This window comes from Hymenobacter sp. BT559 (assembly GCF_016427535.1).
GTDB lineage: Bacteria > Bacteroidota > Bacteroidia > Cytophagales > Hymenobacteraceae > Hymenobacter.
On record NZ_JAELXV010000012.1, the window covers coordinates 1 to 88,319 of the forward strand.

Sequence of the window (88,319 nt, forward strand, 5' to 3'; positions counted from 1 at the left end):
GTGGTAAGGTAGTGAAGTGGTAAGGTAGTGAAGTGGTAAGGTAGTGAAGTGGTAAGGTAGTGAAGTGGTAAGGTAGTAAAGTGGTAAGGTAGTAAAATGGTAAGGTAGTAAAGTGGTAAAATACATCCAAGAAATAATGGCCTACAAAAGGCGGTATAGTGATACTAGATATTAGCGAACTTGTACCAGTTAAGTGGTAAGGTGGTATAAAAATACAGTTCTAATTATTGCTATTGATTATAAAAAGTGGTAAGGTGGTAAAGTGGTAGATTAAATAATAGTGCATTGTGAATAAGTGAGCTATTGTGGAGCAAGGACAGTGGTAATAATTAGCGGTAGTAAAGTGGTAAAGTGGTAAGTAGAAATAGAATAGAGTGTGTGTGCCACAGCGTCAGAAGGAAGATGATAATCGGTTAAAAATCTAGTGAGACAGGTATACTGAGGCAATTGGCTGGTCGAATTGGATAGGAAATGGGATTAAACAGAAGTAGCTCAGTAGCCAAATTTGCGGGAGGTAGTGGGGGAGGGGAGGGGCATAAATAGTTCGTGGCGATAGTTATAGAGTAGTTATAGTTTAGTTAGAGATTTTTAGCTTAGCTTAGCCTCATAATATAATTAGACCAGCCGACCACAATGAGGGTAGGGGCAGGCGTGAGCATATGCAGCGACCCGTAATAGTGTATTAGCAAGAAGAACAACACATTACCATAGCTAAAGCTATGGTAATGTGTTGTTTAGGTTTCAGCAGAGCTGAAACTAGTAGGTTAATGAACTTAAGTTATTGATTTCTAGAATAGTTGTAACCTAATCTAGTTCCAAAGTAGCCTTAATCCCTATGCCATCCAACCCGGAAACGAAAAGCGTCAACGTGCCTGCGCCGGTTCATAAGCTACTGAGCGAAGAAGCGAAAAGACTCGGCATTAACCAGGGCGAATACACAGCGGCCAGCGTCAGCTACTTTGCCAAGCGCGGGCTTGACCCACTCGATACCGACGCCCGCGAAGGCCAGCTGATAATGCAGCAGGTGAAGAAGCTGGGCGACCGGGTTTTTAGCTATTTGCAGGAAGAAGAGCGCAGCTTGCTTATTCCGATGCTGGAAGAAATGCTCCGCACCCGAGTAACCTTGGACCGGCTGCTACGCATGAACGAGATACTGGTAAACCAGCTCACCCAGCAGCTCAGCGGCTACACCGAGCCACAATTAGCCGTGCAGCGGGAGAGCCTAAAGAAGCTGCGGCAGCAGAACGAGGAAATGATAAAGCGGCAGGTAAACGAGGCGCTTACCACCGCCCGGGGAGCCGGCCCCGGTCAGGTAAATGCAGCAGGGCAGGCAGGAGAAATTACGCCAGGACTTAGCAGCTAATCTGCCATGTACGTCAAGGTAATCAACCCCGCTACCCACGGAAAAGCCGCTTATAATAACAGCGGCAGCAGCGCGCAAACGCTCAACTATCTGAAGCAGGAAGCGGGCAAAGACGGGAAAGAAGCCGCCTTTTTCGGAGCCGAAAAGGACGGGATAAGTGCAGCTGAATTGATGCAGAATATTGATAATAATGTAAAGGGTTTGCGTGCTGATGACGCCAAATTTTACTCGTTAGTTATCAGTCCGAGCAGTGATGAATTGACCCACATTGGCAATAGCGAAGCTAAGCTGAAGGCGTACACCCGCGAAGTGATGGAGCACTACGCGGAGAATTTTAAGCTGAAAAACGGGCGCACGCTAGCTAGTGAAGACCTCGTTTGGGGAGCCACCATTCACCAGGATAGAAGCTACCGGGGCAATGACCCGGAGGTGGATGCCGGCACGGCGAAAGCCGGGGAGAAGCGGCCGGGCTTGCAGACCCACATTCACGTCATCGTCAGTGCCCGCGACACTGAGCAGAAAATTACGCTGAACCCGACCGGACGCCGGGACCGGTTCAACCTCGTGGAGTGGCAAAAAGTAGCGGGCAAGCAGTTTGAAAACAAGTTCGGCTACACTGCCCAGGAACGCGAAAAAGTGCAACAGAAGCAACGCGACGCCAGCCGTGATGCTGCCCGCGCCGCCCGGATAGGGGAGCGGGTAGAAGGCATCAATATGCTGGTGCCAAAGGAGCAGCAGCTAGCGCCGCAGCGGGTGCAGAAGATAGCCGAGGACCGCGAGTATGATAAGAGCTTTTACCGGATGCTGAGCAGGGTAGAAGGCCGGGCGCGGGAGGGGCTACCGATAGATAACGCCTACCAGCTGCTGAGCACCGGCCGGGAGCAACCCGAGCAGCAGCAGGGAGCCACGGCCACTTTACGAGCCTTGCAGCAAGTACTGCGGTCGGGTAGTGGCCAGGACAAACAGACGGAGAGCCTAGCGGAGAAAAAAGGCCACCACAAAGACGAATTGGATATTGAAATGTAGGGCAGACGTGCTTTTTCGCCTCAGTCTTATCCCGCAATAAGCAATCAAGCTGCCTGTCACCTCCTGATAAAAACCTTCCTTTAATCAGCGCTTTCCCACCCCATGAGCAATCAAGCCCCCAAGCCGGCGAGCAGCTTACAGAACGCCGGCCTAGCATTCGTAGTAGTTATGCTCGCTGTTATCGGTGGTGAGTATTACACCCTATTGCACAGGCAAGAGATAGCCGAGGCCAGAGCCGTGCAACTGGCCGAGCCGGAGATAGCAGCCCTCAGCCCGCAAGAGAAATTTGCAGCCCGCAGGGCCGCTTTTGCCGAGCAGCAGCGCCAGCGCATCCTTGCCGCGAAGCAGCTACAGGCTGCCACCGCGCTTGGCCAGCCTCAGCGCGCCAGCGTCCCGACCCATGCCACCGAGGTAGCTATCACGCAGCAGGTGGACAGTGCGGCAACGGTAGCCAAGGCTGGCCAAAGCATCAAGGCTAAGCTGCTAGTGCGGGCCGCAAAATTCTACGGCCCGGCAGGCGTCTACCTACGGGCGCTCCTGCTACTGACAGCCATTGCCCTGGTATTCGTGCAGAAAACACCGGCCAAGGTGCCAGGCAAGCCCAAGCGCCAGCCCATCGCCAGGAAGACGCTGCGCATCGTGCTGGGAGTATGCGCGGGTGTCATGCTGATTGCTGGCTTTATCCTGCTGGATATCCAACACTATGCCGTCGGCTTTATCAAGCTGGGGTATCCGCTAACCGCAGCGGCCGTGCTGGCCAGCGGCGGCTTAGCCGGCCTGCTTTGGGCCAGCAACAGGCGGCCGGATTTTGGGCTGACTACGGAGCGAAAAAAGGTAGAAACGCCTAACAGCATCTACTTTGCGACGGCCGACGGCGGTTGGATAACCATCGCTAATCCGTACCGGGGCACCCTGGTGCTAGGCGGGGCCGGAGCCGGCAAAAGCTACTCGATAGGGGAGCCGATGGTAGAGCAGTTTGCTTACCGAAACTTCGCGGGTCTCATCTATGACTTCAAGTTTCCGGTGCTGGCCGAAGTAGCACAGAAAGCCGTTGTGCTGGCGGAGCGCCGAAAAAAGGCGGAGAAAGAGAAGGCCGACAAGTATACCGGCAGTGCCCTTGGCAAAGCCGCCGCCAGGCTGAGCAGCGCGAAGGAAGAGGAGCCGGATGAAAAGCCGGTGCAACTGCACATCATCAACTTCCGCGACCTTACCCGCAGCGAGCGCGTGAACCCGCTCCGCGCCGCAGATATGCCCGTCGTAGCTTTTGCCGAGGAGTACAGCCGGGCTATCATCAATAACCTGAACCCGACCAGTATCAAGAAGATGGAATTCTTCGATACCAGCGCGGTAGCCTACCTGACGAGCATCATCTGGTTTTATCGGAAGAATTATCCCCAGTACTGCACCATTCCGCACGTCGTAGCCACGGCCATGTACGACGACTTCAAGCACGTTCTTAGTATGCTGAATACGGATTTGGAGTGCGGTGATATGGCCCGTTCCCTGATTACCGCCGTGAAGCAGAAGGCGGAAAAGCAGATAGCCGCCGTGGTGGGTACGTTGCAAGTAATCCTAACCAAGATTAACAGCCCGGAGATTGTGTGGGTATTGACCCCGGATGAATTTAACCCCGATGAGAACCTGCGTGAAGGCTTCTCCCTGGCGCTGAATGACCGCAAGGCCCCGAAGCTGCTTTGTCTGGGCAACGACCCGACGCTGAAAACTACCTTCTCCCCGGTTATCAGCTGCATTATCACGGTGGCCATTAAACTGATGAATCAGCAGGACAAGCACCGGAGCTATGTTTTCCTGGATGAGGCCGCGACCATCTACGTGCCCGGCTTGGAGGATTTGCCGAACACCGGCCGCAGCAACCGGATTGCCACGGTCTACATGACCCAGGACCTATCTCAGATGACGGATGCCTACGGCAAGGAGAAAATGAACGTGATGATTGCCAGCCTGGGTAACCAGTTTTTCGGTAAGGTGAATTCGTTGGAAACCGCCAAGTTCATTTCGGAGCTGGTGGGCCGGGAGGAGAAAGAAATAACGAGCACGGGTAGCAGCCAGGGCAGCGCGGGCAATCGCAGCAACACGACCAACCAGACCACGAGCTACCAGGAGCGTAGCCTGGTACGGGTGCAGGATACTATCAGCTTGCAGCAGGGGGAGTTTATCGGCCAGACGGTCGAAACCAACAGCACCTTTTTTCAGGGCATCATCGACCGGACGGATTCCACGAACGAGCGGTTTCCCCTGCACCCGATGATGACTTTTGCCGCAGAGGGAGCCGACCCCGCCGCCGCCCTGACCAAGACCGTGCAGGAGAACTTTCTACAAGTGCGGCAGCAGGTACTGGAGACTATCCAGCAGTTCCCGAACACGTTAGCCGGGGCCAGCCAGTAGCTCTGCTTTTACCCTTATTTTCTGTACGATGAACTCACTTACTAATCTTAGCGGAATGTTGCAAGACCCTGATTTTCAGGAAAGGTTTGTAGATGAAGTAAGCGGGGAAGCCCGCCGCAACCACTCCTTTATCGCCTATCTGGATGAGCAGGGGCGAATGGTACGCGAGTACCCGGCTACCGGGGAAGTCTTTCAGCCCAGCGCTGACCGTAAAACGATGCGGCTACTTTCCCTGAATGGCAAAGCGGTTGAAGCAGCTGCGCCTATAGAAGTAGAAGCTACTCCTCATCGACTTACGCCAGTCGTACTGGCCGGGCAGTAGGCAGATGGAAATGCAGCCGGAAAAACCAGTAGTATATATGTTCGCCGGCCCCAACGGAGCCGGAAAAACCACTATCTATCAGGCCAGTAACCGGGAGATTCCGCAGGTGAATGCCGATGCAATCCAGCAGCAGAATCCCGCATTTACCCCGCGTCGCGCCGGCATTGAGGCCGGCCGGCGCATTGAGGAGCTACTGAAGCAAAAGGCCACTTTCTCAACTAAGAACAACTTCCATAAGAGCAGCAACCTCAACCCAATAGCCAGGTATCAGGAAGCCGGTTACCGGGTAGAAGTAACGTTCGTGAGCTTGCAATCCGCCGAGCTATGCAAGGAACGGGTAGCCTCCCGCGTGGCCAAAGGAGGCCACGATATACCGGATAAGCAGGTGGAAGAGCGGTATGTAGGAGGTTTAGAAACGATTAAGCAAAATTACCATATTCCCGATAAGGTAACGATACTGGATAACAGCAGCTCGGACCGCCGACGCAACCGGGAGCCGCTACTGACCATTGAGCAGGGTAAGATTGTGCAGCAAGCACCGAGTCTGCCGCAGTGGGTAGCAGCTATTAAAGACCATATCCGCCAGGTAGAGCGGGAAGGGCCACCGCCTCAGCAGCAGTTTAAGGATGCAGCGGCCCATGTGGTAGCTGGTTTGCAGGCCACGGGCCAGGCCGCCGATAAGCAAGCGGCGTTTCGGCTGCAAGAGGTTGACCGCTTTGTAGAAAGAGTACCCTACGTGGCCGGCTTGAATAAAGAAAATACCGAAAAAGCCATTGCCGCCGCCGACAAGGTGCCGAGCCTAGCCCGCAGTCCTGAGCTGCTACAGCTTCGGGCGGCAGCTATTGCCTTAGAGCAGCCGATGCACGAGCGCCATGGTCCTACGCCCGACGTGCAGCGGAGTGCCACCGTACCAGTTGCCGCTCGTGCGCAGGACCAAGCACGTACCCCAACGCTTGCCACCAGCACGCTTATCTCCGACCCAACCGCTACCCAGCAACAAAAGCTGCAAGCCAAAGAGCAGTTTTTACAAGCCGTTGGGCCGGTAGCGCAGGGCTTACGTGCGAATGGCGAAGGACTGGCCGCCGCCAGGTTGCAGGATACCGCCCGCTTTGTGGAGAAGGTGGTCCATCTCGGCGGCATCAACCAGGAGAATGTCGTGAAGGCTATTTCGGCCGCTGATAAAGTACCATCCCTAAGCAATAGCAAGGAACTAGGCGAACTCAAAAGCGCCGTCAGCGTTCTGGAGAAGCCTCCGGCTCAGGAGCGCGGCACTGGCCAGAGTGACCCCAGCCGCGAGAGCAGCGGAGTTGAGCGCTAATCTGTTTATTCTCAAGACATGCAAGACGACGAGCTAGAATTTTTTGAGGAAATGCTGGCCAGCAATGAGCTGCTGCATTGCAGCACTTGCGGCGAGGATACCCTACATGCTCACGAGGAGATAATAGACGTGTTACCCGTTGGCACTGAACTCAAGATGCAGTGTATTCACTGCCAAACGTCGCGCACTTGGTTTGATTGGACTCCCCCGCAGTCAGCTCGTGCTCAGAACTAGCCTGAGCATTGAGCACTACTTAGCAGATGCCAGCAGCAACGGCCAGCACCTCAGCTTGAAGGTAAATAAGTGTGCACCATTATTGGGGCCCTTATTGGAGTATTTTGTATTGCTGGTCAATATTTTGAGTAGCTACGCATCGACTACTTGAGGTGGTCTAAGTAGACTGGACTGAGTTGGGACATGGATTGAAAGTAGGTTTCGAAGTGATTAGGTGATTGATAGTCAGGGCTGGAGTGTCGGCGCTCGGCGTTGTAGTAGGCCACTTCGAGCCGGGCCTCTTCCAGCCCGGCGAAGCTGCTCCCATTGATTAGCTCCTTTTTGAGTCGACTCTAGAACGACTCCGTCTGCGCGTTGCCATAGCAGTTGCCGCGCCGACTCATGCTATGCTCCGCCTCGTGGTCGGCTAGCAAGTCGCGGAAGCACGTGGCCGAGTACTGGCTGCCCTGGTAGGAGTGAACCAGGAGCCTCGCGGCCAACTGGCACACCGCCAAGGCCCGACGCAGCGCCTTGCTGACCAAGTTATTGGGCATGGTCTCGCGTAGGTCCCATTACGCGCCGGATGTGGTAGCGACTGCCTTGATGATCAGCGGCTTGCAGCTAAGCTCGCAGCCGACGGGTGCCGTAGCACCGGGCGTGGCGGGCAAAGGCCCGGCACACGGCCCGCTCCCAAGCCGAGGCCGGCCGCTAGCGGCGCTGCCGCTATGCGTAGTAGGTGCTGGGCGTGGCCCCAGCGCCTGGCACAACTCGCGCGCAGCGTAGTACTAATGCCGAAACTCGATAAAGCGGTAGGTACTCACCGGGTCTCGCGGCCGAGCCAGCATCACAAGTGGGCGCTGACCAAGGCCATTTTTAAATTCGCCAGCTCGCGCTCCAAGCGCTGCTTTTCGGCTCGCAGGGCGTGGTAAGCTGGGTCCTGCCCCACACTGCCGGCTTCGGTCATGGCCTGCGCCTGCTGCCAGCGGTAGAGCAGCTTCTCGCTATGCCCAACTAGCAGGCCGCCGCGCGGGTTGAGCGGCTCTCGCGGGCCAGACGCAAGGTCTCGGCTTTAGACGCGTCGTCGTATTTGCGGCGCTTGTCGGATTTACTCACGGACAGTGTACTGGCCAGCGGTCAGGAAAAGTACGTCCGAACTCTGTCCGCTTCAGCTAGACCACCTCAATGGCACAATAAGTGAAAATTAATTATATGAGTAATGCTATTTATCGCATACATTTATCCCAGATAGTTTCCGATTCTTTGTTTCCGTAAAGTGCCATGGATCCCGTACTAGCTAACCTAAAAGCGAGCGTTGATAGCTTAAGTCAGCGGGACCCAGCACTTCACGAAGAAGTTATCAAGAAAAGGGACGAAGCCATACTTCATGGCACTACCCCTGATTTGCGGCCAACAGGGATGCGCTCAATATCACTTTTAGTTGGTTCAGACTTAACGAAAAAGCTCGATAGTCTACCCTATTTAAAGAAGGTGGCGATCGACCCAGAGACAAAGTCACTGCTTCCAATGGAAGAGGTCTCCAAGGCCCTATTACGCACCGAAAGCGTTATCGCCGCTGAAGCCAGCTCACGGCCGGTGCTCTTAATACAAGATAATGGTGTTGTTCCGCAGTTCATTGGTCCTTCAAGTGAGCTATGGCGTAAGCGCGTCACGGAGGCCAAGTCATTGCTAGATGCCGCAATTCCTGCCGTAGGCCGAATTGAGCTAATGGGTCACCCTGAGGGTTATCCTTGGGTTGGTACTGGTTGGTTAGTCGAGGACGATTTGATTGTGACTAATCAGCACGTAGCTCGCAAGTTTTCAAGTCAGCGCAATGAGACATTTGTTTTTCAACTTGGACGGAACGATAACCCCATCGGATGCCGAGTTGATTTTCTAGAGGAAAGTCAGCGTTCTAACAGCGCCGAGTATGCTATTCAGGAAGTCGTTTGGATTGCGGCACCCGATCAGCCTGATGTGGCCTTTCTACGTCTGGCGCGCCCCAGTTCAGGAAATCTCCCCCGGCCAATTCCTCTAGCTAGGGAGCAAGTTTTGGTTGACACTTTCGTAGCCGCTGTCGGCTATCCGGCCCGCGACCCGGATATTCCCGACCAAGGCCTAGTGCAACAAATTTTCGGGGAAGTTTACGAAAAGAAGCGGTTAGCGCCTGGTCAAATAACCCACGTGCAAGCTGATGAACTACAGCACGACTGCTCCACTCTGGGAGGCAATTCTGGCTCTGTCCTCATTGACTTGGCAACTGGCGAAGCGGTCGGCTTGCACTTCGCGGGCTTATACCAACAAGCCAATTACGCGGTACCAGCAATTACAATCCGGCGCCTGCTGGAAGAAGCTAAGCAGCAAATCGGTCGACGGCCAAGCCCAGCAGCAAATACAGGGGCGCCAGGTCAGTACCGGGGAGAACAGCCAACCACTATTCTTACAGCTGCAGGGGGGGGCAATGAAGTGACGTTTAAGTTGCAGATTCCCCTGGAGGTCTCCATCAGACTAGGATCGTTTCAGTTGCCATCCCCGCAAGCCCTAGCGCTGGACACGAGTGGTGGCAGTAACGCGACTAATGTGACAATGAAGCCCGGAGCAGGTAATGGGAACATCGACCAGGCTTGTCAGGAGGCGCGCCGCTTGCTGGCTGGAATCCCTGAAGTGATTGCCATTCATCCGGGCTTTCGATTCAAAAATGGCTGGATTACTGATGAGCGCGTCGTTGTGATTGAGCTTAATCAGAAGCTCACCAGTGCCGAACTTTCCGATCAAGGCATACTACCTATTCCCGCGCAAATCCTGGGAATAGGAGTGGACGTTAGAACAGCTGCTGCCCTACGCCAATTGGCGCACCTTGGCTTGGTAAGTAAAGAAGAGGAGGCTGCACCAAAGCCGGCTGGTTATCGCGAGCCGACGAACCTCAAACTAGTTCGCATCAAAGAGAAAATGCGGGCTATATTTCACGTTAGCCCCGAGTCTGGATTTCCAGTTCTTGAAGCGTTTCTGGGTCGAGTACGCGAGCATTTGACGGCTACCATGTACGAATGGGACGAAGGCCCTCGTAACGCCGCGGCGGAGCAATTTAATCACATTGCTAAAGCCGTTTGTGATGCCATGATGCCAGTAGGAAGAACATTGCGAATGGTTACGCAGCGGCTCACAATGAAAAGTGGCACGCAGGGTACCATTGCGGCATTAAAAAATCGGCTTGGGGAACGAATCCAGCATGTATGGGCACCGGTTACGGGATCGAATAAGCTTTTTACTGGAGCCTACCATATAAAGGTAGCCGCCCGTGACGGAGAGGAAGTGTGGTTGTCGAGTGGAAACTGGAAAGATTCCAACCAGCCACAAGAACTTCCCCCCATTGATGAAGCGAAGGCACCAAAATATTTTGGAGGCCATAATCGCGAGTGGCACGTCGTACTTGAGAACAAGGATTTAGCTACTATTTTTCAGCAGTTTATCGAGTTTGACTTTCAGGAAGCCACGCGGGTAGCTGCTGCTGAGAGTGTAGAAGAGAGCATAGTAGCGGAGGAGAAGTATGTGTTGGTACCCATTAAACCAGAAGGGCCTCCCCCCGGGCCGCCGCGCCCAACAAAGGCCCGTTACTTTAAACCATTGGTGTTAGACCGGGAGTTGGATATTGAGCCGCTGCTTACCCCTGATCGGGATTCACGAGGACGCCGACTATTCGCTTTAGCGTTCGTAGAAATGCTGAAGAGAGCCAATCGTAAAATTCTATTGCAGAATCAATCCTTCTCTTTTCTGGCTGACAATACCCCCGAGTTCAAACTTATTTTTGATACTCTTCTCAATAAGCAACAGCAGGGGGTTGAGATCCGAATCATTACGCGAGACGGGGGAGAGTTTGACGAAAAGTCCAAGGTGTCGCAGCAAGAAGTTCTGGAGCGAATCAAGCAGACCGGTTTTGACACGAGCTGCATTCGCTTGATGCAGAGGTGTCATTCCAAAGCTCTTATTATTGACGCAAAAGAAGTATTAATGGGCAGCCACAACTTAACCAACAGAGGCACTCTATTCAACCGGGATGCAAGTCTGCTCGTGCGGGATCCGGAGGTCGCAACCTACTTCGAAGAGATATTTAATTACGACTGGGAATACCTAGCATTTCAGCGGCTATCTGAACCGTTGGGGGCTTTCCGTCCTGATCTTGGTAACGCGATGGTGCCCGCGGGCTACCGCAAGGTTTTAGTCACTGATTTACTGGCCAGCCTGAACGACTAGTCCTTACGATCCCATGCCTTCGCCGTCCCAAAACCTGCAAGCTTTTGTGCGTTTATCTATGCTGCTAACGGGGTTTTCTATCCCGGTTGACATGCATGCTCTCAACCTTTTCGAACGTATTCGGGGAGGAGATGGTCAATACCAAGCAGTCCTTGATGGGTTGCTGTCAGATCAGCGGTGGGGCGCACCCTTAGGGGAAGAAGAATTACTAGAGTTGCTGCAGGCGTCCACTGATCGCAAGTTGCTGGCGCGGGGCTTGACCTATCTCTGGTACACGGGCGATCTGTTGCAATGGACCAAGTTGGCACATGATGAGTTGCGGCCCGAGAGCTTGCTAACGGCTGCTACTCCACCCGACTTTTATGCGGGGCTTATGTGGCAGGCCATCAGCGCTCACCCACCCGCGCTCAGCGGCGGATACTATGGTCACTGGCACTACCAACCTGAAAACTGATACCGCTAATGGAACCCCTGAATGAGCTAGCATTTGATGTGGTCGTCGTTGGCACGGGTGTGTGTGGGGCCTTGATCTCCCATAAACTCAGTCAACGCGGAGTCAGAGTGCTGATGCTGGAGGCGGGGCCCGATCAGCGGGCGAATCGCATCCAAATGGCCGGTGCCTATGTTGCTAGTGCAAATCGGAATCTATCCGCGCCGTACTTTGATGGAATAGTGCCACCGGACATCTTGGGCCCCGATAGCTCGAAGGGTTACTACGACCAGTCATCGGTGCGGTCCGAGCAGTTGCAGAGCACATTCCAGCGCACAGTGGGGGGGAGTACCTGGCATTTTCTTGGCAATATGCCCCGTTTTGTTCCAAGTGATTTCGAGCTTTACTCGCGCTACCATAAGGGAGTTGACTGGCCAATAAGCTACGAGGTGCTGGAGCCTTACTACACGATAGCGGAGAAAGAGATTGGAGTGGCGGGGGACCATGACGCCTGGAACGACTATTTAGGTGCATTTCGATCAAAACCTTATCCCATGCATGCTATCTGGCCGGCATATGGCGACAAATTCTTTGATTCGATTTCTGGCCGTTCCTATCAAGACGAATCGGATGGCTCCGCAAGGGTGGTGCAGGTGCTGCGGACTCCCCAGGCCCGTAACTCCACTATTTATGATGGTAGGCCCGCCTGCGCGGGGAATTCCACCTGTACCCCAATTTGCCCAATCCAAGCTAAATACGACGCGTCGGTACACATCAAGAAAGCTACTGCAACGGGTGCTCATTTGATTTCGTCCGCCCTCGTAAAAAAACTTGAAGTTGACCCCAAGACTGGTGTTATCACCCATTTATCGGTATTACGCTACGGTGCTACCGCTGAGTCCCGAGAAGAAAGCTTAGACATAAGCAATAAGACGGTAATCATTGCGGCCAATGCCATCGAGACGCCCCGCTTGCTGTTAATGTCTGGAATAAGCAAAGGCGGCGTTGGACTCCATCTGATGGATCACCTGCAGGGCTACGCCCTGGCCGAAGCTAGTGAGCCAATCTATCCGTTTCGGGGGCCGATAACCACTTCGGGTATTGACGTCTTTCGGGACGGAAAATTCCGCAGTGAATCGGCCGCTTTTCGTATATCAATTGGCAATGATGGGTGGGGGCGCGAAGGCTCTCCAGCAAAAGAAACCTGGAAATTATTGCTCGAGGATAAGTTCGGCCCCGGGCTTCGCGCCGCGGTGCGCGATCGCCTCACGCGTATGCACCGGATAAGCTTCTCCACAGAAATGCTGCCGGAAGCAACCAATCGAGTTGAATTATCGGCAAAGGTGGATGCATTCGGCTTGCCCCGCCCAAAAATCACCTTCAGCTTTCCGGACTATAACAAACGGGCCTTTCTGCACGCTGGACGGGTGGCCGAATGGTTATACAAGCAGACAGGGTGGACCCAAAGGCCGCTTGACAAATTGGAGCCCTCGGGTGCCGGACATATTATTGGCACCACTCGGATGGGCACTGCTTCTTCCAACTCCTTTGCGGATAGTTTTGGCGCGGCTCACGAGCACCCAAATCTTTATGTGGCCGGCCCCTGCCTATTTCCAACTGCTGGCACCGCCAATCCAACCCTCACGGCCGTCGCGCTGGCCCTTCGTACCGCTGACCGCTTACTCCAGCTACTAGTCCCATGACAACTCCTGGCTTTCAGTACAAAATTGAAATTAGCAGCCGGTCGGATCTGCTGACCCTGCTCAACGAAGCCTGTGAGTTGGAACACGGTCTGGCTTGCTCCTATCTCTACGCCGCATTCTCGCTCAAGCAGCAGCTGGAAGAGGGTGGGTTAACTTGGGAGCAGCTGCATGTAGTCCGGCGGTGGGCGGCTCAGTTATACTTGGTGGCTTCGCAGGAAATGTTCCATCTGGCTCAGGTATGGAATCTGCAGGTAGCCATTGGTGGAACGCCTTATTACATGAGGCCAAACTTCCCAGTGGTTAGCAAATACTACCCGTTGGGATTAGGTATCGCGTTGGAGCCGTTTAGTCGTCAGTCAATAAAGCGTTTTATCGCCTACGAAATGCCCCGTGGCATGGAGCGGAAAGGGCAGCTAGGCTTCGTCAATGAAGACAGTCTGGATTATCGCACCGTTGGGGAGCTGTACGACTTGATTCACGCTGGATTTACGGCGTTAGACGGACCTGATCTGTTTATTGGAAAGCCTGCCCTTCAGGCCACTCCCGCGCTAATCGATTTTCCCGAAATTGTTCCAGTTACCAAACTGGCCGATGCACACGAGGCAATTAGTCGAATTGTTGAGCAGGGTGAGGGTGGCGCAATAGACCATGTAGATAGCCATTATGGTATTTTTAAATCCATACTGGAAGAGTACGAACAGCTCACGAAGTCAGCCGAGCCGCAGTTTCAGCCTGTCCGCCCAGCAGTAACTAACCCAGCGCTTGCCCCGCGGCCAGGGTACTATCATGCAAATCAAGCATTTATTACCAATGATTTTACTGCAGAAGTAGCAGACCTCTTTGATGACTTGTATGTGCTGATGATGCGGGTGCTTCAGTTCACCTTTACCATAGATGAGCCAAGGCGACGAGATTTAGCTCGCTATGCGATTGGCATGATGCCGATGGTAGTGAAGCCACTGGGTGATGCTCTCATGCTCCTGCCAGCTGGGCGGCTTTTCCCTGGGCGAAGCGCCGGCCCGGCCTTTACCCTCGGTCGCCACGTTCCATTGCCGGCCGATTTTGGGCTAGCCATTCGGTTAATTAAAGAGCGATCCGCTACACTCAAAGATCGCCTTTCAAGTTTGGCTGAGTCGTCCACTGCCCTTGATCAACTTCAATCTGCTGCCCGCAACTTTACTCATCTCCACGACACGCTTTAAGTTATGCGCACCTTCACTCTGAGCTACTACCCTGACATCACACAATACCAGACTCCTAGTGACATGAAACGAGCTGTTGAAGGCTTTGCGGCTGCGGTTAGTACCTCCTACAGCAAGAAAGTGGGGGAGGCCACCCAGATCAAGGTCTTGCCAGTAATGAGCGTAAGCGAACAGACTCAGGCCATGATCGAAGGAACCTGTTCGATCGGCTTGATGAAGCCAGTATCCTATGTTTTTGCCAAAATGAAAAATCCCGCCTTAACACCGGCCGCCGTGGCTTGGCGAGAAATAAACGGGGTGGAGGCGGATACCTATTTGGGACAACTCTACGCTAATCGTCGGTCTGGGGTAAAAACCATTGAGCAAATAACCAAGCGGCACCGGATTGCCTATGGGGATGCCTTTAGCACTTCAAATTTCTTGATTCCGGCTGCTGAACTACTTAGCCAAGGAGTGCATCCCTTTACTGGGTTTCGCCAAGTAACCTTCTTTGGGGGGCATGATAACGCCTGCCGGGCGGTGTATCTGAACGATGCCGATATTGGAGCGGGGCACGACGGAGTGATCGACTTGCTTGCGCAAGTTCCTGGCTATGCCGATGCGCACGAGCAATTAACCCAGATTGCGGCTGTTCGAATCTACAGTGACCCTGTCGTAATTAATTCTAAGCTGATACCTAATTCTTCAGTGATGACCGAAGCATTAGCAGAAGTGAGCGCCGTCCCGGATATATTGAAAAATATTCAATTGTTCTGGGGGAATGTCACCCGGCTTGCACAAGCTGAAGACCAGCGTTATTCGTCAATTCGAGAAGCGCTCGTTGCGTTAAGCTTGGCGCAAAAGGATGTCCTTTAAACTATGAAGAATATCCGTTCACAGTTGTAGATCATTCCATCAGTTATTATGCCGAACGCGCTACAAAACTTACAGGCGTATCATAATTCCCACTACCATATCCTCTGCTCTTGGAGTGATGTGGCAGGCGAAATGAGTGTTTACTACGATTTTCAGCTAGCCGGCACAGTGCCGCTGAATGCGATAGAAATGCTTGCCATAAAGAATCACTCGATTCCAAAGGATGAGTTGTTCCCACTTGGCGACTTTGAACAAGCATTACAATAGAGCAATGGATGGAAAAGGCTGTTTGGCGCAAATAAGGCGTGGTTAAGGCAACTGGTTGTTCTAAGCGGAAAAAGGCGTCAGCTTTTGTTGGACTGCTGACTAAGCTTTTTTGAGAAGCTAATTGATGTGGTTCGGCTATATCTTATTATACTTGGCCGCTGTTCCCTTTGCTTTATCAGCTAGGTACTTCTCTGCATTTCGGGCTAGCTTCTCTCGTATCAGCTCGGCTATATCCCAGCTGTATTTATCGGCCAATTGGAAGGCGTAGAGCAGCATGTCCGCCAGCTCCTCCCAGATCTTGTCGGGTTTCGCCTGCTCGAACGTCTCCCACATCTATTGCTTCTCCATCTCTTCCCACCACCTACCAGATGTCCCTCATTCAAATCTCTCTGTTGCGAGGCAAGTCCGCGCCATACATCCGGGCGTGGCTATTGCAGAACCCGCTGGCTGGCGCGACAACCGTATAAACTAGCTAACGAGCACGCGTAAACGCTCCGTTTGTTAGCCTTTCTAGCCTGGTTCAACTCCTCGAATCCTCGTAGGAAGGCGTCACGCCGAGTTCTGCAACAGCCACGGGCCCTTATTGGATGCTTTTTGACAAGGCGTTTCCAGCCCGTAGAGGCACCTTTTTGAGCCTTATTTTGCTGACCCTTATTGGAGTACCTTCCGGGCATGACAACCGTCGCCCTCTACGCCCTCGTCTCGACCAACGATAAAGGTCAGAGCACCGGAAATCAGCTACTCGAACTGCAGCTATAGAGATCGTATAATCAAAGTGCGTCTGATTGAGCAAGCCCCCAGTAAACTTGTGGCTGTAGCCGTGATAAAGTTGAGGAGCTGCCGACGTAAAGTCACATCAGTCAGAATTAAGTGATCAGATTAATTCTGAAAGCAGCAGGTAGTCATCGCTCATTTCCCGCAAGTAGGCCAGTTGACTACGCAGGGCATCGGCGGGGGGCATCTCGAGCAACTCGTCGCTGACGAAAAAGACGGCCTTGGCGCGGGCGCGGCTCAGGGCCACGTTCAACCGGTTGGGCAACAGCAGGAAGCGGCGAACCTGGCGCAGGTATTCGGGGCTGTTGGCAGCCAGGGAAACCAGGATCAGCTCCACGCTGGCGCCTTGCACCCTTTCGACGGTATCCACAATCAACTCTTTGGGCACGAGTTCCAGGCGCTCGCGCAGGGCCTGGCGAATGGCCAGCACCTGCCGACGGAAGGGCGTCACCACGGCCACTTCCCGCGCCGGCAACCCGGCCGCTAGGCTGGTAGCCACGAGCTCGGCAATGGCCTGCGCCTCCAGGTAGTTTTCCTGCTCACAAAGTACGGGTGTCATGTTATTGATCCAAACCAGCGTGGAAGCTGGCTGCAATACCCGCGTAATGGCCGCCGCGGTGTGCGTTGGTAAGCTCAGGTGCAGGCGGTGGCCGAAGTTGGCTGGTGCAGATTTGAGAAAAGAGGAGTTCGTCGCGTCGCGGTAGTAAAGCGTACCGATGATGTTACTGAGCGATTCATTAAGCCGGTAAGTCGTGTCCAGCGCGACCACGGCGTCGGGCTGCATTTGTCGGACCTGCTCAAACAAGGAGCGCGAGAGCGGATCTCTATCCAGATCAGGGTGATAGATGGGTGGCAGCTGGGCATCGTCACCGAAGAGCATAACCGAGCCGGCTCCCAGTGTGCCCACCGCCAGCCCATAGGTCAGAGGAATCTGCCCGGCCTCGTCCACCAGCACTACCGTGGGCGCGAAGCCGGTGGTGCGTAATCCCAGGTGAATCAGGGCCGCGTAGTACGACATGCCAATAACACAGAACTCCGGGCGCTTCTTCTGCTTGTAAAGCCGCTGAAATTCCGCGTAGGGCAGCGACGGGATGGATTCAGCGAGTCCGTCGGCCTTGAGGGCTTCCCCGATCTTGAACACACTCAGCTGCGGGTCCAGCGCCCGGATGGCATTCAGGCAGTTGTTGACGGCCTGGTGGGTGTGGGCCAGCACCACGATGCGCTGCTTTTTGCGGGCCAACTGCTGGGCCGTCAGCGCCAGCACGTGGGTCTTGCCCGTGCCTGGCGGTCCCTGCACAGCCAGCAGGGAGGGCCGCCGCACGCCCCGGCGCACCACCTGGCGCTGCGACTCGTTAAGCTGGCCGGCGATGGCTAGCAACTGCTCTTCGCTCAGCACCAGCCCGCCGAACTGCTGAGGATTAATCTGCCGCTCCCCCCAAAGCAGGTCCAGAAAGGCTGCGCCAGGCGCGCCCGGCTCGAGCCGGCGCACTGCCTGGATGATGGGGTCCAGCAGCTGGCTCTTATTGGACTGCAGGGTAATGACCGTGTTCGGCCGCACCTCGAAGTACGTGTGCAGCAGCACCAGGATTTCGCTAAAGCCATTCTCGGCGATCGTGGCCGTGCTCCAGTGTCCGTTGAGGCTGATCTCGACCCAGTCACCGGGCTTCCATCGGGTCAGATTTTCCTCGCAGGCTAGCAGCACTTCCATGCCTTCCTGGCGCACCAGCTGCAGGTTCACGACGGCCAGACCCCGTTGCACCCGCTCGAGTAGATCCAGGGCGTCGATGCGACGAATGTCAGCCTCCACCAGTTCCTTTTCCCGCTCCAGGTAAGTGAGTAGCTCAGAGGTCTGCATCGGCAAGCAGCAGCTGCAGGTGAGCGCGGGTTGGCGCGTCGTGCACGTAGAGGTAAACGCCCCGGGTGGCGCGGGTCAGCAGGATGCGGTAGCCCTTGAGCACGGCCAGCAGCAGCTGGTCCAGGCCATCCGCCTGCTTAAGCGCCTTTTTGGACTTGGTGCTGGCAAACGCGGTCTCGTGCACGTGCGCCGGATCGACGGTCCAGCGCCCCTCCCGCCACACGAGGTCGTCCAGCCACAGCAGCCCGATGTAGTCGAAGTCAAAGCCCCGCACCACGTAGGGACAGCCAACTTCGGCCAGCGGATTCAGGTGCATCTGCGAGCCTTCGGGGGCCTGTACGTACAGAGTATAGTCTTCTGCTGGGGCGTAGTTCCAGGGCCGCGACCAGGACTGGAGCTTCCCCGTGGCATCGGGGTAGGGGAGGTAGAAGTCCTGGTTCTGCGGCGCTACGCCATGCACGTCACTGACTTTCTTGGTTTTCCATTCCACCGAGTAGCTGGAGAGCAGGCGCACCAGCTGCCCTTCGGCATGGTGCTGCCCGAGGATCTGATCCAGCGCCGCCGGGGAGTCCACCAGCTGCAGGCCGAAGGGCGCGTCCGGTTTAGCCGGCGTCCGGCGCCAGTCCAGGGTGGTCGGCTCGTCGTGGATGCCGAACAATCCTTCCATCCAGGCCACGTATTCGGTGGAGCCGCCGCAGCGGTACTGTGCCCCGCTCAGGTCCACGGTGTGCACCTGGGCCCCGAAGTCTTCGGCAAAGCGCCGCAGATCATCCGGCGTGGTGGTCTCGTTGTCCCGGTAGCTCTGCCGGGCGTCGAGCAGGAATACGGCCACCTGGGAGCAGCGCATGATGTGCCAGGCCTGGGGGCCGGCTTGCAGACACCAACCGGCGGAAAAGCCGATGTCATGCCCCTCAGGATTAATCAGCGCGTGAGCCTCGTCCACAACTGAGAGAAAGTTCATGTTGTCGGGCGTCTTGAAGTGCCCGATCTGCCCCTCCAGCACCCGCAGGTTGTCCCGCCACGAGAAGGGCTTCATCGTGTAGCCTTCGCCCTGCAGCTGCTTGACCAGCTTGCCGTAGAGACCCGGGTTAAACTGGTTGGCGGGCAGCACGTGGTACTCGGCACCGGTAATCTTACTGGCCGTGTCGAAGACGCGCTTCATGTTGGTCTTCTGCGAGCTGGAGGTGGTCACGAAGGCCACGTTGCCCCGCTCGTTGTGGCGCAGGGCGGCTTCTACCCAGAGGTTGGTGGCCAGCGCCGACTTGCCCGAGCCGGGCGGGCCCAGCACCAGCACCACGTGCTTCTGACCGGGCTGCTGGCTGGCCTGCTCAATGGTTTGCAGAGCCAGCTCGTAGCCTAGGCGCTGCTTGTCCAGCAGCTCAAAAGGGCGCGCCGTCGTGTTGCGCAGGCTGCTGGCGACCTGCCGCAGCATGTTGCGGTCCTGCTTGTAGGTGCCCCGCTCAAAGTCCTGCGCAAACTGCTCGTCGGCCTCGTGCAGCAGCCCGGCCAGGTGGCCGGCGAGCGTGCCCACGTCCTTGCCGGCGCTGAACACCGGATAGGAGCTGGTCAGCGTGATGTGGGGCGGCTGGGTATAGGCGGCCACGCTGGTCGTGGTCGTGAAGTACACGCAGCCGTCGACCCGGGCCTGATAATCGTGCACGGCCGAATGGAAGCGCTGGCAGTAGAGGGTGTAGCCGCGTACCTGATCGGAGGGATGGAGACGGTCCTGGCCGTGGTGACGGATCAGCGCCTCGCTCGCGCCCGGCTCGTCCTCCTTGGTGTCCCAGTCCTTGAGCTCGACGATGACGACCTGCGCCTGGCCCTGGGCATTGCGGCCCAGCAGCACTACGTCGCACCAGGCGGAGGCGGCCGGCAGCTTGTATTCCAGCGTGACATTGCCCAGGTATAGATGGGCAGCGCCTACTGCCTGGTGAAGATGCTGGGCCTGGGCCAGCACCACGGACATGCGAGGTAGTGACTTCTGCCAGGCCTGCCGCTCGGCGGGGGTGTCGCGGCCCGTGGTAAACATGAGCTCGTCAATCAGCCCGTTCATGTCGGCGGCTACTCGGTCACAGAAAATATCGATTGTAAATAGCACGCCAGCGGGGATCAAAGGAAAGAGTGGATCAGGATAAATAGCCGTTGTCAAACGCCATGGCGCGCATTATCCCGGCTGCAGGAATCGCCGAAAGTAAGCTTCCGTCTCCTTATTGGTGAAGTACACGTAGCAGCCCTTCATTCCCCGGGTGAGCAGCGTCCAGTAGATGTTGCGGGCGTGTTCTTCGAAGCGCGCCGGATTATTGCGTAACATAGGGTCTCGGTTAGCCGCCACGTTGCCCACCAGCTGGTCCTGGGCGGCATCATAGCGAAAGTCATCGCCGATGATGACGCCCACGTACTCAAACTCAAAGCCCTGCGCGGTATAAATGCAGCCTACCTGCCCGAAGCCGGTGGGTAGGAACGCCCACTGGTACCAGGCCGGGATGCCCGGCTGCAGACGAATGGTCTTGCCCGCCGCATCCTTCGCGTCCTTCGCTTCCCAGGGCATGTGAAAGTCTCCAATCTGCACATCGTCAACCAATGAGCCGTCGGGGTTGGGGTCGGACCAGGGCCAGCAGAACCCGGCGACCAGGCGGGCGGAGTTGGGCTTGCGCTGCTCGTGCTCCTGCAGGCGGGCATAGATCTGGTCGGGGGAGTCAAAAATCTGAAAGTCGAACACCTCGTTGTCGCGCAGCGTCCGCGGCGTGGTGGTATAGCCCAGCACGAATTCCAGCCAGTGCAGGTAGTTGTTCGAGCCCATGCACCGGTACTGGGTATGCAGCGTCACTTCCTCGATCTCACAGCCCGCCCGGCTGGCCGCTTCGCGGATGAGCGCGGAGCTGCCCACTTCCTGGGAGCGAACGCTCTGCCGGTCATCGATGAAGAAGACCGTCGTCTTGGCGCAGCGGATGAGCTGGTCCACCTGGGGCAGGTCCGTTTTGTCGGCGGGGCGGGTAAAGCGGTGATTGCTGGTTTTCTCTACCCGGTGGGCCTCGTCAATGAGCAGCAGATCCAGCTGGTTCTCGGCCATGCGAGAGGGCAGAAACCGGTGTAGGTTGGAAAACAGCTTGCTGTCCTCGCGCCCCACCAGGTTCTGCAGGCCTTCAATGAAGGGCTTGGACTTGCAGCCGTACAGCGCCTGGTAGTGACGACCGGCCGCCTCGGCCAGCACGTTCAGGGCAATCACGGATTTGCCCGTGCCGGGTCCCCCGTGCACGATGACTACGGCCTTGCGCTGGTAATCCAGGGATTTGCGCACCTTGGACCAGATCAGGTTCTTGGCCACCAGCTGCTCGCCGAGCAGGGAAAAAACGGGCTTCTGCTGAATGACCCGAGCCGAGTTTTCCAGCAGCTTTTTGGAGGGCCGGGTCGGGCTGTTCATGAAGCGGTTGAACACCTCCAGCCCCTGCCCCGCGGCCAGCAGATCCCGCAGTCGGCTGGCCAGGGCCGGCAGGTCGTCGGCCGTATAGAGCGGAAAGTCCTGCAGCAGGCGCTGGTAAACGGGCGCGAACAACCCTGCTTCCGCGGTGCGGTGATAGTTGTGGCAGTACGCGCAGCTGAACAGCAGCAGGGGAGGGGCCTGCTCGAATTCGTCCACAAACCCTTTCAGGTAGTTGTGGTAGCCCTTTACCTGCTGCGACGGGTGCGCCACCCGCTGCTGCAGCCCGCCGGTGTACGTCTCGACAAAGTTGCCCTCGTCCTCCGTGGCCTGCACCTGGGTCCACTGCTTGAGCTCCAGCAGCAGCACGCAGTCCACCCCGGCCGCATCCCGACCAAAGAGCAGGCAGTCGATGCGGTTCTGACTGTAGGGCACTTCGTACTCCAGGGCGATGTAGCTGTCCCGCAGGCCGGCGCTGGCCAGCAGCTGCCCGACCTGCGGCAGGGAATTCTGCCAGGACCGCACTTCCCCAGGATCCGGGGCGTGGCCGAATGCAGTTTCAAATGCACTCAGAAGCAGGCCTTTGAGCTGCTGCTGCTCGATAGCCTGGAGAAACTCGTCCGTGGAGGCCTGGTAGATGAGCATGGAAAGGGGCCTACTCAGCCGTTAATTCATCGTATTTGTTTGCATTTCCCCGGGCGAGGTTAACCGGGTACTTCTCCGCGTTGCGGGCAATCTTCTCGCGCATCAGTTCCGCGATATCCCAGTGGTACTTATCGGCCAGCTGGAAGGCGTAGAGCAGCACGTCGGCCAACTCTTCGCGCACCTTACCCACATCCGCCTGCTCGGCAGTCTTCCACAGGAACTGCTCGTTGAGCTCGGCAGCCTCGATACTCAGGGCCAGGGCTAGGTCCTTGGCATTGTGGAACTGGGCCCAGTCCCGCTCGTCGCGAAACCGGCGCAGCTGCTGCAGCAGCTCCTCGATCGGGTTATCCATGGCCTTCCGTGAACATCGTGCGGGCTAGGGCCAGTTCTTTGGCGAACTGCAGCCCCGTATCCAGCCCAGGGTCCAGCTCCTGAAAGCTGGTGTACATCCAGGCCAGCAGCTGCAGGGAGGAGAACGACTTGCCGGGTACTGACGCCAGACTGAACTTGCTGGTGCGATTGTCGGGGTCAATGCCGGAGCGGCCCAGCATACCGATCTCGAAGGCTACCTCTTGGACTTGGTCGCGGGTTTTGCCCGCCAGGTACTTGAGCGCATCCAGGCAGTAAAACATGACGGCCATTTGCCCGGCCGGACTGTCGTCGTAGCTCACGGGCTCCTTGCGGGCATCGGCGGGCACGGGGCCATCGAGATCTAGGGGATCCCGCTCGATGGCGGCCAGCAGGTCTTCCGGCGAAGTGGCGCCGTTGGGTTCTTCGGTGGGGGTAGCCGCGGTTTCAGTCTTGGCACGCCCGCTGGCCAGATCACCCCGCATGCTGGCCTCATCGCGCAGCTCGAAGTAGGCGGCCATGCCCAGGTCCTTGCCCCAGTGCTGCACCAGCTCGTATTCCTCGCCCGGTTGCCGGTCCACCCGGTACTCCTGGTATTCCTTCCACAACTGCTGGGCTTCCCGCAGATCAGGGACGGAAGCCTTAAACTCGGGGGTCAGATCGTAGCCGAACAGATCCTTAAAGTGCAGGGCGGCCACCAGGTTCAGCACGGTATTGGCCCGGTGCACGGCGGGCGGGGAGTAGGTGGCTACCTGTTTATTACGTGCCGACTCGATGTACTCAAGCAGCAGCTTGTGCAGGGACAGGAACTGGGTCGGGCGCAACTCCTCGTACTGCTGGTAAAGAAAGTCCTCAATAAAGAGGTCAAGGGGCGCGTTGAAGAGCTGGCGCATCATGCCCTCGTACACCGACTCGATGAAGCCCGTGACGTTGGCATCGCTGTAGCCAGCTTTCTCCAGCTTCTTGAGCTGCGGCAGGGCTGCCTTGATGAAGGCCTGCTTGCCCGCCCCGGTCGACGTAAACAGGAGGTTGTTCCCTGCCTGCCGGGCCTGCCCCATAAAGTCCAGGTGCACCATCTCGTGCATGACCAAGTGATCGACGGCCGGGTAGCTGGGCTTGAACCAGATCTGGTGGTAAGCGCGGCCGTAGTTCTCGGCGACCTCCAGCTTGGCGGCCGTGGGGATGCGTTCGTCCGCGTCCACGCGGATCTCCTTGCCGGTCGCCGCTTCCAGCTGCTCCTGGTACTCATCGGCCAGGGCGAAGGTGTTGGTGGCTTCTAGCTGCTGGCGGGCGACCTGCATCACCAGCGCGAGCGCGCCCCGGCGAATGGGATCCCCGCTGCTGGCGTTGCGCAGGGCCTGTAGGGCGAACTCGAAGGCCTTGGTGTAATCCCGACGCTGCTGGCGGACCATGGCCAGGGCGTAGAGCACGTTGGGGTACTTGGGCTGAATCTCGTAGGCAATCTCGAAGTAGCGCTCGGCCTCCTGGGCTCGGCCCAGCTGCATCAGGTTACCCCCGATGTTATTGATGGCAATGAAATCCTGGGGATTGATGGCCAGGGCCTGGTCGTAGAATTTGTTGGCCGAAGTAATGTCGTCCTTGTGGCGGGCGTAGATGTTGCCCAGCATGATCAGGGCGTAGCCATTGCGCGGATCCCATCGTAGGGCATCAATCAGGGCGTCAATTGCCCCGTTCTGGTCCCCGGTTTCGGACAGTACCTGCCCCAGCACGCGGTGATACTCGGAGACCGTGGGGTTTTGCGCCAGCAGCTGGCGCAGGCGCGGCAGGGCTTGCTGAAACTGCCCTTTCTCGCAGAGTTGCAAGATCTTATTGTACTCCGCATTCTGGCTGCTGATGGCCTTGGTATCGATCTTTACTTCGACTACCTCTCCTTTGATGGTGACGGTGGGGCGGTAGGGGCCAAACGTGTAGAAGTCAGTCAGGTGCTCAACCAGCCGCGCCGGGTTCTGGCCAAAGACTTCAGCTTCCGGGAATAGACTGTAGAGAAAAACATTGAGCGAGTGGGTAATAGTCATCAAACAAAAGTTGCCGACGTAAAGGAGCCGGAACAAAACTGTAAAGGTAGGGTAGTTAATAAATCAGGCTCGTACTCGCTAACTATATGCATATCACACAGTTATAGTAGAGCTATTCTTATGTCACAATTACCTAGTCATAGGCGTCCCCTTGCGTTTTACCTTAAACTAAATATTCTGTGCAAGCATCTTTGCTGGTTCGAGGTTATTGGCTCGGCTAGAGAAAACTGAACTATAGCGGATCGAAGAGCGCACTTTATTGTCCGTGTATGAGATTCTAAATGTGCGGTGGGCAGCAACCTTCTTGAGAGTAACTCTGGAAGGAATTCGAATTAACGAGGAGGAATAGAGATTCCATGCCATCAAGCTAAACTGCTACCTGGATTGCCACAACCGACTTTGGATACATGCTGTAGTGTAGGCTGTGTTTCTGTCGCGAAGGATTCACTCAGATGGCATCGGGCTAGACAATAAAGTCGTTGACGGAGGTAACTCCTGCCGAAACGTGCTCAACTGCTTGAAATCGGCGAACAAAAACAGGTGGCGTCCTCCTGGGGCGTCGTGATCAAGAACAACTGTAGTAACGTATCCGAACTCCTCTAGAAGTTGTTGAACCAAGTTAGGAAGGGGTTTAGCGACCTTGTTGTTTTTTAGACTAACTAACAAAGTATAGCGAACTGGCGGCTGGCGGCTAAGTGCCCATGGCTTCAATTTTCCGTGATTGAAGGAGCGCAGTGCAATTTGTACAAACCGCAATCCATCCGCATACGGGATCATTAACGAACGGTCAGGTAAAGCCCTGGTCATAGGGAGAGCTGCGTATTAAACACAGTAATAACAATGCGTTGCAGCAACTTACAAGTAAGGGGCATGCTGAGAGTTCTCTGATGCTGAGACAAGATCATAGCAATCCTGGTAAAATTAATAAGTGGTTCCTAAGAAGTTATTCTAGTAGAATTTTGGTGAAACTTTGGTGGAACAATATTGGCTTGTTACCTTTGAGTGAAATCAAGAAGTTACTGCGTGTGAATACCTTCATACTACTATAAAGCAGTGGCGTTTACGAGAGACCGAAGGCAGTTCTACTATTCTCACAGTTTTCACCTATCGCCATTTATCTAGATTCTTATGAAGTTCTATTGGCCGGCGCCCCTTGACCTGATTGATCCGACCTACAACTTTGTCCAGAATGGTGGTTTTTATGGAGCGGCTAAGCACCAACACCAGTTGTACCCTCATGAAGTATTTCCTGAGCCTGTTTATCATGGCTTTATGATTTCTAAAGCCCACGCGGAAAAAGGGTATGCCCGGTGGAATTCGGCTCAACTCAATCGCTTCTTGCGGGAGGGTGCCAAACGGTTTATGCGCACCCAACCAGCGGCGCTTACTATCATGGGTGATTCAGGGGCCTATACCAATAACACAACCACCGACTGTCAAGGCCATCTAATTGATCAGTGCTTGGCAGTGGTCAACTTTTATAATGCTATCGGGGTAGATTATGGCTTGGCCCCGGACAACATGATTAGTGGTAGTGCTGGAGATGCACGTATTTCGCCCAGCCAATACCTGGATTGGCGGCACCGATGGCACCGGACCCATGCCCTAGCGGAAACCTTTCTCGCTTTATATCGGAAGAAGAGTCCTCGCTGGCAGCCCATTGGTGTGGCGCAAGGCTGGGACCCGGACTCGTATCAGGCTAGTGTGGCCGCTTTGCAGCAGATGGGATACTGCTACATTGCTTTGGGAGGGCTAAACTGCCTAAAGAGCGCCGCCATCGTTGAATGTGTAACAGCCTGCTTCCTAGCAAAAGCCGAGAAAACGGAATTTCACTTGCTAGGAGTGAGCCGAGCGGAGCACATGGCTCTGTTTGCTCAATTGGGGGTTACTAGTTTCGACAGTACCATGCCCATGCGCCAGGCCGTCAAAGATGACAAGGATAACTTTCATGGCAAGGAAGGGCATTACGCAGCAATAAAATTGCCGCCTACCGAAAGTAGTCCGCGGCTGCAGAAACTAATCCGATCACAAATCCTCTCGGCTGATCGAGTCCAAGAGTTGGAACAAATGACCTTAGCCAGCTTACGCCATTTCGACCAAGGCATAATGTGTCTAGAGGATGTACTGGAAATTTTGAAGGCCGGCAGCGATTACCGGCAGGAAGTCGACTATGCAGACCAATACCGTCGGCTCCTACACGATCGGCCATGGCGCCGGTGCGCATGTATCATGTGCTCCCGCACGGGGATTGAAATTGTATTGCTTCGCAATAGGGAGCTAAATCTTAGACGAGGCTTTCACAACCTATATGTGTTTTCTAATAAGTTAAAGGCCACATTCCCATCTGATTGGTATTAACTCACTTCAACCCATGGCAAAAGAACGTTTTCTCCACATACCCGCTATTGCTTTTCAACAGAGTGAAGGCAGAACCCTTTTCACTTTTGCTGTGGAGGGATCGATGCTTCATGAGTTCGCGACCGTATCTCGTATTGCCCGGCGGGAAGACGATAAAATTTATGGTTACCAACGGCCCGAGGTCGCCTCGCATATCGCGAATATTGCTAACTACTTGGTGACCAAGGGATCCATGTTGCCAAATGCCATTGTGGTGGCTTTCGATGACGTCGTTGAATTCCTGCCAAGCCTTGATAGCCGTTCAGAAGGCGCAAACATGGGAATTTTGAAGATTCCAATCATGGCGAAGGGCCAGGAGGGTACGCGCAAACCGGCCTGGATTGTGGATGGGCAACAGCGGGCAGCGGCATTAACAAAAGCCGGAGTAAGCGGCTTCATGGTTTGTGTGGTAGGGTTTATAGCAAGCAACGATGCCGAACAGCGGGAGCAGTTCATGCTCGTGAATTCTGCCAAGCCCTTGGCGAAAAGCCTACTATATGAATTGCTGCCGCAAACCAATTGCTTGTTGCCAGCATCTTGGGAAAGAAAACGTCTGCCCTCCGACCTATTAACCTTACTAAATTTAGATAAACGATCCCCGTTTTACGCGAGGATCAAGACTGCTACTAATCCCAACGGCATTATTCAGGACAATTCCGTGCTCCGAATGCTAGAGAATAGCCTTTCGGACGGCGCGCTCTACGTTATACAGGAGCGATACGCTGGGCAGGCGAAAGTCATGATTACTCAAATGTTAGAGGTACTCAATCATTACTGGGAAGCAGTAGCCCGCACATTTCCATCTGCCTGGAACTTGCCCCCAAAAAAGTCACGCCTCACCCATGGGGCCGGCATTATTTCCCTAGGCTTCATCATGGATGCGATTGCTGACCGCCAACCCATGGGAGACACTATTTCCGTTTCTGCGTTCCAGCAAGACTTGAGTTATATTGTCCCTGCTTGCAAATGGACGCACGGCTTCTGGGAGTTGGGGCCAGGGGACCAGCGTAAGTGGAACGAAGTTCAGAATACGCCTACGGACATTCGCATCTTAAGCAATTACTTGCTGGTGCAATACAAGTCCCTGGTGTGGAGTGAGGCGCTACGGGCTAGTTAAGTAGCGTTAGGACTAGAGGCAGGGGTGGACTGGGCGGCAACTCCCAAAAAGCGCGCGCCTACTGCCCTTAAAGCTTCCTTCGTTTTGGACGCAAGTATCTCGTCTTGCCATGAATACCTATCATGGCCTATACGGTAACGGGAATTTATCGCATCACCGATAAAGATGACGGCATTTTCTGCGCGGGTTACGGCCACATACAATATGCGCATTTCTTCCTGGCGGACTTTATCGTCATCTAAACGGAGTGACTGCAGGTACACGGGAGACGTCGTTTCTTGTTTGTCCGCACTTTCCTGTTTGATTTTAATTTTAACCTCCAACCCGTGGGGGGGCTTTCCCGTTTTGGGGTCCGCTTTATCAAGTATAAGGAAAGGGGGCTGTTGCTCTTCGCTTGCAGCAATCAAGGGCACCTGGGCCTCGGGGACAATGACTATCGGAAACTCTAATCCTTTCGCACGGTGAATTGTCATAACCCGAATGAACGGGGGGCGTTTGCGTTTTTCAGCATCCTCAGGTCCGCTGGCCACGGAGATCATTTCCTCCTCGCGCCCCGTGCGGCTAGACCGGCGTAAAAACTCGACGAAAGTATGCAAGGTCAGGGCCTGGTCTTCCCAAAACAAGTTCCGAGCGATTTCCCGCAAGAATTCGAGATTCTGTATGGCTTGTTCGTCTTCCTGTGCGAAGTAATATCCCCGGATTTCAAACAGGCGGTACAGTTGCTCTAGTAATTGAGGAACCGTTGCAATGCTCACCATGCCTTGCAACTTCAAAAGATGATTGTGCAAGTGCGCGTGCTTCCGTTTAAAGGCGGCGGATAAGGGACTTCCACTGCGAACCGGCATTTGCACCTGCCGTACTTTCTCGTCAAAAATAACTCGATGATCCACCTCTCGGAGAAACGGCGTGTCTAGAGCTAACGCGAGGGCCGCATCATCCTTGGGGTAACCGAGCAACAGCTGCAGCATGTAAATGACGGATACTACCTCGGGAAGCGAATAAAACGCCTCACCAGCGTCGGCTTGCACAGCAAATTTATTCTGGGAGAACCCCTCTTCCTGAAATATTTCTCGCAGGCCCTCTACATAGGACTGCTGCAAGTTATTCGAACGCGTTAAAATGACGATATCGCCTTGTTCAACCTTTGAGAATTCGTTGCGTTTGCGCTCTATCGTACATGGGGGAGTAATGCCGCGGCCTTCCAACATGCCTCGAATCACTTCCGCTGTCCGGCGAATCCGCCCGTCGCGCTTATCAGCAGGGTCAGCAGCCACATAGATAAACGGAGGCGGGTCATTTTTACCTTCCTTCATTTCTTCAAATGGCTCTAATGGCTCTTTTAGAAAATCGTATTGCTTCGTATGGCCAATATGTTCAAACAAGGTATTGGCAGCTTTGCAAAAGGCAAGGGTTGGGCGACGCGATATGTATAAGGGTAGTGGCTTTTTGGTGGCCATGTAGTTTTTGGCCATTTGCAGCAAGATGTTGTCCTGCGTTCCGCGGAAAGCATAAATAGACTGCTTCTGGTCGCCGACAACTAACAGCCCTTTCAAGTGAGGGATGAGCGCCTCCACCATACGCTGTTGGATGGCGTCGGTGTCCTGGAACTCGTCAATGAAAAGATATCGGTAGCGAAGAGCGATCTGCTTGGCGATTGAACCATGGTACTTAGATGTTGTCAGCAAGTTAGCGGCTTGCTCGATCAAATCATGGGGGTCGAGCACCTGCATCTCGCGTTTTTTCTCAGCGTATGCTGCCGCCGCTTCTTGCATCAACTTAGCCATAGCCAGCCGATAAGGCTTGCCCATATCCTCGGCTTGTTGGGCAGTCCATTCCGAGATGTCGGTAAAGTCGAGTCCCTGGTTGCGAGCGTGCTCATAAATACGCCCTATGAGTTTGAGCAGCTCATAATCCGGCATTTGGCTGCGTCCACCGTACACCGCCCCCGTGCCGCTTGCTTGATAATGCGCCAGGAGGGCCTCATTAAAGGCCTCATCGCGCAGTTTCTTGGCAAAGGTGATGCCGGTTTCGTAGGCGATATGATCTAAGTAGCCAAACAGTTGCAGGATCTGGCGGCAAAAACCGTGAATAGTACCGATGTAAGCAGCAGCTAATCGCTCCTGTTGCGCGCGCCATTTATAGCGTTCGACAGCCGTCAGAGCCTCTTTCGCGCGCTTGTTGATAGCATTCTGGATATCCTCTCGTAAGCCATTTGCCGCCTTATTAGTAAAAGAGATGAGCACAAACTGGTCAATCGAAGCGTCCTGCGTTTCGATCAGATGAAGCACAGTTGCCACCGATGTGTACGTTTTGCCTGAACCGGCCCCGGCGGCCGTCACGGTCACTTGGTGCCCGACGACGTGGTCAATGACGTCGGCTTGTTGATGAGTGACGGGAAAACCCGCTCTAGTTGTGCTCATATTACGATGAAATGGAGGCAGCCTTCTAGAAGGCCAATTGCGGAGCTAAAGTGTCTTGCTTTACACTGACTCCTAGGCAAGTGGATATATTGGGGCAGTGCTGGCAGTGCTCACCAGAGAATTTGGGAAATTTCCCGCTTTCCACACTTTCAATTACACCCAACAAGTGTTTCTTAATCTTGGCCAAAGGATCTTCGCCAGGGCTGGTCTGCTTGAAACCTCCATATGTTTGTTTGAACACGTCATTTGTAATGCTATCCCACTTGCGGACCTGGTTGTAATGACTGCGTAGGCCTAGTGAGCGTGCGGCACTTTTGGTGTCTGGTTTGTGCCCATTACTTAACCAATTTAATATCAAAGCATCTTTACTGAATACCATCGGGTTTTTGTACCTGCCATTGGCGGTCGTCACCTGTCGGTAACGGAACAAATCCAGCACCACCCGGTACTGCCCCCGATCGCTAGGTATAGGAACATTAATAGGCGGTATGTTAAAAAAGCGAAGATCACTTTCCTCAGAGTACTTGCCTTTACTATTATTGTGCAAGTGGGCCCGGCACCAAAACTCGATATCTCCGACTACCCCTCGAGTAACCTCTTCCCAATCCTGTTCAGTGAAGCCCAGGAAAATTTCTTTCATGCGCGGCTCGGTTTGCTTGCGTAGAGTTTCCGCGTACTGAATGCTGGCATTAGTTCCTGGCCTTGAGACGTTGGCCATATGCCATTCATCCAAAAGCAAGTGTAACCAAACTCCCTTGGCCAGATAGCGCAGTTGGAAGTTCGTAGTGTAGAATGTACTGGTAAAATCAAGGCGCTCTAGTTGATAGCGATAGGGGCACAAATCGTAGTGCATCAATTCTGCTACGGTATAGGGGTCACTCCCATAATCCCGTTCGTAGAGTTCGCTCATCAAGGTCGGCGGCAACGATTCCAGCGGCGGCTGGCTCATTGGGCCGGGTGTGGGAAGCCGATAGGGGAAGACCCGAACATCTTCTTTGCCCAATACGGCCATGACTTCCTGGAAATAGGGTGAGGGCAGTAGTTCCTGGGTGCCATCGGTTTGGGCGTAAGACAGAAAGAAGCGCGCCGGTTTCTGCACGGTTCCAACCGTCGCGCGGATGGCAGCCAAAAAGAGGTAGCGCTCCTGAGCAAGGTTTGGGCCAAGGGTTAGGTCGTAAAAAGGCCAGGGCTCCCGGTGTGGCCGCGGTAGTCGGCTGCTGTCGGCGCCTAAAAAGAAAACAATAGGCTGCTTGGAGTTATCAAGTCCTTCTGGGCCAATAACTGCTATTTGATTGGCCCAAGGGTCATCTTCAGGGCGCTCAGAGACCAGCCCGTTGATCACTTCCCGGAACTGTTCAGTTGAGATAGCAGTAGTATCTGCCGTCTCCAGTTCCAGCAGCACCGCTTGGATTTTGACTAAAAGTTTCCGCTCCGAATCAGCCATGCCGTACGGGTCGAAAGTGTCCAGACCGGATTGTAAGTTTCTGATGTGCTCGGCAACGGTCCGGTCGGGGGTGTTAAACAGTTTAAAACACAGTTTCTCAACAAGAAGAAACACATTCTGCCAATCTGCTACGTCCTCAGCCAGCAAGCCGGAGGAAGGCAGCCGAAGCTTCTTGTCGAGGGTTAAAAGTGTGGGCAAAACTGCAAACGCTCTCTCCCAATCCTGCTTGGTTCTACACCGTGCAAACAGTTGGTCCCGGCAGGCCAAAAAACGTTTGGCGCTTTGCTGAATGCGGAACGAAACCATATTTAACTCAGGCACGCTCAGCAGGCCTGAGCTAAGGATGGTTACGAAGTGCTCAGGAAGTAGGCACAGTTTGTCCTTCTCATCCGCATCCCAGATTTCGTACAAGGTCAGGATAAAGCGACCTAAGGGGGTAAGCAGCAACTGCCGGGGCGGTACGCGCAGCAAATCGGGTCTTAAAACGGGTACTATTCCTGCCGCTTTCTGTTCCTGCCGATACATCTCTACTTCTTCAATTAGCAGTCCCCGGTAAGCATCGGGGTCTCGGGACACTATCCGAATGTCACGGGGTTGGTAGCGGGGCTTGGGTCCAGCAAGTAAAGCAGCTATTTCTTGGACACACGTGCGTACTTCAGTATGCCGGTGCGGAAAGGCACTAATAAATACAGTGCCATCACCCTGTGGCTGCCAAGGCTCGCTGGCTGTGGCGAACAAGTGATGGCTTAGAAATTCGAGATCAGTTTGAGGGGCCGCGTAATTATCAACAGGATGCTTATTTATTCTAGCAAAGAGCGAGTTACCTGTGGACGCATAAGTACGCTTCAGAGCCTCAAAACCAAATTCCTGTTCTTCACGATAGGCATGAATAAACGTAACTTGAGCCCCGAGTTCCTGGCAGCGCTGGGCGAAAAAAAGCTGTAACGGTCTTATAAAACTAAAGCCTTCAAGGATGACTCGTGGGGCTGCCGGTAGGCCTTCTGCAATGAAGCGCCGTGCGGCCCTCTCGAAAGAAATTTCACCAGCAGGATAGTTTTCGTGAAACGCTTTTTGTAACGCGGCAATCAAGGTAATCATTTCGGGCTGAGCCAAACGGTCCGAAATGGGGGTCGGATCATCTATTTGTAGATCGATACCTTCCTCATCCAAGCGTCCAAGGACTTCACGCCAGGTGGCTACATCGTGGCGGAGTTGCTGCCGCTGGCGCATATCGGTTCCCGCTACCTGATCAATTGCTTGGTATAAGTACACTCGTTCCAAAGCCTTGACTTTAGGTAGTCGCAACCCTTTCCTTGGCAGCCAAGGACGCATCATATGTCGCAGGGCATTATCAAAAAGTAGCTGGGGCCGGTATTCAATTACTTTGGTTTCTTCATCCACCAACTGTTTGAGTTGCAGCGCCGGGAAAAAGGCGTCACCTGCGCCTTTAGCATTTTTGCCTCGCAATACTTCTAGAAACGAAGTGGCAACTACAAATAAGTAAGGAGTAGAAGGTACTTGGCCATCAGGCGTTAATTGTAAAACCTCGCGGAGGTGCGAGGAATCTAAGGGCGCTCCATTGAACTGAATCAGAGTAGTTTGGGGGCCAGTCATAGGAGGGGAAAGGGGCGTAGTTTGCCCGAGTACATTTATAATCTGCTGCCAGGTTTCAGAGGATGGAGAAAAAGACACTTCCGTAGCCGCGGCCTTTACCCACTGTTTCAAGGCTTCGGGGGTTAGGTCCTCAGTGCAACGAACACACTGCGTGGTAGGCAGAGAATGCCAAAGGGAAGCGTTCCAGTCAGTTCTCGATACGAAGGGCAGAGCTACTGCTAAGTGCACAAAAGGTGCTTCCCCCCCGGGGGAGTTTTTAGGTAGCCATTTCTTCAATGCAAAGACTTGCTGCTGTACCTGTGCGAGGGGATGCTCTTCCACAGTATACCAGTTTTGTGTTTGCCAAGCGTGGCCTTGAATACCACGAATATTGTTAATGCTTAGACCTTTGACTTCTATTACAAACAAGCCATAGTCACGCAGGGCTACTACAAAATCGGCTTCGCAGTGGCGTAGTCCGCGGAAGTCGAAGATAGGGTAGCGGTAAAAAGCAACTCCTTCTTCATGCATAAAGGCAGCTTGAATTGCCTGCCATACCCGGGTCTGAGGCTCGCTCTCATCCAAGGGATCTTCAGGGTAAAACCTCATAGGATGGGGGCCTGCCGGAAGTCAAATCGCAGTTTGGAAGAGATATTCATTGGTAAAAGAATAATTACCTATTAAGGGACGGTACGAATAAAACGCTCCTTTCTGCAATTTCCAAGCGTTTTATGAATTGCATAAATGAATATGAATTAATATATATTAATTCCCTCTAAATTGTACCCCTATATTTATACTCGCTATTTAACTTATTATTGCCGCTTATGGAGCCTACTATCTATGCTCATGAAACCAGAATTCGGAATGCTTTTGCCAGCGTGCTCCGGGATTATCGCAAAAATGAGCGGGTAGCTCAAAAAGAGGTAAAGTACATTGAAGCCGGCGCGCGGGCAGATATGCGCACCGTCGACCATCATAATATCATTCGGGAATGGGAATTCAAAATTGAAGCAGACTACTCTGCCTTGGGTCAAATACTCGTTTATGTTGCGTTGGCTCGTAAAGAATTCCAGTATAGGCGCTTAGTTCGGGGTGTGCTGGCTGCCTTCACGTTTCCTGAAAACCTTGTTTACACCATAGAGGCGATGAATCTAGGGATTGAGTTGTATACCATCCCGGGGCACTTACAGAACGCGGGCAATTTGGGTGCTACTTTGCCGGAAGGGCCTCCGCAAATACCCACTTCTTTGATCTAATACAATTCTTAACAATTTTCTGCATGGACTCAGCATTTAGTGCTTTTAACATTCCTACATCCCAAATTATTCAGAATCGGGATATTACAGAGGATTCTGATTATCAGGGATTGCGAATTGTACGCTATCAGAGCAATCAAACAGATGCCCTAAACTACAAGAACAAAGCTTATGAGTTTCAGCAGGACCTGGGAAGTCAACGATTCATTCGGGCCACGCTCACGCGAAAAGGCATGGTAGGTGGGTTTGGGAAAGAACGTATTGTAGCATATGCCCATTTAACGCTTAAGCAATTTGTAGATGTCGTTAAATACGACCCTTCCAATCCGCCCCTGGATGACTATAACTCTTTGGAGATGATGCAAGCGCATGATCAAACACAAAGTGACTTCAAGGGGCAAAAAATGAAAAACAAAGACAATTTCAAAACCTACCTTTTGGAAGGGGCCAAAGGATACCGCCCATTGTATTTGCCCCCAATTGCCGGCTGGCAGTCATATAAAGTATTTACAGAAACAATCTTCGTTGCCCTCGACGAGAGTGATCCCAATGCACTGTACGGCTATCTCTATCTGCCTGCTAGCCCAATTATGCAATCGGACGGCCAGACACAGACGGCTGCCTTGTTCGGTTTAGCATCGACTAAAGAAGCCACTGAAAGCAATTTCTTGAAAAGTCTGCTGGTTACGTTGGAAATAGAACTTAACGTTAATAGTACTAAAGCAGGACAGAGTTTCGCTGACCGCAATGGCAGAGGAACAAAAAAAGACAAGAACTTAGTTATTGCTTTGGATCAGAGCTCAGCACTCAGCGAGCTGCGGAACCGGGCAGTAGGTGGTACCGTTTTTCAAACGAGAATTGCGGATGGCCGTGATGGAGGAGTTTCAAAAAATAATACCCAGTGGATCGTTGACTTGTCCACCATGGAGCAAATGTTGTTAGCAGTTGTATTTGGAAATTATCGCGAACGACCCGAGCGCTTAAAGCATTACCATATAGAGGCTTTTACCCCATATGCACGGGAGTTTTTTCAACTGCTCCACAAACTATTTGCAGGTCAATGGGTTGAGAAGCCTGCTGCCGACTCTGATCCCTTTCGGCAAGTGTACGTTCACGGGTGGGCATTTGCCCAAAAGGCACTAGCCGAAGCCTACTACGAGGCGCGGAGGGACCAACTTAAGCCACTCACTGATGCGATCAATTTCAAAGACGGGACTCTAACCGAGGAGGAAGCATTCAAAAGTGCAATTGCTTCGATTGTGGAAGAGTCTCGTCCGTCACCCGTTATCCCCTTTACTCAATTCAAAGAGCGTTTACAGGGAATCGACTGGCGCCGACATCGCAAACACTGGGTAAAAATTACCGGTTCTAGCATGAAGAAGGGAAAAAAGGCCACGATCAAGTTAAAGAGCGAACCGGATGGTCCAGTAGTGGTCGCGATGGCACAAAACAATCCTGCTTATGTTAAGACAGTGAAGGATAAGATTTTATCTGAATCTTGGCGGGACCTTACTAAAAGTGTCAACGAGCCGCTTTAACGCCAAAAAAGGCCTTAGGATTTTCTCCTAAGGCCTTTTTTAATGCTTTCGCTATTAGTAATCGAACAGGTCCATTTGTGGAGCCATGGACCTGGCTGTAGACTCGAATAATTCGTGACCTTTATCCACGAAGAATTGGTCGTCTGTCAACACCCTTTTCAACAAGGAATAGAAAACGTAAGTATTATGGAACCCCCTTCTTCTGTTTCGGTTGTTGCCCCGGAAGATGATTATCTCAACGCCCTCATTTTGACATAGTTCGCAGGGGCAGGTCAGCCAGGGCTTAACTAGCAGGGTTTTTTCGTAAGCCTTGCTCCGGTCAACGAATGGCTTTGGTGCTTTCCCCTCATCTACAAGTGCTTTATTAGTTGCGTCTTGCAAAGCGCGATCATAAGGCAGGATCATATTCAACGCCTGCTGCCTACTTAACTGACCTTTAGCATATTGGCGAATGCCCTGTAGGCTCTCCTGTTCTAACCGCCGCGCTTCTGTCATACCAACGCGAGCCACAAGGTTTTTGATCTTAGCGTGTTGACCTAAGCCAATCTCGGGGATGCGGATCGCAGCGTATTTGTGGCCATCCAAAGTCCAGTAATTATCATTAGCACCCATCCAGGCCTTGCGCAGATGCGAAGCACTATCAACAGAGGTTACCCCAAGTTCGGCAAACGTGCGCGATGCTGTCACGCGCGCGATGCCAAAGAGGTGCATATCAATGCCCTGGGGAACCACCTTGGAAACCTCTTCTACAATTTTGAGCATGTCCTTGGTGGAAGTGCGTACTAAACCGCCAAGGGCGATGTAGTCGTACCCCATCTGAATGTATTGCTTCGCGGCCTTGGCATAAGAATTAGCATCCCATCCCTGTACAGCCCCTATGGGGCGCCATGGCAAGCCTAGTTTTTGATGTTCAACCAGAAATTCTTCGGCATTGTGGATAGTTAGATCATAACGTTCCTGCGCAACCGCTGAGTTTTTGCCTACTATAAGGTGGTCTACCGACACACCCAAATCAAAGCCGTAACGGGTGTAATAATCCAATACATCCGCTGTGGAGAACGGGGGCTTTTCTAAATTTATGTAATCGAAGGCTCCGCAGTCTCCCATTACGGGGAAGTGAGTAGGAACCCGTAAGGATCGGTGAATACCCAAAGCGTCAATCAATGCTTTTCGCTTCTTATTGTGCTCAACAACTGCACGGGACACCAGTATGCCGTCGTAATTCGGCGAGTTGTACAATTGGTGCGCATATACTTCATTGCTCCAATGAGATACGCCGCCGGCATGTACTTCTTGGTCGAAATCGAAGTCGGGGTCAACCAAGTCATCCCAGTCCGGGATGAAGTAACGTAGCTTTTGTTTGTGAGGACTTTCCTCCCAATTCTGGTCCAGCGCTATGACCTGGTCTACATTAGGGTTGGCGACTGGAAGTTTTTTCTGGATTATTAATTTAGCTGGCTTGGTGTCCTCGGGTAGGGTAAGCAATGGTAGCGGCGTAGAGGAGGCAATGAACTGCTCAATAAAGGCCACACCTTCAGCCACTACTTTGCCCAAAAGACGCTTTGCAAGTTCCCCTTTTAATCCGATGATTCCACAGCGAAACTGACGAGCTTCGTTGTTATTGAGAGTAATGATTTTACTCTGCTCCATGGTTGGTAAGCGCTTAGCTATCACGCTTCCACAAAGGATAAGAGTGGGTCCCCCGAAAGAGATTGTACTATCCAATTGGCATGCCTCTAAGTAATTGTCTCCGAGCAGGATCAGTCCTAAATCGTATGGCGCGCTAACTGTGTTACGAAAAGATAGGGGCACTTGGAGATAACTCGACCAGGACCGAATCTCTTTTTTACCCATAGTAGCGAAAGTCACCTCATAAGGTAAAATCGAGCGCATCTCCGAGATTAACCCATAACCTGCCGATAAGATGTGCAGTTCCACCTCCAAGTCGCTCTGTGCCCTAGCCTTTTGGACTCCGTCCATCAAGCGTAAGTGTTGCTGACCAGTGTACATCTGGCCGGCTGATTTAAGGTGCTCTGGGAAGCGTGCTTCCAATGCTGTTACGGCTTCCAGCCCGGCCTCAAAGTCCGTAATGGAAAGCTCATATTTTCCACTAGCGTCTTTTTCGCCAGTACAAGAAGAAACAATAAGTATTTTCATTTATTAACCCTAGGAAAATCCAAAGGGTATTAAAGATAAGCTCTACTGCACTAGAGAACAGGGTGAAAAGTACCCTTTTTTAAGTAAGTGGTCAGGGGCTTAACCATTATGTATGCCTTCTTGCCCTAGCTTTTAAAAACTGTAATTCTTACGCTAGCCGCTTATTATCGGCTCACAGTTCATACATCTCGACAGTCTCCACTGAGTCGGTGCGTAGTGCAGGCGATACTTCTTCCTGCCACTTGTAGCGCAATTTAGGGTTGATACCCAGGATACAAACTGCCGCCCACGTCGAATGACTCTCGGTGGCGGTATATAGCGCTTCAGCTTTGAATACTACCTCATATTATGAGGCATTTGTCAAGCTTGTCCATGAGCTTGAAAAGCACTGCCTAACTATATCCTATTCAAATAGACCACCTCAATTAGACAAAGGGCTAATATATTAGGATCAAATTAAGAAAAGTGCAAGTTTTAAGTCACAACCTCAATGGGGAGCTATTAAAAAAATAAGTAGCAGAATTAGGTTTAACGAACCGGGCCTACAGATCCCAATCGGTGCTTGTTTACTCTACATCTAATATTTTGTGTGTTTGAACTGATACACGCCATTGGGGCTGTTCTAACGCTAATTCAATTGCTAAGCGTTGATTTTCTCGTAAACGAGGCCCATCCTCTGGTTGAATCCAAAGCAGCGGCAAAGGAGCATTTTGTGCAGTATGTACCCTTTGTTTGGCTGTGAAGGATGTGAAGTCGCGGGGCATATAATCAGGAACGACGATTTTTAGCTCGTCAAAAAATTCTAACTCTAAGCGCTCTTGCACCAGCTTCGGGCTGCAAACTATCCAGTCAGGCGCCATCAATTGCTGTTCTTGTTCACTCCAGCAAGCCCCGGCTAGGCTAAGCGTACCATTCGTTTCAATTGCGACAAAAAAATCTTCGGCATGCAAGGCGTTCATCAATTCAGCATCAATGTGAAGCAAAGGCTCGCCACCGGTCAACACGCAAAATCGAATGTCACCTCCTACCTCCCGGATAGTTTGAGCTAACTGAGCCGCTGAATACGATGTACTGCCTTCCTTCGTAAAATCGGTATCACACCAGCCCGGACAGCTGGCCCCCGTGCGCTGTATATCCCGTTCGCGCGAGGCCTCATAACCCGACCACAGATTACACCCTACGAAGCGTACAAATACAGCAGGCCGGCCAGCAAACAATCCCTCACCCTGCAGGGTCTTCCAAACATTTTTGACCCGATAAGTCCTTTTCTGAATATCTCCTACTACCTCGTGCTCATTTACTATTCGATCCATCCGTTGTCTTTTGCTTCTAGGTAACCTTTAGCGCGCAGCCGCGACGCATCATTGTCGAGCTTGCCATATCCCCACTCATTATAAGTGGTTCTGTCGCCGTTGTAGTCCGTGTGCGAGTAGTCCCGTACGATACTCAATATTCCCAATTCGTTCGCTAATTTCCAGGTCTCTGCTTTTGTTAAATACATCAACGGTGTATGAATCCTTACATCTTGATCTAAAGCCAAGGTCATAGTCGTTTGCATTGAATCAGCGAATACCCGCCGACAGTCAGGATACCCCGAAAAGTCTGTTTGGCACATGCCCCCAACGATGTCATTGATACCTCGGGTATAGGCGTAGCTACTGGCAATGGCTAAAAATAGAGCGTTTCGTCCCGGCACAAAGGAAGCAGGCAAACTCTCGTTAAGTTCGTGTTTATCCGCTACATCCTTATCATGTTCGGTCAAAGCAGAACCACTAAGCAGGCCAGTAACATCGATTACGTTAAATGGAACTTGTGCCAATTCGGCAATGAGTGCCGCTTGGGTGAGTTCCACGTCGTGCTTTTGCCCGTATCGAAAGCCTAAGGCCTCGACTTGAGCAAACTGCTTTTTGGCCCAGAATAAACAAGTAGTTGAGTCCTGTCCACCTGAGAAGAGGACTAAGCATTTGGTATTGGAAATGGCTTGTAATGACATATTAAAGGGTTTTTACCCGTTCAAGCAGGCGTGGAGTAGAACTTGTAAAGGGCACCGAGACTAGTACCTCCAATTCGGCAAAGCAGGTCTCAGTTTCCTGAAGTTTTACTTTAATCCCCGTTATCTGTCGAGCCGCCAATACGTCCGCTGCGTGTGTTAACAGGTAATCCACTACAAACTGACAGATGTTTTCTGAAGTTGTGTCGTAAGGCAATACGTAGTGCTTGGATGCCAGCAGGTCAATTGCAGAGAGGAGTTGCGTGTCATTGTCGGCTACCAGGATGCCGTGATCCCATGCTTTAATTAGGGGCCCGAGCACAGACTTTATTTCCTTGAAGTCGATAAACATCCCTTGGGTTAGAACTTCACCTGATAATTCTACCCAAAGTTGATACGAATGGCCATGCAAATGTTGGCAGCCTTCTGTGTGCCAAGGAAGCCGGTGAGCACCTTCCCACCGAAATTGTTTCGCAACCCTCATAACTTTCTGATTCTTCAATAATTTATGTCTCCAGACAGCGTATAGCAGCCTTCAGGTACCACTAAGGTAGCTAAAATCTGCCTCTTGGGGAAGACCGAGCCAGCGGTTTAGTGAGGGTCAATCAAAGATTTGACCTCTTATCGCCAGGAAAAACGTGGGAAGGAAACGGCTTACCAACTTACCTTTACACTCTTTTGCAAGGCGTAACGCCGTTAGTTAAAGGTACGATGACAGCATTACCAGAGTCAGTAGATTTAAAGGCACAGCTAGAGAAGCAGTATCAGCAGCAGTTGGCGCATACGCAAACTGCTCTAGACTATATGGCGGAGTATGGCATCAAGCCCGAAGGTAAGTTTGGCCTCTTTTCGCCACCCAGTGCGCGTCAGCAAGAAATCCACCGATTGCCTTATACCCACCGCGCAAAGCAACAGGTCACTTACGAAACAGAAAGAGGAGAGTTCTCAGCGAAGTGTCCTTTTTCAGGGTTGCCCGACTTCGGCGTCGTCAAGGTAGAGTACGTCCCCAATACCTCATTGCTTGAGTTAAAGAGTCTAAAATACTACCTATTATCTTGGCGAAATATTGGTGCTGCACAGGAAGACATAACAGCGTATGTATTTGAAGATGTAATGCAGGCTCTCGTAGATCCCGACTACCTTATTGTCACCACTATCTATAATGTGAGAGGCGGGATTAATACAACGTGCATGATTGATTCACGCCTTCAATAAAAGATTTGATGGGCTTGCCGCGCTGCTGAAAGCAAGTAATATTATTAATTAGCAGCCGACATATGTAGGCTACTGGGCAGCGGATCACTTTTTCGATCGATTTCAATCTGAATAAAATAGTGTATGACTGATGCCATTCGTTCTCTTGATGCCTATGCAGCGTTGCGGGAGTTGCTCATTGGTCTTGGCGACCCAACCAACCACTATCTGCTAAAGGCGCATTGCTACGAGCACGATGGGCGAGTGTGGTATCTTGCTATTGTTCAGTTGAACAAAGGCAGTGTATGGGATCCTATGATTGAAGGCGACCACTTCTTAGTTGATGTGCTATTAAACCGGCTACAGCCTGATTGTCGATCACGAATCAGCATACCATGCGACCAAGTGTGGCAGATTGCGCAGGTACTTAGCCCCGGGCAACGAAGTCAGTTGAAATACCTATATCACAATCAAATTGTCTTCGATAATTACCCATTAGCATCAGCTTGTCTAGAGGCTTAATGACCGTCCATTACCTCAGCAGCCTGGGCAATTTGCCACGCATAAGCGGCTTCTCATTGCTTGCACTGAGGTAGATAATATATAACAACTTGTTCCAGTTCGGGAGAAGTAGCAAAGTGAAAAATGAGGTGACCAATTGCGCTGAATAGTTTAGAGCGTTAAGTTTAAGAAGCTGTTGGTGAGTGTGATAAAGTGTCTGATAGCCAATGCTGGAATGCAGGCGCCCGTGATTATAGTAGTTAAAATACTCGGCGACGCTGGCTTGGGCGTCGGCTAGGTCGGCAAACACGGGTCGGTCGTGAACTTCGAGTACTTCGGTCTTGAGGCGCGACCAGAGGCTCTCGGCCTGCGCATTATCGTAGCAATCGCCGCGGCGGTTCTGCGAGCGCAGGGCTTGTTGGCCCCGACTTGCCAGCCCACCACTTGCTTACTGGCCATGTCTTGAAAGGCGCCTAGATAGGCCCAATTGCTGTTGGCCAGCGGCAGATAAGGAATATCACTGACCCATACCCAGTTGGCCTGGGTAGGCTTTGGCTGGTCGAGCAGCCTGTGGGTGTAATTGGTAGTACGCGGGGTAAAGGCCTTGGGTCGCAGCGCGTGCAAGCGCCGTCGGTGCATGGCTATGCGTAGCCGCTGCTACCCCACGCGATAGTCCTCGCAATTCGACGCGCAGCCGACTCGTACCATAGCAGCGCTTATGCACCCCAAACGCCTTGATCAGCGCTGTTTCCCAAGCCGGCTCGCGCTGTGCTACCTTTTGTTGCTAAGCTTGTTGCCATGCGTAGTAGCCGTTGGCCGGCACGCCACCAACTGACAGAGCAGCCGCACGGCGTAATGGTCTCGTTTCGCCTCGATGAAACGGTAATGGCTCATTGGTCCGGTGTCTGCGAGAGCCTGCGCTCATAGCAGGCAACTGGCGATGGCTTTTTTGAAGTTTCTAACTCCTGCGCCTGCCGCCAGCTGGCGCAACTCGGTGGCCGTGGCCGAGTCGAGTTCTGCGCCTCGGCCCGCTGCCACTGGGGTAAGGGCTTCCTTTTGCCACTTATAGAGGCGTTTGAAGTCGATATTCAGGGCGCGGGAAGCCGCTTGGGTCGAGCGACTTTCACAGGCCAAGCGCAAGGCTTCGGCCCATAAGGCGGCGTCGTAGCGCCGACGTTGCGCAGGTGGGAGAATGTCTTTCATAACAATCGAAAGATAAGACCCTATTCTGTCCACAATTACCCGACCACCTAACTGCAATTAGTGGCTCGCAACTGACGAAATTCAGTCGTCCCAGTTGGGTCCAACTCGGTGCTCTGAGCCACGGCCGCCGGCGTGAGCGATTCTTGCTGCCACTGGTAGATTCGCTTGGAGTCAATGTTGAAGTAGTACGGCGGCCTGCGTCGAGCGGCTTTGCTCATGCTTTGACTCGAAAGGTGGCTTTATAACGCCGACGTTTGGGAGGATGGGGCTGTCTTCTGTTGAACTCAATTGGCTAGGGGTATCACATCGTTTCAAAACGGAACATAATGATAGCCTGTTCCATTAATTTGGAACATATCAAGATCGCGTTCTATATTTGTGAATCAAATACCAATTTTGCCTTTATACCTTTCAAATAATGCACCATCTAATCAGCAAGCCGACTGAGGTTCCGTTCTCATCTCTATATTTAGACGGTAATAATCCACGCCTTGCGCTTGACGAGCAACCAGGGTATTATAACCCAGCCGACTTATTTAATTCGGACCTACAACTCCAACTACAAGAGGAGGTAGAGAAACTCTACGATGTAGATGCATTGCAACTTGCCATTGAAAGCCAAGGCTGGTTGAACATTGACAGCATCGTAATTTGGCGCCACCCCGACGCGCCCGATAAGTTCGTTGTAGTAGAAGGTAACACTCGAATTGTTGCCTTGCGAAGGATTCGTAGCCGTTTGGAACGAGAACGGGAAAAGCTTGCTAAAGTAAAAGCAGGTCGTAAGCGATATGCGCCCCACGATATCACCAACTTGGAGCAACTAGTGGCTAACCTTGAGGGAATCGTTGCCGACACTGACCAGCTCACGGTGGTCACGTTAAATGCAAAAACTGTTGAAGAGCTTCTCGATAAACTTCCACGCGTGTTGGCTGTACGCCACATTACTGGACCTAAGGGATGGGGAAACTACGCCGAAGATCTCTGGCTGCTAATTCGCTATGAACACCTCTTCCAAGTAGTACATTCTAGTGAAGAACTTTATTGGGACACGCCGCTCATCAAGCGCTTAGCCCTAGAGGCGGCAATTAGTGAGGTCAAAGCACGTCGCCAAATTTGGGCAGCCAGTTGCTTTAGCCACTTCAAGATGCGTTTCGAAGATGCCCTCCCTGGCGATGAGGAATTTGCGCCTAGCGACTATTACCTATTTGAAAATATCGTTAAAAAGCCTTGGTTGCGCGAGCAATTTGGGTTAACGGAACGCGCCGTCCATTTAGCGGAGGATCGGGAAGAGGTGCTTATGAAGTGGGTGTTCAGGGCAGAACGCGGCCGCAAGGGCGACGATAATCCTAATGTGTTTTATCGCCACGAGAACGTACTTCTTTGGGAACAGATGAAACGCTACGACGATGCGCACAGCACCGGTTTCGCCAAGCTATTCAACGTGGATGACCCCGATTCTGCCCCACGTATGGAAGAGGTCGAAGCACAGTGGCGGAGTCATAAGGCAAGTCGTCAACCTGGGGACATTATTGAACAGTTGCTGCAGCAACTGGACCGGCTAACTGCTGATGCCCTGCTGAGCGAAGGAGACTTCCTTTTTCGCCAACTCAGCAAGCTGCACGAGCGCTCGGGCCGGATTGTTTCGATGATGAAAGTTGGTAAGAGCTAATGGCCATTAGTTCTCAGGGGGGAGCAGCCCGCAAGACCATCACCGATCCAGCCATCCGGCCACTTGTGGACGGCCTGGTCGCTTTATTCTTAATCGAAGGAAGCGTAAATGCAGTACACCGTCGCTTGGCAGAGGTGTTAAATGAAGGCGAAAGCCCAATCTATCCCAATCGTCTGCATGCGCTTCTTAGTGAAGACTCCTCGCGTGCGGTGAATCCACAAACGGTTGAAACATTGGAAGTGCTGCTTAATCGAATTAGTCAGACATCTACTACTTCTAATCGCGATTCAAAGGCCAGCGCAATTCGTGCGCGCGTACTGAAAGGTTGGGATGCCACCGTGACATCTAGCGAAGCCACTGATGCGCAGTCAATAGTCAAGTTAGCCAATACCCTCGGGTATCCACCCGCCGTAGTGGGCGCTCTCCTTTTGCAGGGAGGGCGCCGTACTCCTCAGGCAAGCAGTAGCGCTATTGGGTCTTTTACTACGTTGACTACGCGAGATAGAGTAATGCCCGATTGGTCATACCAGGATGACGCCTACCACGCGGCCTTGCGGTCGTTGCGGTCTGATTTGAACCGCAAGACGGGTTTGGTAATACCGACAGGAGGTGGAAAGACCCGAATCGGTGTTCGCATCCTGTTACGCGTACTTGCAGATAACGTGCAACCCAATGCTGTAGTGCTGTGGGTAACTCACCGGCGCTTTTTGGGTACCCAAGCCCGAAGAGAAGTCCAGCGGGCCATGACCCAGGGCACACCTGATCTACCACAGGATGCAGTCAAATTACTGCACGAACGGGTAATAATTACCATGGTTTCCGACCTCACTCGCGCCCTGGACGAGTACGGCGACCGCGTAGCACTCGTTGTCATTGACGAAGCCCACCACGCGGCGGCGCCAGTCTATGCCCCATTCTTTGCGCGGAAACCCCTGCGTGGCTTGTTTCTGACGGCTACACCCATTCGCACAGACGGTCTTGGCATTGGGGTTGATGAGATTGCGTACACTATAACCTACCGGGAGTTGTTCGAGCGAGGTGTATTGATAGAGCCTCGCTTTGAAGAGCCCCTGGTTATATCAGGGAGCGGGTGGCACGACGCAACTAGCCTAAAGGATCTTGCAGACTACGTCGTAGAACGGGCACAAGAAGAGTTTGTAAAAACCATCATCGTCGCCTCACGTGTGGAGCAGGTGGCTGAGATGCACGAAGCTATCGTTGCTGCTATCGCTGAATTGCAACGTACGGGCGGTTCTGTGCTCGAGCCCGACGATGTTGGGTTCGTACACGGTAGCGGTAGTGCTAGCGAGGCTCGGCCGGAGGACTATTTAGACGAGTTCATCGCTCTTCCGCGCGGCATTCTCGTCACCACAGGGCAAATGCTTGGCGAGGGCTTTGACGATCCTGCCGTTAATGCTGTAGTCATTACCTATCCAACCACCAGCATGGTTCAGTTGATGCAAGTAGCAGGTCGGTGTTTACGCTTTGCACCGGGTAAGCAGCAGGCGTTTATCGTGCAAGTGAAGGAATCCAGTCTGGCGTACCATTATGAACAACGCTGGCTCTACCAAGAGATTTCTGACTCTCTACGGCCTCAAATCGTGGACCATAGGTACACATCTAAAGCGCAATTGCAGTCCCACGTAGAGCAAGTGCTCACGGCTTACCATATTCAGGATCCCCATCGACAGCTCGTCCGTAAGCAACTAGAAATTAATCCTGTAGGGCAAGACTTTTCTTTAATGCTAACAGGGTTTCCATTTGAGGGGAGTGCTACCCAATTTGACCAAGAAGCAGAATGGAACGTTGTTCCTGTGAGCGAAGCTAATAGGAGAGAGTTCTTGAGCGTCTTTAATGGCTTTTCGCTCGCTAACCCCCCAGTGAAGTTTGCGAGCGAATTTCTGAGGCGTCACTTAGCAGTTGACATCTGTCCCGGTAGTATGTGGCTTGGTATGCGCGACATGTTGACGGCCATGGAATACGCTCGGCGGGAGTTGGATGGTATCGCTTATGCGGGCGCGCCTAATCGGAACTATCAACCCCATAAGGGTACAACGTGGCTTACGTATGTTACCTTCCGATATGCGCCAACGCTGCCGCAGGGCTTGCAGGATTTTATTCAGGACACTGTCAACTCCGAAGTTATTGCCGTCCAATACACCGAAAATGTACCGTATTGGCATGCCTGTGTCAAAACCGAGTTGCCTATTGGCGGGGCATTAGCTTTTCTGCTGAATGCCGAGCAGTTGGCTTGGTTGGAGCAGGAACGTGGACGCGTACTCACTTTGCTAAGCGGAACGCCACCCCACGAAGCATTTGCCCGACTAGAAGCCTGGAGAACGGAGTTACCTTATTGCCCTCTGCCTTTGCAACTCGTGCTGCGTTTTGAGCGCTTTATTGCGGCCGAAGCACTTCAAGCACATGTCTATAGAATAGGGTTAGCAGGTGGGGGAAGTGAGTAGGTGAAATAAGATGTGATGTTAAAAAAGTGTGCTGCTTTTGGATGGCAGGCTTCTTTAAACCAGGAGTTCTATATAAGTTAGTACATGAAGGAGATATAACCTTTCGCCTTTTTAATCCTGCCAAAAATACGTTTGATGTTGCTTAGGAATTAACTGATGAAACAATCATTCATCTATAGCCCTGATTGCGTTAATTTTTGAGAACTGCTTGCACTTACAGTAATATCCTGAGGGTGAGTAAGCCTCATTACATGAGCCTAATATATGCCAAACATGCTTGTGGAGCCGCCACACATTAAACGAGCAAAGGAAGCTTTAAAGGAAGCCGGAGTTTTCTCGGCAGAGGCAAATGCGGCCCTTAATCTCGCTGCAAAACTCTATCAGGAGACTACACAGCAGAGCCGCACTGATGCCCTTCGGCAAGAACGCGACTTAATCCAGTGGGAATTGGAGCGTGTGAGCGAACAGTTGCTCCTTGAACGCAAACAGACTGCGCATCTGGCTGATGAGCGGCAGAGTCCCGTAATAGAATTGCAGGATGCGAGAAAAATTATTCAAAAACTACGCCATCGGGTACGAGAAATGTACCAAATTCTAACTCATCCAGAAATGAAGCCTGCCAGGAAACTCGATAAAGTACGCTTTGAGGTAGAAGCGGTACTAGTTAAAGAGGCAGCGATATCTTTTACAGATGTAGTAATAAATGAGACCTTGGCGCCCATTATAATAGTCCCTCAAAGTAAACCAACTACAAAACAAAAGAAGGCCGCTACTACTCCCCTAGAAGTAACCCAGCGTCGTAGAATAGCAGAATTAGAGGCTTTTCTTAATCGTCGCAGCCAGTACGAAAAAATGAGTGATCGGCTGTTGAGCAAACTGACTGGAATCATTGTGCTACCAGAGGCACCTTTAGTAGAGGCAGCCGGTAGTGATCCATTATTACGAGATCTACTAAAGCGATGGCGATCGCTTTGTGGCACAGTACAGTTTCTGCTCGAAGATAAGAGTAATCCTGAATCTGTAAGTACTCAAAATGAAGGTGTTATGGATTCCATTTCTGACAGCTAGCGCCTTATCTTAGCTAGGCATGACCTGCAACTATAGGCTGGTACGGTAACACATTCTAGTTCTTTTTCAGATTGGCTGTCGAGCCTTCGTTGGATTACTGGGTATAATATACTAATGGCTACTTATTAGCATTTTACCTTCAGTATTGCTCAGATAATAAATATTATCTGAGCAATATTACAAGCCTAGCTTCTGAGCTGCGTTGTGTTGACGCACATCGTCGATGCGGGTGTAGCGTCGAATCATCGCGCTAGTCTTGTGTTTAGTTTGGTTCATGACTTCCGAATCATCTGCACCGGCCAATTTGGCCACCGTCACAAAGGAGGCGCGCAATGAGTGTGCTGAGTAAGTAGGTCCTAAGTAGCGCTGTACTACGGCGTTGATGCTCTTATCGGTAAGTCGTCCCTGCGTTATTCGCTCGCCCTTGCGCAGCGACACGAACACCGGTCCTACCGCGCGGCCCAACTGACGCAGCCAAGCTTGCAATGACCGGATAGGACAAACCTTAGCCTCGGGCGAATAGAAAATAGCTTTTTCCTCGTGCTGACCTAACTGGTTGGTCTTACTACGAGCCAGTGAGACAATCAAGCAGTCCTCCGTGAAGCGCAAGTTTTCTATATTCAACTCCGAGAGTTCCGACCGGCGAAAGGCCCCCGTAAAACCCAGCAGCAGGATAGCCCGGTCGCGCAAACCCGTTACGGTCTCAATATCCAGTTCCCGCACCAGCCGTTTGAGTTGGTTCAGGGTAAAAGCCGGGGCCTGCTTTTGCCGGATGCCGTGCACGCGGCTGATACCGTCGAGCAGCACCTTGAACTGCGCATTATCCGTCGGGCACTCCAACCCCCGCAGCACATGCGCTTTTTTAAGTGCTGACAAATGCCGCTGGATGGTTGCGACCTTTTTGCTCGCATCGGCCAGATAGGTTACGTAACCGGCCAGCGTGTCTACCGTAGCCGGGACCGGCTCGACCTGGTTGGCCCGACACCAATGCGAGTAGTGCCGCAAGTCCGACGCGTAGGCCTTAGCCGTGTTGGCCGCCCCCTGTAACCCGGCTTCGACGTAGCGCGCGGTCTGCTCAGAGAGGCCCGCAAGCGAGGCAGCGGTCGAGTGCGCTAGGGCCGGCAGGGTGACGTTTTCCATGTAGCCTATATAATACGGAGTAGCGCACCGATTTGGGGCTCTTTTCTGTGATGCAAGATAGGTTCCGATAAGTAAACTTTATCGGAACCTATGCCCAGCTTGGATATTTAAGCAAAGCACCGCCATGCGGGTTCATGGGCATGACCGCTGCTTCAACAGTCAATGCAGCAAGGTAGAACTGTAGGCCGTTAAACAGCATCTTGTCCAAAGAGTGGCCATCACTAACTAAGAAGTTGACTCGTGGCCTTCGGTTCGCTTAATGGTCTTGCATGCTAATACCTTCCTCGGGTTGGTCAGCCCCTGGCTTATTGTCTTCACCGAAGCAGAGCCCGTTGCGGCCGTCTATGCCGCAAAACAAGATTTTCTAAATGGTATGAAAGTGCAGGAACATGAGCAGCCCTTTCTACGGCTGTAAAACACTATATTAGGAGCCTGTTTTCTGCACTCGTTCTGGACGGAGTCAAGTGGTCCATGTGTTCAGGCAGCAGGCATTTAACGTTGCAAGTTTTCCTCATGAACAATCCTTTTAACCAACTGCAGGACCTCGTTTTTTCCTTGGAAGGAGATTTTGACAAGTGGTGCAATCAAGGGAATGCGGCGGCTGGTAGAAGGCTGTCTCAAAGCATGAAGCAATTGAAACAGCAGGCCGTCGACATTAGGCGAGATGTCCAAATGCTTAAGGATGCCGTGTCAAACGAAAGAAAACAAGACAAAAAGCCTATACCTACCAAGGCGGTCAAACCGGCTGTAATCACCAGCACCAGTGGTACTTACCAATTTGAGGCGGATGATTTTAGGAAGGTGCTGGGGCCTATCTCCTATAACGAGCATACCGTTCACACCAAGTTCACGGATAATCAGGCCGCTAATATCTGCGGGAAAATGGCTGATGCCTATGCCAGAAATGTTGCCTTAAAGTACCCGGAAGTCGCTCACCAGGTGCAGGGAAGCATTTACCGGTATCAATTACATTATTTGGCAAACAAGGCACTTGCCATTTACGGCGGGGCGGTCCTTACCTTCTTAGCCGGCTTGCGTCCCTTAAAATTTAACAATACTTCTGCATACTCGATAAAACGGTTCGTGCCGGTTCAGAACGTTCTCGCCACCGAAGTCGATTTTCCCACGCTTACTTTCCAGTCCATCGGCGGAAATGAATTTACGCTGGCCTTTCATTTAGCTATGGCAGGCAGTAAAGGCCGGAGGCCCGTGCAGATATTCAGAAACCGAATTAAAGTGGGTTCTATTGGCTTTCGAGGAGAGGCATTCGATGCATCGGGGAACGCATTAACCAAAGTCATGGCAGTAAAGCCCTCCTTGTTAATATTTTGTGATTATCTCAAAAGCAGCAAAAATCCAGCATTCTACTCAGGCGTTGAAACAGGCTCCTGCTTCGTTTGCGGGAGACTATTAACGGATCCACGCTCCATCCGCTATGGAATCGGCCCTACCTGCTTAAGTAGAACGCTTTAGAGTTACTGAGGGGGTGTTTCTTTTAACTTACTTGGAGCCCCTCTCTTCACATACTGTATTGTGAACCTGAGTAGAGGCTGTTCCATGTGGTATACCAATGCTGAGCACGGGGCTTCAAGAGAATTTTAGGTATAGCTTCTCTGCCTGATCGGGCACCATGCCATGGTTAAAGGCATGTTTCTACTCTAGGCTGGCAAAGGCCTCAGTAATGGTCATCAACTCGTCCATGCCCAGCTACTAATACAAGACACGAGTTACCACAATAGGTAGCCTTGAGCACAAACTGCCGTTGAGAATGACATCACTAGTTTACAGTCGCATATTTGTTATTAAGTCGTTCGTAGTGTGGCAGTAGCGCTGCCATGCTTATTTCCATTAGCATGATACTGTGCTGGTGCCTACTCCTCTTGCTATGGCTGCACGCTCCCGTCAACTTTCCGAACTACAGGACCACCGCCGCAGTTGGCAGACGTTTATCCAGGCCCAGGAAGCCGTGATTCGCCATCGGGAGCGACCTCTTAAAATCAGGTTGCCCGAGGATGAAAATTTCTCTGGGGGCGAACTGCGGCTCGAAATTATTCCGGTCGACAACAAGACACAGTTTTATGAGCAAGCCAAGTCGTTGCTCGGTGTCCGGGAGACTGATATTGACATCCGGCAGGGGCTTTTCTCGCTTTCATGGGATACTACCGTATCGCCTTCGATTCTTAGCAATCTGGCTGAAACAGCCGTAAAATACTATTTTACATACCGCCCAGAGCCAGTAGTACAAGGCACTGTGCGCAGGCGCTCCAGCGACGATCCCTTAGCTGTAAAAAGACAAGTCGAATTGTCTTTGGGTCAGGCTGACTTAGCTCTGCCTTTTCAGATTGCCTGCGCCGAAGCAACCGATGACCACCAGACTAAAATTGAAATCAGACTGCTGATCGCACCCGAAGCGCCCAACGTCACTACTTTCGAGCGTAACTTATCCCGCTGGGCCCGGGCAGAGGCCGCCTTGACGCTCCGAAGAACAATGGCCAATGCTGGCTTTGCATGGAGGGGAGTTAATGTCGTCATGTGCGCGACCGGCGAACCAGACAAGCCTTGGCTTTTGAAAGCAAAGGATTATGGAGATGCAATGCTGATAGCGCATCTCGAGGGATTAAAGCGGAAAACTGTTGTGCAAGTGCGGGACGTACTTTACTGCTTTCGCACCACCTCGGTAGATAAAACAGCCCAGGCTGCTTGTCTTGAGCTACTAGTAGACCGTCTTAAATCAGCGTTTCCCACCGTGGAGCTGAACTTGGATACTGACCGTCGGCGTCTGGAGTTCACGTACTACTTGTCTTTCGCCAAGCGTGTTACCGAAAATCTGCGCTTGCAGAACCTGCTTGACAGCTGCCGGCTTGACTTGGAGCGCGCGCACCTGCAACTGCTGCTGTCCCCGCAGGACCGGTTGCTGTTTCAGGCCAGAGAAGAGCCTCAACGGTTCAAAGAAGACGAAACAGAACGGTTACGCCAACTGCGGGGCGAGGAAGTCAATATCGGTGAGGGGCCAGAGCGGCTCCTACTGGGTGAAATAGTGCGCGTAAGCTACCCATTTATCCACATTACCTTACCCCCCGATACTACTGTCGAGCAACGTGCACATATGCTGGTGCGCCTCAAGACCTCCGGCGAAATCCGCCCTAATCTGACCGGTGACCGCGAAAAGTTGGCCCGTCTCTCTGGGGCCTTACGGCGAGTGGCCGATCCTAAAGAAAAACTACTCAATCCGCAAACACGCTGGGCATTATTTGATGCTACTGCAGCTGGTGGTGCTGCCGACCCTAACGAGTTGAAGTCCGGTTCCTCCACTTGGCAAGAGGTAGATACACATTCATATCTATCCCTCAATCCGGCGCAACACGCGGCTGTGGTAGCCAGCCTGCTTGCCCGAGACTTGGCATTGGTGCAGGGTCCACCCGGTACGGGCAAATCCACTGCCATTTCACAGATTATCTGGCACTTGGTGCGCCAGGATCCACAGCGCCGCGTCCTGCTTACATCTGAGACCAATACCGCCGTAGACAACGCCATTGAAAAGCTTGAGCACAGCATCCACAATCTGGTCAAACCAGTACGCATCGGCGATGAAAGCAAGCTAGAGCGTGAGGGCGCGCGCTACGCCTTAACCCGACTTACAGCTTGGGTCGAAACCCCGACCGCTGACCTGACCGAGGAGCAGCATGACAACGCACTCCCCCGCTGGCTGCGGAATATAACCCGACGTGCCAGAACTCAGGCGCCTGCTGACGTGCCTGCCGCCTTGCATGATGCCTGGGCCGCGGCGCTTGCTTCACCATCATCTGCTACCAGGGTTAAGGTATTGAACCAGTATTTGACTTACACCAATGTTATTGGGGCTACCGGTGGCGCGCTCGGAGAAAAAACCACTCTTGGCAAACCCACCAAATTCTATCGTCAATACCAGCAGGTTTTTGGCTCGGGCTTGTGCGCTACCGACAAAGCAGTTCAACAGTTCCGGAAGGCAGCCAAAGTTGCAGAGCCAGAGCCTAGCCCTTTGGGGCCGCACCCCGCTGATGAGCCAGCTCCTAAAGGCATTCGTTTTGATGTGGTGGTCATGGACGAAGCCAGCAAAGCCACCCCACCCGAGTTGGCCCTGGCTATGATCTACGCCCACAGAGCCATTATCATCGGCGACCATCGTCAACTGCCGCCTTTGCTCGACCAGGAAGAGTTTAGAAACACGCTGATAGAAGCGGGTGAACCAGAGTTGGCCCGGCAGTTTTCCCGTGCTGATGCCGAAACCTCACAGTTCGAGCGCCTTTTCACGCAGCCCGGAGTACAGCCCGGCGTCGTTTCGCGCTTCGATACGCAGTACCGGATGCACCCCGACATCAACGCAGTAATAGAGCAGTTCTATATAAGTGACGGTGGCCTGAAATGCGGTGTGCCAGAAGCACTGGCTGATGTACCCGATTTGACACATCCACTCAGCCGCTACCATGGCCTTAGCCATTCTGCCCTGCTCGCTGCAACTGACCACTTAGTTTGGGTAGAAGTGGACGCACCCGAGATGCTAGCCGGTACTTCCCGCGTCAATTTGGCCGAAGCTCAAGCCGTGCGGGCAGTGCTTGCCTGCCTATCCGAAAGCAAGGGCTTCGCTGAGTTTCAGGCGCATTGGCCCAAGCCCGAAGAGCAAGAGGTTGCGCTCATTACTTTCTACGGCCGCCAGGTGAAACTGCTGCAGGACGTGGCTGCGCAGTTTGCTGACCGATTACCCGCCCGGGTGCAGACGGTGGATAAGTTCCAGGGGATGGAGCGTAACATAGTAGTCGTGTCGCTGGTGCGTAGCGACAAGCTGGCTCACTCCTCCGCCCAGGCGCCCGACATAGACACCTACCCTAATAGCGGTGGCTACCCTTCCCAGCCCAGCCTTGGCTTCGCGCAGTTTCCTAACCGACTGAATGTTGCACTGTCACGCGCCAAGCGCCTGCTAATTATTGTGGGTAACAGCCGTCACTTCAGCCGCAACGACTGCTACCGTCGCGTGTACGAAACGGTGCAAGCCCGTGGACGTGTCGTGCCTTATACTGCTTTGCTGCCTTATCTGCCTGCTTAACCTTACTAAGCCTAAGCTACCATGCCTGTTTTTCCGGCAGTTGCCAGCCCATACCCCGGGTTTTCCTTTCTCTTTTCGCCCAATCATTCGCTGACAGCAACTCAGTTTGAGGTACAGATAAGCTGCCGCCGTGCTCGCCCGATACTGCCCGAAGAGGAAGTGATTCTGCGCTTTCTCGATTTTTTTGGTGGAGAAGTACAAGCCGAAGCCCTGGGTACCGCCTTGGGCTTTGCCCTTACCGAAGACTTTACAGCCAAACCGCTACGCTACCGTGACCCTGCAGAGGTTGCCTTGTGGAATGACCTGTTAAAGGACTTGGAAGATTTTGGCTTGATTAACAGGCTGGAGACCGGCATAGTGCGCCGGACGGCTTTCGCGGCAGTAGCCCTGCAGCAGCAGGTTAAGTACGAGTACTTCACCGCTAGGTGCGCTTATTGGCAGTTCTCCGGGCTGACGGTATCTGCCAGCTTTCCATTTGCCAGCTTAGGCCTTATAGCCATCCTCAATGGTGAACACAACCAGCCGCACCCTGGCCGTCAGACCAACGCCGCACCTCCCAGCAGTGCGCCACCTATTGAGGATCTGAACGACACTGCTGCTGTGCTCTCTATCCTTAGCACTCAGTTGGCAGATTCCGGCTCCGCTGATGCTATCGAAGTGCTGGGGCTGGTGCCTGTCACACGCCCCGCCACTTACCCACTCACTCGCTCCATTCCGGTAACTGCCTATTGCTACCGGCTGACCAGTACACCAACCGGGCAGAACGCTCCTGACTATCGCATTACCGGAACGTTGTCAGGTCAGGTCAGCCCTGCGCTGACCGCTGCCTTCAACGAGCCGGTCAATGCTGCCCTACGGCTTCGCTGGGGCCATGACGCCGAGTTCGCTGCCTTCTGGGATAATCCTGCCGCGCTTATTGATGCCCCTGCGCTGACCCGTTTTGCCTCTTACTGGCGTTGGTCCCTGGTGCTACCTGACCCCCGCTTGGCTTGGTCTGCTCCGGACACGCTGCTGGCCTTGCTCCGCCTGCTTCCTGTTCCAGAACGTCGCCAACTTTCTGAGCTCATTCCGCTCACGCTGCTTGAAGCCGAGGTGGATAGCTACCCTGCTTTATGGGAATGGACTGTGCTTTCAACGCGCTTGTCTGAGGAGTTCATCACGGCTAAGCTTGCCAGCGTTGCTCCCGAGGGCACTCCGCTTTACTCCTGGGATTTTGAAATCCTGTCAGGCCGTAATCCGGACGCCATCGAAAACTGGCTAACCCAACTGTTGCGCTCGCCTTGGGCCGACCAGATGGGTCGCTCCGAAAGCTTCCAATGGGATTGGGCTGTCCTAGCTGAGAGATTATCAGAAGCCTTTATTCTCGCCCATCTTGGCGTGCTGCCTTTCAGCCGCGCCGTACTGCTTAGGCGCGGGTCTGCTTTTCTGGAAGCTGCCCTGCAGGCTGAAATCGCAGCCAGCCAGCTTGGGCATTGGAATTGGCGCTACGTAGCGGGCGCCCTATCCCAGCAGTTCCTATGGGACCAGTTGCCCTCACTAGCCGCCTACCTCCCCTGGCCGCAGGTGCTCGAGCGCTTGCTTGGGTCCGGTCAGCCCACACCTGTAAATTTCGCATTGTCCCGCCTGCTAAAACTCGTTCAGACCCACCACGACGACATCAACCCGCTAACCACTCAAAATCTTGCCTGGACACCTGAGTTGGTCGCTTTCTTCGATAATCTAGAGTTGCTACACTGGGCCTCCAGCTCATTGGCGCCTGGCTTTGAGTGCCATCCCTCTGTCACCTGGACAGCCGAGCACTTCACCCGCTACCATCACCGGGTTCACACTGCTCAGGGAGCCGCTCATGTCAGTGCCCAAATCGGCAGCCTTGACCTGGTTGCTCAGTTCCCTGACTTCGCCTGGGATTGGGTCAAATTGTCCGCCAACCCGCGCTTAACCTGGACTCGTCAACTTACGGCCCGCTACCGTAGCCGCATTGTTTGGAGCCAACTACTTGCCCGCTTCGGGGCCAGCGAGGTAGCAAGTCGCCTGCCAGACCTGCATACCCAACTGCTCGAAGCCCGGCCTGACGCGCTGCCTGACCTTTGGCGCTATGCCAATCGCACGCTGCCTGTGCCTACACTCCTGGGTTGGCTTTCTGGCTATACTTCTCATCTTGACTTTACTGAGCTTAGCCGCCGCGACCCCGTTGCAGTGGCGCAGGAGCTGCTTGCCCGTCCCAATTTTGACTTAGCCTGGGATTGGTCAGCCCTAGCCAGTCATTTGCCACCCGCTCAGTTGACCGACCTACTGCGCGAGGCTGATATTTATTACCAGCACATCCCAGACCCACGACTAGCCGATCTGTCGCGGGCTGCTGCGGCTAGACTCCCTCTCGATTTCAGCCTGTCCATCGCACCTGGACTGCTGCTCCCCTGGGATTGGAACTACGTCAGCGAACATATTGCTCCAGAGCAGCTTGATGCTCACTTGACGGCAGCAGCAGCTAAGGTTAACTGGAATCTCATTGTGCAGCGGCCGCTCATGCAGCCACTGCTTAAAAGTGCTTGGGTACTTGACTCCCGAGTCCAGCCGTGGCTGTCTTGGCCTATGGTCAGCCGCTTGCTTGCTCCCGCCCAGGTCGAGGCTCATTTGGATACGCTCGCCTTCCACTTGGATTGGGATTATCTGGCCCGCCAGCCTGCTTTTGCATCCCTGGTGCTGACCCGACTGCTAGACCATGAGATTGTGCGTGAACGTCTGCCCTGGGACCACGTGCTGGAAATGATGGTCACTCCCAGTGACCTTGCCGACAACCTGCTAAGTTGGTCGCGCCGCCTTCTGCTGCTCACTGCCCCAGACGTAAGCGCCGTCGCTCGCGCAGCGTTTACCCGCCGACTGCCAGTCGCGTCCATCATTTCCGACTCTAACACTGACGGTCTTGCCTACCCGCCGCTCACCACCAGCGAACTGGCTGCCTTGCCTCTCGACTGGGCAGTGTTATCCGGCGACTCCCGCGTAGCTCACCGCCTCACTGTAGATACTTTGCGGCGTTACCAGTCTCTGTGGCACTGGCCTACCCTTTCGTGCAACCCGGAACTCAATGCCGATGCCGCTTACCTGCTACATCCGAGCTTACGCCAACGCTGGGATTGGGCTTACATTTCGCAGCATAGTGCGTTCATCCGTCCTTACCAGGAGTGCAACAAGGCTAGAAAACACTTCAAGCGCTTCGCTCGCTTTATTGACTGGCCAGCTTTAAGTCTGCGTCACGATCTGCTTTTTTTTGGTGAGCTGCTTTATGCTTACGATAGCCTGCCCTGGGATTGGACTGTATTATCAGCCTCGCCAGCTCTGCGTCTGTCTGATAGTGATTTACTTAATCTACAGGACAAGTATTGGAATTGGGCAGCACTTTCTGCCAACAAGGGAGTGAAAATCACGCTCCCTATTGTGGAGCAGCTGGCCAGCCAGCCTTGGGATTGGGCAGCACTTTCTGCTAATCGCAGTGTGTCGTTTGACCATCCTACTTTGGTGCTCCTTGCCAACCAACCCTGGGATTGGGACGCACTTGTTCGCCGCCCTGACCTCAGTTGGAACCCACAAATGCTCCGTGATTTCGCCGGATATGCTCTCGACTGGACATACCTGTCTGGACTGCGCCGCCTTGATTGGTCGACCGCTTTCATTCACGAGTTTCAGGATTACCTCGATTGGCGCGTTCTCTCCCGTAGCCCGCCTTTCATCCTCACCGCCGATTTACTGCGTGGGTTTGCCTCGCGCTGGGACTTTACAGCCCTCTCTCACAGCCAAGCTCTTGCTGACCCACCCGTTTCTGCAGACCCGGCGCATCGGCCAGCCCAACCTGCCAGTCTGCTAGTGCCCACCGCTGATCTTCCTTGGGACTGGCCTCATCTATGCGCTCGCTCCGATATCCGCTATAACACCCAACTGCTTGATAGGCTTGCTGAGTACCTGCACTGGCCCACACTTTCGCGCCGTCCTTGGGGCGTACACTTTGAGCTGGGCTGGGTACAGCTTTTTTGCGCCTATTGGGATTTTCCGGTTCTAGCTGTTCACGCTGGGTTGCCCGAAGCTGCACAATCAGAGGTAAAAGCATTCATCAAGGCTGATGAAACTCGTATTCTGCCATACCTCTATGCCTTAGAGCGCCACGCGCCTCACGCGCCGCGCTGGGCCGGTTATGCCTTCCACAGTACACATCTTACTAATGCCGCTTCTATCATCCGTTCTGGCCAGCTGCTGAGCCGGAGCGAAGTGCTTAAAACCAGTCATAAACTGGCTGATGCGTCAGGTAGCATCAACCATTCTCCATCAGAGGTCTGGAATTACGCCCGGCTTTATTACCGCCCGCACACACTCACCCAATTTTATGTTGAACGGTTAGGTTTAGATTCTTCGTGGCGTGACGATAACGAGAAACATTATTTGGCTGCCGAAAGCCTAGGTTTTCCCAAATGTCCAATACCCGTTTATTTCCGCTTTAGACTCTCCGAAATCCTAGCGACTCAACCTGACCGCTTTCACATCAGCGATGGCAATATGCAGCGCAGTGCGGTCACGCATGGACCGCTGCGACAGATGTTTGGTCGCTTCAACCCTAATTACCTTCTTTTCTATCGCCTAGATACCGACGGCTTTTTAGGAGATAAATTTCCTGAGTTTAAGGACGTCTCTCAACAGGAAATTCTTCTCAAACCCAGTTTGGATATCACGAAGCTCGACACGGTAGACATTATTGTTCCGAATGATTGGGCCTATAACGAATTGCTTAACCTTATTGGCCCTGACCATCCCCTGGCCCAGCGGGTTCAAATTGGCAATTCTACCTTTCATGGTGGCAACAGGGCTGTTGACTGCGGCTATTCTGACACGCATATTGACGTGGATACAGACTTCGTCGATGCCCACGACCTTATGTTGGAATGTGATGAGCTTGCTCATGCCGACCTTTCCGAAATGGAGCCTGGTACCTACCGACTTGCGGGCAACCGGCTATTAACCCAGCAAAAGCTGCGGGTATCATGGTCTGCTCCCGTATCATTCCGGGTTTTGTTCCGTGACAAAGTAACCAGCCGGCCGGGTGGTCCCCGCGAATATGAGCTTTTTCAAAGCTTAAAAACTTAGTGGTAACAGTATCTCAGAACGCCCTCAAAACAGATTGACAACCCTTACTGCTCTATGAAATCATCAACTACCATTAAAGGAATGCTGTCGAGTAACACGATAGTGGTTCCCTCCTACCAACGAGCCTACTCCTGGGAAACAGAAGCAAAGCCAGATGTCACGACCTCAAAACAGGTTAATGTCTTTCTAAGTGACCTAGAGGACTATAACAAAAGCTCGGCAACAACCCCCTATTATTTTGGTCACTTCCTGTTTGAACAGAAGGGAGAAACGGAATTTGGGGTAATCGACGGACAACAGCGGCTCACAACCCTGGTTATCTTTCTTTCCGCCCTTTTTGCTCGCCTGAAGCAGGTACGAGCTTGGACGGAGTTCGAGGAAACCTGTTTCGAAGACTTGATCAAACGACGGTCTGCCTATCGCTTTGAAACAGTGGATTATGACCGCCAGCTGTTCAAGGACTACGTAGTCAACCAGAGCCGCACCGATAAGTACGGCCTGAAGACGACTTCTGCGAAGCGCATCGTAGCAGCATTTGATTTTTTCACTGCCTGCCTGGCGAACAAGGAGGAAGCTTATCTGGTGAAGATGCTGGAAATAGTAAGTACTGCCACTTGCACAACTCACCCGGTGGAGGATGAGTCGGAGGCTATTCAAATGTTCATTTTCCAGAATAACCGGGGAAAAAAGCCGTCTAATCTGGAGATTATCAAGGCCCAGTTCATGTTTGCCGTGCATCTGCAGGGTGGAGAGGCAAAGAACGACCTGATTGATGTCATCAAGGATAGATTTGAAAATATCTACCAATCAATCTCCACCATTGAAAACAAGGTGAAAGAGGATGATGTGCTGGTCTACACGCTACAAGTATACTTTAACTCCTTGTGGGAGGGCGGCGCGCTCGATAAAATCAACAAGCAGCTATCTGACAGCAACCCAATTCCATTCATCGAAGAATTTACGGAGTCGCTGGCCACCAGCTTTCGTCACCTGACAACTTTTTTCAGCGTCGATGAGCCCAGATACCTCGCCATTCATTCGCTGGTGACCCTGGGAGGCATAAGCCTAGCCCTGCCCTTCATTATAAAGGCATACTCTTTTAATCTGCCCATAGGCCAAATTGAGGAGTTGTGCGCTGCACTGGAAGTTCTGGTATTCCGGAGCCGGATAATTGGCACCCGGGCTGATTTGACGTCCCGTCTGAATGATGTTTACGCGGGCTTTATTCAAAAGGAGCCCAACGTCATGCCCAGCATTCAGCCAATTATCAAGCGGGTAAACCTCCTTAAGACTACAACTGACTGGTGGTATGCATACTGGAATAAGACCGAACTGGACAAGGCCTTACAAGGCAAAGTGCCTCATTCCATTGCTAGGTTTTTACTGTGGAAATATGAGAATTACTTGCAGGGGCAAGGGAAAAGTGGGTACGCCCTGATGCGCTTCGATGCCATTTCCGAGCCTCACCTGGAGCATATTGCCCCGCAAACGCCGACGAAAGGCGAGCCCGTAGCGGCCGGTTACCCGGAGTATGACGATGACTTCAAGAACCAGTTTATCGACTGTTTGGGCAATTACCTATTACTGTCTGCCTCTCATAACTGCTCCATCGGAAACCAGCCATTTCTGAAAAAGCGAGCCACCTACAACCATTTGGCCCAGCAGCGAGAAATTCAGGACCTAAGCCTAGATTCTGGTGTCTGGAGTAAAGAATTGATTGGAAAGCGTAAAACGGACATTATTACCTTCATCACCGAAAGCCTATAGGCCGCCGATATCATGCTACAATTCGTAACGAATGTAGCGCAGGTGGAGAAGTTCTACACCGGGCTTTGTTCTTGAGGTGGTCTGTTTAAGCCGCACAGAGTTGGAACGCAGTCTAGAATTGGTTTCGAAGTGCTTGGGCAAGCAAGTGAGGTGGTCGGCTACATCTGAACAGAATAGGCTTTTGGCTTCTCTTCATCATGAAAGACTGAATTGGTCGAGACACCTGTTGTTAGCTGGCAGCTAAGTAATTGTTTCAAATTGCTTTGCCACTGAAAGCAGGCTAAGGTGGTCACGGATGCGGAAAGTGAACTTACCGATCAGAATGTGCGAGTCCTGTGCACCTCTTTCGGCCGAGTTCATATATATTCCAACCTATGCATTTAGTACAAGGCCCTTGCTTTGAACACCTGATTTCATAGCATAGCACCTGGTAAAGCAGGAGTCGACCCATCTCCAACACAATATGCAGTAAGCAGGGGACGACAAAATGTACTACCCTCGCTCCACAAGCTTCAAAGGTGCTCCCTATCCTTTGTTTTATATAAGCGCCCCAGCCCAATAGCCGCAATAATGTTCAATAGTCTGTACAAAACATATTATATTTGTTTAAACTATTGAACATTATGGGACGTCAAGCCAAGCCTCTACTACCCCGGTTACAGCAGTACCTAACCGAAGCCGGCGAAAATATTCGCCTGGCCCGGCTGCGCCGTAAGCTCAGCACCACGCAAATTGCGGAGCGCGCGGCGATCAGCCGTACTACGCTGGTCGCGGTAGAAAAGGGGGCGCCTAACGTCAGCATCGGCACGTACGTGCAAGTGCTTTTTACCCTGGGATTGGAAAAAACTATCCTCCGCGTAGCCGAAGACGATGTGCTGGGGCGGAAGCTGCAAGACGCGGGTCTGGTCGTGAAGGAACGGGCCCCCAAACAAGAAGAAAACTAGCAGCATGGCTAAGAGCCCCGCTCGTAAACAGGTGCTGGTGTTCGCCGACTGGCAGGGCATGCCCGGTCCGCAACTCATGGGCACCTTGTCTGCCACCCCTGTGCGCGGCAAGGAGATTTTCTCGTTTGCGTATGCCCGGGAGTGGCTGGCCTCGTCCTACGCACAACTCCTCGACCCCGCCCTGCAACTCTACTCCGGCCCGCAGTATGTGGCCGACGAGGAGCAGAGTAACTTCGGACTCTTTCTTGATTCGGCACCCGATCGCTGGGGCCGCGTGCTGATGAGCCGCCGGGAGGCAGCGCTGGCCCGCCAGGAAGAACGCCCCGAACGCAAGCTGTTCGAATCAGACTATTTGCTCGGGGTCTACGACGGGCACCGCCTTGGGGGGCTTCGATTCAAGGAGCAAATTGACGGACCGTTTTTGAACGACAACCGCACGATGGCGGCTCCCCCCTGGGCGTCCTTGCGCGAGTTGGAGCAGGCCAGCCTGGAACTCGAGCGGGATGGGGCCGTCGACAACCCGGACTATCTCAAGTGGCTCACGCTCCTCGTGGCGCCGGGCTCTTCACTGGGCGGGGCCCGGCCCAAGGCCAGCGTGGTCGACCCCGACCAGGGACTGTGGATGGCCAAGTTTCCCAGCGCGCAGGATGAGCACGACGTTGGCGCCTGGGAGGCCGTGGTGAATCAGCTAGCCATGGCGGCCGGGCTACAGGTAGCCGAGGGGCGGGCCCAACGCTTCAATTCCCGCCACCATACCTACCTCTCGCGACGATTTGACCGCACCGCTGCCGGCGAGCGACGGCACTTTGCCTCCGCCATGACCCTGCTCGGCTACCAGGATGGTACTAGCCATCAAGACGGTGCCAGTTATCTGGAGCTGGCCGAGCTGCTCATGACCCAGGGGGCCAGCGTCGCGGAGGACCTGGCCGAGCTGTGGCGGCGCATCGTGTACAATATCTGTATTTCCAATACCGACGACCACCTGCGCAACCACGGCTTTCTGCTCACGCCCAAGGGTTGGCGGTTGGCCCCCGCCTACGATCTGAACCCTATCCCTTACGACAGAGGCCTGCGGCTTAATATTTCCCAGACTGATAACGCCCTCGACCTAGACCTAGCCCGCCAACAAGCGCCACACTTCCGGTTAACGCTGGCCCAAGCCGATGCCATTATCGATCAAGTGCTGAAAGCGGTGCGTAGCTGGCGGATGGTGGCCGAGCAATATAACCTGGGCCGCGATGAACAGCGCCGCATCAGCCGGGCCTTTGCTGCCACCGAGTAGATATCTTAAGACTTCGCACTTTAGGTAGTTTGGACACTGAAACGATAGGCTTATCATACCTGATCATTTTTAAATAGTAACCCTGAACTAATTTTAGCGCAACCTTTATAAATAGTAGTTAACAGCAACAAAAGGCCGCTGGCATAGTACCAGTGGGCTTTTGTTGCTAGTTTAGCTAGACGCCTTTAACGCTGGGAGGTGATTTTTCGTTGAGGTTGAGGCCGTAGGCGCGCGAGCCAAGCTTTTTCATAAATAGGTATTCACGTTTAATGACTTCGGTGCGGGTCATTGTTTTAGGTAGGGTCATTAATATAGTGAACTGAAAATGCTGGCCGTGGGAAGCATCAACCGCTAGCAGTTTGACCAACTCCATATTGCCACCGTGGCCTTGCGTAGCCACGTAATCTTTCCAGCGGCCCCAAATGCCTTCTGCGCCGGAAGCGGAGCCAATGTATTGCTTCCCGCTGGACCGGTCTAGGATTAGGTAGACTCCAGCTGTAGCCGAGAGCATTCGTGACCACTCATCTCGTGGTGACTGGTTGGCAACTAACTCTGCTAATTCCGCAAAGGAGAGCGTGAAATCTAGATAATCGGTGAATGGCTGACTGAATGGTTTAGGCTGGATTTCCAGCACGGTCCTGAGTTCATTTGGTCGTAGCCATTGGTGCCAACTGATAGCAGCTTTGCCCCAATCGAAAATAACCCGCTCTTTCAGGTCTTCAAAACCTGGCATTTCGCGCAGGTTATAATAGAAATTATTGTCGGGCTTCTGCTCGAAGCTTAATACTTGGAATACGCCGACGAAGCGGGACTGGCTGCCATACTCACCAAGACAGGCCACAATGAAATCGCACTCGTGAAACACGGGCCTAACTTGCTGACGCTGATAATTGAGAAAATCCGCCCGGTAGTTACGGTAGAGGTCATGTATGTCAATCGTACCACTAGTATCACGATGTCGGACAAGCTTCACTTTGGCTTGAGGCAGGCCGCGTGCATAGAGCAATTCTTGTAAGGATAGGGGGCACTGTAAAGTAGTGACCTCTTGTTCAAGAACTTGTAAGGGTTGGTCAGTCATCAGAAAGGGCGCTGAGAAATTAGCAGCGAGCCTTAAGAAGCATCAGAGAATTGAACTATGCAAATAAAAGTTATCTGTAACATTTAGCTTGATTCCGCTTCTATTATCAAGCTGGATTAGCACGATACGTTTTGTTGTCACCAGCCAACGGCTTCGTTTAAAAAGTATGGAGTTGAACAAAGCTGTTGGCAACAAAAAGGCCACTGGCATGGTGCCAGTGGCCTTTTTGTTGCCAGTTATAAATAGTATAATCGTGAGTCAGCTAGGATGAAAAGAAAATAGAGAAGAATACTAGCGGAAATGATACCGCACGCCCACACTACCCAGGCCCGGCCACTCGTCAATCAGGGGATTATTAAACAGATAGCTTTTGGTAGCCGTGGCGACCAGTGAAACCCGGTTGCCCAGGAAGAAATCAGCTTCTAAGCCAGCTTGCGGGCCGTAGGTGAAGCGGCCCGGCTTGGTAGCGTCCGAGGCTAGGTCGCCGCTGCCATCGACATTCGTTTGCTCGTAACCGGCCCCAGCACCTAAGAGCAGGTGGAAGTAAGCAAACTCCCCAATGCGGAACAGCTGAGGCGAGATGAACAGCCGCCCACTGTAGGAAGCGTACTTGCCGCGAGTATCGGGCAGGTTGCCATACTCGTAAACGCCGCCCAGGCGCAGGGCGAAATGGTCAGTGAGCATGGGTGTATAGCTCAACTCGTAGTAGTTGCCCTTATCGGAGCGCCCGATATAAGCACCCAGGCCAGCGATATGCTTAACGTGACGCTGAGCCAGGGCCGGCAGCGAGCCGGCCCCAGCCAGTAAAAGCACCACGGACAGGAGCTTTTTCATACTTTAGTTGCGGGGCCGCGCCCGGTCCATTTTGATGAGTGACTGTTGCACCAGCACATCGGAGTACACAGCTTCGGCGGCACTCTGCGAAGGGGTAGACTGCGAGGTTTCCGACAACAGCCGGTCAGCTTCCAGGCGCAGCTGCATAGCCTTAATCATATTATCGTTGGACGTGTTGAGGGCTATCATCCGCTCCCCCTCCGTCATCGAGTAGCGGCCCGGATTTTTCAGCGTAGCATTCATTTCGATGCTTTGCTGCGTCATCTCGTCGGCAATCTTGTAGTAGCCGAAGGCCGTATCAATCTTGCGCTTATTGGCCATTTCCTGATAGGCGAACGAGGACACCGCGGACTCTTCCCGCTTGGCCTGGTACTGGGCCGAGGTCATGCGGTTGGTTCCCCCCGAGGTAGAGGAGCCGAAGCGCGAGAACACGTCATATACCGTATTCAGGTCCTGCTGCGGGTTGGTAAGCTGCAAGGCTTGCCGCAGGCGTTCCGCCTTGGGGTAGACGGGCATGTACTGGTTGCTTTGCCCCCGGCCCGACATGGCCAGCGCCCGCACAAACAGCTCCTGCGGGTTGGAAATCCGCAAATCCTGAATGCTCTGCACTTTCCGCAAGTCAGCCTGCACCTGCTGTTGCAGGGCCAGGCCTTCTTGGGTAAGGTTTCTCACCTCCCCCGTGATATCCTGCGTCACGCTGGCAATCTGCTTAGCGTCCGTAATTACCTGATAGTTCTTAACCGTTTCGCCCCACTGAGTAAGGCGCTTCGCAAATTCACCAATCTGCACGCCCATGTGGAGCGGGTCATTTACTACCATCTGAGCCGACGCTTTTTGAGTCGGCAGAACTAGCGCAATGGCTACCAGGGCCGCCAAAAGGAGCTTTTTCATTGTCGTAAAGAGTTAAGATGAAAGTGAGTATTAGCGGCTACTCACGGACGCCGAGGGGCTGGGCTGACCGGCCGCCGACGAGGTAATCAGAATGGGGTAGCCATCGGGCAGCAGCACGTCTCGCAGCTTGATGCGCGTTCTAGGCCGTGAGAGCATGGTAGCCCCGATGCGGCCGGCCACGCCCGTTACCGAGTTGGCGGCGCTGGCCGAGCGGTCGATTGCCGTACTAAGTTCCCGCGTTGATTGGGTTTGCAGGTCGTTGCCGGCCTGCTGCGCGTCCTTCGCAATGCGTTTTTCCGGGTCTATCATAATGCCCGGCATGTAGTTAAAGTCGTAAATCTGTGCGTCTACCCGCGTTGGCCCGAGTCGGTTTATCGCTAGCTCCACACTGTTAGTGCCCACGTTGGCTACTGCCGCGAAGACCATGTTTTTCGGGAAGGTCACGCCGCTTATTACTGCATCCTCCATGAGGCGCAGAATTACGACCGAGCCGGTACGGACCTTCTGCTCCCCGTTGATAACGCACTGAAAAAACACGTCGGGAACGAGGGACTGCTGCTGGCCACTCTGAGCCATCATGCGGGAGGAGTTGCCTACTTTAACCGTGTTGAAGCCATCCATCCCGGGCGCATTCACCCGGTCCGCCAATTGACTGGCCGCCAATGCCGGGTCACGGTAACGCTTGCCCGTCATGCGCTCGTAGGAGGCGCGGGTTTCCGGGGGCGATGTGCTGAGCATGGCCAACACGTCCGGGTCGGTTTCAAATGGGGTACCATCCTTATCCACCGCAGGAAGCAGGTTGCGAGTGCGCGGGGCACTGGCTATCCGCCGAGCACCGCTACCGGAGTGGGGATGACGGGGTACTACCACCGTTTGCGCACTGAAAGAGCCCGTAGCCGGGTCCTGCACCGTCGTTTCTACCGTGTCCACATCGGACGCCGCCAGGCGCTCCGCTTCCACTCGTCGCCGGGCTGCTTCCGCCCGCCGCCTGCGGCGTAGTCCTTGCCCGGTCGTATCCACGGCGAATACTTCGACCATTTCATCCGACGAGGCGCGGGCCGGTACATTGGCTGCATCTATTTCGGCGCGCCGCTGCGCTTCGGCCTGGGCCACCGGGGAAGCCGTAGTTACAGGGGGAGCCTGTTCGACCGAAGTAATCTCCGGCTCGATGTTGGCCGAGGCCGCCGCTACCGGCTCCTGCTCACGCTGCGCGGCTTCCTTGGCTGATTTAAGCCAGAGAAAGAGCCCGCCCAGTAGGACGACAATCAGCAGGCCGGCGATGCCCATCCAGTTCTTTTGCAGCATTTCCCCTGGCGTCGGCTTCTTCTTTTCAGGAGTCGGCCGCTGGTCGTCTTGGTCGTGGTCGCTGTCCGGGCGAGGTACTGCCTCGGGCCGGTCATGTTGGGAGGTGATAGGTTCCATGATAGAGAGGCAGAGCTGGTTAGATGGTGGAGGCGCGGTTAATGACTCGCGAAGGCACCGGCAGCACCAGTACCCGTGCCCCGTTCACTTCGCGCAGCGTGACTTCCAGGTAGCCCCGCTCGGTGGCCGCATATAGTGGAATGGCATAGGTCAGGTAGCCCGTCGTGCGGCCCGTGATAATCTGATTGGCGACCCCACCGGAGGGAGCCAGCGGCCGGCGCGCCTGGTTCTTTTTCTTCGCCAGAAACTTCTTTTGAGCATTTTCCACCAGCTGGAAGTCGGTGAAGTCTACGTTGTAGTCAATCGCGGAATGGTTGATTACTTTGAAGCGCAGATAGGTAAAGTCCTTGTCGTTGCGCACGTTGGCCAGCGAGAGCACCAGGTCGTTATCGACCACGGCCACCGCCTGATGCTCTTCTTTCGTCTTGCGCAGCTGGGAGAGCTTGCCTTCTACTTCATTCTTCTTTTCCAGCTCCTTGTCCAGCGCCAGTTCATTTTCCGGGGCCGAGCCCGCCGAGCTGTTCGGGTTCAGGCCGAGTGCGCCATCCTTCTGGAAATCGTAAAGCTGGAGCACTGGGCGATTCACGTAAACCAGCCGGCCCATCCAGTACTTGGAGCCGTACCGAATCAGCATGGGCGTAGGCGGGGCATTCTTGCGCTTGGCCCGCACGAACACGGCATTGGCTTCTATTTTAACCAGGTAGTTATTGGCCATCCCCACGTCTACCAGCCCCACGGGGCCCCCGAAAACGAGGTAGGTAGTGGAGCTGTCCGACACGGCCACGTCCAGCAGGTTTTCATTAGACTTGGCCGTTGCGGCAGGACGCTGTGCCCGGATTGGTTGCGCGAGCGGGCGCACGGTAGCGGTCTGGGCGGAGGCCACCGAGGCAGGTAGCAGTGGGAGGACGAGGCCCAGCACGGCAGAAAGCAGGAGAATACGCATGAGGGAGACGGTCTTGAGGGTTAGCGGGTAGGAGCAGCAGCACGAGGAGTTGAGGGGGCCGGAGTAGTGGGAGCCGGGGCCGAAGGGGCCGGACCGGCCGGCGCCAGGCCCGCGCCGCGCTGCGCTTCGAGAAGGCGACGCTGCCGGTCGGCTTCCTGCGCGTCCAGCAGCTCCTTTTCTTCGCGGGATACGCTGGGCTGGTAGGGGATATAGTCGAAGTTGGTGAGCAGCAGCCCGTAGGGGTTGGCATCCGAGCGGTTGGTTTCTTCCAGGTTGAATCTGGCCGCCAGCGGCAGCGGCTCTTTCTGCTCACCCCCGATGAAAATGCGCTGCTTGATGTAAACTGAGCCTGACCAGGGCCGGTGCGTCATATCCACGAGCACGCTATCCACCGTTACCGCGTTGCGGGCCGCGTAGCGCTCATAGTTTTGCAGCACCTGCCCACGCACGAAGCCATCATAAATCCGCCGACCGCCGCGCCCTTCGATGAGCGGCAGGGCTGCATCCAGGTTGGACTTGAAGGTGTATTGGTCGTGGCCGAACATGGTTTGCATGAAATTGCGCACCAGGTTGCGGGCCTCGTAGGTCGTGTGCGTTTCTGTTGTAGGCGCGGAAAGCGCTGCTACCGAGCCGGTGGGGCTGACCACGTACACGCGCTGGCCGGCCTTCTCGCTGATGCGGTAGACCATATAGCCAGCGGTCAGCGCGATGAGCAGCAAAGCCAGGATGCTACCCATTGCGAGGTTGCGCATGGTAGAGAAAGAGGTACTTAAATCTTTGGCAGAGTCCATTTTAATAGCTGGTTAAAAGTCAAACTGTGGTGGATTAAGCGGCTTTTTCCCCCCACTGCCCCTATTGGTTGATGGGTAGAAACACCATCTTGCTGGCGTCCGGCATCCCGCCTCGGTGACGGTAGGGGTATACCACCAGCGCCGGCTTCTGCTGGCCATCCTTGCCCGTAAAGGCATAGACCACCCCGCGCACGGTTACTGGCTTGTTCGGCGCTACTTCCATAACCGTATACTTTTCCTGGCCCGGTAGATTGGGATTGATGCCCCCCAAGCTGAAGCGCGCCAGGCTATCCTTGCCGTTGGGTACATAAAGGGGCATGGTAGCGGGGACTTTCTGCCCCGGTCCGTATCCTTTGGGCACCCACTTGACTACTGCCTCGTAGCCAATCCGGTAGCCCGACATAGAACGCGCAGCACCCGGTTTAAGCGACCCCCACAGCGGCGGCAGTGCGACAGCCATTGGCTCGATATTGAGCGGCTTGGCCGATACCGTTTGCACGTAGCCTTCGGCGGGCAGCAGCTGCCTGACAGCCGGCACCACATCCAGTGCAGTCAGGGGCAGCGCGGCCGGCAGGCTGACCGTGGACGAGTTAGCGGCCGGCGCTGGGGCCGCAGTTGGAGTAGTCGCCGCAGGATGAGTAGCCGGAGCGGAGGAGGCCGGGACCGTAAAGGGAGCCTCAGTCTCAGCTGCTTTTTTGTCGCCCGACTGGCAGCCGGCCAGGCCCACGGCCAGGACGAAAGCGAGGGTGTTGGGTAGGGTTTTCATGATGGAGCAGGGAAAGGAATGGGAGACAGATTAGGTAGTCCAAAGGCCCGAAGCGCGTTGCCGATAGGAAGGATTCAGCGCATCGGACATGGTTATGGAGGGCAAACCGGCCGAAGCTGAGCTACCGGCCGATTCTCCCCCACCCCCGGCCGGAGGGGTAGGCAGGCTGGCCCCGCCGCCACTTCCTCCGCCTCCACCACTGCCGTTGCCCATGGCCCGGCCCAGGGCGGAGGACAAGCCCCCGCTGCCAGGGGCCGCGATGCCGGCTGCGAATGTGGCCGCGCCCATGGCCATCCCGGCGACCTGGCCCGCGAACCCTTGCGCCGCCGAGGAGCCAATGAAGAGGGAGGTGAGGTAGGGTACCATCACGTACAGCAGCACGAAGGCGACCGACATGAGCATGAACTTGGAGTCATTCACCGACTGCACCGGGTTGCCGCTGGCGAAGATGCCCCCCGCTGCTTGCTGGGTATCAGCAAAAAAGCCATACATCGTATCCAGCAGCACGAACGTGAGCCCCCACATCTGCACGGCGATGAAGTTCTGAAACCACTTCATTGCCAGCTGGGCAAAGGCCGGAATGACGGAAAGCGTCATGGCAATGGGGCCGGAAACGTACAGGAAGCCGAGGATGAACTGCTGAATGAACGTCATGATTTCCCGCACAATCAGCACGGTTGTAGCCGTGAAAAGCCGCGTCATAATGCCCGAGAAGGTGAAGGAGCTGAGCGTTTCGGAGATGCTGCTCATCAGGGAAGCCGCCCCGCTCACCACGTCTCCGAGGCCCAGCGAGTCATTCTTAGCCGCCGCGGCCACATCGGGCGGCGTAGTCAAGGCGCTCAGTGCTTCGGCCGCGGATTGGTCGGTCGCGAACATGGCCGTAAAGGCCGAAATGCCCCCGCCCAGCGTATCCATCAGCGTTTGGTAGAAAAACAGCAGAAAGAATATCCAGGTAGCCTTGATAATCGGCTCCCAATCCATTGCCAGGCCACTTCCCGAGATAAAGCCGCGCCCAATAGTGTAGAGCAAGGCTATCCCCATCAGGCTGGGCGTCAGGAAGCGGCAGGCCGTGAGCACAATGGCCAGGGTCTGGTCACAGGCGCGCAAAAACCCAGGGTCGATGCCGTAGGCCACCATGAGTAGATTGCTCATTTGCCCAGCGCACCCTTGCGGGCCTGTTTATCTTCTACAAACTGGTCTACCGCGTAGTCCAGGCGCTGCACCTTGACTACTTCGTATTCGGGGGCCCCGTCCGGGCCGAGCACGACGCGCCCGCTCTTGTCGTGCTTGAGCTTGTGGTTATGCTGCTGGTAGAATTTAACCAGCTTGTTTAGGTAGTTGCGCTCGACCGGCTTCGAGGTCAGAATAGCATCCAGCTGCGGTGGGGCTTCGAGGGCAAACACCTTGCCCTTACCCCCCTGCTTGATAAAGAACTCGCGCAGGGAATCCGTCGAGCGCACCGACTTTATGAGGTCCATTTCGTGCCCGGTCAGTCCGAGCGGCGCTTGGAGCTGGGCCAGCGAGTCGGGGTTGATGTGGCGCAGGATGATTTTGGTAGCCGAGTTGTTGATAATGGCCGGCCCAATCTTGCTACTGGTAATCTCGGTGATGCCCTGGGTGATGATTGTTACCGAGCCGTTGGTTTTGCGAATGGTGCGGTACATGCTCTCGATAAATTCCGAGAGTACGCCGCTGAGCATAGTCCATGCCTCATCCAGCGCGATGTACTTCACGGCGTCCGGGAACTTGCGGAACAGGTCCAGACTCAGTTCGGTAATGAGCATGGCCACCACCGGGTACAAATCCGGGTCTGCCTGCACCTTGGCCAGGTCGAAGCAGATTAAGCGGTACTCGCTCAGGTCTACGTCCCGCTCCGCGTTGAGCACGCGGGCATACCGGCCCCCCGTGACGTACTGCCCCAACACCAGGAAAAACTGGGGCATGTCGATGTACTTGAGGTTTTTCTGGTATTGCCGGCGCGCCCCATCCAGCGAGTCCGCTGCTTCGCCCGCCATCCCGACCGGCTTTTGCATCTCGGCATCGTAGCGCTCCACAAACCGGTAGAAGCTCTCCATGCCGGGAAACTCCTCGTCCGCTTGGTTGAGTTGGTCGCTCTCGTTCAGATAGGCGTAATACTCAATCAAAAACCGGCTGAGGATGGTACGTTCCGACTTATCCAGGGCCGCCGCGCCCCCTTTCCACAGGGCCGCCAGCAGGGCCAGGTGGAAGGTGGTTTTTTCGTCGTTGTAGAGCCACTTGTTGCCGTTGGCGGGGTCGCGGGGCACGACGAACGGGTTGAACTCAATCGGCCGCTGGGGGTCGTACTCGAAGTACGTATTGTCGAAGTCTTCCCCATTCAGGGCTTGCAGGACATTGCGGTAAGTGCCGCCCACATCCATGATGATTTGCCGCGCTCCCTTCTCGTAGCGTTGCACAATCAGGTTGCCGAACGTGTAGGACTTGCCCGAGCCGGAAGGCCCGATAACCATGGCATTCTGATTGTCCAGCGCCGTGTTGAACAGATTGACCTGGACCAGGTTGCGGAAGCGGTCGGTCAGATACTCCCCCACCGGGTCTGTCTTGTAGGTCGCGGTCCAGTGCATGTAGCACGCCGCCCGGTCAGCGGTGCTGGTAAGCCAGCGGTCGGGCACCTGGTTGGCGTTGCCCGGCAGCAGGCCGAAGTACAGCGGCAGGGCCAGGTAGCTTTCCACCACGCTTTCGGTGCCGAACATGTAACGGAATGCTCCCGTGGCCTTTTCCACGTTTTCACGCCGGCTCGTGTCGTTGGTATCCCACAGGACAACCGAGAGGTGCAGGCCCACAATCTGCTTGTTTTCGGCCCTTACTTCAGCGGTAAACTCTTCGACTTCCAGGGCCCGCAGCTGGTTGTCCTGCGTGGCCAGGAAGGAGAGCGAGGCATTCAGCTTACGGTCCGTGTCCAGGGTGCTCAGGGCCGCCCGGGTATCCTGAATCAGCATGGCCTGCGTTAGGATGTGCGGGCATTGCAGGATGTGCGTCAGCGGGTAGAGCATGGGCGAGGTCACGCCGTAGCCGTTGCGCACCGCCGGGTAAGCATCGCTGCCCTGCCCTACCATCGAGAGCACGTTGACCTTCTGCTCCCCGATGGACAGGGTACCCAGTTCGTTCCCTATTTCGCGCTCCTGCCGGGTGGGTTGGCCGTCGAAGTTGAGGTTGAAGTACTGCAGGTAGAGCTGGTGAATGTCCTGGCTGGTCAGGCGCTCGAACGTTATGCCGCCCAGGCTCTTAAGGCCCTGAATAAGCTCCATGGCGCTGCTTTCGGCAATTTCCAGCGTTTGCACGAGCTGCGCAAACGGGTTTTTGATTACCGCCTCCCCCGCCCGCGCAATCAGGGCATTGACAGCGTTGGTTTTGGGCGACTTGACCGCCGCCGGCGCAAACGAGAGGAACAGGTACGACTTCTGAAACAGCACCAGCCGCTCGAAGAAGTGCTTGTTCATCTTGTTCTCAAAATAGGTCTGCTGGGTCTTGTCCTCCCGGTAAGGGCGGTCGTAGTAGATATCCGTTTTCTGAATGATACTACCCACCGGCAGTGGGCGCAGCACCCCGATAAGCGCCGATTGGAAAGCGTCATAATCTTCTACCGTCCAGCTTTCCATTTCGGCGGGCTCGACGAGGAAGCCCACGGCGACGCGGCCATCCTTGAAAACCACTTTGTCTCCCTCGTAGCTGTGTACCGGCATCACCGCGCTAAACGCGGCCGTTTTTGGCTTGTTTGTCATGAGCGGGAGTGGGTAAAACGCCCACAGCGACGCGCCGGGGCTGAATGAAGGTGAAGGAGAGCCAGCCAATCAGGAAGCCGGGTGCCTGCTTTTTGCTGAGGTAGCGCAGGGCCAGAATTATCCCCGCTTCTACCAGAATGACGATGAGGTAAACCAGGCGGGGAATCTTAACCGCCATCCCTAAAAATCCCAGCAGCAGCACGGAGCCGATGAATAAGCCGACCATGATGCCCAGGTCCTGAATGTTGATACCCAGGACCTGGGCCGGTCGCTCGATGCTTTTATAGGAGCGCATGGGAGTAGCTGCTACCTAGCGTACCCCACCTTGACCACCCCCAACGGCGCTCACCAAATCGTCTTTGAAGAGCTGGAAGCCGAACCACAGGATTACCCCGCCGATTAGCCAGCCGAGCGCCCCCAACGCATCGGGCGCACCCTGGATAAACTTCATGACCACCCGAATCAGCCCCACAATCAGCACGATGGCGAAAATCACCTGCACGATGCCTATCACCGTTTCCTGAACACCGGAAAGCGCCGCCGCCGCCCCGCCGCCCTGCGCGAAAGCCGCGCCGCTGGAGAGGGCCAGGGTAGTCAGGAGGGCATAGGCACGCTTTTCTGCTTTGCAGGGCTGGTAGGCTCGACCAGCAGCAGCCACTTTAATAGCCAGGGCAAGGAAGTTGGTAAACATATTAGGAAGGGGATTGGAGGTTGATGATTGGGCGCTTATCCCCCATCGAGCGTATCCAGTGGCCGGCGTTAGCGCGGCGCGTTATTCTTGGCCAGCAGATTGGTCAGCGCGGTTCTGTTGTCCGCCGTTTCGGCCTTGATTGCTTCCCTGGTGCGGCGGCGCAACTCGGCCGCCGCACTGCGGTTGGCCTTGTCGTTATTGGTGGGCGCGGGAACTGAGAAGGGATTGTAGAAGAGGGATTCCGCCACCGTATCATCTTCCGGGGCAGTTGCCGCAGGGGGGAGCGACTTTGCCGCTACCGGGGCCGGCTCATCCACGCCCAGCGCATCGACCACGGAAACCGCCGTACCGACCGCGGGCGGGGCAGAGCCGGGTGCGGGCGCAGCCGTTGAGATTGGGGATGATTCTCCGGTTACTGGGGCGGCAGCTTTCGGGCGGTCTGGTTGGTCGGCAGCTGCTTCGGCGGCTTGTCGTAGCTCCGCCTCTTCGGCCTCCAGGCGGTCGGCTTCGGCTTGGTTGTCCTTTTCGGCTTGCGCCCGGAAATCCTCTTCCGGCATCAGCTGCGAAAGCGGGTTGCCCGCTGCCAGTGGCGGGGCAGCTACCTGGGGCGCGAGCACCGGAGCAGGGCCGTAGTGCCGGCGCACGACGGATGGGTGATTATCGGTAGCTACCGCCGCCAGTTGCTTGCCCTTCCCGGCAAAGCGCAACCACAATAAACCTAAAAGGCCGATTATGGGCACCAAGATGAGAAGGACAAATAGCACTGCACTCATAATTTGGAATTACGAAAGCAGTTGTAAAGAAGTTATAAAATTGTTACAAAGAACAAATAAAGAAATTAGTCGTTAGCATCATAAGCATATTTAAGAGCGGTTTATTCCTCTCAAATACATTTCTTAACCATGAAATATTATCACTTTAATTTTTAGGACTATTTATAGGGTAGTTATAACTACTCTATAACTCGGGTACTATTCATAGAAAAGGTATAACTACCTTGCAACTTGAATTGAGCGGTGCAGGTCTTGGTGAGCTGTATTTCGGCTGCCTAAGCCTCTCGCGCTCAAAGCGAACCGCAAGCAATACACCTCAGTCTATGACACCTCCTGACAATTCGCCCGCGCCGCTGGGCTTACCCAACTTGGCGCTTTCCATTCCTTATGCCGAAGGCCTGCGCTACGCGCAGTACCGGCTTAAAATGTTTGGCCGGGGAGACTTGAAGCCCTTTTGTGTCTTGCACGAATTGCCTTACACGACCATCGTCAATCTGAAAAACGGCAACTTGAAAACCGAGGAGCCCCGCTTGTTGCAGCGCGTCTTACGCAGCCTTAATGTAGCTACCGAGATAGTCAGAAATCCCCTCGAAGCGAAGAAGCAGCGCGTGCTTTTTCCCTCTCAGGAGGCTATGGCCACCTTTCTGGACCAGCTAAAAAGCTTTGACAGCAGCAGTGCTTCCCTTGATGGGGAGCAGCACATCGTCGCCCGAACCCACATTATCACCGGCTAGCTCCCGCGTGAGCAGAACAGCATTTCATCCTGCTTTTCAGAGTAAGGGAGCTACTGGTAATTCTTTCACCAGTCAGCAACCCGCCCATGAATGCACTCCGAGAGAATGACCCGAATGAGCTTGACCGGTTCAAGCGTGATATCGACCTCGTAGACTACGCCCAGCGCCAGGGCTACGAAGTCAAAAAGGAAGGGAGGCGCGGGGATTGGCACCAACTGGAAAAAGAGGGGGAGGTGCTGATAGTGACGCGCAAGGATGACCACCAGGTGTACCTTAATACCGGGGATGACCGCGACAAAGGGAGTGTCATCGACTTTGCCAAGACCCGCGGCGGCGATGGGCGCGGCCTGAATCTGGGACAGGTTCGCCAGCAGCTGCGCGAGTACCTGAATGACGGCCCGGCCCCCGCCCGCGCCTATGCCAGCGTGCCCGACGTGGCCAGGCTGAATGATTTACCGGTAGGCGACCCTAGTCAGGAGCGCCAAGCCGAGGAGGACCGCCGAACGCGGCTTATTTCGGAAGTGCTGGGGGTAAAGAAAGAGCTGACCGACCGTAGCTATCTGCACGGCCGGGGTATCGAGGATAAGACCATTGATAACCCGGCTTTTCAGGGCCGCATCTTTACCGCGCAGCAGAATGAGCACCGGAATACTGCTTTTCCGCTTTACAATGAGAACGGGCTGGCCAGCGTCGAGCAGAAGAACGAGCACTACAAAAACCTGCTTCCGTTGCCGAAAAACGGCGTTTGGGTTTCCCATCCAACCAATGGTAAGGACACGCCGGTAGAGCGAATAGTAGTCAGCGAATCGGCCATTGACTCGCTTTCCCACCACCAGCTCAAGCACGCGCAGGACAATAAGAACACCATCTACATTGCCACCAGCGGCACCCCCACCGAGGCCCAGGTAGCCTTGATTCAGCGGGTAATTGATAAGCAGGAGCCCAAAGAGGTGGTATTGGCCAACGACCGCGACGCCGGGGGCCGGCAGTTCAACATGAACTACCTGAACGAGCTGCACCCGGCCCGGCCCTTAACGCCCGTGGCCGAGCAGGAAGCCTATAAGGAAGCCAGCCGGCCGGTCGAGTGGCACGCCACCAGCGACAAGTACCACGCGGGCCTGAAAGTGACCTACCATCACGACAGCGCCGAGGCCGGCGCGTCCCAAGTGCAGCGGCTCACTGACCGGGTAGCCAAAATGAACAGTACCCAGGAGGCCGGCCCTACCATTGCCGTAGAGGTGCAGCGCAGCACCGAGCGCGAGACAGTGCTGCGGCTGTCGGTGGCCAGGGCCGACACGGCACAGCTCGAAGTAATCAGCCACGAGCTGTACCGCCAGCGGGAGCAGTTGCGGCCGGAGCAGGAGCGTCAGAAAGAAGCGTTTATCCGGGTTGACTATCCGGTAGCCAAGGACTACAATCGGGATTTGGAGCTGACCCAGCAGGGACTTACGAGCGAGCAGCTACGCACCCAGGCCCAGCGTGAGGAGCAGGAAAAAGCTGCCGAGCGTGTCCAGCGCCAGGAGCAGGAGCGCTCGCTGGCGGAGCAGCGCCGTTCGGCGGAAAGGGAACATAAGGGGCAGGAGCGCCGCCGCTCAGAGGAGCAGCAGAAAGAGCGCGACAATAGCCCCGAGGCCCAGCGGCAGCGCCAGCAGGACGACCGCCGCTTTACCGAGTCGGTAGTGGGCGCAGTGGCAGCTGGTGCCGCAGCTGACGCCGCCGACGGCCGCGCCCCGTTCCGCTCGTATCGCACCGAGCAGGAGGCTGCCCAGGATACAGCCCGGTATGTAGCGGCGAAAGATGCGGGCCTAGTATTGCTCAAAGAGTATATCAATGACAACCCGCCGCCAGCCGGCCGCAAGGTCGATGAGGCCGAGCTGCAGGACCAGCGGGAGCGTGCCCGGTATGCCGAAGCCAAAGCTGCCCCTACCCTACCCACTGCCGAGGAGAAAACGGCGACGTGGAAGATTGACGAGATAGCCGCGAACACGACCGGCCGGGCCGAGGTGTGGAAGGACGTGCTGGATAAGTCGGGCTACTCGATGCAGACCAGCGAAATCCGCAGCACGGTTGACGAGCAGGGCATTCGGCGGGCGGAGTTCGATATGACATACCGCAACGACCAGCCCGACATTGCCATTATTCACGCCATTGTGACCAACACGAACGCCCGCGCTGAGGCCGGAATGGAGAAGTTTGCCGGGGTGAGTATTACAGAGTCCGAAGCTGACCGCGCCGCCCGCCAGGTGGCCGCCGAGGCTGCCGCCATCCAGCCGCACACCCGCGACCGCAGCCTGGACGTAGTCGCTAAGCCCGCGGCCGACGTGCAGCCGGAGCGCCAGACCGCTACGGCTGATACGCCAAGTCTGGTAGCGCAGCCTGACGCTCTCGCGCCTGCTGAGCAGCCGCGAGAGCGTCAGGCTGCTACGCCCATCCTTATCTACCTGAACACCGTGCCAATGCCGGATGGGTCTATTCACGACCGCGGTACCAGTATGCAAGCAGCTGGCTACAGCCTTTACCAGATTCAGGTTGATACGCAAGATCCCAAAAAGGCTATTCTGCTGCCGGCTCCCGGTGCTGACCCCCAGTTGATGAACGGCTACCACCAGGTTATGCGGCCCGCATTCGACCTGAACGGTATGCCAAAGCAGGGCGATGCTTACGTGGCCGTGAGTCAGCCGGCCCAGCTTGAGCGCACCAACGAAGGCTGGCGCATTACCGAGCGTGGCCAGGCCGGATTCTCCCCCAACAAGCAGACCGAGATACCAGCCACGGTGCCAGCAATCAGTACGCCTGAGGTAACCGACCGACACCAAAGTGCTGAGCCGGCCGCAGCAGTGGGAGCAGAAAAGCAGGTGATAATCAAGATTGATGAAATAGCTCCCGACGCCGGTAGCCGAGGCCAAGCTGAGGCAGTGAAAGCCGCTATCGTGGCCAGCGGTGCGAAGGCCGGTGATATTCAAAGCACGACCGACGCGGAAGGCGTCCGTCATTCTGAAATGAAGGTATCGTACCGCACCGACCAGCCCGAGCTTGCCCAAGTTAGTAACACCTTGGATGCAGTGGCCAAGCAGCACGGCAGCCATGTATTAGAGCACAGTAGCGACCGCACCGAGCGCCAGGAGTTGGGCAAGAGTTCTGAAAGGGCCCAGCCGCAGCACTCTGAGGAAATCACTCGATAGGTTAACGTTTCGCACCTGCTTAATGAACCGATGATTTATTACCCAAGCTGCAATAGAAAAGCCGTCCTAGAATCTAGGGCGGCTTTTCTATTGCAGCTTGGGTAATAAGTGGTTAATCAGTGAGGCAAAAGTGGGAGAACTTGAAAAATACCATAATAAGAATTTGGTGCCTTGATTTTCTCACGAAGAAAGACCTCCGCAATAATCCCATCTCGATTGATATAGTGCACAATTCCATCATACCAAGCATCCCAAATTTCTTGGCTGATTAACTTGTTTTTATACCATAAGTACTCTTCACTGCACAAGTTGAGGTAATCTTGGGCAACCGCCTCTTTGTTTCGTTTGGGGTTATCTAGTGCGGTATCGGACCAAATAGCGTTAAGGTCTTCATTTAACCTGTCGAACCTACTATTAAATTCTTTAAAGAGGTCGAGTTGGTATCGTTGGCTGGCTAACTCCGCTTGTTGCCTTTCCACTCGGGCCTGATTTCTACTGATTACTGCCGCCGCGATGGCAACTGCGGTAGTTGGGATAGCGGTAATGGCTGCACCTAGAATAGCCGCCGCAATTTCTTTCTCCATTATGGCATTGTAAGAAGTTGGATGCCAAACATACTGCATAATAAAATAGCAGTATAATCAGCCTGAAAACCAGCTCTGCCATAAGCATATAAAGAGCTATTTTCCTATATGGGCGTGTCCCTTCTTAGGTAATAACAAGGAAAGTCTGGCGGGGCTTTTTATTAACTTACTTACTATACTCTATATCTCATAACACCAAGTATTAGTATCACTAAAATTATAATCAATTAACATTTCAACAATAATGAACTCTAAACCAACGACTACTGTATCTAATTCCTCCATTTTTTCTGCAACTCGCCTGAAGTTATGCGTCAAGAGATTCCTAAGATTGTATATACTGTCAGATAAATCATCAGCTATTTGTCCCCCATTTTTTATGATATACTCATTGCACAACTGAAGAAAGTCAACATAATCTGTCTTCTTTCTTAAAGAGCTTGCTATGACTTGGCCAATAACTTTTCTCTCTTTTGAATATTCACTTAATTTCTCACGGAAATCATTTCCGTGAATAGAGCCAGATTTATATTTATCTAAATATTCATTAAATTTCATTTCTTTCTGAAAATCCATTAATAACTCTATTACTTGGTAAATAAAGACAAAACGCAAATAACTATTATCTGTGTAATTTAAATAATTATAAAACACGGTTTCTACAAAAAGATTTTTACTTATATCAAATTTTGATTTTGATAAAGTTATTTTTTTTGTTTTTTTCAAATTTTCTGTCAACAGTTTTTTATTGCTATTATAAATAACACTTTTTTCACCATATTTTGAATAACCTAGTTTAAATAAAGATAACATATAATCACTCATTTTAAACCCTTTAATCTTATTAATTGTCTCTTTGTGAATAGCAAGAATAATTAAATTATCGCCAAAAAATTGTGATATATTATAATTTACATTGTCCATCTGAGGTGAGTTGATAGCGGGAAACTTCATCCCTGCGCCCTCATATTTCAACAGGTTGATAAAAGACGAAGCCTTGTACAAATCAACAGTAGATTTTAAACTTAATTCATCTGTTTCATCAGAATCAATGTAGCTAATAGGAAAAATCCAGCCTATTTTGTCGTTGTTAACAGTTGATTCATGAACTTCAAATACATCACTTTCAGCATTAAAGTATGGATTATCTAATAATATTATTTCGAAGTTTTCCGGATTGATATTTGCAAAAGAAAATTTTGAGTTTAAAGTTGGTTTGAAAATGACATTAGCCAAAATTCCATCCGATGACTTCATTATAAAGATAGTTCCTGAACCATCATCATTAGGACGGGAACTATCAATTACTAGTGGAATTAACTTGCTGGCAGAAGTATCGAAGAGTGAAACTGACATAAATATAATTACTGAGTACGACGCTCATACTGACGATAGGCCTCAGATATCGCAAGCTCGAACTTAAGGTAAGCATCTCCCTTTTTATCAAATAACTCCCTAAAGAAAAAGTGAAAAAATAACCGCTGGTCATTCCCGATTTTCTTGGCTATATTTCTAATATTGTCCAATTTGACTATAATCAAATCAAGCGAATCGCTAATGTCACCAGTTAGAGATTCTGCAATCAACTGCTCAATTTCCGAAAATCCGCTTATTAGCTTCAAGTCAGTTAGCTTTCCCACAGCCGAACCAAAGCCAGTCATTGCTTGAGATTTATTAAATATCTTATCAACGCTTTTGGCGAATGGTTGCCCTGTCATACTATGGTCAATCCTTTCAGAATCGAATTCCCAAGATTCCGCTAACTCATTAACTTTAATAACAAAGTGATTATACGATTTTACGTAGTCAATGAATAAGTCACTATGTTGATTCTCAGAAGAAAGCTTTTCCAAGCTCTTGATATTGTCCAAAATATCCATTCTATCAATCGATAGATAATCTCTGTCTAAATAAGAGTTAAAGCCATCTATAACATCTTTAAACTTATATTCGCCCAGTCTTTTTGGAGCAGAGTCATCAACTTCTTTGAGAAGCTTGATTCCCTCTATACCTGTAACAAGATAATCCGAGTACAGTATCTCAATCTGATGTCTAATGGACATAGGGCTTTGACCTGTATTTAGGGTAAGCATTCTATACAGTATCCCTAGTTTATTAATTCCTAAGTAGACCTCAAGTCTAATAGGGAAGGACATTATGTCATTTAAATTTGGGTTATTGCTGTCAAGTAATTCGTTTGCAACATCACGAATAGTATATGTTCTCTGTAAACCATCTAATATAATTAACTTTTTTATATTATCTTTAATTACCTTCAGCAACTGCTCATCATTCATTGCATGAGTATCGATATCTAATGATAACGCCAAGACAATTGGAGGAATTACACAACCTTGCCTAATATCTGATTTCAACAGGCTATAAACTGTAGAAGAAGATTTAACTCTTCTTCTTTGAAATTCATTGTTATCAAGAATTTCTTTTGACAAGTTGAAGTACTCTGCCAAGGTAGTCTCAATTAGGAGATTAATTGATGTTATTCTTTTGTCGAATATTGTGCTTTTTATTTTCATTATTCGTTTAGTTTAATGGTAATGTTAAATACAATTACCAATTCTTAGTTAACCTTGCTTTTTCTCGCACCGATTGTAACGTTACAAAAATATGGTTAAAAGGCCCACGAGTCACTGACTTGTCCTTACCCAAATTGGGTGACTCCGCTTGAAAAGCGGCAGACTGAACAGGCAACCGTTCAAAAACGCCCTTCTGAGCATTTGGTCAGGAGGGCGTTTGAGTTTTAAGTACATGCCTGTCCCCATCAAGGCGGGGTTTTTCGTGCTCGTCCAGCACTATCAAGACTAAATACCCATAAGGGCAATGGGGAAAAAATTGCATAATATGCTAAATTATATTGTATAATATGCAAACTGTAAAAAAGTAAGTTCGTTTAATATATAGAAGCAACAAACAAACAACCAGCACTTTACCGCCATGAACGACGCTTGCCCTCGGTGAAATCTTAGCCGACCGTTACGACCCCGCCGACGAAGCCGACCAGACCCGGCTTGAGGTAACCCAACACCTGGCTGGCCACGCCCGCGTGATTGCCCCGGACTTTCTGGGCTTCGGCTATTCGGATAAGCCCCGGCGAACCTACGCCATCGCGGAGCAGGCGGACGTCGTTGAGGCCCTCCTGGCGGCGCGCCACCTCCCCACCGTGGCCGTCGCCGCCAACGACTATGGCGTCACCGTGGTGCAGGAATTACTGCGCCGGCGCGCCGCCGGCTCCTGCCGAGTCACGTTCTCCTCGCTGACGCTGCTGAACGCGGGGATACTGTACGCCCAGTACCAACTGACGCGAGTCCAGCGGCTGCTCGCGACCCCGGTTATCGGCCCGTTGGTCGCCCGGCTGATTAGGCGCAATGCCATTCAGCGGAGCCTGGCCGAGGTAGCTGGCCGGCCCCGCCCGCCCGCGGAATTCGACCGGGTGTGGCCGGGCATCGCCCGGGAAGACGGCCCGCTGCTCTTGCCCCGCCTGCTGCGCTTTAATGCCGAGCGCGCGCAGTACCATGCGGTCTGGGAGCAGGCCCTGGCCGAGGCCAGCGAGACGATTCCCCTGGCGCTGGTCTGGGGCCTGCAAGACCCGGTTTCCGGACCGCTGATGCTCCAGGCGGCGCGCGTGCACTATCCCCGCGCCGTGGTTACCGAGTTGCTGGCGGTCGGCCACTACCCCCCGGTCGAGGTACCCGACATAGTGGCCCAAGCGCTGCTGGCGAATGCCCGCAGGGGCTGGTCGCGGCCATGACTGGGCCGCCTCCACGGCAAGATGCAGAATGCCGACTATGAGTTTTTCTTCCTAAAGCTCTGTATGGCGCCAAATAGACCAGTACGGGCAGACAGGTTGCGGGCGCATCTTCCAGAGCCAGCGCGTCACTTGGTGCCCGCCAGGCAGGTTACCAAATGAAATAGAGCGCTGCCAGCGTCGCGAGGCCCGCCGCGCCAAGGCCGAGGCCACAGCCGCCAAGCAGGCCCGCATCAAGCACGAAATCCGCCACCAGCTTAGCCTTGCTTGTTAATTTTCCTTTTCCACAGCCCCTTTTAGTCGTGCTAAGTGCGCGGATTTGGTAGTAGGTTAACTCGCGGGTTACTTACCGTGACGAGTTACCACAAAGCGCTACGTAGTCATTACCTACTTGCTAAATGGGCCGGATAGTAGCAACGGAAAACTACGCTAAAATACTAGCCCGGCTTAGCGTAGCCCGACCATTTTTAAAAAAAGTCCTCCAGGGTTCTTATCGGCTTTAACCTTACCAGTTTTATGCTTGTAACAAAAAGAAAACAAAGCATTAAGCTTTTTTGCGTCACCCAAAATCTGGTTGATGAGCTTGGGGTCTCGGATTTCCAGTTCCTCCAGATTGTGCAGGGCCCGGCGCTGCTTTTCCTCCTCAGCTCCGTCTTCGAAGGCAATGGGTAGTTGCTGCGGCACTTGCCCATTGACAAAAAAGCGGATACTATGAAAGGAACGTCCTTTTTTAATGAGTTCGTAATTGATGCGCAGGTCGGTATGCTCGTTAATTTGGGTGGTAGCTACGTCGAGCACATACTTCTGTAGCGCGGAAATCTTCTCGTACTGCTCCGATGCCTGGCCCTTGGGGTCCTTGAGCGAGAGCATAATCTTGAATTCGTCCAGCGTAAAGGTCTTGGTCTCGCCGATGTCCTTCCACTGTGATGCAATTTGGTAGATGCGCTTGGCGTACTTGCTCGATAAACTGAATACCGACTGTAAGCGGTAGGACGTGAAGTTATTTTTCAGGTCTATCAGGTAGTGCCGCATGCGCTCGGATATCTCTAATTCAATGATGCCCTCACCCTTGATATAGAGCGCTGAGGCCAGCAGACCCACTTGTAGCACATGCTTATTATCCTCGATGTGGTATTCGCGGCTGCGTAGGTTGGAGGTAGCCTCTAGCAAGCGCTGGTAGTTCCAGACCCGGCCAGTAAGCTGTTCCAATTCCTTGACCCGGATGCGGTAGATAGTACCTGGCTTATCTTCCTTGCGCAATACTGATAAGAGCGAGAAGACAATGTCCATCTCGCAGGCACTCATTTCATAGCGAGCCGTGGTAATGGCATTGTGCTGCCGTATTTCCAGAAAGGAAGTGTCAGAAGTGGCCGGGACGCTCATAAAGGTGAGAACAAGTAGCTTCTAAGGCCAAATATAAGCAACTTACAGTAATTAAAGGAAGCCTTGCTTTATGTTCTATCCTTTGGCTTACCATCTCTATCCCTACTACTTACAATCTCTATCCTTTAGCGTACTATCCCTATCCTTTGGCTTACCATTCCTATTCTTACTACTTACCATCCCTATCCTTTGGCTTACCATTCCTATCCTTTAAGTGGTATAAAAATCAGGAAATCAAGAGCTTATGAGCCCTGCAAATAGAGTAAATATGTTGACAAATAAAAAAATATCACAAATTTGTTGATGTCCAAATTTTCAAAGGCTTTCAGGGGGTACAAATCGAGCGAACGGGGCAAAGAGACAACAAAACAAGGAGCATATTATAGCACAAAATGGGATTGCACTATTTCAAGAAAAAATATACCTTTAATTACTTGTGTCCCTAAATATCCATCACGCGACTTGCTCACTATCAACTGTATAGTATAAAAAGTGGTGATGCTTTTTGCTGAGCTCATTATCTGAGCTACAATAGGTGCTGCTAGTTTAGCAGCTATCGCTAAACCTGACTCTATGCCTGACCAAAAAGGCGAGAAAGGATAGCAATAGTACGTGCGGGCCCTGCCTAATAGACCAAAGGATAGAAATGGTAAGCTAAAACAGGGGCGTCACCCCGAAAGGATAGAAATGGTAAGCGTTTCCAGCCTCTGGGGCCACTATTGCTCCGTATTCGTACCCGATCCGGAGCCAATACCTGGACTAATGACTTACCATTTCTATCCTTTCATTTCCTTAAACTCCCTTCCAATAAGCTTAAAAACGGCCCTGATTAGCTACAGAGGGCGATTTTACGAGTCAAGCTAGTAAACTACGTTACTTACCCAAGGCAAAGTAGAAGAGCAAGCAGATTGAGAAGCCTAGCTGTTCACTTACAGAATCTATCCTTTTACGAATTGGAAACTATCCTTCAGTCAGAACAAAGAAAGTAGGAAGTGGCAATCACCATCCAGTACCCGCTAGGAGCCTTACTTAGGTAACTCTGCTCTTTCAAAGAATCCCCTACCCTATTCAATAGTCCAGCAATGGGTCAAGTGAGGTCAGAAACAAGGCTGCAAGCGACGACCAGTACCACCAAGGACCTTTTAGCTTTCAGGCCTACGAGACACGTTCAGAGCCAACATTACCCTAAATAACAAGGACAGCCCCGGTCAGGGCTGCCCTTGTTTGACGCTTGCAGCGCCGAAAAATAAGCAATGCCGGTGACCAAACCGACCTTACTTCTAACCAGTACGGTAACTTACGAGACTAATGCTATTTCGGAGGAAGCTTGCCCTGCTTACGTAGGTGCGCCTCGTAGTGCTGGTGGGCAGCTTCCACGTAAGCCTGAATATTTCGGGGGGTGTTTTCCTCTCTGGAAAGCAGCGCAAGCAGCAATTTAATATCACCCCAAACGGTTTCCCGAATCTTGACCGAGCGCACGGGAGCCGGTTCAGCAGCGCTAGCAGCAACTGTTGGCTTGCGTCCGCGCCGGCCAGGAGCAGCCGTTGCCGTCAGTTGAGGAACTGGCTTACCTGGAACCGTCGGTGCGACCACAGGCGTAGGTTCGGGAGTTGACTCAGTGGCTTCAGGGGCGGGCGCAGCAGCGGCCACCGCAGGCGCAGGTATGGATTCGGCCGCAGGCGTTGGACTTACCACAGGAGCAGGCTCGGCAGCCGGAGCTACCAGTTCAGTAGTCACAGATGGGGCTGCCTTAATCGGCACAGCAGCTGGTGCAGCCGACTCGGCTACCAGCGGAGCTACAGGCTGAGTCGGGGCCGGAGCCGCCGCCCCTTCGCCGGGTTGTTTGGTTTTTTCCCCATCCATACCGGAGCGGGCAGCAGCCCTATCCGCGTCAGAGATTGGAATACGCCCACGGGGAGGTTTTGGTACAAAAGGAGCAGCCATTGCCTTATTCGGTTACAGTGGTGGAAGATTTGCCCGGCTCATCGACTTCAGACACCGCGGTGGCCAGCGAGTCTGCTTTGTGGTTCGGCAGGTCCAAGCGCTCAATCAACTCCTCACACACCCGGCGTATTTCGTCTGAGCTATCCTTCGTGCCGCCAGCATAAGTGCGGAAGCCCGGCGTCAGCAAGCTATGAAGCGTAGAAGCCCGCGAGTAAGCCAAGCGATTACTTAGAAACGAGTTGAAGCGCGAGAGGCCCAGCCCGTCGATGTACTCATCCATTTCCTTTTCTTCCCTACGGCCCGCAATTCGCTTGGTCGCCAGCCCGAAGTAGTCAAAGGGTAGACCGGCTTTATTAGCCGCGCTCTTGATACTTTCGAGGATACCCATAAACTCAGCCGTTGAAGCGCGGTCTAGGTAGTCCGACACCAGTGGTACAATTACCGCGTCGCAGCCGGTGAGTACGTTGAAAACATCCTCCCCATCGGCCCGACCGGGAATGTCGATGATGATAAGGTCGTAGTCGTCCTGATGAGTATCGGTGAAGTCAAAAACATTATCCAGCGACAAGGGAAACACGTCATAAGGATATTTTGCAGAGGGGTCAGCTTGCAGCATAGCGGCTAGGCTAGGCGCATCAATTTGATTCCGGGTTTTGACAATACTCTGCTGATAGTCACAATCCAGGATGGCGATTTTTAGTCTGTACTCGGTGGCCAATGGAGCAGCCAGCACGAGAGCTAAAGTTGACTTGCCGGAGCCACCCTTTTGGGTGGCAAAGCTGATGATTTTTGACATGGTTCTTACTGGTTAGAAAGTTAGATTAATCCCCTCAGTTGGTCAGACAGAGGATAAGACAAATGTAATAGAAAAAGTGGTAAGGTAGTAAAATGGTAAAGTAGTAAAATGGTAAAGTAGTAAAGTGGTAAGGTAGTGAAGTGGTAAGGTAGTGAAGTGGTAAGGTAGTGAAGTGGTAAGGTAGTGAAGTGGTAAGGTA

The 88,319-nt window shown here is 53.3% G+C and carries 63 protein-coding genes and 1 pseudogene; 30 read left to right on the forward strand and 34 right to left on the reverse strand.

The features are described from left to right. Window positions 1-835: 835 nt before the first annotated feature. From JAO77_RS22930 to JAO77_RS22955, 6 genes are all read left to right on the forward strand, one after another. Window positions 836-1,363 carry a BfmA/BtgA family mobilization protein gene (locus JAO77_RS22930; RefSeq protein WP_198992879.1) on the forward strand — a complete coding sequence of 176 codons (528 nt, stop codon included), beginning with the start codon at window positions 836-838 and terminating at the stop codon, window positions 1,361-1,363. Window positions 1,364-1,369: 6 nt separating this feature from the next. Continuing rightward, the gene (locus tag JAO77_RS22935; RefSeq protein WP_198992880.1) at window positions 1,370-2,389 is read left to right on the forward strand and encodes a DUF5712 family protein; all 1,020 of its coding nucleotides are present in this window, start codon (window positions 1,370-1,372) and stop codon (window positions 2,387-2,389) included. A 168-nt stretch (window positions 2,390-2,557) separates the two neighbouring features. Beyond that, complete coding sequence (locus tag JAO77_RS22940) at window positions 2,558-4,795, forward strand: TraM recognition domain-containing protein (protein WP_198992881.1); 2,238 nt, start codon at window positions 2,558-2,560, stop codon at window positions 4,793-4,795. Window positions 4,796-4,823: 28 nt separating this feature from the next. After that, a complete protein-coding gene (locus JAO77_RS22945) occupies window positions 4,824-5,117 on the forward strand; it encodes a hypothetical protein (protein ID WP_198992882.1) in 294 nt (97 codons plus the stop codon). A gap of 10 nt (window positions 5,118-5,127) precedes the next feature. After that, entirely contained in the window at window positions 5,128-6,435 is a 1,308-nt protein-coding gene (locus JAO77_RS22950) for an ATPase (protein ID WP_198992883.1), read from the forward strand. 18 nt (window positions 6,436-6,453) lie between these two features. Continuing rightward, window positions 6,454-6,669, forward strand: coding sequence for a hypothetical protein (locus JAO77_RS22955; RefSeq protein ID WP_198992884.1), 216 nt, complete (start codon window positions 6,454-6,456; stop codon window positions 6,667-6,669). 143 nt (window positions 6,670-6,812) lie between these two features. On the opposite strand, the pseudogene JAO77_RS24640 reads toward JAO77_RS22955, so the two are convergent. Next, window positions 6,813-6,986, reverse strand: a pseudogene (locus JAO77_RS24640) (hypothetical protein); the annotation flags it as partial. A 15-nt stretch (window positions 6,987-7,001) separates the two neighbouring features. Beyond that, window positions 7,002-7,202: a DDE-type integrase/transposase/recombinase gene (locus tag JAO77_RS22965; protein WP_198992885.1), complete on the reverse strand. Its 201-nt coding sequence runs from the start codon at window positions 7,200-7,202 to the stop codon at window positions 7,002-7,004. Between the two features lie 724 nt (window positions 7,203-7,926). Between JAO77_RS22965 and JAO77_RS22970 the strand changes: the two genes are divergently transcribed. The 6 genes from JAO77_RS22970 to JAO77_RS22995 are packed head-to-tail and all read left to right on the forward strand — an operon-like array spanning window position 7,927 to window position 15,353. After that, a complete protein-coding gene (locus JAO77_RS22970; RefSeq protein WP_198992886.1) occupies window positions 7,927-10,896 on the forward strand; it encodes a phospholipase D-like domain-containing protein in 2,970 nt (989 codons plus the stop codon). A gap of 13 nt (window positions 10,897-10,909) precedes the next feature. Beyond that, on the forward strand, window positions 10,910-11,350 hold the full coding sequence (locus JAO77_RS22975) for a hypothetical protein (RefSeq protein ID WP_198992887.1): 441 nt from the start codon (window positions 10,910-10,912) through the stop codon (window positions 11,348-11,350). An 8-nt stretch (window positions 11,351-11,358) separates the two neighbouring features. After that, on the forward strand, window positions 11,359-13,029 hold the full coding sequence (locus JAO77_RS22980; RefSeq protein ID WP_198992888.1) for a GMC family oxidoreductase: 1,671 nt from the start codon (window positions 11,359-11,361) through the stop codon (window positions 13,027-13,029). Further along, window positions 13,026-14,231, forward strand: coding sequence for a ferritin-like domain-containing protein (locus JAO77_RS22985; RefSeq protein WP_198992889.1), 1,206 nt, complete (start codon window positions 13,026-13,028; stop codon window positions 14,229-14,231). Before JAO77_RS22980 ends, JAO77_RS22985 begins: the two co-directional genes overlap by 4 nt. A gap of 3 nt (window positions 14,232-14,234) precedes the next feature. After that, window positions 14,235-15,086 (forward strand): phosphate/phosphite/phosphonate ABC transporter substrate-binding protein, encoded by an 852-nt coding sequence (locus JAO77_RS22990; protein WP_198992890.1) that lies wholly within the window; start codon window positions 14,235-14,237, stop codon window positions 15,084-15,086. A 48-nt stretch (window positions 15,087-15,134) separates the two neighbouring features. Further along, a complete protein-coding gene (locus JAO77_RS22995; RefSeq protein WP_198992891.1) occupies window positions 15,135-15,353 on the forward strand; it encodes a hypothetical protein in 219 nt (72 codons plus the stop codon). A gap of 135 nt (window positions 15,354-15,488) precedes the next feature. On the opposite strand, the gene JAO77_RS23000 is transcribed toward JAO77_RS22995, so the two are convergent. From JAO77_RS23000 to JAO77_RS23025, 6 genes are all read right to left on the reverse strand, one after another. Further along, window positions 15,489-15,686, reverse strand: a complete 198-nt coding sequence (locus tag JAO77_RS23000; RefSeq protein ID WP_198992892.1) for a MazG-like family protein — start codon at window positions 15,684-15,686, stop codon at window positions 15,489-15,491. A 541-nt stretch (window positions 15,687-16,227) separates the two neighbouring features. Beyond that, on the reverse strand, window positions 16,228-17,709 hold the full coding sequence (locus tag JAO77_RS23005) for a DEAD/DEAH box helicase (protein WP_213019467.1): 1,482 nt from the start codon (window positions 17,707-17,709) through the stop codon (window positions 16,228-16,230). A 259-nt stretch (window positions 17,710-17,968) separates the two neighbouring features. Then, the gene (locus JAO77_RS23010) at window positions 17,969-20,035 is read right to left on the reverse strand and encodes a DNA/RNA helicase domain-containing protein (RefSeq protein ID WP_198992894.1); all 2,067 of its coding nucleotides are present in this window, start codon (window positions 20,033-20,035) and stop codon (window positions 17,969-17,971) included. Window positions 20,036-20,146: 111 nt separating this feature from the next. Continuing rightward, a complete protein-coding gene (locus tag JAO77_RS23015; protein ID WP_198992895.1) occupies window positions 20,147-22,045 on the reverse strand; it encodes a DUF2075 domain-containing protein in 1,899 nt (632 codons plus the stop codon). A gap of 10 nt (window positions 22,046-22,055) precedes the next feature. Next, entirely contained in the window at window positions 22,056-22,397 is a 342-nt protein-coding gene (locus JAO77_RS23020) for a nucleotide pyrophosphohydrolase (RefSeq protein WP_198992896.1), read from the reverse strand. Continuing rightward, the gene (locus JAO77_RS23025) at window positions 22,390-24,429 is read right to left on the reverse strand and encodes a tetratricopeptide repeat protein (protein WP_213019468.1); all 2,040 of its coding nucleotides are present in this window, start codon (window positions 24,427-24,429) and stop codon (window positions 22,390-22,392) included. Before JAO77_RS23025 ends, JAO77_RS23020 begins: the two co-directional genes overlap by 8 nt. A gap of 1,128 nt (window positions 24,430-25,557) precedes the next feature. On the opposite strand from JAO77_RS23025, the gene dpdA (JAO77_RS23030) reads away from it, so the two are divergent. After that, window positions 25,558-26,787, forward strand: coding sequence for a tRNA-guanine transglycosylase DpdA (dpdA, locus tag JAO77_RS23030; protein ID WP_198992898.1), 1,230 nt, complete (start codon window positions 25,558-25,560; stop codon window positions 26,785-26,787). Window positions 26,788-26,800: 13 nt separating this feature from the next. After that, window positions 26,801-27,943: a DGQHR domain-containing protein DpdB gene (gene dbpB / locus JAO77_RS23035; protein WP_198992899.1), complete on the forward strand. Its 1,143-nt coding sequence runs from the start codon at window positions 26,801-26,803 to the stop codon at window positions 27,941-27,943. Here dbpB and JAO77_RS23040 read toward each other — a convergent pair. Beyond that, a complete protein-coding gene (locus JAO77_RS23040) occupies window positions 27,940-30,363 on the reverse strand; it encodes a UvrD-helicase domain-containing protein (protein WP_198992900.1) in 2,424 nt (807 codons plus the stop codon). The two genes, dbpB and JAO77_RS23040, sit on opposite strands and share 4 nt — an antisense overlap. A 25-nt stretch (window positions 30,364-30,388) precedes the next feature. Continuing rightward, a complete protein-coding gene (locus JAO77_RS23045; RefSeq protein WP_198992901.1) occupies window positions 30,389-34,009 on the reverse strand; it encodes an NERD domain-containing protein in 3,621 nt (1,206 codons plus the stop codon). A 218-nt stretch (window positions 34,010-34,227) separates the two neighbouring features. On the opposite strand from JAO77_RS23045, the gene JAO77_RS23050 reads away from it, so the two are divergent. Further along, complete coding sequence (locus tag JAO77_RS23050; protein WP_198992902.1) at window positions 34,228-34,659, forward strand: hypothetical protein; 432 nt, start codon at window positions 34,228-34,230, stop codon at window positions 34,657-34,659. A gap of 23 nt (window positions 34,660-34,682) precedes the next feature. Further along, the gene (locus tag JAO77_RS23055; protein WP_198992903.1) at window positions 34,683-36,197 is read left to right on the forward strand and encodes a DNA sulfur modification protein DndB; all 1,515 of its coding nucleotides are present in this window, start codon (window positions 34,683-34,685) and stop codon (window positions 36,195-36,197) included. A 54-nt stretch (window positions 36,198-36,251) separates the two neighbouring features. On the opposite strand, the gene dpdA (JAO77_RS23060) is transcribed toward JAO77_RS23055, so the two are convergent. The 4 genes from dpdA (JAO77_RS23060) to JAO77_RS23075 form a co-directional block, all read right to left on the reverse strand. Continuing rightward, complete coding sequence (dpdA, locus tag JAO77_RS23060) at window positions 36,252-38,354, reverse strand: tRNA-guanine transglycosylase DpdA (protein WP_198992904.1); 2,103 nt, start codon at window positions 38,352-38,354, stop codon at window positions 36,252-36,254. 566 nt (window positions 38,355-38,920) lie between these two features. Next, window positions 38,921-39,667: a 7-carboxy-7-deazaguanine synthase QueE gene (locus JAO77_RS23065; RefSeq protein WP_198992905.1), complete on the reverse strand. Its 747-nt coding sequence runs from the start codon at window positions 39,665-39,667 to the stop codon at window positions 38,921-38,923. Further along, window positions 39,655-40,347: a 7-cyano-7-deazaguanine synthase QueC gene (queC, locus tag JAO77_RS23070; RefSeq protein ID WP_198992906.1), complete on the reverse strand. Its 693-nt coding sequence runs from the start codon at window positions 40,345-40,347 to the stop codon at window positions 39,655-39,657. The genes JAO77_RS23065 and queC overlap by 13 nt, the downstream gene beginning before the upstream one ends. A gap of 1 nt (window position 40,348) precedes the next feature. Next, window positions 40,349-40,828 carry a 6-pyruvoyl trahydropterin synthase family protein gene (locus JAO77_RS23075; protein WP_198992907.1) on the reverse strand — a complete coding sequence of 160 codons (480 nt, stop codon included), beginning with the start codon at window positions 40,826-40,828 and terminating at the stop codon, window positions 40,349-40,351. Between the two features lie 194 nt (window positions 40,829-41,022). Between JAO77_RS23075 and queF the strand changes: the two genes are divergently transcribed. Continuing rightward, complete coding sequence (queF, locus tag JAO77_RS23080; RefSeq protein ID WP_235998575.1) at window positions 41,023-41,559, forward strand: preQ(1) synthase; 537 nt, start codon at window positions 41,023-41,025, stop codon at window positions 41,557-41,559. A gap of 123 nt (window positions 41,560-41,682) precedes the next feature. Then, window positions 41,683-42,060 carry a hypothetical protein gene (locus JAO77_RS23085; protein WP_198992908.1) on the forward strand — a complete coding sequence of 126 codons (378 nt, stop codon included), beginning with the start codon at window positions 41,683-41,685 and terminating at the stop codon, window positions 42,058-42,060. Window positions 42,061-42,070: 10 nt separating this feature from the next. On the opposite strand, the gene JAO77_RS24645 is transcribed toward JAO77_RS23085, so the two are convergent. Together JAO77_RS24645 and JAO77_RS23095 are read right to left on the reverse strand one after the other, a co-directional pair. After that, window positions 42,071-42,475: an integrase core domain-containing protein gene (locus JAO77_RS24645; RefSeq protein WP_198992941.1), complete on the reverse strand. Its 405-nt coding sequence runs from the start codon at window positions 42,473-42,475 to the stop codon at window positions 42,071-42,073. Between the two features lie 485 nt (window positions 42,476-42,960). Beyond that, window positions 42,961-43,242: a transposase gene (locus tag JAO77_RS23095; protein WP_198992909.1), complete on the reverse strand. Its 282-nt coding sequence runs from the start codon at window positions 43,240-43,242 to the stop codon at window positions 42,961-42,963. 418 nt (window positions 43,243-43,660) lie between these two features. Between JAO77_RS23095 and JAO77_RS23100 the strand changes: the two genes are divergently transcribed. From JAO77_RS23100 to JAO77_RS23110, 3 genes are all read left to right on the forward strand, one after another. After that, window positions 43,661-44,911 carry a hypothetical protein gene (locus tag JAO77_RS23100; protein WP_198992910.1) on the forward strand — a complete coding sequence of 417 codons (1,251 nt, stop codon included), beginning with the start codon at window positions 43,661-43,663 and terminating at the stop codon, window positions 44,909-44,911. Continuing rightward, the gene (locus JAO77_RS23105) at window positions 44,911-47,373 is read left to right on the forward strand and encodes a DEAD/DEAH box helicase (RefSeq protein ID WP_198992911.1); all 2,463 of its coding nucleotides are present in this window, start codon (window positions 44,911-44,913) and stop codon (window positions 47,371-47,373) included. The genes JAO77_RS23100 and JAO77_RS23105 overlap by 1 nt, the downstream gene beginning before the upstream one ends. A 264-nt stretch (window positions 47,374-47,637) precedes the next feature. Continuing rightward, a complete protein-coding gene (locus JAO77_RS23110) occupies window positions 47,638-48,441 on the forward strand; it encodes a hypothetical protein (RefSeq protein WP_198992912.1) in 804 nt (267 codons plus the stop codon). A gap of 177 nt (window positions 48,442-48,618) precedes the next feature. On the opposite strand, the gene JAO77_RS23115 is transcribed toward JAO77_RS23110, so the two are convergent. Then, a complete protein-coding gene (locus JAO77_RS23115; protein ID WP_198992913.1) occupies window positions 48,619-49,581 on the reverse strand; it encodes a site-specific integrase in 963 nt (320 codons plus the stop codon). Window positions 49,582-50,094: 513 nt separating this feature from the next. Here JAO77_RS23115 and JAO77_RS23120 point away from each other — a divergent pair. From JAO77_RS23120 to JAO77_RS23145, 6 genes are all read left to right on the forward strand, one after another. After that, a complete protein-coding gene (locus tag JAO77_RS23120; protein WP_198992914.1) occupies window positions 50,095-51,054 on the forward strand; it encodes a DUF6011 domain-containing protein in 960 nt (319 codons plus the stop codon). Window positions 51,055-51,466: 412 nt separating this feature from the next. Continuing rightward, window positions 51,467-54,661, forward strand: coding sequence for a DEAD/DEAH box helicase (locus JAO77_RS23125; RefSeq protein WP_198992915.1), 3,195 nt, complete (start codon window positions 51,467-51,469; stop codon window positions 54,659-54,661). Between the two features lie 21 nt (window positions 54,662-54,682). After that, the gene (locus JAO77_RS23130) at window positions 54,683-59,791 is read left to right on the forward strand and encodes a DarT ssDNA thymidine ADP-ribosyltransferase family protein (protein ID WP_198992916.1); all 5,109 of its coding nucleotides are present in this window, start codon (window positions 54,683-54,685) and stop codon (window positions 59,789-59,791) included. Between the two features lie 54 nt (window positions 59,792-59,845). Next, the gene (locus tag JAO77_RS23135) at window positions 59,846-61,558 is read left to right on the forward strand and encodes a DUF262 domain-containing protein (RefSeq protein WP_198992917.1); all 1,713 of its coding nucleotides are present in this window, start codon (window positions 59,846-59,848) and stop codon (window positions 61,556-61,558) included. Between the two features lie 623 nt (window positions 61,559-62,181). Further along, complete coding sequence (locus tag JAO77_RS23140) at window positions 62,182-62,502, forward strand: helix-turn-helix transcriptional regulator (RefSeq protein ID WP_198992918.1); 321 nt, start codon at window positions 62,182-62,184, stop codon at window positions 62,500-62,502. 4 nt (window positions 62,503-62,506) lie between these two features. Then, on the forward strand, window positions 62,507-63,784 hold the full coding sequence (locus JAO77_RS23145; protein ID WP_235998576.1) for a type II toxin-antitoxin system HipA family toxin: 1,278 nt from the start codon (window positions 62,507-62,509) through the stop codon (window positions 63,782-63,784). Window positions 63,785-63,959: 175 nt separating this feature from the next. On the opposite strand, the gene JAO77_RS23150 is transcribed toward JAO77_RS23145, so the two are convergent. From JAO77_RS23150 to JAO77_RS23205, 12 genes are all read right to left on the reverse strand, one after another. Next, window positions 63,960-64,862: a GIY-YIG nuclease family protein gene (locus JAO77_RS23150; RefSeq protein ID WP_198992919.1), complete on the reverse strand. Its 903-nt coding sequence runs from the start codon at window positions 64,860-64,862 to the stop codon at window positions 63,960-63,962. Window positions 64,863-65,153: 291 nt separating this feature from the next. Continuing rightward, entirely contained in the window at window positions 65,154-65,696 is a 543-nt protein-coding gene (locus JAO77_RS23155; RefSeq protein ID WP_198992920.1) for a hypothetical protein, read from the reverse strand. Window positions 65,697-65,699: 3 nt separating this feature from the next. Then, window positions 65,700-66,587 (reverse strand): hypothetical protein, encoded by an 888-nt coding sequence (locus JAO77_RS23160; RefSeq protein WP_198992921.1) that lies wholly within the window; start codon window positions 66,585-66,587, stop codon window positions 65,700-65,702. A 30-nt stretch (window positions 66,588-66,617) separates the two neighbouring features. Further along, window positions 66,618-68,009: a conjugative transposon protein TraM gene (traM, locus tag JAO77_RS23165; protein ID WP_198992922.1), complete on the reverse strand. Its 1,392-nt coding sequence runs from the start codon at window positions 68,007-68,009 to the stop codon at window positions 66,618-66,620. A 19-nt stretch (window positions 68,010-68,028) separates the two neighbouring features. Further along, window positions 68,029-68,952, reverse strand: a complete 924-nt coding sequence (locus tag JAO77_RS23170) for a DUF4138 domain-containing protein (RefSeq protein ID WP_198992923.1) — start codon at window positions 68,950-68,952, stop codon at window positions 68,029-68,031. Between the two features lie 20 nt (window positions 68,953-68,972). Further along, window positions 68,973-69,704, reverse strand: coding sequence for a conjugal transfer protein TraK (locus JAO77_RS23175; RefSeq protein ID WP_198992924.1), 732 nt, complete (start codon window positions 69,702-69,704; stop codon window positions 68,973-68,975). 100 nt (window positions 69,705-69,804) lie between these two features. Then, window positions 69,805-70,509 (reverse strand): hypothetical protein, encoded by a 705-nt coding sequence (locus JAO77_RS23180; RefSeq protein WP_198992925.1) that lies wholly within the window; start codon window positions 70,507-70,509, stop codon window positions 69,805-69,807. Window positions 70,510-70,539: 30 nt separating this feature from the next. Beyond that, window positions 70,540-71,661 (reverse strand): hypothetical protein, encoded by a 1,122-nt coding sequence (locus tag JAO77_RS23185; protein ID WP_198992926.1) that lies wholly within the window; start codon window positions 71,659-71,661, stop codon window positions 70,540-70,542. Next, window positions 71,658-74,270 carry a VirB4 family type IV secretion system protein gene (locus JAO77_RS23190; protein WP_198992927.1) on the reverse strand — a complete coding sequence of 871 codons (2,613 nt, stop codon included), beginning with the start codon at window positions 74,268-74,270 and terminating at the stop codon, window positions 71,658-71,660. The genes JAO77_RS23185 and JAO77_RS23190 overlap by 4 nt, the downstream gene beginning before the upstream one ends. Beyond that, window positions 74,239-74,565, reverse strand: a complete 327-nt coding sequence (locus JAO77_RS23195) for a hypothetical protein (RefSeq protein ID WP_198992928.1) — start codon at window positions 74,563-74,565, stop codon at window positions 74,239-74,241. Before JAO77_RS23195 ends, JAO77_RS23190 begins: the two co-directional genes overlap by 32 nt. A 15-nt stretch (window positions 74,566-74,580) precedes the next feature. Continuing rightward, window positions 74,581-74,961, reverse strand: a complete 381-nt coding sequence (locus tag JAO77_RS23200; protein WP_198992929.1) for a hypothetical protein — start codon at window positions 74,959-74,961, stop codon at window positions 74,581-74,583. Window positions 74,962-75,029: 68 nt separating this feature from the next. Then, entirely contained in the window at window positions 75,030-75,725 is a 696-nt protein-coding gene (locus JAO77_RS23205; protein ID WP_213019469.1) for a hypothetical protein, read from the reverse strand. A gap of 332 nt (window positions 75,726-76,057) precedes the next feature. On the opposite strand from JAO77_RS23205, the gene JAO77_RS23210 reads away from it, so the two are divergent. Both JAO77_RS23210 and JAO77_RS23215 read left to right on the forward strand, forming a co-directional pair. After that, window positions 76,058-76,468, forward strand: coding sequence for a hypothetical protein (locus tag JAO77_RS23210; RefSeq protein WP_198992931.1), 411 nt, complete (start codon window positions 76,058-76,060; stop codon window positions 76,466-76,468). Window positions 76,469-76,554: 86 nt separating this feature from the next. After that, on the forward strand, window positions 76,555-79,650 hold the full coding sequence (locus tag JAO77_RS23215) for a toprim domain-containing protein (protein ID WP_198992932.1): 3,096 nt from the start codon (window positions 76,555-76,557) through the stop codon (window positions 79,648-79,650). A gap of 116 nt (window positions 79,651-79,766) precedes the next feature. On the opposite strand, the gene JAO77_RS23220 is transcribed toward JAO77_RS23215, so the two are convergent. The 3 genes from JAO77_RS23220 to JAO77_RS23230 form a co-directional block, all read right to left on the reverse strand. Next, a complete protein-coding gene (locus tag JAO77_RS23220; RefSeq protein WP_198992933.1) occupies window positions 79,767-80,234 on the reverse strand; it encodes a hypothetical protein in 468 nt (155 codons plus the stop codon). A gap of 180 nt (window positions 80,235-80,414) precedes the next feature. Then, entirely contained in the window at window positions 80,415-81,590 is a 1,176-nt protein-coding gene (locus JAO77_RS23225) for a hypothetical protein (RefSeq protein ID WP_198992934.1), read from the reverse strand. 8 nt (window positions 81,591-81,598) lie between these two features. Further along, on the reverse strand, window positions 81,599-82,684 hold the full coding sequence (locus JAO77_RS23230; protein WP_198992935.1) for a hypothetical protein: 1,086 nt from the start codon (window positions 82,682-82,684) through the stop codon (window positions 81,599-81,601). Window positions 82,685-83,277: 593 nt separating this feature from the next. Between JAO77_RS23230 and JAO77_RS23235 the strand changes: the two genes are divergently transcribed. Beyond that, a complete protein-coding gene (locus JAO77_RS23235) occupies window positions 83,278-84,000 on the forward strand; it encodes an alpha/beta fold hydrolase (RefSeq protein WP_286192493.1) in 723 nt (240 codons plus the stop codon). Window positions 84,001-84,444: 444 nt separating this feature from the next. Here JAO77_RS23235 and JAO77_RS23240 read toward each other — a convergent pair whose 3' ends face one another. Together JAO77_RS23240 and JAO77_RS23245 are read right to left on the reverse strand one after the other, a co-directional pair. Further along, entirely contained in the window at window positions 84,445-85,380 is a 936-nt protein-coding gene (locus tag JAO77_RS23240) for a replication initiation protein (RefSeq protein WP_198992937.1), read from the reverse strand. Window positions 85,381-87,328: 1,948 nt separating this feature from the next. Further along, window positions 87,329-88,120, reverse strand: coding sequence for a ParA family protein (locus JAO77_RS23245; RefSeq protein WP_198992938.1), 792 nt, complete (start codon window positions 88,118-88,120; stop codon window positions 87,329-87,331). Window positions 88,121-88,319 lie beyond the last annotated feature (199 nt).

Excerpts from the sequence above, each read along its gene's own strand:
- JAO77_RS22935 (WP_198992880.1), top strand. The coding sequence starts at position 1,370 with ATGTACGTCAAGGTAATCAACCCCGCTACCCACGGAAAAGCCGCTTAT.
- JAO77_RS23020 (WP_198992896.1), bottom strand. The coding sequence starts at position 22,397 with ATGGATAACCCGATCGAGGAGCTGCTGCAGCAGCTGCGCCGGTTTCGC.
- JAO77_RS23215 (WP_198992932.1), top strand. The coding sequence starts at position 76,555 with ATGAATGCACTCCGAGAGAATGACCCGAATGAGCTTGACCGGTTCAAG.
- JAO77_RS23220 (WP_198992933.1), bottom strand. The coding sequence starts at position 80,234 with ATGGAGAAAGAAATTGCGGCGGCTATTCTAGGTGCAGCCATTACCGCT.
- JAO77_RS23105 (WP_198992911.1), top strand. The coding sequence starts at position 44,911 with ATGGCCATTAGTTCTCAGGGGGGAGCAGCCCGCAAGACCATCACCGAT.
- JAO77_RS23180 (WP_198992925.1), bottom strand. The coding sequence starts at position 70,509 with ATGAAAACCCTACCCAACACCCTCGCTTTCGTCCTGGCCGTGGGCCTG.
- JAO77_RS23245 (WP_198992938.1), bottom strand. The coding sequence starts at position 88,120 with ATGTCAAAAATCATCAGCTTTGCCACCCAAAAGGGTGGCTCCGGCAAG.
- JAO77_RS23160 (WP_198992921.1), bottom strand. The coding sequence starts at position 66,587 with ATGAAAAAGCTCCTTTTGGCGGCCCTGGTAGCCATTGCGCTAGTTCTG.
- JAO77_RS23120 (WP_198992914.1), top strand. The coding sequence starts at position 50,095 with ATGAACAATCCTTTTAACCAACTGCAGGACCTCGTTTTTTCCTTGGAA.
- JAO77_RS23015 (WP_198992895.1), bottom strand. The coding sequence starts at position 22,045 with ATGCTCATCTACCAGGCCTCCACGGACGAGTTTCTCCAGGCTATCGAG.
- JAO77_RS23065 (WP_198992905.1), bottom strand. The coding sequence starts at position 39,667 with ATGGATCGAATAGTAAATGAGCACGAGGTAGTAGGAGATATTCAGAAA.
- dbpB (WP_198992899.1), top strand. The coding sequence starts at position 26,801 with ATGGCAAAAGAACGTTTTCTCCACATACCCGCTATTGCTTTTCAACAG.
- JAO77_RS23155 (WP_198992920.1), bottom strand. The coding sequence starts at position 65,696 with ATGAAAAAGCTCCTGTCCGTGGTGCTTTTACTGGCTGGGGCCGGCTCG.
- JAO77_RS23075 (WP_198992907.1), bottom strand. The coding sequence starts at position 40,828 with ATGAGGGTTGCGAAACAATTTCGGTGGGAAGGTGCTCACCGGCTTCCT.
- JAO77_RS22990 (WP_198992890.1), top strand. The coding sequence starts at position 14,235 with ATGCGCACCTTCACTCTGAGCTACTACCCTGACATCACACAATACCAG.
- JAO77_RS23170 (WP_198992923.1), bottom strand. The coding sequence starts at position 68,952 with ATGCGTATTCTCCTGCTTTCTGCCGTGCTGGGCCTCGTCCTCCCACTG.
- JAO77_RS22985 (WP_198992889.1), top strand. The coding sequence starts at position 13,026 with ATGACAACTCCTGGCTTTCAGTACAAAATTGAAATTAGCAGCCGGTCG.
- JAO77_RS23095 (WP_198992909.1), bottom strand. The coding sequence starts at position 43,242 with ATGAAAGACATTCTCCCACCTGCGCAACGTCGGCGCTACGACGCCGCC.
- JAO77_RS22930 (WP_198992879.1), top strand. The coding sequence starts at position 836 with ATGCCATCCAACCCGGAAACGAAAAGCGTCAACGTGCCTGCGCCGGTT.
- dpdA (WP_198992904.1), bottom strand. The coding sequence starts at position 38,354 with ATGAAAATACTTATTGTTTCTTCTTGTACTGGCGAAAAAGACGCTAGT.
- queC (WP_198992906.1), bottom strand. The coding sequence starts at position 40,347 with ATGTCATTACAAGCCATTTCCAATACCAAATGCTTAGTCCTCTTCTCA.
- JAO77_RS22970 (WP_198992886.1), top strand. The coding sequence starts at position 7,927 with ATGGATCCCGTACTAGCTAACCTAAAAGCGAGCGTTGATAGCTTAAGT.
- JAO77_RS23190 (WP_198992927.1), bottom strand. The coding sequence starts at position 74,270 with ATGACAAACAAGCCAAAAACGGCCGCGTTTAGCGCGGTGATGCCGGTA.
- JAO77_RS22950 (WP_198992883.1), top strand. The coding sequence starts at position 5,128 with ATGCAGCCGGAAAAACCAGTAGTATATATGTTCGCCGGCCCCAACGGA.
- traM (WP_198992922.1), bottom strand. The coding sequence starts at position 68,009 with ATGGAACCTATCACCTCCCAACATGACCGGCCCGAGGCAGTACCTCGC.
- JAO77_RS23025 (WP_213019468.1), bottom strand. The coding sequence starts at position 24,429 with ATGACTATTACCCACTCGCTCAATGTTTTTCTCTACAGTCTATTCCCG.
- JAO77_RS22945 (WP_198992882.1), top strand. The coding sequence starts at position 4,824 with ATGAACTCACTTACTAATCTTAGCGGAATGTTGCAAGACCCTGATTTT.
- JAO77_RS23225 (WP_198992934.1), bottom strand. The coding sequence starts at position 81,590 with ATGTCAGTTTCACTCTTCGATACTTCTGCCAGCAAGTTAATTCCACTA.
- JAO77_RS23100 (WP_198992910.1), top strand. The coding sequence starts at position 43,661 with ATGCACCATCTAATCAGCAAGCCGACTGAGGTTCCGTTCTCATCTCTA.
- JAO77_RS23040 (WP_198992900.1), bottom strand. The coding sequence starts at position 30,363 with ATGAGCACAACTAGAGCGGGTTTTCCCGTCACTCATCAACAAGCCGAC.
- JAO77_RS23240 (WP_198992937.1), bottom strand. The coding sequence starts at position 85,380 with ATGAGCGTCCCGGCCACTTCTGACACTTCCTTTCTGGAAATACGGCAG.
- JAO77_RS23000 (WP_198992892.1), bottom strand. The coding sequence starts at position 15,686 with ATGTGGGAGACGTTCGAGCAGGCGAAACCCGACAAGATCTGGGAGGAG.
- JAO77_RS23110 (WP_198992912.1), top strand. The coding sequence starts at position 47,638 with ATGCCAAACATGCTTGTGGAGCCGCCACACATTAAACGAGCAAAGGAA.
- dpdA (WP_198992898.1), top strand. The coding sequence starts at position 25,558 with ATGAAGTTCTATTGGCCGGCGCCCCTTGACCTGATTGATCCGACCTAC.
- JAO77_RS22975 (WP_198992887.1), top strand. The coding sequence starts at position 10,910 with ATGCCTTCGCCGTCCCAAAACCTGCAAGCTTTTGTGCGTTTATCTATG.
- JAO77_RS23175 (WP_198992924.1), bottom strand. The coding sequence starts at position 69,704 with ATGCGCAACCTCGCAATGGGTAGCATCCTGGCTTTGCTGCTCATCGCG.
- JAO77_RS23135 (WP_198992917.1), top strand. The coding sequence starts at position 59,846 with ATGAAATCATCAACTACCATTAAAGGAATGCTGTCGAGTAACACGATA.
- JAO77_RS23210 (WP_198992931.1), top strand. The coding sequence starts at position 76,058 with ATGACACCTCCTGACAATTCGCCCGCGCCGCTGGGCTTACCCAACTTG.
- JAO77_RS23010 (WP_198992894.1), bottom strand. The coding sequence starts at position 20,035 with ATGAACGGGCTGATTGACGAGCTCATGTTTACCACGGGCCGCGACACC.
- JAO77_RS23140 (WP_198992918.1), top strand. The coding sequence starts at position 62,182 with ATGGGACGTCAAGCCAAGCCTCTACTACCCCGGTTACAGCAGTACCTA.
- JAO77_RS23200 (WP_198992929.1), bottom strand. The coding sequence starts at position 74,961 with ATGTTTACCAACTTCCTTGCCCTGGCTATTAAAGTGGCTGCTGCTGGT.
- JAO77_RS22965 (WP_198992885.1), bottom strand. The coding sequence starts at position 7,202 with ATGCCCAATAACTTGGTCAGCAAGGCGCTGCGTCGGGCCTTGGCGGTG.
- JAO77_RS22955 (WP_198992884.1), top strand. The coding sequence starts at position 6,454 with ATGCAAGACGACGAGCTAGAATTTTTTGAGGAAATGCTGGCCAGCAAT.
- JAO77_RS23045 (WP_198992901.1), bottom strand. The coding sequence starts at position 34,009 with ATGAGGTTTTACCCTGAAGATCCCTTGGATGAGAGCGAGCCTCAGACC.
- JAO77_RS23055 (WP_198992903.1), top strand. The coding sequence starts at position 34,683 with ATGGACTCAGCATTTAGTGCTTTTAACATTCCTACATCCCAAATTATT.
- JAO77_RS23050 (WP_198992902.1), top strand. The coding sequence starts at position 34,228 with ATGGAGCCTACTATCTATGCTCATGAAACCAGAATTCGGAATGCTTTT.
- JAO77_RS23185 (WP_198992926.1), bottom strand. The coding sequence starts at position 71,661 with ATGAGCAATCTACTCATGGTGGCCTACGGCATCGACCCTGGGTTTTTG.
- JAO77_RS23145 (WP_235998576.1), top strand. The coding sequence starts at position 62,507 with ATGGCTAAGAGCCCCGCTCGTAAACAGGTGCTGGTGTTCGCCGACTGG.
- JAO77_RS23150 (WP_198992919.1), bottom strand. The coding sequence starts at position 64,862 with ATGACTGACCAACCCTTACAAGTTCTTGAACAAGAGGTCACTACTTTA.
- JAO77_RS23115 (WP_198992913.1), bottom strand. The coding sequence starts at position 49,581 with ATGGAAAACGTCACCCTGCCGGCCCTAGCGCACTCGACCGCTGCCTCG.
- JAO77_RS23130 (WP_198992916.1), top strand. The coding sequence starts at position 54,683 with ATGCCTGTTTTTCCGGCAGTTGCCAGCCCATACCCCGGGTTTTCCTTT.
- JAO77_RS23195 (WP_198992928.1), bottom strand. The coding sequence starts at position 74,565 with ATGCGCTCCTATAAAAGCATCGAGCGACCGGCCCAGGTCCTGGGTATC.
- JAO77_RS22940 (WP_198992881.1), top strand. The coding sequence starts at position 2,558 with ATGCTCGCTGTTATCGGTGGTGAGTATTACACCCTATTGCACAGGCAA.
- JAO77_RS22980 (WP_198992888.1), top strand. The coding sequence starts at position 11,359 with ATGGAACCCCTGAATGAGCTAGCATTTGATGTGGTCGTCGTTGGCACG.
- JAO77_RS23125 (WP_198992915.1), top strand. The coding sequence starts at position 51,467 with ATGGCTGCACGCTCCCGTCAACTTTCCGAACTACAGGACCACCGCCGC.
- JAO77_RS23085 (WP_198992908.1), top strand. The coding sequence starts at position 41,683 with ATGACTGATGCCATTCGTTCTCTTGATGCCTATGCAGCGTTGCGGGAG.
- JAO77_RS22995 (WP_198992891.1), top strand. The coding sequence starts at position 15,135 with ATGCCGAACGCGCTACAAAACTTACAGGCGTATCATAATTCCCACTAC.